Origin of the sequence: Kitasatospora humi (genome assembly GCF_020907985.1) — a bacterium.
In the GTDB taxonomy this organism is placed as follows: Bacteria; Actinomycetota; Actinomycetes; order Streptomycetales; family Streptomycetaceae; genus Kitasatospora; species Kitasatospora humi.
Window position 1 is genome coordinate 1 of sequence record NZ_JAJJPA010000004.1, and the last position, 110382, is coordinate 110382.

110 protein-coding genes, 1 pseudogene and 1 riboswitch (1 of these 112 only partly in view) are annotated in these 110382 nt (G+C 73.1%); of the genes and pseudogenes, 68 read left to right on the forward strand and 43 right to left on the reverse strand.

Annotation, left to right across the window (positions count from 1 at the left end):
• The first annotated feature begins 57 nt into the window (after nucleotides 1–57).
• From mshD to pstB, 8 genes are all read left to right on the forward strand, one after another.
• Nucleotides 58–975 carry a mycothiol synthase gene (mshD, locus tag LN042_RS05640; RefSeq protein WP_230049046.1) on the forward strand — a complete coding sequence of 306 codons (918 nt, stop codon included), beginning with the start codon at nucleotides 58–60 and terminating at the stop codon, nucleotides 973–975.
• 86 nt (nucleotides 976–1061) lie between these two features.
• On the forward strand, nucleotides 1062–3350 hold the full coding sequence (locus LN042_RS05645) for an RNA degradosome polyphosphate kinase (RefSeq protein ID WP_230049048.1): 2289 nt from the start codon (nucleotides 1062–1064) through the stop codon (nucleotides 3348–3350).
• Nucleotides 3351–3409: 59 nt separating this feature from the next.
• Complete coding sequence (locus tag LN042_RS05650) at nucleotides 3410–4513, forward strand: CHAD domain-containing protein (RefSeq protein WP_230049050.1); 1104 nt, start codon at nucleotides 3410–3412, stop codon at nucleotides 4511–4513.
• The gene (locus LN042_RS05655; RefSeq protein ID WP_372495676.1) at nucleotides 4514–5068 is read left to right on the forward strand and encodes an NUDIX hydrolase; all 555 of its coding nucleotides are present in this window, start codon (nucleotides 4514–4516) and stop codon (nucleotides 5066–5068) included.
• A gap of 285 nt (nucleotides 5069–5353) precedes the next feature.
• Nucleotides 5354–6493 carry a phosphate ABC transporter substrate-binding protein PstS gene (gene pstS / locus LN042_RS05660; protein ID WP_230049052.1) on the forward strand — a complete coding sequence of 380 codons (1140 nt, stop codon included), beginning with the start codon at nucleotides 5354–5356 and terminating at the stop codon, nucleotides 6491–6493.
• 148 nt (nucleotides 6494–6641) lie between these two features.
• A complete protein-coding gene (pstC, locus tag LN042_RS05665) occupies nucleotides 6642–7661 on the forward strand; it encodes a phosphate ABC transporter permease subunit PstC (protein WP_230049054.1) in 1020 nt (339 codons plus the stop codon).
• A complete protein-coding gene (gene pstA, locus LN042_RS05670) occupies nucleotides 7658–8737 on the forward strand; it encodes a phosphate ABC transporter permease PstA (RefSeq protein ID WP_230049056.1) in 1080 nt (359 codons plus the stop codon). The genes pstC and pstA overlap by 4 nt, the downstream gene beginning before the upstream one ends.
• A gap of 41 nt (nucleotides 8738–8778) precedes the next feature.
• The gene (gene pstB, locus LN042_RS05675; protein WP_230049057.1) at nucleotides 8779–9555 is read left to right on the forward strand and encodes a phosphate ABC transporter ATP-binding protein PstB; all 777 of its coding nucleotides are present in this window, start codon (nucleotides 8779–8781) and stop codon (nucleotides 9553–9555) included.
• A 139-nt stretch (nucleotides 9556–9694) separates the two neighbouring features.
• On the opposite strand, the gene LN042_RS05680 is transcribed toward pstB, so the two are convergent.
• On the reverse strand, nucleotides 9695–10690 hold the full coding sequence (locus LN042_RS05680) for an inorganic phosphate transporter (protein ID WP_230049059.1): 996 nt from the start codon (nucleotides 10688–10690) through the stop codon (nucleotides 9695–9697).
• A 5-nt stretch (nucleotides 10691–10695) separates the two neighbouring features.
• Complete coding sequence (locus LN042_RS05685) at nucleotides 10696–11316, reverse strand: DUF47 domain-containing protein (protein WP_230049061.1); 621 nt, start codon at nucleotides 11314–11316, stop codon at nucleotides 10696–10698.
• 237 nt (nucleotides 11317–11553) lie between these two features.
• Between LN042_RS05685 and LN042_RS05690 the strand changes: the two genes are divergently transcribed.
• On the forward strand, nucleotides 11554–11868 hold the full coding sequence (locus LN042_RS05690; RefSeq protein ID WP_230049063.1) for a metal-sensitive transcriptional regulator: 315 nt from the start codon (nucleotides 11554–11556) through the stop codon (nucleotides 11866–11868).
• Here LN042_RS05690 and LN042_RS05695 read toward each other — a convergent pair.
• Together LN042_RS05695 and LN042_RS05700 are read right to left on the reverse strand one after the other, a co-directional pair.
• A complete protein-coding gene (locus LN042_RS05695) occupies nucleotides 11846–12079 on the reverse strand; it encodes a hypothetical protein (RefSeq protein WP_230049064.1) in 234 nt (77 codons plus the stop codon). The genes LN042_RS05690 and LN042_RS05695 overlap by 23 nt on opposite strands.
• 316 nt (nucleotides 12080–12395) lie before the next feature.
• Entirely contained in the window at nucleotides 12396–13274 is an 879-nt protein-coding gene (locus LN042_RS05700) for an SCO4651 family lipoprotein (RefSeq protein ID WP_230049066.1), read from the reverse strand.
• A gap of 201 nt (nucleotides 13275–13475) precedes the next feature.
• On the opposite strand from LN042_RS05700, the gene LN042_RS05705 reads away from it, so the two are divergent.
• A complete protein-coding gene (locus LN042_RS05705; RefSeq protein WP_249800742.1) occupies nucleotides 13476–13667 on the forward strand; it encodes a hypothetical protein in 192 nt (63 codons plus the stop codon).
• A 122-nt stretch (nucleotides 13668–13789) separates the two neighbouring features.
• Here LN042_RS05705 and LN042_RS05710 read toward each other — a convergent pair whose 3' ends face one another.
• The gene (locus LN042_RS05710; protein WP_230049068.1) at nucleotides 13790–14503 is read right to left on the reverse strand and encodes a phosphatase PAP2 family protein; all 714 of its coding nucleotides are present in this window, start codon (nucleotides 14501–14503) and stop codon (nucleotides 13790–13792) included.
• Nucleotides 14504–14582: 79 nt separating this feature from the next.
• Nucleotides 14583–15659, reverse strand: coding sequence for an NlpC/P60 family protein (locus LN042_RS05715; protein WP_230049070.1), 1077 nt, complete (start codon nucleotides 15657–15659; stop codon nucleotides 14583–14585).
• A gap of 421 nt (nucleotides 15660–16080) precedes the next feature.
• Between LN042_RS05715 and LN042_RS05720 the strand changes: the two genes are divergently transcribed.
• The 5 genes from LN042_RS05720 (at nucleotide 16081) to LN042_RS05740 (ending at nucleotide 21696) form a co-directional block, all read left to right on the forward strand.
• Nucleotides 16081–16395, forward strand: a complete 315-nt coding sequence (locus LN042_RS05720) for a DUF8827 family protein (protein WP_230049473.1) — start codon at nucleotides 16081–16083, stop codon at nucleotides 16393–16395.
• A 196-nt stretch (nucleotides 16396–16591) separates the two neighbouring features.
• On the forward strand, nucleotides 16592–17413 hold the full coding sequence (locus LN042_RS05725; protein WP_230049071.1) for a hypothetical protein: 822 nt from the start codon (nucleotides 16592–16594) through the stop codon (nucleotides 17411–17413).
• Nucleotides 17403–18716, forward strand: a complete 1314-nt coding sequence (locus tag LN042_RS05730) for a hypothetical protein (protein ID WP_230049073.1) — start codon at nucleotides 17403–17405, stop codon at nucleotides 18714–18716. Before LN042_RS05725 ends, LN042_RS05730 begins: the two co-directional genes overlap by 11 nt.
• A gap of 6 nt (nucleotides 18717–18722) precedes the next feature.
• Nucleotides 18723–20303: an SCO6880 family protein gene (locus LN042_RS05735; RefSeq protein ID WP_230049075.1), complete on the forward strand. Its 1581-nt coding sequence runs from the start codon at nucleotides 18723–18725 to the stop codon at nucleotides 20301–20303.
• 49 nt (nucleotides 20304–20352) lie between these two features.
• Nucleotides 20353–21696 carry an ATP-binding protein gene (locus LN042_RS05740; protein ID WP_230049475.1) on the forward strand — a complete coding sequence of 448 codons (1344 nt, stop codon included), beginning with the start codon at nucleotides 20353–20355 and terminating at the stop codon, nucleotides 21694–21696.
• A 128-nt stretch (nucleotides 21697–21824) separates the two neighbouring features.
• On the opposite strand, the gene LN042_RS05745 is transcribed toward LN042_RS05740, so the two are convergent.
• The 5 genes from LN042_RS05745 to LN042_RS05765 all read right to left on the reverse strand — a co-directional run bounded on the left by LN042_RS05745 (nucleotide 21825) and on the right by LN042_RS05765 (nucleotide 27396).
• Nucleotides 21825–23342, reverse strand: coding sequence for a sensor histidine kinase (locus LN042_RS05745; RefSeq protein ID WP_230049077.1), 1518 nt, complete (start codon nucleotides 23340–23342; stop codon nucleotides 21825–21827).
• A gap of 71 nt (nucleotides 23343–23413) precedes the next feature.
• Nucleotides 23414–24187, reverse strand: a complete 774-nt coding sequence (locus LN042_RS05750; RefSeq protein ID WP_230049079.1) for a response regulator transcription factor — start codon at nucleotides 24185–24187, stop codon at nucleotides 23414–23416.
• A gap of 127 nt (nucleotides 24188–24314) precedes the next feature.
• Nucleotides 24315–25400: a S1C family serine protease gene (locus LN042_RS05755; RefSeq protein WP_283843573.1), complete on the reverse strand. Its 1086-nt coding sequence runs from the start codon at nucleotides 25398–25400 to the stop codon at nucleotides 24315–24317.
• Nucleotides 25401–25489: 89 nt separating this feature from the next.
• Nucleotides 25490–26563: a LacI family DNA-binding transcriptional regulator gene (locus LN042_RS05760; protein ID WP_230049082.1), complete on the reverse strand. Its 1074-nt coding sequence runs from the start codon at nucleotides 26561–26563 to the stop codon at nucleotides 25490–25492.
• 74 nt (nucleotides 26564–26637) lie between these two features.
• Nucleotides 26638–27396, reverse strand: a complete 759-nt coding sequence (locus LN042_RS05765; protein WP_230049083.1) for a response regulator transcription factor — start codon at nucleotides 27394–27396, stop codon at nucleotides 26638–26640.
• Nucleotides 27397–27774: 378 nt separating this feature from the next.
• Here LN042_RS05765 and LN042_RS05770 point away from each other — a divergent pair, with 378 nt between their 5' ends.
• The 6 genes from LN042_RS05770 (at nucleotide 27775) to LN042_RS05790 (ending at nucleotide 30876) form a co-directional block, all read left to right on the forward strand.
• On the forward strand, nucleotides 27775–28071 hold the full coding sequence (locus LN042_RS05770; protein ID WP_230049085.1) for a MoaD/ThiS family protein: 297 nt from the start codon (nucleotides 27775–27777) through the stop codon (nucleotides 28069–28071).
• Nucleotides 28072–28184: 113 nt separating this feature from the next.
• A complete protein-coding gene (locus LN042_RS05775) occupies nucleotides 28185–28880 on the forward strand; it encodes an LmeA family phospholipid-binding protein (RefSeq protein ID WP_230049087.1) in 696 nt (231 codons plus the stop codon).
• Between the two features lie 124 nt (nucleotides 28881–29004).
• Nucleotides 29005–29085 (forward strand): Ms5788A family Cys-rich leader peptide, encoded by an 81-nt coding sequence (locus tag LN042_RS37945; RefSeq protein WP_372495682.1) that lies wholly within the window; start codon nucleotides 29005–29007, stop codon nucleotides 29083–29085.
• Between the two features lie 250 nt (nucleotides 29086–29335).
• Nucleotides 29336–30178 carry a sulfurtransferase gene (locus LN042_RS05780; RefSeq protein ID WP_230049089.1) on the forward strand — a complete coding sequence of 281 codons (843 nt, stop codon included), beginning with the start codon at nucleotides 29336–29338 and terminating at the stop codon, nucleotides 30176–30178.
• A 36-nt stretch (nucleotides 30179–30214) separates the two neighbouring features.
• Complete coding sequence (locus LN042_RS05785; protein WP_101381718.1) at nucleotides 30215–30505, forward strand: DUF1416 domain-containing protein; 291 nt, start codon at nucleotides 30215–30217, stop codon at nucleotides 30503–30505.
• Between the two features lie 71 nt (nucleotides 30506–30576).
• On the forward strand, nucleotides 30577–30876 hold the full coding sequence (locus LN042_RS05790; protein WP_308191769.1) for a DUF3099 domain-containing protein: 300 nt from the start codon (nucleotides 30577–30579) through the stop codon (nucleotides 30874–30876).
• Here the strand turns inward: LN042_RS05790 and LN042_RS05795 are convergent.
• Nucleotides 30870–31232 (reverse strand): DsrE family protein, encoded by a 363-nt coding sequence (locus tag LN042_RS05795; RefSeq protein WP_230049091.1) that lies wholly within the window; start codon nucleotides 31230–31232, stop codon nucleotides 30870–30872. The genes LN042_RS05790 and LN042_RS05795 overlap by 7 nt on opposite strands.
• 270 nt (nucleotides 31233–31502) lie before the next feature.
• Here LN042_RS05795 and LN042_RS05800 point away from each other — a divergent pair, with 270 nt between their 5' ends.
• Genes LN042_RS05800 through ygfZ form a run of 3 tightly spaced genes read left to right on the forward strand, consistent with a single transcriptional unit; the run spans nucleotide 31503 to nucleotide 33599 of the window.
• The gene (locus tag LN042_RS05800) at nucleotides 31503–32105 is read left to right on the forward strand and encodes a heme-binding beta-barrel domain-containing protein (protein WP_230049093.1); all 603 of its coding nucleotides are present in this window, start codon (nucleotides 31503–31505) and stop codon (nucleotides 32103–32105) included.
• A 59-nt stretch (nucleotides 32106–32164) separates the two neighbouring features.
• Nucleotides 32165–32620 (forward strand): Fur family transcriptional regulator, encoded by a 456-nt coding sequence (locus tag LN042_RS05805; protein WP_230049095.1) that lies wholly within the window; start codon nucleotides 32165–32167, stop codon nucleotides 32618–32620.
• Nucleotides 32621–32630: 10 nt separating this feature from the next.
• Nucleotides 32631–33599, forward strand: coding sequence for a CAF17-like 4Fe-4S cluster assembly/insertion protein YgfZ (gene ygfZ, locus LN042_RS05810; RefSeq protein WP_230049097.1), 969 nt, complete (start codon nucleotides 32631–32633; stop codon nucleotides 33597–33599).
• A gap of 15 nt (nucleotides 33600–33614) precedes the next feature.
• Here ygfZ and dtd read toward each other — a convergent pair whose 3' ends face one another.
• Nucleotides 33615–34049 carry a D-aminoacyl-tRNA deacylase gene (dtd, locus tag LN042_RS05815; protein ID WP_230049099.1) on the reverse strand — a complete coding sequence of 145 codons (435 nt, stop codon included), beginning with the start codon at nucleotides 34047–34049 and terminating at the stop codon, nucleotides 33615–33617.
• 312 nt (nucleotides 34050–34361) lie between these two features.
• Here dtd and LN042_RS05820 point away from each other — a divergent pair, with 312 nt between their 5' ends.
• Entirely contained in the window at nucleotides 34362–34865 is a 504-nt protein-coding gene (locus LN042_RS05820) for an RsiG family protein (protein WP_230049100.1), read from the forward strand.
• Nucleotides 34866–35001: 136 nt separating this feature from the next.
• On the opposite strand, the gene LN042_RS05825 is transcribed toward LN042_RS05820, so the two are convergent.
• Nucleotides 35002–35493: an inorganic diphosphatase gene (locus LN042_RS05825; RefSeq protein WP_230049102.1), complete on the reverse strand. Its 492-nt coding sequence runs from the start codon at nucleotides 35491–35493 to the stop codon at nucleotides 35002–35004.
• A gap of 76 nt (nucleotides 35494–35569) precedes the next feature.
• Between LN042_RS05825 and dacB the strand changes: the two genes are divergently transcribed.
• The 6 genes from dacB to folE all read left to right on the forward strand — a co-directional run bounded on the left by dacB (nucleotide 35570) and on the right by folE (nucleotide 43194).
• Nucleotides 35570–36985, forward strand: a complete 1416-nt coding sequence (dacB, locus tag LN042_RS05830; RefSeq protein ID WP_230049104.1) for a D-alanyl-D-alanine carboxypeptidase/D-alanyl-D-alanine endopeptidase — start codon at nucleotides 35570–35572, stop codon at nucleotides 36983–36985.
• A 59-nt stretch (nucleotides 36986–37044) separates the two neighbouring features.
• Nucleotides 37045–38232, forward strand: coding sequence for an Rv3626c family coenzyme F420 biosynthesis-associated protein (locus tag LN042_RS05835; protein WP_230049105.1), 1188 nt, complete (start codon nucleotides 37045–37047; stop codon nucleotides 38230–38232).
• A 156-nt stretch (nucleotides 38233–38388) separates the two neighbouring features.
• Complete coding sequence (tilS, locus tag LN042_RS05840; RefSeq protein ID WP_230049108.1) at nucleotides 38389–39561, forward strand: tRNA lysidine(34) synthetase TilS; 1173 nt, start codon at nucleotides 38389–38391, stop codon at nucleotides 39559–39561.
• Nucleotides 39562–39602: 41 nt separating this feature from the next.
• Nucleotides 39603–40157, forward strand: coding sequence for a hypoxanthine phosphoribosyltransferase (gene hpt / locus LN042_RS05845; protein ID WP_230049110.1), 555 nt, complete (start codon nucleotides 39603–39605; stop codon nucleotides 40155–40157).
• 273 nt (nucleotides 40158–40430) lie between these two features.
• Nucleotides 40431–42461, forward strand: coding sequence for an ATP-dependent zinc metalloprotease FtsH (ftsH, locus tag LN042_RS05850; protein ID WP_230049111.1), 2031 nt, complete (start codon nucleotides 40431–40433; stop codon nucleotides 42459–42461).
• A 127-nt stretch (nucleotides 42462–42588) separates the two neighbouring features.
• Nucleotides 42589–43194 (forward strand): GTP cyclohydrolase I FolE, encoded by a 606-nt coding sequence (gene folE, locus LN042_RS05855; protein WP_230049113.1) that lies wholly within the window; start codon nucleotides 42589–42591, stop codon nucleotides 43192–43194.
• Between the two features lie 128 nt (nucleotides 43195–43322).
• Here the strand turns inward: folE and LN042_RS05860 are convergent, their stop codons facing one another.
• Nucleotides 43323–44501, reverse strand: a complete 1179-nt coding sequence (locus LN042_RS05860; RefSeq protein WP_230049115.1) for an alpha/beta hydrolase — start codon at nucleotides 44499–44501, stop codon at nucleotides 43323–43325.
• A gap of 369 nt (nucleotides 44502–44870) precedes the next feature.
• On the opposite strand from LN042_RS05860, the gene LN042_RS05865 reads away from it, so the two are divergent.
• The 7 genes from LN042_RS05865 (at nucleotide 44871) to LN042_RS05895 (ending at nucleotide 51243) form a co-directional block, all read left to right on the forward strand.
• Complete coding sequence (locus tag LN042_RS05865; protein ID WP_230049117.1) at nucleotides 44871–46718, forward strand: phosphatidylglycerol lysyltransferase domain-containing protein; 1848 nt, start codon at nucleotides 44871–44873, stop codon at nucleotides 46716–46718.
• Between the two features lie 68 nt (nucleotides 46719–46786).
• A complete protein-coding gene (gene folP, locus LN042_RS05870; protein ID WP_230049119.1) occupies nucleotides 46787–47641 on the forward strand; it encodes a dihydropteroate synthase in 855 nt (284 codons plus the stop codon).
• A gap of 45 nt (nucleotides 47642–47686) precedes the next feature.
• A complete protein-coding gene (locus LN042_RS05875) occupies nucleotides 47687–48199 on the forward strand; it encodes a nuclear transport factor 2 family protein (RefSeq protein WP_372495683.1) in 513 nt (170 codons plus the stop codon).
• A 99-nt stretch (nucleotides 48200–48298) separates the two neighbouring features.
• On the forward strand, nucleotides 48299–48661 hold the full coding sequence (gene folB / locus LN042_RS05880) for a dihydroneopterin aldolase (protein WP_101381735.1): 363 nt from the start codon (nucleotides 48299–48301) through the stop codon (nucleotides 48659–48661).
• Nucleotides 48662–48737: 76 nt separating this feature from the next.
• A complete protein-coding gene (gene folK, locus LN042_RS05885) occupies nucleotides 48738–49331 on the forward strand; it encodes a 2-amino-4-hydroxy-6-hydroxymethyldihydropteridine diphosphokinase (protein ID WP_230049121.1) in 594 nt (197 codons plus the stop codon).
• A gap of 77 nt (nucleotides 49332–49408) precedes the next feature.
• Entirely contained in the window at nucleotides 49409–49906 is a 498-nt protein-coding gene (locus LN042_RS05890) for a DUF3180 domain-containing protein (RefSeq protein WP_230049123.1), read from the forward strand.
• 68 nt (nucleotides 49907–49974) lie between these two features.
• Complete coding sequence (locus LN042_RS05895; protein WP_230049125.1) at nucleotides 49975–51243, forward strand: hypothetical protein; 1269 nt, start codon at nucleotides 49975–49977, stop codon at nucleotides 51241–51243.
• 26 nt (nucleotides 51244–51269) lie between these two features.
• Here LN042_RS05895 and LN042_RS05900 read toward each other — a convergent pair whose 3' ends face one another.
• Nucleotides 51270–51755, reverse strand: coding sequence for a hypothetical protein (locus LN042_RS05900; protein WP_230049127.1), 486 nt, complete (start codon nucleotides 51753–51755; stop codon nucleotides 51270–51272).
• A 52-nt stretch (nucleotides 51756–51807) separates the two neighbouring features.
• Here LN042_RS05900 and arfB point away from each other — a divergent pair, with 52 nt between their 5' ends.
• Complete coding sequence (arfB, locus tag LN042_RS05905) at nucleotides 51808–52242, forward strand: alternative ribosome rescue aminoacyl-tRNA hydrolase ArfB (RefSeq protein ID WP_230049128.1); 435 nt, start codon at nucleotides 51808–51810, stop codon at nucleotides 52240–52242.
• 7 nt (nucleotides 52243–52249) lie between these two features.
• On the opposite strand, the gene LN042_RS05910 is transcribed toward arfB, so the two are convergent.
• On the reverse strand, nucleotides 52250–52771 hold the full coding sequence (locus LN042_RS05910; protein ID WP_230049130.1) for a flavin reductase family protein: 522 nt from the start codon (nucleotides 52769–52771) through the stop codon (nucleotides 52250–52252).
• A 340-nt stretch (nucleotides 52772–53111) separates the two neighbouring features.
• Between LN042_RS05910 and LN042_RS05915 the strand changes: the two genes are divergently transcribed.
• Together LN042_RS05915 and LN042_RS05920 are read left to right on the forward strand one after the other, a co-directional pair.
• Nucleotides 53112–55022, forward strand: coding sequence for a GGDEF domain-containing protein (locus LN042_RS05915; RefSeq protein ID WP_230049132.1), 1911 nt, complete (start codon nucleotides 53112–53114; stop codon nucleotides 55020–55022).
• 10 nt (nucleotides 55023–55032) lie between these two features.
• Complete coding sequence (locus LN042_RS05920; protein ID WP_230049134.1) at nucleotides 55033–56112, forward strand: carbohydrate-binding protein; 1080 nt, start codon at nucleotides 55033–55035, stop codon at nucleotides 56110–56112.
• Nucleotides 56113–56119: 7 nt separating this feature from the next.
• Here LN042_RS05920 and LN042_RS05925 read toward each other — a convergent pair whose 3' ends face one another.
• The 4 genes from LN042_RS05925 to LN042_RS05940 all read right to left on the reverse strand — a co-directional run bounded on the left by LN042_RS05925 (nucleotide 56120) and on the right by LN042_RS05940 (nucleotide 60154).
• Nucleotides 56120–56980 carry a class II fructose-bisphosphate aldolase gene (locus LN042_RS05925; protein WP_230049136.1) on the reverse strand — a complete coding sequence of 287 codons (861 nt, stop codon included), beginning with the start codon at nucleotides 56978–56980 and terminating at the stop codon, nucleotides 56120–56122.
• A gap of 65 nt (nucleotides 56981–57045) precedes the next feature.
• Entirely contained in the window at nucleotides 57046–58227 is a 1182-nt protein-coding gene (nagA, locus tag LN042_RS05930; RefSeq protein ID WP_230049138.1) for an N-acetylglucosamine-6-phosphate deacetylase, read from the reverse strand.
• The gene (locus tag LN042_RS05935; protein WP_230049140.1) at nucleotides 58224–59156 is read right to left on the reverse strand and encodes an ROK family protein; all 933 of its coding nucleotides are present in this window, start codon (nucleotides 59154–59156) and stop codon (nucleotides 58224–58226) included. Before LN042_RS05935 ends, nagA begins: the two co-directional genes overlap by 4 nt.
• Before the next feature lie 80 nt (nucleotides 59157–59236).
• Nucleotides 59237–60154, reverse strand: coding sequence for an SIS domain-containing protein (locus LN042_RS05940; protein ID WP_230049142.1), 918 nt, complete (start codon nucleotides 60152–60154; stop codon nucleotides 59237–59239).
• 157 nt (nucleotides 60155–60311) lie between these two features.
• Between LN042_RS05940 and LN042_RS05945 the strand changes: the two genes are divergently transcribed.
• From LN042_RS05945 to otsB, 3 genes are all read left to right on the forward strand, one after another.
• The gene (locus tag LN042_RS05945; protein WP_230049143.1) at nucleotides 60312–61103 is read left to right on the forward strand and encodes a DeoR/GlpR family DNA-binding transcription regulator; all 792 of its coding nucleotides are present in this window, start codon (nucleotides 60312–60314) and stop codon (nucleotides 61101–61103) included.
• A gap of 35 nt (nucleotides 61104–61138) precedes the next feature.
• Complete coding sequence (locus LN042_RS05950; RefSeq protein WP_101381747.1) at nucleotides 61139–61366, forward strand: DUF3263 domain-containing protein; 228 nt, start codon at nucleotides 61139–61141, stop codon at nucleotides 61364–61366.
• A 126-nt stretch (nucleotides 61367–61492) separates the two neighbouring features.
• Nucleotides 61493–62347, forward strand: coding sequence for a trehalose-phosphatase (gene otsB / locus LN042_RS05955; RefSeq protein ID WP_230049144.1), 855 nt, complete (start codon nucleotides 61493–61495; stop codon nucleotides 62345–62347).
• Nucleotides 62348–62367: 20 nt separating this feature from the next.
• On the opposite strand, the gene LN042_RS05960 is transcribed toward otsB, so the two are convergent.
• The gene (locus tag LN042_RS05960; protein ID WP_230049145.1) at nucleotides 62368–63834 is read right to left on the reverse strand and encodes an alpha,alpha-trehalose-phosphate synthase (UDP-forming); all 1467 of its coding nucleotides are present in this window, start codon (nucleotides 63832–63834) and stop codon (nucleotides 62368–62370) included.
• Between the two features lie 46 nt (nucleotides 63835–63880).
• Complete coding sequence (locus LN042_RS05965; protein WP_230049146.1) at nucleotides 63881–64891, reverse strand: glucosyl-3-phosphoglycerate synthase; 1011 nt, start codon at nucleotides 64889–64891, stop codon at nucleotides 63881–63883.
• 172 nt (nucleotides 64892–65063) lie between these two features.
• Nucleotides 65064–65195, forward strand: a riboswitch (SAM riboswitch).
• Between the two features lie 16 nt (nucleotides 65196–65211).
• On the opposite strand from LN042_RS05965, the gene thrC reads away from it, so the two are divergent.
• The 5 genes from thrC (at nucleotide 65212) to LN042_RS05990 (ending at nucleotide 70092) form a co-directional block, all read left to right on the forward strand.
• Nucleotides 65212–66489, forward strand: coding sequence for a threonine synthase (gene thrC / locus LN042_RS05970; protein ID WP_230049147.1), 1278 nt, complete (start codon nucleotides 65212–65214; stop codon nucleotides 66487–66489).
• Nucleotides 66490–66545: 56 nt separating this feature from the next.
• Nucleotides 66546–66824 carry a MoaD/ThiS family protein gene (locus LN042_RS05975; protein ID WP_230049148.1) on the forward strand — a complete coding sequence of 93 codons (279 nt, stop codon included), beginning with the start codon at nucleotides 66546–66548 and terminating at the stop codon, nucleotides 66822–66824.
• Nucleotides 66825–67332: 508 nt separating this feature from the next.
• Nucleotides 67333–67539, forward strand: coding sequence for a cold-shock protein (locus LN042_RS05980; RefSeq protein ID WP_230049149.1), 207 nt, complete (start codon nucleotides 67333–67335; stop codon nucleotides 67537–67539).
• A 334-nt stretch (nucleotides 67540–67873) separates the two neighbouring features.
• Complete coding sequence (gene groL, locus LN042_RS05985; protein WP_141634480.1) at nucleotides 67874–69496, forward strand: chaperonin GroEL; 1623 nt, start codon at nucleotides 67874–67876, stop codon at nucleotides 69494–69496.
• A gap of 239 nt (nucleotides 69497–69735) precedes the next feature.
• The gene (locus tag LN042_RS05990; protein ID WP_230049150.1) at nucleotides 69736–70092 is read left to right on the forward strand and encodes a DUF8819 family protein; all 357 of its coding nucleotides are present in this window, start codon (nucleotides 69736–69738) and stop codon (nucleotides 70090–70092) included.
• On the opposite strand, the gene LN042_RS05995 is transcribed toward LN042_RS05990, so the two are convergent.
• Entirely contained in the window at nucleotides 70089–70748 is a 660-nt protein-coding gene (locus LN042_RS05995) for an HD domain-containing protein (protein ID WP_372495677.1), read from the reverse strand. The genes LN042_RS05990 and LN042_RS05995 overlap by 4 nt on opposite strands.
• Nucleotides 70749–70823: 75 nt before the next feature.
• On the opposite strand from LN042_RS05995, the gene LN042_RS06000 reads away from it, so the two are divergent.
• Nucleotides 70824–71519, forward strand: coding sequence for a copper homeostasis protein CutC (locus LN042_RS06000; protein ID WP_230049152.1), 696 nt, complete (start codon nucleotides 70824–70826; stop codon nucleotides 71517–71519).
• Between the two features lie 85 nt (nucleotides 71520–71604).
• Here LN042_RS06000 and LN042_RS06005 read toward each other — a convergent pair whose 3' ends face one another.
• The gene (locus LN042_RS06005; protein ID WP_230049154.1) at nucleotides 71605–73668 is read right to left on the reverse strand and encodes a HelD family protein; all 2064 of its coding nucleotides are present in this window, start codon (nucleotides 73666–73668) and stop codon (nucleotides 71605–71607) included.
• A 306-nt stretch (nucleotides 73669–73974) separates the two neighbouring features.
• On the opposite strand from LN042_RS06005, the gene LN042_RS06010 reads away from it, so the two are divergent.
• A complete protein-coding gene (locus tag LN042_RS06010; RefSeq protein WP_230049156.1) occupies nucleotides 73975–74196 on the forward strand; it encodes a hypothetical protein in 222 nt (73 codons plus the stop codon).
• Between the two features lie 9 nt (nucleotides 74197–74205).
• On the opposite strand, the gene LN042_RS06015 is transcribed toward LN042_RS06010, so the two are convergent.
• The 5 genes from LN042_RS06015 to LN042_RS06035 form a co-directional block, all read right to left on the reverse strand.
• Nucleotides 74206–75834, reverse strand: a complete 1629-nt coding sequence (locus LN042_RS06015; protein WP_230049157.1) for a DNA repair helicase XPB — start codon at nucleotides 75832–75834, stop codon at nucleotides 74206–74208.
• Between the two features lie 92 nt (nucleotides 75835–75926).
• A complete protein-coding gene (locus LN042_RS06020; RefSeq protein WP_230049160.1) occupies nucleotides 75927–76526 on the reverse strand; it encodes an antibiotic biosynthesis monooxygenase family protein in 600 nt (199 codons plus the stop codon).
• A gap of 166 nt (nucleotides 76527–76692) precedes the next feature.
• Entirely contained in the window at nucleotides 76693–78729 is a 2037-nt protein-coding gene (locus LN042_RS37165; protein WP_283843580.1) for a glycosyl hydrolase, read from the reverse strand.
• 36 nt (nucleotides 78730–78765) lie between these two features.
• Nucleotides 78766–79488 (reverse strand): peptidoglycan editing factor PgeF, encoded by a 723-nt coding sequence (gene pgeF, locus LN042_RS06030; protein WP_230049161.1) that lies wholly within the window; start codon nucleotides 79486–79488, stop codon nucleotides 78766–78768.
• Between the two features lie 10 nt (nucleotides 79489–79498).
• Complete coding sequence (locus LN042_RS06035) at nucleotides 79499–81991, reverse strand: helicase-associated domain-containing protein (RefSeq protein WP_230049163.1); 2493 nt, start codon at nucleotides 81989–81991, stop codon at nucleotides 79499–79501.
• A gap of 171 nt (nucleotides 81992–82162) precedes the next feature.
• Here LN042_RS06035 and LN042_RS06040 point away from each other — a divergent pair, with 171 nt between their 5' ends.
• Nucleotides 82163–83002 carry a hypothetical protein gene (locus tag LN042_RS06040; protein ID WP_230049165.1) on the forward strand — a complete coding sequence of 280 codons (840 nt, stop codon included), beginning with the start codon at nucleotides 82163–82165 and terminating at the stop codon, nucleotides 83000–83002.
• A gap of 6 nt (nucleotides 83003–83008) precedes the next feature.
• Here the strand turns inward: LN042_RS06040 and LN042_RS06045 are convergent, their stop codons facing one another.
• Nucleotides 83009–83893: a methyltransferase domain-containing protein gene (locus LN042_RS06045; protein ID WP_230049167.1), complete on the reverse strand. Its 885-nt coding sequence runs from the start codon at nucleotides 83891–83893 to the stop codon at nucleotides 83009–83011.
• A gap of 307 nt (nucleotides 83894–84200) precedes the next feature.
• Between LN042_RS06045 and LN042_RS06050 the strand changes: the two genes are divergently transcribed.
• Nucleotides 84201–84830 carry an HAD family hydrolase gene (locus tag LN042_RS06050; RefSeq protein WP_230049169.1) on the forward strand — a complete coding sequence of 210 codons (630 nt, stop codon included), beginning with the start codon at nucleotides 84201–84203 and terminating at the stop codon, nucleotides 84828–84830.
• On the opposite strand, the gene LN042_RS06055 is transcribed toward LN042_RS06050, so the two are convergent.
• The gene (locus LN042_RS06055; protein WP_230049171.1) at nucleotides 84797–85066 is read right to left on the reverse strand and encodes a hypothetical protein; all 270 of its coding nucleotides are present in this window, start codon (nucleotides 85064–85066) and stop codon (nucleotides 84797–84799) included. The two genes, LN042_RS06050 and LN042_RS06055, sit on opposite strands and share 34 nt — an antisense overlap.
• Before the next feature lie 481 nt (nucleotides 85067–85547).
• On the opposite strand from LN042_RS06055, the gene LN042_RS37170 reads away from it, so the two are divergent.
• Nucleotides 85548–85931, forward strand: coding sequence for a cold-shock protein (locus tag LN042_RS37170; protein WP_283843581.1), 384 nt, complete (start codon nucleotides 85548–85550; stop codon nucleotides 85929–85931).
• Nucleotides 85932–86075: 144 nt separating this feature from the next.
• Here the strand turns inward: LN042_RS37170 and LN042_RS06065 are convergent, their stop codons facing one another.
• From LN042_RS06065 to LN042_RS06080, 4 genes are read right to left on the reverse strand one after another with little or no spacing between them, the layout of a single operon-like run.
• Nucleotides 86076–86924, reverse strand: coding sequence for a 1,4-dihydroxy-6-naphtoate synthase (locus LN042_RS06065; RefSeq protein ID WP_230049173.1), 849 nt, complete (start codon nucleotides 86922–86924; stop codon nucleotides 86076–86078).
• 27 nt (nucleotides 86925–86951) lie between these two features.
• A complete protein-coding gene (locus LN042_RS06070) occupies nucleotides 86952–87623 on the reverse strand; it encodes a futalosine hydrolase (protein WP_230049175.1) in 672 nt (223 codons plus the stop codon).
• Entirely contained in the window at nucleotides 87620–88201 is a 582-nt protein-coding gene (locus tag LN042_RS06075) for a hypothetical protein (RefSeq protein WP_230049177.1), read from the reverse strand. The genes LN042_RS06070 and LN042_RS06075 overlap by 4 nt, the downstream gene beginning before the upstream one ends.
• Before the next feature lie 26 nt (nucleotides 88202–88227).
• Entirely contained in the window at nucleotides 88228–89643 is a 1416-nt protein-coding gene (locus LN042_RS06080; protein WP_249800710.1) for an MFS transporter, read from the reverse strand.
• A 642-nt stretch (nucleotides 89644–90285) separates the two neighbouring features.
• On the opposite strand from LN042_RS06080, the gene LN042_RS06085 reads away from it, so the two are divergent.
• The 3 genes from LN042_RS06085 to LN042_RS06095 all read left to right on the forward strand — a co-directional run bounded on the left by LN042_RS06085 (nucleotide 90286) and on the right by LN042_RS06095 (nucleotide 95316).
• Nucleotides 90286–91167: a DUF3027 domain-containing protein gene (locus tag LN042_RS06085; protein ID WP_230049179.1), complete on the forward strand. Its 882-nt coding sequence runs from the start codon at nucleotides 90286–90288 to the stop codon at nucleotides 91165–91167.
• A gap of 132 nt (nucleotides 91168–91299) precedes the next feature.
• Nucleotides 91300–94647: a sacsin N-terminal ATP-binding-like domain-containing protein gene (locus tag LN042_RS06090; RefSeq protein WP_230049181.1), complete on the forward strand. Its 3348-nt coding sequence runs from the start codon at nucleotides 91300–91302 to the stop codon at nucleotides 94645–94647.
• A gap of 33 nt (nucleotides 94648–94680) precedes the next feature.
• Complete coding sequence (locus tag LN042_RS06095; protein WP_230049183.1) at nucleotides 94681–95316, forward strand: flavodoxin family protein; 636 nt, start codon at nucleotides 94681–94683, stop codon at nucleotides 95314–95316.
• On the opposite strand, the gene LN042_RS06100 is transcribed toward LN042_RS06095, so the two are convergent.
• A complete protein-coding gene (locus tag LN042_RS06100; protein WP_230049185.1) occupies nucleotides 95252–97705 on the reverse strand; it encodes an HAD-IC family P-type ATPase in 2454 nt (817 codons plus the stop codon). The two genes, LN042_RS06095 and LN042_RS06100, sit on opposite strands and share 65 nt — an antisense overlap.
• A gap of 370 nt (nucleotides 97706–98075) precedes the next feature.
• Complete coding sequence (locus LN042_RS06105) at nucleotides 98076–98333, reverse strand: DUF2530 domain-containing protein (protein WP_230049187.1); 258 nt, start codon at nucleotides 98331–98333, stop codon at nucleotides 98076–98078.
• Between the two features lie 124 nt (nucleotides 98334–98457).
• Here LN042_RS06105 and LN042_RS06110 point away from each other — a divergent pair, with 124 nt between their 5' ends.
• The 7 genes and pseudogenes from LN042_RS06110 (at nucleotide 98458) to LN042_RS06140 (ending at nucleotide 104333) form a co-directional block, all read left to right on the forward strand.
• On the forward strand, nucleotides 98458–99918 hold the full coding sequence (locus LN042_RS06110; RefSeq protein ID WP_230049189.1) for an NCS2 family permease: 1461 nt from the start codon (nucleotides 98458–98460) through the stop codon (nucleotides 99916–99918).
• 162 nt (nucleotides 99919–100080) lie between these two features.
• Nucleotides 100081–100281 carry a type II toxin-antitoxin system VapB family antitoxin gene (locus LN042_RS06115; protein WP_230049191.1) on the forward strand — a complete coding sequence of 67 codons (201 nt, stop codon included), beginning with the start codon at nucleotides 100081–100083 and terminating at the stop codon, nucleotides 100279–100281.
• Nucleotides 100278–100579: pseudogene (locus LN042_RS06120) on the forward strand (PIN domain-containing protein). The gene LN042_RS06115 and the pseudogene LN042_RS06120 overlap by 4 nt, the downstream one beginning before the upstream one ends.
• A gap of 412 nt (nucleotides 100580–100991) precedes the next feature.
• Nucleotides 100992–101225: a hypothetical protein gene (locus LN042_RS06125; RefSeq protein ID WP_230049193.1), complete on the forward strand. Its 234-nt coding sequence runs from the start codon at nucleotides 100992–100994 to the stop codon at nucleotides 101223–101225.
• A 131-nt stretch (nucleotides 101226–101356) separates the two neighbouring features.
• On the forward strand, nucleotides 101357–102268 hold the full coding sequence (locus LN042_RS06130) for a DUF4231 domain-containing protein (protein WP_230049195.1): 912 nt from the start codon (nucleotides 101357–101359) through the stop codon (nucleotides 102266–102268).
• A gap of 151 nt (nucleotides 102269–102419) precedes the next feature.
• Complete coding sequence (locus tag LN042_RS06135; protein WP_101381777.1) at nucleotides 102420–102854, forward strand: MarR family winged helix-turn-helix transcriptional regulator; 435 nt, start codon at nucleotides 102420–102422, stop codon at nucleotides 102852–102854.
• A 69-nt stretch (nucleotides 102855–102923) separates the two neighbouring features.
• On the forward strand, nucleotides 102924–104333 hold the full coding sequence (locus LN042_RS06140; protein WP_230049197.1) for an MFS transporter: 1410 nt from the start codon (nucleotides 102924–102926) through the stop codon (nucleotides 104331–104333).
• Nucleotides 104334–104620: 287 nt separating this feature from the next.
• On the opposite strand, the gene LN042_RS06145 is transcribed toward LN042_RS06140, so the two are convergent.
• The 4 genes from LN042_RS06145 to LN042_RS06160 all read right to left on the reverse strand — a co-directional run bounded on the left by LN042_RS06145 (nucleotide 104621) and on the right by LN042_RS06160 (nucleotide 107194).
• The gene (locus tag LN042_RS06145; protein ID WP_230049198.1) at nucleotides 104621–105361 is read right to left on the reverse strand and encodes a Type 1 glutamine amidotransferase-like domain-containing protein; all 741 of its coding nucleotides are present in this window, start codon (nucleotides 105359–105361) and stop codon (nucleotides 104621–104623) included.
• Nucleotides 105358–105897, reverse strand: a complete 540-nt coding sequence (locus tag LN042_RS06150) for a GNAT family N-acetyltransferase (protein WP_230049200.1) — start codon at nucleotides 105895–105897, stop codon at nucleotides 105358–105360. Before LN042_RS06150 ends, LN042_RS06145 begins: the two co-directional genes overlap by 4 nt.
• 269 nt (nucleotides 105898–106166) lie before the next feature.
• On the reverse strand, nucleotides 106167–106679 hold the full coding sequence (locus LN042_RS06155) for a hypothetical protein (protein ID WP_230049202.1): 513 nt from the start codon (nucleotides 106677–106679) through the stop codon (nucleotides 106167–106169).
• Nucleotides 106679–107194, reverse strand: a complete 516-nt coding sequence (locus LN042_RS06160) for a SigE family RNA polymerase sigma factor (RefSeq protein ID WP_230049204.1) — start codon at nucleotides 107192–107194, stop codon at nucleotides 106679–106681. Before LN042_RS06160 ends, LN042_RS06155 begins: the two co-directional genes overlap by 1 nt.
• A 490-nt stretch (nucleotides 107195–107684) precedes the next feature.
• On the opposite strand from LN042_RS06160, the gene LN042_RS06170 reads away from it, so the two are divergent.
• From LN042_RS06170 to thpR, 3 genes are all read left to right on the forward strand, one after another.
• A complete protein-coding gene (locus LN042_RS06170; protein ID WP_230049206.1) occupies nucleotides 107685–108617 on the forward strand; it encodes an alpha/beta fold hydrolase in 933 nt (310 codons plus the stop codon).
• 52 nt (nucleotides 108618–108669) lie between these two features.
• Nucleotides 108670–109074: a hypothetical protein gene (locus tag LN042_RS06175; protein ID WP_230049208.1), complete on the forward strand. Its 405-nt coding sequence runs from the start codon at nucleotides 108670–108672 to the stop codon at nucleotides 109072–109074.
• 72 nt (nucleotides 109075–109146) lie between these two features.
• Nucleotides 109147–109734 (forward strand): RNA 2',3'-cyclic phosphodiesterase, encoded by a 588-nt coding sequence (gene thpR, locus LN042_RS06180; RefSeq protein ID WP_230049210.1) that lies wholly within the window; start codon nucleotides 109147–109149, stop codon nucleotides 109732–109734.
• A gap of 4 nt (nucleotides 109735–109738) precedes the next feature.
• Here thpR and LN042_RS06185 read toward each other — a convergent pair whose 3' ends face one another.
• Complete coding sequence (locus LN042_RS06185) at nucleotides 109739–110170, reverse strand: tautomerase family protein (RefSeq protein ID WP_230049212.1); 432 nt, start codon at nucleotides 110168–110170, stop codon at nucleotides 109739–109741.
• A gap of 68 nt (nucleotides 110171–110238) precedes the next feature.
• Here LN042_RS06185 and LN042_RS06190 point away from each other — a divergent pair, with 68 nt between their 5' ends.
• Nucleotides 110239–110382, forward strand: the start of a protein-coding gene (locus LN042_RS06190; protein ID WP_308191770.1) for a LysR family transcriptional regulator. Its footprint extends 822 nt past the window's final position; the window shows 144 of its 966 coding nt (coding positions 1–144); the start codon lies at nucleotides 110239–110241; the stop codon falls past the right edge of the window.

A 110382-nucleotide genomic window follows, 5' to 3' on the forward strand; every position in this document is an offset into this window, starting at 1 on the left:
CCGAGGAATCTCCGCTGTGCCAAGTGCCCCGAGCTGACCCGGCGTAAGGTCGCATACATGGCCATCCACACCACCGAAACGCTCACCAGCGAGGACCTCGCGACGATCAGGACCGTGCTGGACGCCGCCGCCCTGACGGACGGGCGCCAGGCCGTCTCCGAAGCGGGCCGGCTCCGACTGCGTGCCGACCAGTCGCGGCCCGGCATCCGGCACCTGGTGCAGACCCACCAGGGCACGCCCGCCGGGTACGCGCAGTTGGAGGAGCCCGCCGAGGAGGACGCCACCGCGACCGTGGAGCTCACCGTGCACCCGGAGCTGCGCGGGCAGGGCCTGGGCCGAGAGCTGGTGGACGCGGTGCTCGCGGCTGCCGGCCAGAGCCGCGGCCTCGACTTCTGGGCGCACGGCGGGCATCCGGCGGCGGCCCGCCTCGCCAAGCGGTACGGCGCCGAGTTGGTCCGCGAGCTGCGGCAGATGCGCCGCACCGGGCCGGCGCCGGAGCAGGCCCCGCTGCCCGAGGGCGTGACCGTCCGGACCTTCCGCCCGGGGCAGGACGACGAGGCCTGGCTGCGACTCAACGCGCTGGCCTTCGCCCACCACCCGGAGCAGGGATCGTGGAGCACCCAGGACCTGGCCGACCGGCTGGCCGAGCCCTGGTTCGACCCGGACGGCTTCTTCCTGGCCTGCCGGGGCGAGCAGGTGGTCGGCTTCCACTGGACCAAGGTCCACCCGGCCTCCGCGACCGATCCCGAGTTGGGCGAGGTCTACGTGGTGGGTGTCGACCCGGGCGAGCAGGGCAACGGCCTCGGCCGGGCGCTGACCACCGTCGGCCTGCGCCACCTGGCGCTGGACCGCGGGCTCGGCACCGTGCTGCTCTACGTGGACGCGGACAACTCGGCCGCGGTGCGGGTATATGAACGAGTGGGCTTCACCGTCCACGAAGTAGACCTGATGTACCGCATCGAGCGCGGCAGCTGAACGCGACCGGGGCCCGACCGCCTCAGCTTTCCTCCTGGCCATGCGGTGTTTACCGTGGATTCAATTGACGCCGCGAAGATCACAGGATGACGTCCGTAGTGTCTCGCTCCCGCAGCTTGGGTCATGCGGCTCGGCTCGGTCGGCTAGCGACCGCGCCGGGCGGCCGGCCCTACCCGTCGGGTCCTTCGGGGGCGGAGCAGAACGGCACCTCGGACATCACGGCCCCGGAGGAGCTGGAACCCATGAGCATCACCAACGCGCTCGGTCGCCCGGTGGACAGCACGACCGACGTCGAGCCCGCCGCTCTGCCGCAGGGCCGGTTCCTGGACCGTGAACGCAGCTGGCTGGCGTTCAACGAGCGGGTGCTGGAACTGGCCGAGGATCCCGAGATCCCCCTGCTGGAGCGGACCAAGTTCCTGGCCATCTTCGCGAGCAACCTCGACGAGTTCTTCATGGTCCGGGTGGCCGGCCTGAAGCGCCGGATCGCCACCGGCGTCGCCCAGCGCAGCGCCTCCGGGCTGCAGCCGCGCGAGGTGCTGGACCAGATCTGGACCAGGTCACGGGAGCTGATGGCCCGCCACGCGGCCACCTTCCAGCACGACGTGCTGCCCGACCTGGTCGCCGAGGGCATCGAGGTGGTGCGTTGGGGCGAGCTCACCGACCATGAGCAGTCCCGGCTGCACACCCTGTTCCGGCAGCAGATCTTCCCGGTGCTGACCCCGCTGGCGGTCGACCCGGCGCACCCGTTCCCGTACATATCGGGGCTGAGCCTCAACCTGGCCGTGGTGGTCCGCAACCCGGTCTCCGGCCACAAGCACTTCGCCCGGGTGAAGGTGCCGCAGTCGCTCTCCCGGTTCCTGGAGGCGTCCGCGCAGCGGTACGTGCCGCTGGAGGACGTGATGGGGGCGCACCTGGAGGAGCTCTTCCCGGGGATGGAGGTGCTGGCCCACCACGCCTTCCGGGTCACTCGCAACGAGGACCTGGAGGTGGAGGAGGACGACGCCGAGAACATCCTCAAGGCGCTGGAGAAGGAGCTGATGCGGCGCCGGTTCGGCCCGCCGGTGCGGCTGGAGGTGGAGGAGTCGATCGACCCCTACATCCTCGACCTGCTGGTGCGCGAGCTGAACATCACCGAGGCGGAGGTGTTCCCGCTGCCCGGCCCGCTGGACCTGACCGGCCTGTTCGGGATAGCCGACCTGGACCGGCCGGAGCTGAGGTACCGCAAGTTCGTGGCCGGAACGGCGCGGGCGCTGGCCGACGTCGAGTCGGCTTCGCAGCCGGACGTCTTCGCCGCCATGCGCGAGCGGGACGTGCTGCTGCACCACCCGTACGACAGCTTCTCGACCTCGGTGCAGGCCTTCCTGGAGCAGGCCGCCTCCGACCCGAACGTGCTGGCGATCAAGCAGACGCTGTACCGCACCTCCGGCGACTCGCCGATCGTGGACGCGCTGATAGACGCCGCCGAGTCGGGCAAGCAGGTGCTGGTGCTGGTCGAGATCAAGGCGCGCTTCGACGAGCAGGCGAACATCAAGTGGGCCCGGAAGTTGGAGGAGGCGGGTTGCCATGTGGTCTACGGGCTGGTGGGGCTCAAGACGCACTGCAAGCTGTCGCTGGTGGTCCGCCAGGAGGGTGAGACGCTGCGCCGCTACGCGCACGTCGGTACCGGGAACTACCACCCGAAGACCGCCCGGCTGTACGAGGACCTGGGGCTGCTGACCAGCGACCCGCAGGTCGGTGCCGACCTCTCGGACCTGTTCAACCGGCTCTCCGGCTACTCGCGGCGGGAGTCGTACCGCCGGCTGCTCACCGCGCCGCGCGGGCTGCGGGACGGGCTGCTCGGCCGGATCCGCAACGAGGTCGCCAACAAGGAGGCGGGCCTGCCGGCGTACGTCAAGATCAAGGTCAACTCGATCGTCGACGAGGCCGTGATCGACGAGCTCTACCGGGCCTCGCAGGCAGGTGTGCCGGTGGACGTCTGGGTGCGCGGGATCTGTGCGCTGCGGCCCGGGGTGGCCGGGCTGAGCGAGAACATCCGGGTCCGCAGTGTGCTCGGGAGGTTCCTGGAGCACTCCCGGATCTTCGTCTTCGGCAACGCCGGCGATCCCGAAGTCTGGTTCGGCAGCGCGGATATGATGCACCGCAACCTTGATCGGCGGATCGAGGCGCTGGTTCGGGTGGCCGATCCGGCGCACCGGGCGGAGCTGTCCGAACTGCTGGACCTCGGCATGGCCGAGGACACCGCGTCCTGGCACCTGGGCCCCGACGGCGCCTGGCTCAGGCGGAGCCATGATGCCGACGGCCACCGGCTCCGCGACATCCAGGAGCTGCTCATCGACTCGCGCCAGCGCCGCCGGAGTGCCGCCGGCGGTCTCTGACCATCCGTCACTGCCCCGGGGGTTCGGCCTGCCCCGGGGGAACGGGGAGTACCCACGACATGACTGACGCGCCCATGACGGCCCCGGCGGCCACCGCGACCGCCGGGGAGGTCATCTCCCGGTATCTCACCGAACAGGCGGGCAACTTCCTGCGCGCGCTGCCGCAGGCGGTGGGCGAGGCGGGCGCCAGACCCGGTGCGCTGCCGTCGCTCAACTCCCCGGCCGGCAGCGGGGGGACGCTCGAACTGCTGCGCGCGGTGCGGCGGATCGGCGGTGCCCTGCACACCTTCGGCGCCGTCTTCGAACCGGGCTGGGCGCACGAGTCGCGAGCCGAACTGCGGTGGCTGCTCAATCTGCTGGCGCAGGAACCGGCCTACCAGCGGCGCTCCGCACGGCTGCTGGCGGCGGTTGACTCGCTGAGCGGGGCCGCGCCGGGCGGTGCGGGCGGTCCCGGCATGTTGGCCGGGCACCAGGGAGCCCCCAAGGCCCGGGCGCTGCTGGACCGCCAGCTGACCCTGGCCCGCACTCGCGCGCACAGCACCGTGCTGCAGGAACTCCGCTCGGCGCGGCTGCACGCCCTGGCGGACCGGATGACGCTGCTGGTCGGCGAGGCGCCGCTGGTGGAGTCCGCCCGGGGGAAGGCCGGCGAGGTGCTGCCGCCGCAGGCGGGGGCGGCGTTCACCGCGCTGGGCGCGGCCGTGCGGGCGCTGCCGCTGCACCGGGCGGCGACCGCCTACCAGGGGGACGCGCTGCACCGGTTGGGCGGTGCGGAGCCGACCGGGCCGGCGCTGGTGCCGGCGCAGGGACGGCCGGCGGACGCGGACAGTGCGCTGGCGGCCGACGACGCGCCCTGGCACCGGGTGCGGATCCTGGTGAAGCGGGCCAGGTACGCGCTGGAGGTGTGCGGTCGGCCGGGGGACCAACTGATGGAGGTGGACCGGGTGCTGGACCGCCACCAGGACGCGGCGGACGCGGCGGTGACGGCGGCGACGGCCGCGCGCACGCCGCGGATCACCCCCGCCACGGCCTATGTGCTCGGGGTGGTGCATGCTGATCAGCGGCTGGAGGTCGAGGCGGCGCGGTTCGCGTTCGGCAGCCGGTGGCCGGAGCTCCCGCTCAGCCCGGACGGCTGGGACGGGCCCCCAGGACAGCGGATGGGATGAATGGGCGAGCAGCGGTCCGAGCAGTTGGCCCGCCGGCAGCTGCGCGAGGCGAGGCGGCCGACGCCGTGGCACGGTGAAGGGCCGCAGGCGGCCCGGCCGGCCGGGGGCATAGGCCCGGGGGGCACGCCGCGGACGATCCTGGCAGCGGGTGCGGTGCTCTGGACACCGGGCGCGGCGCGGGCCGACGGCTCGCTGCGCCGTCCCCGGATCGCGCTGATCCACCGGCCCAAGTACGACGACTGGAGCTTGCCGAAGGGCAAGCTGCACCGCGGTGAGTCGCCCTGGGAGGCGGCGGTCCGCGAGGTGGCGGAGGAGACCGGACTGGTCTGCCGGCTGGTGGCGCCGCTGCCCGCGCAGCACTACCTGGCGAACGGTCGCCCCAAGGAGGTCCGCTACTGGGCGGCCGTGCCGGTCTCCGGGGAGTTCCGGCCGAACCGCGAGGTGGACCGGATGAAGTGGCTGAAGCCGGACAAGGCCCGGGCCAAGCTCACCCACGACCGGGACCGGCTGCTGATCGACGCCCTGCTGGAGCTGCTGGCGCGCCGACCTGACTGAAGGTCGGCGGATCCGTGGTGTTAGCCCATCCGATGGGTGAGCGTCATCTGATGCCGTGTCTTGGTTGAATCCTTGCCGTGATGCAACCGTTACTACTGGACCATGTTTCCTGGCATCCGTTCGAGGTTCACCCTCCATTCACTTACGACCGGCTGATGCGTCACCTGCCCGGCCTAGCTTCGGTCCTACCGGAGGGCCGAAGAGGCCCCGGACCACAGCAAGGTCCGCGCCGGGCGCCCGACCAGGGGTCGGGCCCGCGGACTGTGCCAAAGAAAGGGACACCCTGTGAAGCTCCAGCGGAACGGCCGCACCAAGGCCCTCGCGATCGGTGCCGTGGCGCTCGTCAGCTCGCTGTCGCTCGCGGCCTGCGGCTCGGACAACAACAACTCCACCGGCACCGCCGCCGCCAGCGGTGGCGCCAGCTCCGCGGCCGCGATCGCGTGCGCGAGCAAGCAGGCCAACCTGCTGGCCGCGGGTTCGACCGCCCAGGCCAACGCCATCGACGTGTGGAAGAACGCCTACGGCACCGCCTGCTCCGGCACCACGCTGAACTACAACGGTGTCGGCTCCGGCGCGGGTGTCGCGCAGTTCAACCAGGGCAAGGTCGCCTTCGCAGGCACGGACTTCGCGCTCAAGTCGACCGACATCGACGCCTCCAAGCAGGTCTGCCAGAACGGCGGTCAGGCGATCGACCTGCCGATGGTCGCCGGCCTGGTCTCGATCGTCTACAACGTGGACGGCGTCAGCCACCTCACCCTGGACGGTCCGACCACCGCGAAGATCTTCAACTCGGAGATCACCAAGTGGAACGACCCGGCGATCGCCGCCCTGAACCCGGGCGTCACCCTGCCGGCCACCGACATCACCACGTTCCACCGCTCGGACGACTCCGGCACCACCTTCAACCTGACCTCGTACTTCGCCAAGGCCTCGAACGGCGCCTGGACCGCCCCGGCGAGCAAGACCTGGGCGGGCAAGGGCGGCCAGTCGGCCGCGGGCAGCGCCGGCGTCTCCTCGCAGGTCAAGGCCACCAAGGGTTCGATCGGCTACGTCGAGCTCTCCTACGCCCAGACCAACAGCCTGACCAGCGCCTCGATCAACACCGGTGCCAGCAAGCCGGTCGACCCGACCGCCGCCAACGCCGCCATCACCCTGGGCAACTCCACCGTGGTCGGCACCGGCAACGACCTGGCGCTGCAGCTGGACTACGGCACCAAGGCCGAGAACGCCTACCCGATCGTCCTGGTGACCTACGAGGTCGCCTGCGACAAGGGCAACAAGGCCGACACCCTCGACAGCCTGAAGTCCTTCCTCACCTACGCGGCCAGCGACGCCGGCCAGCAGGCGATCTCCAGCAAGGGCTACGTCCCGATGCCGGCGGCCGTCGGCGCCAAGGTGAAGGCCGCGATCACCAACCTCAGCTGACGGTCCGAGCAGGCGCGGGCGGCTCCCCCTGGGGAGAAGGAGCCGCCCGCGCCGCACGGCCCGTCCACCGCACCACTCGTCCGGGGCACCGCCGCCATGGTGCCGCTCCCCGACCGGAGCAGCGCCGCCAGACCGGAGTAAGAACCTCATGACTTCCGCACCCCCTGATCACCCCGGGGACCGCACCCCAGCGTCCACCACACCACCCGGGCAGCCGTCGACCTCCCTGCGGGGCACCGGCCGCCTGGGCGACGTCCTGTTCCGTCTGGCCTCGTCCGGCTCCGGCGTCCTGCTGCTGGTGATCATGGCCGCCATCGCGGGCTTCCTGCTGTACCGCAGCGGGATGGCGCTCAGCCAGGACAAGACGAACTTCCTCACCACCTTCGAGTGGGACCCGGACAACATCGTCAAGCCCAGCTTCGGCATCGCCGTGCTGGCCTTCGGCACGATCGTCAGCGCGGCGATCGCGATGGCGATCGCGGTTCCGATCGCCATCGGCATCGCGCTGTTCATCTCGCACTACGCGCCGCGCCGGATCGCCCAGCCGTTCGCCTACCTGGTGGACCTGCTGGCCGCCGTGCCCAGCATCGTCTACGGCCTGTGGGGCGCGCTCTACCTGGTGCCGCACATGGCGGGCCTGAACGACTGGCTTGACCACTACCTCGGCTGGACCTACGTCTTCAAGGTCAGCCAGCACGGGGCACCGGCCCGCAACCTGTTCACCGTCGGCATCCTGCTGGCCATCATGGTCCTGCCGATCATCACCGCGGTCAGCCGCGAGGTGTTCCGCCAGGTGCCGCGGATGCACGAGGAGGCGGCGCTGGCGCTCGGTGCCACCCGCTGGGAGATGGTCCGCACCGCCGTGCTGCCGTTCGGCCGCCCGGGCATCATCTCGGCCTCCATGCTGGGCCTGGGCCGCGCGCTCGGCGAGACCATCGCGGTGGCCACCGTGCTCTCCGCCAACAGCAAGCTCTCGCTGCACCTGCTGGACGCGGGCGGCGGCACCTTCGCGCAGAACATCGCGCTGAAGTTCGGTGAGGCCGGCAAGCCCGGCATGAACGCGCTGATGGCCTCCGGCCTGGTGCTGTTCGTGATCACCCTGCTGGTGAACGGCGGGGCCCGGCTGATCATCGCCCGCCGCAAGGAGTACTCGGGGGCCAACGCATGAGCACCACGACCACCGTTTCGGACCGCACTCCGGCCCCGCAGCTCAGCGGTCGGCTCACCGCCGCCAAGCTGCCCCGCTGGGCCCCGGCCGGCGTGGCCGTGCTGTCCATCGCCGTCGGCTGCGTGATCGGTGCCGGCGCCGGCCTGGCCAGCCACATCCAGTGGGGCCTGATCTCCGCGCTGCTCTTCGTGGTGCTGAGCTTCGGCCTCTCGGCCAAGGTCGAGGGCGTCCGGCAGGCCAAGGACCGCCTGGCCACCTCGCTGATCTGGGTCGCCTTCATCCTGGCCGTGGTGCCGCTGGTCTCGCTGGTGGTCTACACCGTGCAGCAGGGCGCCGGCGTGGTGGACGGCAACTTCCTCAACCACTCGATGCGCGGGGTGCTCCAGTCCGGTCCGGGCGGCGGCATCTACCACGCGCTGCTCGGCACCCTGCAGCAGGTCGGCCTCGCCACCGCGATCGCCGCGCCGATCGGTCTGCTCACCGCCGTCTACCTGGTCGAGTACGGCCGTGGCCGACTGGCCAAGACGGTCACCTTCTTCGTCGACGTCATGACGGGCGTGCCGTCGATCGTCGCCGGTCTGTTCGTCCTCTCCGTCTGGATCCTGGGCCTCGGGTTCACCTACTCCGGCTTCGCGGGCAGCCTGGCGCTGGCCATCCTGATGATGCCGGTGGTGGTCCGCTCCACCGAGGAGATGCTGCGGCTCGTGCCCAACGAGCTGCGGGAGGCCTCCTACGCGCTGGGCGTGCCGAAGTGGAAGACCATCCTGCGGGTCGTCATCCCGACCGCGATCGGCGGCATCACCACCGGTGTGATGCTGGCTGTGGCCCGGATCACGGGTGAGACGGCGCCGGTGATGATGCTGGTCTTCGTCTCGGACTCGATCAACCCGGATCCGTTCAACGGCCCGCAGATGAACCTCCCGGTCTACATCTGGCAGCAGTACTCCCAGGTCAACAACAGCTTCGGGTACGCCCGGGCCTGGGGTGCCGCACTGGTCCTGATCGCCTTCGTGATGGCGCTCAACCTGGTCGCCCGCGGCATCGCCCGCTGGCGCTCGCCCAAGGCCGGCAACTGACCGTCCGACTGACGTACGAGAAGACGAGAGAAGAAAGAATCATGGCGAAGCGCATCGACGTCAGCGGACTGTCGGCCTTCTACGGTGGCACCAAGGCCATCGAGGACATCTCGATGACCATCGAGCCCCGCTCGGTGACCGCCTTCATCGGCCCCTCCGGCTGCGGCAAGTCGACCTTCCTGCGGACCCTGAACCGGATGCACGAGGTGATCCCGGGCGCCCGGGTCGAGGGCAAGGTCCTGCTGGACGACGAGAACCTGTACGGCCCGGGGGTCGACCCGGTGGCGGTGCGGCGCACCGTCGGGATGGTCTTCCAGCGGCCGAACCCGTTCCCGACCATGTCGATCTACGACAACGTGGCCGCCGGCCTGAAGCTCGCCGGGGTGAAGAAGAAGTCGGTGCTGGACGGCATCGTGGAGCAGTCGCTGAAGGGCGCCAACCTCTGGAAGGAGGTCCACAACCGGCTGAACAAGCCGGGCGCCGGCCTCTCCGGTGGTCAGCAGCAGCGCCTGTGCATCGCCCGGGCGATCGCGGTGCAGCCCGAGGTGCTGCTGATGGACGAGCCCTGCTCGGCGCTGGACCCGATCTCCACGCTGGCGATCGAGGACCTGATCGGTGAGCTGAAGTCGCGCTTCACCATCGTGATCGTGACCCACAACATGCAGCAGGCGGCCCGGGTCAGCGACCGCACGGCGTTCTTCAACCTGGCCGGGGTCGGCCAGCCGGGCAAGCTGATCGAGTTGGACGACACCCAGCGGATCTTCTCCAACCCGTCCGTGCAGGCGACCGAGGACTACATCTCGGGCCGCTTCGGCTGAGCCGAACCCCAGTACTGCCCCGGGGTGCTGCATGGCGGTGCCGCCGCGGGGCATGGAAGGGCCCGCCCTCGGGACGCGAGGGCGGGCCCTTGTCCGTGCGCGGATGTCCGTGCGCGGATGTCCGTGCGTGCGGCTCCGGCTAACCCACGATCAGGTCGGTCAGCCAGAAGACCCCGGCGGCCACCAGGGCGGAAGCCGGCATGGTGATGAACCAGCCGAGCACGATGTTCTTGGCCACCCCCCAGCGGACCGCGCGGACCCGCTTGGTGGCGCCCACGCCCATGATCGCCGACGTGATCACATGGGTGGTGGAGATCGGCGCCTTGTAGACGTACGACGTGATGTACATGATCGCTGCCGAGGTGGACTCGGCGGCGAAGGCCTGCGGCGGGTCCAGTTCGATGATCTTGCGGCCGAGGGTGCGCATGATCCGCCAGCCGCCCGCGTAGGTGCCCAGCGAGAGCATCGTGGCGCAGGAGATCTTGACCCAGACCGGGATGCCGTTGCCGCTCTGGTGGCCGGAGATGGTCAGCGCCATCACCACCACACCCATGGTCTTCTGGGCGTCCTGCAGGCCGTGGGCCAGCGCCATCGCGGCGGCCGAGGCGGTCTGCGCGACCCGGAAGCTGCGCTTGGCGCGGTGCGGGTTGGTGCGGCGGAACAGCCACAGGATGGCCAGCATGATCAGGTAGCCGGCGATCAGGCCGACGATCGGTGAGACCACCATCGGGATGATGATCTTGTCGATCACGCCGCTCCAGATCACCCCGGTGCCGCCGGCCAGCGCGGCGCCGACCAGGCCGCCGAAGAGCGCGTGCGAGGAGGAGGACGGCAGGCCGAAGTACCAGGTGACCAGGTTCCAGACGATCGCCCCGACCAGGGCGCCGAAGAGGATGGTCATCCCCTCGGCGCCGTGCGGGGTTTCGATCAGGCCCTTGGAGACGGTCTGCGCCACCCCGCTGCCGAGGAAGGCGCCGGCCAGGTTCATCACCGCGGCCATCGCCAGCGCGGCGCGCGGGGTGAGGGCCCGGGTGGAGACCGAGGTGGCGATGGCGTTCGCCGAGTCGTGGAAGCCGTTGGTGTAGGTGAAGAAGAAGGCAACGCCGATGACGACGATGAGTGCTGCCATGTCCACGCTGGTCAGGACTCCTTGACGGCGATGGTCTCCACCGTGTTGGCCACGTGCTCGAACGCGTCCGCGGCCTCCTCAAGGACGTCGACCACCTGCTTGAGCTTGAGCACCTCGATCGCCTCGTACTGGCCGCTGAACAGGTGGGCCAGCAGCTTGCGGTGGATCTGGTCGGCCTGGTTCTCCAGCCGGTTGACCTCGATCCAGTACTCGGTGAGGTTGGACATGCTGCGCAGGTTGGGCATCGCGGCGGCGGTCAGCTCGGCGGCCCGGGCCAGCACCTCGATCTGCTGCTCCACGCCCTTGGGGAGGGTCTGGATGTCGTAGAGCACGACGAGGTCGACGGCCTCCTCCATGAAGTCCATGATGTCGTCCAGCGAGGAGGCCAGGCTGTAGATGTCCTCGCGGTCGAACGGGGTGATGAAGGAGGAGTTCAGCTGGTGGAAGATCGCATGGGTGGTGTCGTCACCCGCGTGTTCGGCGGCGCGCATGCGCTCGACGATCTCCGCACGGGCTGACACGTCCGAGCCCAGCAGTTCCAGCAGGAGCTTCGATCCGACGACCAGGTTCTCCGCGGCGGCGGCGAACATGTCGTAGAAGCTCGTCTCCTTCGGGGTCAGGCTAAAACGCACGGAAATCTCCGATGAGCGGGGGAGGGACTCAACGATGCTAGGTGTTCTGCGCCGGGGATGTGCAAACGGGGTGCGCGGCTGAGAACCGGATCCTCCTCTTCCGAGCGGCCTCGGTCTACGCGCATCAGTCTGGCGGAATCCGGGCCCGATGACTGCCGTCCTGCACCCGCCGATCGCCATCCGACCCCCGGACGGGGGAACAGCGGCCGGGCTGCGCGGGTGCGGGAGACTAGTGCCATGACGACCACCGAGGCCGACGGCGGACACGGCCCCCACGGCTACAGCAAGAACAAGGCGGACCACCTGAAGCGGCTGCGCCGGATCGAGGGCCAGGCCCGGGGACTGCAGCGGATGGTGGAGGAGGACGTCTACTGCATCGACATCCTCACCCAGGTCTCGGCGACCACCAAGGCGCTGCAGTCCTTCGCCCTGGCGCTGCTGGAGGAGCACCTCGCCCACTGCGTCGCGGCGGCCGTCGAGGAGGGCGGCACGGCGGTGAACGACAAGGTCACCGAGGCGATGGCGGCGATCAGCCGGCTGCTGCGGAGCTGATCGGACCCTGGCCGTCCGAAGGCTCGCGGGACTGCGGAGCCTCCGGGGCTCCGTCGGCTGCCGGGCGGCGCAGCAGCACCTCGTCGATCCGGGCAGTGGGCAGCCGCTCGGCGCTGCTGTCGGTGGCCGCGATCATCAGTTCACCGGCCAGCTCGATCTCGTCGAGGGCCGCGCATTCCTGGCCGAACGCTCGATCCGCCGAGGACGACACCCAGCACCACCCCTTCAGCGCCCGCTCACCGGGGCGGCAGCAACCCTCCCCCAGCTCCCCCGGCCTTCGGCCCGGGAGGGGCCCCCTCCCGGGCCGAAGGCCGGGGGCGGCCCCCATCGGCCGGGAGGCGCCCCCAACCAGCCTAGGGAGTGCCCGCCCGCCGCCCCATGGCACGGACGGGCCATCTCTGGCGCGCAACTGGGTGGCCCGCCGGCGGCGGCCCGATGGCGCGTCACTCCGGTCCCCGGTGGTGCGTCAGCTCGGTGCCGCGTCACTCCGGTCCCGGTGGTGCGTCAGCTCGGTGGCCGACCGGGCGTCACTTCGGCGAGGGGGTGCCGCTGTCCTTCAGTTCGACCACGTCGCCGCCGGCCGGCTCGGAGACGGAGACCGCCGTGCCGAAGTCGCTCAGCGAGACCGTGGAGGTGACCTGCACCTGGTCCTTGGGGTCCTTGGAACCGGCCACCCCGGCGAAGGTGAAGTTCTCGATCACCCGGTGCAGCCGGCCCTGCGCGTCCAACCAGGCCTCGAAGGGCACGTCCTTGACGGTGAAGGTGGAGGCCGCCATCCGCAGCCCGAAGCCGGCCTGCCCGCCGGCCGCGTCGGCGGCCTTGGCCAGGTCCAGGGTGCCCTTGTAGTGCTTCAGCGGGATCCCGTCCACGGTCTCGTCGCCGGCCACGGTGGCCTGCTGGGCGCCGCGCAGCGCGGCCGCGGCGGTGGCCGGGTCGGTGGCGCCGTTGCTGATCAGATTGCCGTCGGCGAGCTGCCGCACGTCCAGCTTGACCCACTTGCCGGGGGCCACGCCCTTGGCGCCGCTGTTCTGCAGGAAGACCACGCCCGGCTCGTAGACCTCCACCACCGGGCCGTGGGTGGCCGCGCCGGGCGGCACCTGCACCTCCAGCCGGCCGATCCGCTTGACGTAGTCATAGGGGCCGCCGCCGCTGAACGAGGCCTTCTTGGAGCCCGAGACGGTGGTCAGCTGGGTGGTGGCCTGCGCCGAGCCGGTGTGGCCGGTGATGTCCGGGGCGTTGCGCACCGCGGTCAGCGGGTCGTCGGCGAGCTTGTCGGCCACCGGGCTGCCGGACGCGCCCGCGTCGCTGGAGCCGGCCGAGCCACCGCCGCAGCCGGTGAGCACGGCGGCGAGCAGGGCGGCAGCGGCTGCCGAGCCGATGGCCCGGGTCTGGCGCGACGTCGTCATGGTGAACTCAACCCCCATGGTGAGCGACCCCCTCGGGCCGGAGAAACCGGCGAGCCGCCGCTCCTGGCTGGGCGGGGCCGGTACAGCCGAGAACGAGGCCGGTGCGCCACGGGTTACGCGCCGCCGGGCGCGCGCGGGGCGGTCCGCGCCCCTCCCGCTCGGCGCGGCGGCCGTTGCGGACGGTGCAGTACCGTGGGCGACGTGTCGGCGGCAATTCCCCAAGCGGATCCCCGGGCGCCCGGCGGGCACCTGGCGCAGGTGACCGAGCGCGGCTCCTTCGCCTGCGCGGCGTGCAGCTGCGGATGGTTCGCCCCGGCCCGGCGATCCAGGGACCGGGCCCGGCGGGACGTCGCGGAGCACCTGGAGAGCCTGGAGACTCTGGAGCAGGGCTGACGGCGCCGGCGGCGCCGGGGCGGGGACGGGCAGCGGGGCGGACCCGGGGTCAGGCGGTGGGGATCGAGCGCGTCAGGCGGCGGGGGCGGACCCGGGGTCAGGCGGCGGGGGCGGACCCGGGGTCAGGCGGCGAGGTCGGACTCGGGGGCGGGCGGCCGTTCGGCGGTGGGCGAGCCGCCACCGCGGCGCTGCCGGCCGTCGCCGGTCCCGGCCGGTCGCGCGGTCACCAGGGGCGCGGCCGCGGTCCGGGAGACCGCGTGGCAGAGCGGGACCAGCACCACGTTGGCGAGCGGCGCCAGCAGCAGCACCACGGCGGCGGCCAGCGCGTAGCCGCCCAGCACGTCGGTCGGATAGTGCACGCCCATGTAGACCCGGCAGAAGCCCTGCAGCAGCGCCAGCACCCCGGCGATCGCCCCGAGCCGCCGGTTGACCAGGAACAGCGCCACGGCCACGCCCATCGCCATGGTCGAGTGGTCGCTGACGAAGGAGTGGGTGCCGGCCTTGCCGGCGACCAGCACGTGCAGGTCGGGATGGCTGACGAAGGGTCTGGGCCGGTCCACGATCGCGGAGATCGGCAGGTTGGCCAGCTCGGCCAGCGCCACCGACAGCGGCACCCAGAGCACCCCGGCGACCGCCACCGGTGCGTCGGGGCGGCGGCGCGCGGTCAGCCAGCCGATGGTGACCAGGGCCAGCAGGCCGAGCAGGATGCCGTACTCACCGATCCAGGAGACCAGCGAGTCCAGCCAGTGCGGCGCGCTCTTCGCCAGGTCGTTGACGGTGTAGAGCAGCTCGAGATCGGGGTTGCCGTCGCCCGGGTCGGCCAGCAGCGTGGACACCCCTTACCTCCTGTGCACGGTCGACCGGCGCTGTCGGCTTGCAGCCTACTTGACCTGGCGTGGTCGAACTGGCGTCCCGTCAGGGCGACGGGCTGGCGGAGGCCGAGGCGAGGGAGGAGCCGCCCTTGCCGTCCAGCGCGGAGCCGCCGGTGATGGTGCCGTCCGCGGCCCTGGTGGGCAGCGCGGCGGCGCCGTCCGGGGTGACCCGGGTCGCGCCGATGTAGTCGGAGCGGTCGATCGCGTCGTACCGGATCTCGGCGCCGGTGTGCGGGGCGTCGATCATGTAGCCGCCGCCGACGTAGATGCCGACGTGGTGGATGCTGCGCGGATCGCTCAGGTCGGTGGCGAAGAACACCAGGTCCCCGGGACGGAGTTGGTCGCGGCTGGGGTGCTGGCCCGAGTACCACTGGTCGTTGGCCACCCGGGGCAGCTCGATGCCGACCGAGTGGAAGGCGGCCCAGGTCAGTCCGGAGCAGTCGAACCGGCCGTCCAGTCCCGTGCCACCCCACTCGTACGGGATGCCCAGCTTGGTCTGCGCGAAGTAGATGGCGCCGTTGGCCTGCGGGGAGATCGCGACCGGAGTGGTGACGGCGGTGAAGCTGCGCGCCAGCGAGAGGATCGACTGGACGTAGTTCTGGGTCTCGGAGTAGGGCGGGATGCCGCGGTTGCGGAGCACCGCGTCGGTGCCGGCGTTGTAGGCGGCCAGCATGTTGGCCTGCGGGTCGCCGGGGACGGAGGCGACGTCCCTGGCGTAGGCGCAGTCGATCCGGGCGGCCATCGGGATGGCCTGGCTCGGGTCCCACGGGTTGGTCCAACCCGGGTCCGCGTACTGCTTCCAGGTGTCCGGCATGATCTGACTGATGCCCTGCGCGCCGACGTTGCTGACGGCGGTGGGGTTGAACCCGCTCTCCTGGTAGAGCTGGGCGGCCAGCAGCGGCGGGGTCACCTGCGGGCAAGTACTGCTGCCGGCCTGCTGGATGAGGGACTGGTAGGCGGCCGGGACCGTGCCGGTGGCGAGCGACACGTGGGATCCGCCGCCCGCCGCGCCCTGGGGCAGACCGCTCGCCGCATAGGTGCCGAGGCCGAGCAGGAGCAGGAAGCCGCCGCCAAGAGCTCCCGCTGCGATCGCCGCTCGGCCGCCATTCCGGAGTACCATCAGCACCATCCCGATGCAGTGTCAGAGTGCTTGTGTCCGAGGTGCTGAGCTATTGGTTCGGTCCTGGACAGGAGCCTCCGGCGCGGTACCGGAACGCATATGCCCCCCGCACGCGCCAAGTCGAACGGCCGACACCTCCACCAGTCTGCTGCAATGCGTTGCCCAGCGCAATCATCGGAGATACAAAGAGTGAGCGCTATCCTTCGTCCAGTGGACATCCTGGCAAACGTGTCCCGTGCCCCGCGACCAATCCTCAAGAAGTAGCCAAGTCGACATCAGATCCGGCCAAGAATAGGCCCTGGCCCTTCGCGCGTCGGTGGTCGTGGCCGTTGAATTGCCTGATCGGGCGGTGAGACAGGAAATGCACGTGAGTGACACAGTGAGCAGCGTGGGCAGCACCGTGAATGGATATGCAAGCGGCCTGCTGGCCGCCGACCCTCCCAAGAAGCCCGGCATCGACACCATTATCGGTGGCATCGCCCCTGATTGGGGCCCCTTCGCCACGCTGGGCTCGGAGGCCCGGATCATGGTCGAGGTGGTGATGGCCGTCGCGATCCTGCTCTGCCTGGCGATCGCGGTCTGGGGGGCGGCCAAGCAGCGGATCGGCGCCACCGCGCTGCGCGACACCTTCAGCGCCGAGCAGGGCAAGGGGCTGATCGTCGCCGGCCTGACCGGCGTGTTCATCATTGGATCACTCGGCACCCTGTTCACCATTGTGTACGGCATGGCCATCTGATGAACGTTCATCTGATGAGTGCGGTCTCCTGATGGTCGCGTTCGTCTGATGACCTGACAGCCGACCGGGCCCACCACGGCCGGGTCGCCACACCGCTCCCCCAGCCCTCGGCCGGGGGACCCCCCATGCCTCCGCGCCGCAGGCCGGAAGACCACGACGGAGCCCACCCCCGGCTCCCTGTCCCAGGAGGGCCGCCGTGCCGTTGCCCGACGACCAGCCGCACACCCGTACGCGGCTGCCGGTCGGCGAACAGGCCTCCGGCCAGCCGACAGCGCGTCAGCCCCGGCCGCTGCGCACCCTGCTGACCGTCCTGGTCGTGGTCACCCTGCTCGTGGTGGCCATCGCCATCGCCAACAACGCCCGTTCCGGCGCCCCGACTTCGGGCGGCGCCGGCGCAGCGCACGCCACCGGCGCGGTGCCGCCCGGCGGCGCCGCCACCGCGCCCAGCGGCGAGCAGCCGGTGACCGCGACCAGCAACGGCATCGGCACCGGCTACCCCCACACCGACCAGGGCGCCCAGTCGGCCGCCGCCAACTACGCGGTGGCGCTGGGCGGAGCGGACATGTTCCAGCCCGCCGGGCGGGGGCGGATCCTCGACACCATCGCCGACCCGGCGGCCGCGGGAGCCCTGCGGGGGGTGCTGGACCAGGCGGCCGCGCCGGCGGTGCTGGCCGGCCTGGGCCTGGACGCCCAGGGCAAGGCGCCCGTCGACCTGACCTTCGTGAGCCGCACCACCCCGATCGGCACCAAGACGGACGCCTTCTCGCCGGACAAAGCCAAGGTGGATGTGTGGTGCGCCGGGATGACCGGCATGGCCGGGCAGAACACCACCCGGCCGGTCACCGCCAGCTGGTTCACCTTCACCATCACGCTGCACTGGACCGGTGGGGACTGGAAGGTGAGCGACCTCAGCAGGCAGACCGGCCCGGTCCCGCTGCCGGCCGACCAGCAGGCCTCGACATCCGATCAGATCACCGGCGCGGTCCAGCAGTTCGGAGGCTTCCGCTATGCCCGCTGACGCTCGCGAACGCTCCTTCCCGCGGCGCGCGGGGAGACTGGGAGCGGCATTCGCGGTGGTGCAGCTGACCGCCCTGCTGGCGGCCCAGCGCGCGTTCGCGGCGCCGAGCCCGACTCCGGCGTCCGGCAGCCCCACCCCGTCGGGCAGCCCGTCGCCGAGCTCCAGTGCCTGCAGCGTGCTGCCGCTGCCGGGAAGTGACGTCTACTGCGCGCAGGGCAACGGCTCCGGCACGCTCCCCGGCTCCGGGACCGTCGGCTCCGTGACCGATCCGCTCGGGTCGTTGGCGAAGGCGTGTGCGCAGGCGGCGGCGTGGGTGGTGCGGAACCTGTCGGGGGCGATCGACAGCACGACGCAGGTGGACTTCACCAACACCGACTTCCTGTCGCAGTACGCGGTGGTGTTCGCGGCGTCGACGGTGCTGACGCTGGTGCTCTGGCTGCTGGCGGTGACCAAGCGGGCGGTCCGCGGGGTGCCGCTGACGCAGGCGATCTCGGAGGCCATCGGGTTCCTGTGGCTGACCGTGATCGCCTCGGCGTTCACCCCGCTGATCCTCTACACCCTGGTGGGGGCGACCGACGGGGTGACGGCGGTGATAGCGGCCGGGACGAAGTCCGGCACCGGGGACTACCTCGGCGGGTTCGCCGACACCCTGGAGCACGGGTCGATCGGCGGCGGGCCGCTGATACTGGTGCTGGTCTCGCTGGTGGCGGTGCTGGCCGCGGTGGTGCTCTGGATCGAACTGTGGGTGCGCACCGCGATGCTGTACGTGGGAGCGCTGCTCGGCACCGCCGTGTACGCGGGGCTGGTCGACAAGCAGCTGTGGAAGCACGTGCGCCGCTGGGCGGGACTGATGGCGGCGATCGACCTGGTCAAGCCGGTGATCGTGATCATCCTTGGCCTGGCCGCCGCGGTGGCCGGCAGCGCCGGCGCCTCCGACGACTTCTCCAGGGTGCTCGCCGGCCTGGCGATCCTGTTCCTGTCGGTCTTCGCCAGCAGCGCGATCTACCGCTTCGTGCCCGGCTTCGGCGACGAGATGCTGCACCTGCGGCAGGCCAGGGCGAGCGCGGTCAGCGCCGGCCAGGCGATGATCAACGGGCCGGCCAACCTGGTCAAGCAGGGCATCTCGACGCACGGTTCGCGCGGCGGGGCGGAGACCGCGACCGCCTCGGCCAGCGGCGGCGCGGGCGGCGGTTCGGTCGCCCCCGGCATCGCCGCGCACGCGACCCGGCAGCCCGCCGCCGCGCCGAAGCCACCGGCCCCACCGGCCCAGCCCCCAGCCCAGAACCCAGCGAAGGGAGGGTGACGCACCTTGAGCAGCGAGCCGCTCGGCCAGTACGGGGGGCAGTACGCCCAGCCGTACGTCCACCAGCGCCGCACCTACCTGATCGGCAAGTCGCGACCGAACGCGCCGATCGGGCGGAACCGGGAGTCCGGGGAGATCATCCTGATCATCTTCGGCGCCTTCCTGGGGATGCTCTGGGGTCTGCTGGTGCCGGTCCTGGCGTTGCGGATCGTCGGCCTGGTGGGCTTCCCGCTGCTGGCCATCGCCGCGGTGTACCTGCCCTACCGGCGCCGGACCTTCTACAAGTGGGTGGAGATCAACCGCACCTTCCGGCGCACCGTGCGCAGCGGCCGGGCGGTCTGGCAGTCCACCGCGATGGATGCCGGCACCCGGTTGGACGGCCGGGAGGTCGAGATCGGTCCGCCGCCGGGCGTGGGGCGGCAGCGCTGGCTGACCGCGCCGTTCGGGCCGGACGAGATCGCCGTGCTGATGCACCTGGAGCGGCGCACCGTGACCGCCGCGATCGAGATCGAGGGCCCGGGCGTGGGGCTGCGCGACTCCGAGGACCAGGAGGCGCTGGTCGACCGGTTCGGCACCCTGCTCAAGCACGTCGCCAACGGGGACGGCTTCGTGACCCGGCTGCAGATGCTGGCCCGCACCCTGCCGGCCGACCCGGACGCGCACGCCAAGGACGTCGAGCGGCGCGGCGACCAGGACGCGCCGCGCTGGCTGCGGGACTCCTACGACCAGCTGCAGTCGATGGTGTCCACCTCCTCCGAGCAGCACCGGGCCTACCTGGTGGCCTGCATGCACTACACCCGGGACCTGGCCGCCGAGTCGCACGCGATGGGCCGCAGCGCCTACGACAAGCGCGGCGCGGTTCGCGAGGACGACGGCTTGGCGGCAGTCATGGCGCGTGAACTCACCGACATCTGCGCCCGGTTGGCGGAGGCCGACATCCGGGTGCGGCAGCCGCTGGGCGAGGCCCGGCTGGCCTCGCTGCTGCACTCGATGTACGACCCGGACCACCCGATCGACCACATCCAGGCGATGACCCGGCGCAACGCCTGGCCGGCCGAGCTGGACGCCACCGACCCGCAGTTCCTGCAGGCCAAGACCCGCGAGTCGGCCACCCGGGAGCCCTGGTGCCACGCCACCGCCTGGATCAAGGAGTGGCCGCTCACCCCGGTGGGCGTCAACTTCCTCGCTCCGCTGCTGGTGCACACCCCGGACGTGATCCGCACGGTCGCCGTCACCATGGACCTGGAGCCGACCGACGTCGCGATCGAGCGGATGCTCACCGAGAAGACCAACGACGAGGCGGAGGCCAGCCGCGCGGCCAAGATGAACCGCACGGTGGACCCGCGCGACCTGGCCCACACCGGCCGGGTCGACCAGCGCGGTGACGACCTGGCCTCCGGCGCCGCCGGGGTGAACCTGGTCGGCTACATCACGGTCTCCGCCCGCAGCCCCGAGGCGCTGGCCCGCGACAAGCGGACCATCCGGGCCTCGGCCGGCAAGAGCTACCTCAAGCTGGAGTGGTGCGACCGCGAGCACCACCGGGCGTTCGTCAACACCCTGCCGTTCGCCACCGGCATCCGCCGCTGACCGTCCGCCACCGGCATCCGCCGCCGACCAACTGGAGCCACCCGTGGCCATGGGCAACCTCACCGACGCGTTCACCAGCCTGATGTTCGGCAAGGTGGAGACCACCCGGCTTCCGGTGCGCACCTCCACCGGGCAGGCCCAGGCGGTCTACCTGCCCACCGCCGCACCGGGGTTGGGCGACTCCGGGGTGATCATCGGCCGCGAGGTGTACAGCGGAAAGGGCTACGTCTACGACCCGTTCCAGCTCTACGGTCAGCAGCTGCCGGCCCCGCACTGGCTGGTGCTCGGCGAGTCCGGAAACGGCAAGTCGGCGCTGGAGAAGACCTACGTGCTGCGGCAGTTGAGGTTCCGCGACCGGCAGGTGGTGGTGCTGGACGCGCAGGGCGAGGACGGTGTCGGCGAGTGGAACCTGATCGCCGACGCGCTGGGCATAAAGTCCGTCCGGCTGGACCCGATGGCGGCCCGGGACGGCGGGGTCAAGCTCAACCCGCTGGACCCGGCGATCACCACCACCGGGCAGCTCTCGCTGCTGCGCACCATCATCGAGGTGGCGATGGGCCGGAGCCTGGAGGAGCGGGCCGGCTTCGCGCTGAAGGCGGCGCACGCCCACGTCCGGGCCACCGTGACGGACCGCCAGCCGATCCTCGGCGACATCATCGAGACGCTGCGGCGCCCCGACCTGTCCTCGGTGGAGTCGCTCGGGGTCGACCCGGAGGAGGTGCAGTCCTGGGGCCTGGACGTGGCCCTGGTGCTGGACCGGCTGGTCGACGGTGACCTGCGCGGCATGTTCGACGGGCCGACCAGCTCGGGCATCGACCTGGACGCTCCGCTGATCGTCTTCGACCTGTCGCACATCGACCGCAACTCGATCGCGATGCCGATCCTGATGGCGATCGTCGGCGTCTGGCTGGAGCACACCTGGATCCGCCCCGACCGCAGGAAGCGCATCTTCCTGGTCGAGGAGGCCTGGCACATCATCAACAGCCCGTTCGTCGCCCAACTCTTCCAGCGGCTGCTGAAGTTCGGACGCCGACTCGGTCTGTCGTTCGTCGCCGTGGTGCACCACCTGTCGGACGTGGTGGACGGTGCCGCCGCCAAGGAGGCCTCGGCGATCCTCAAGATGGCCTCCACCCGCACCATCTACATGCAGAAGGCCGACGAGGCCCGGGCCACCGGCCGGGTGCTCGGCCTGCCCAGGTGGGCGGTGGAGATCATCCCCACCCTCTCCCCGGGCATCGCGGTCTGGGACGTCAACGGCAACGTCCAGGTGGTCAAGCACATCATCACCGAGACCGAGCGGCCGCTGGTCTACACCGACCGCGCAATGACCGAGGACGCGGTGGCCGAGCGCATCCGGGCCGAACGTCAGCTCGCGGCGGAGCCGGGAGTCTGACGTCGGGGCCGGTGCGCGAGATGGGGGTCCCCCCGGCCGGAGGCTGGGGGAGCATCCGGGCCGAACGTCAGCTCGCGGCGGAGCCGGGAGTCTGACGTCGGGGCCGGTGCGCGAGGTGGAGAACTCCGTCAGTCGGCGGTCGGACCAGGGGCATGAGGCGGCTGCGGGGGCTGGGGTGGCCGCGGGGGCAGCGGGGGTGTCGCCGGGGGCGGTTCCGGTGCGCCGGGCAGGGTGACCACCGCGAACGCACCCGGGCCGCCGTCCGGTGCCGGGCCGAGCGTGACCCGGCCGCCGCTGTCCTCCACGGTCTGCGCCACGATCGACAGGCCCAGCCCCGAACCCGGCAGCTGCCGGGACGACGGGGAGCGCCAGAACCGGTCGAAGACGTACTGCAGTTCGTCCTCCGGGATGCCCGGTCCGTGGTCGCGGACCGTCAACCGGCCGTGGTGCAGGGTCACTTCGATGGTGCCGGCCGGTGGGCTGTACTTCACCGCGTTGTCGAGCAGGTTCATCACGGCGCGCTCCAGCGCAGCCGCGTCGGCCTGGGCGTACCAGGGCTCCATGGTCACGTCGAAGTTGAGCCCCGGGCCGCGCAGCTTGGCCCGTTCCACGGCGCGTTGGGCGATCTCGTGCACCGCGACCACCGCCACGTTCTGCCCCGGGCGCGGCGAGTCCGGGCGGGACAGCTGCAGCAGGTCACCGATGAGCACGGTGAGTTCCTGCATCTGCGCCTTCATCGAGCCGAGCAGCTTGGTCTTGGTGGCGGGCGGCAGCGGTCGACCGGTCTCGTCGCTGCGGATCATCAGGTCCACGTTGGTGCGCAGCGAGGTGAGCGGCGTGCGCAGCTCATGTCCGGCGTCCGCGATCAGGCGGGTCTGGCGCTCCCGGGAGTTGGCGAGCGCGGTGGACATGGAGTTGAAGGACGAGGAGAGCCGGGCGATCTCGTCTTTGCCGTGCACCGGGATCGTGGTGCCCACCTCCTCGGTGCGGGCGATGTGCTCCACGGCGTCCGTGAGGTCGTCGACCGGGCGCAGGGCGGCCCGGGCGACGATCCGGCCGGTGACCCCGGCGATGCCGATGCCGATGGCGGAGACGACGATGAGGATGAAGCCGAGGTTCTCCAGGGAGCTGTCCACCTTGGCCAGCGAGCTGGCGGTGACCAGGAGCGCCGGCTTCTGCGAGGGGCTCGGGTAGCCGGCGGTCACGCGAACCATGGCCGGTTCGCCGTCGGAGTACCTCCCCACCCGGTAGCTGGACTTGGCGGGCTCACCTGGTACCAGGGAGTGCAGCAGGTCGAAGTCGCTCTTGTAGAGCTCGATCCCGCGCGGTGCGGCGTTGGGCAGTACGCAGATCTGGTCGCTGTCGAAGACCAGCTCCTGGTCCCAGCGGTTCTCGCCGTAGCTCGCTTGCTGGCGCGGTGCGAGCTGGTCGTAGTACTGCTTCGCGACGCCGGCCGCCTCCTGGGGCGTCGTGCTGCAGGGGGCGTCCAACGGGAATCGGGGCTTCGCCGAGACGCTGGCCAGGTTCTCCTGCTGCAGCTGGTAGATCTCCTGCCTGGCGATGAACCAGGCCGCCGTCGAGGCGATCGCGATCGCCACCGCCACCGCCACCGACGCCAGTACCGCCAGCCGGCTGCGCAACGACATGTCGTGGTACCACCGCGACAGCCGCCCGCGCGCCCGCTTCCCCCGTGATCGAACCTGCGTGCTCATCACCCTCAGGCCGTCGCTCCGCTGGGCGCGCGCAGCGCGTAGCCGACACCGCGCACCGTCTGGATGAGCCGGGGCATGCCGCCCTGCTCGGTCTTCCTCCTCAGGTACATCACGTACACGTCGAGCGAATTGGAGGACGGTTCGAAGTCGAAGCCCCAGACCGCCTTGAGGATCTGCTCCCGGGTGAGCACCTGGCGGGGGTGCGCGAGGAACATCTCCAGCAGCATGAACTCGGTGCGGGTCAGCTCGATCGGCTTGCCGGAGCGGGTGACCTCGCGGGTGGCGGTGTTCATCTTCAGGTCGGCGAAGGCGAGCACCTCCGAGTCGTCCTCCACCACGCCGGCCCGCGCGGCGGCCTCGGTGGCCAGCGCGTTGCGGCGCAGCAGGGCGCGGATCCGGGCCAGCAGCTCGTCCAGTTCGAACGGCTTGGCGAGGTAGTCGTCGGCGCCGACGTCCAGGCCGGTGACCCGGTCGCCCACCGCGTCGCGCGCGGTGAGCATCAGGACCGGGGCCGTGTCGCCGCGCGAACGCATCCGGCGGACGGTGGTGAGGCCGTCCATCCGGGGCATCATGATGTCCAGCAGCACCAGGTCCGGCTTGTCGCGTTCGACGGCCTCCAGCGCCTCGTAGCCGTCGGTGGCGGTGCTGACCTCGTAGCCCTCGAAGGCGAGGCTGCTCTCCAACGCGTCGCGCAGCGCGGGCTCGTCGTCGACCACGAGCAGCCGCGCGGGCGGCGCGGAAGGCTCGGCGGGGTTGCGGTCGTCGGCGGGGGGAGTCATCGGCGGGAGTGCCCTCTCTGGATGTGGAAGGGGTGTTGCCATTGTGCGGTGCGGACCACCCGGAACGGGACCACCGGGGACCAGCAGGTTGCACATCAGGGGTTCAGCGGCTCACCGATCAAGCGGCTCACAGGTTCTGGCCGGCCTGCATCTTGGGCAGCACCTGCTTGACGGTGTCGATCGGGATGGCGAAGCCGAGGCCGACGCTGCCGCCCTGGCCGGAGCCGGAGCCGGAGTTGCCGCTGCCGGAGTACATCGCCGAGTTGACGCCGATCACCTGGCCGGCGGCGTTGATCAGCGGGCCGCCGGAGTTGCCGGGGTTGAGTGCGGCGTCGGTCTGCAGCGCCGAGTAGGTGGCGGTGCTGCCGCTGTTGGAGGGGCGGCTGTTGTAGCCGGGCAGGAACGGGAAGCCGAAGCCGCCGTTGCCGCGCGTGGTGGTCTCGTCGACCTGCACGGTGACCGGGCGGTCCTTGGCGCTGATGATGCCGGAGGTGACGGTGCCGGTCAGGCCGTCCGGGTTGCCGATGGCGACCACCTGGTCGCCGACCTGCAGGGCGCCGGAGGAGCCGAGGGTGGCCGGCTTGAGGCCGCTGGCGCCGCCGGCGGTGATCACCGCGAGGTCGCTCGACTTGTCGGTGCCGGTCACCGTGCCGGTCGTCTTGGCGCCGTTGTTGAAGGTCACGGTGATGCTGCCGCCGTCGCTGACGGCGCTGGAAATCACGTGGTAGTTGGTGAGGATCTGGCCGCCGGCGGTGAGGATGATCCCGGTGCCGATGTCGCTGCCGCCGCTGGTCTGCACGGTGATCTGGACGACGCTCGGCGAGACGGCGGAGGAGATCGCGGCCACGTTGGCGGTGCCGCTCTGGTCGGAGACCGGGCTGACCACGGTCGGGGCGGAGGCGCTGGTGGAGGCGGCGGTGTGCCCGCCCTCCACGACGGTGCCGCCGATCACGCCACCGAGCACGGCGGCGACGGCTGCGACGGCGGTGGCGAGGGCGACCCGGCCGCGCTGGTACCTCCCAGCCGCCAGGCCGGGGGCGAAGCCGGTGCGGGCGTGCTTCGCGGGTCCCTCGGGAGCGGGCGCCGGGTCGGCCTCGAAGGCCGGCGGGGGCGCCGGGTGGTCGAAGTAGTCGAAGTGAGCGGTGGGTGCCCCGGCCGGCTTCGGCGGGAACGGGTACCCCGACTCATCTGCGGTGCTGCGGTGCTCGCTCATGCACCACACGGTCCGCCCGGTGGATGAGGGTTCGATGAGAACCGGGTCAGAACGGCCAGAGAAGCCCGTTGGCTTCTCATAAAGGCGCGCTACTCTGCGCCCGCCACGCCGGGGGCCGCGTCGAGCGACGGCTCGCCGGCGCAGCCGCAGGAGCGCCGCACCACCAGCCGGGACGGGAAGCGCCGCACCCGCTCGGTGCCCGAGCCGGGCACCATCAGCGAGTCGTCCAGCACCAGGTCGACTGCGGCCCGGGCCATCGCCTCGCCCTCGCTGGCCACCGTGGTCAGCGGCGGGTCGGCCAGCGCGGCCTCGGGGATGTCGTCGAAGCCGGTCACCGCGAGGTCCTCGGGCACCCGCAGGTTCAGCTCGCGGGCGGCCCGCAGCACGCCGATCGCCTGGTCGTCGGTGGAGCAGAAGATCGCCGGCGGCCGGTCGTCGGAGCCGAGCAGCTTCAGCGCGACCTGGTAGGCGCCGTAGCGGTGGAACGGGGCCTCCACCAGCCGGCCGTCGGTGTCAAGATCGGCCGCGGCCATGGCCCGCTGCCAGCCCGCGATGTGGTCGATGACCGGGTCGCCGGGCACCGGGGTGTCCACCGGGCCGCCGAAGCAGGCCACGTACGGGTGGCCGTGCACCTCCAGCAGGTGCCGGACCACCAGCTCGGCGCCGCCGATGTCGTCGGTGACCACCGAGACGTCGTCGGCGGACTCCGGGCGGCGGTGCAGCAGCACCACCTTGGCGCCCTCCATGGCGGCGAACTCCCTGGCGGCACGCTGCGGCGCGCCCTGGCTGACCAGGATCAGACCGGAGACCCGCATGCCGAGGAAGGCCTGGATGTAGTGCATCTCGCGGTCTTCGACGTAGTCGGAGTTGCCGATCAGCACCAGCTTGTTGCGGTCGGAGGCGGCCCGTTCGACGGCGTGGGCCATCTCGGCGAAGAACGGCTGCCGGGCGTCCGGCACGATCATGCCGATCAGGTTGGTGCGGCGGGAGGCCATCGCCTGGGCGACGCTGTTCGGCCGGTAGCCGAGCTGCTCGATCGCGGCGAGCACCCGCTCCTTGGTGGCGGGTGCCACCGGGCGGGGTCCATCGTTGATCACGTAGCTGACGACCGCGGTCGAGGTCCCAGCCAGTCGGGCTACGTCGTCGCGCGTCACCTTGGCCACGCAGGGAGTCTACGCGTGTATGTCCAGCCCGCCAGTGCCCGGGCCCGGTACGATCCCGGGCCCGGACCGCGGGGTCAGCCCTCGACGGTGCTGGCGACGGGCCGGTCGGCCGCGTCGAGGGCCTCGGTGTCGGAGCCGGAACGGTCGTTCTTGTCGCCCTGGCTGGGCACCACGAAGCGGTAGCCGACGTTGCGCACGGTGCCGATCAGCTGCTCGTGCTCGACGCCGAGCTTGGCCCGCAGCCGCCGGACGTGCACGTCGACGGTCCGGGTGCCGCCGAAGTAGTCGTAGCCCCAGACCTCCTGCAGCAGCTGGGCCCGGGTGAAGACCCGGCCGGGGTGCTGGGCGAGGTACTTCAGCAACTCGAACTCCTTGAACGTGAGGTCGAGCACCCGGCCCTTGAGCCTGGCCGAGTAGGTGGCCTCGTCCACCGAGAGGTCGCCGCTGCGGATCTCCATCGGGCTGTCGTCCACCGTGGCCTGCGCCTTGCGCCCGACTGCCAGCCGCAGCCGGGCCTCCACCTCGGCCGGCCCCGCGGTGTCCAGCAGCACGTCGTCGACGCCCCACTCGGCGGTGACGGCGGCCAGGCCGCCCTCGGTGACCACCAGCAGCAGCGGGGCGCTCACCCCGGTGGAGCGGAGCAGCTGGCAGAGCGAGCGGATCTGCGGGAGGTCGCGGCGGCCGTCGACGAGTATGACGTCGGCGCTCGGCGTGTCGACCAGGGCCGAGCCCTCGGCCGGGGCGACCCGGACCTGGTGCAGCAGCAGCCCGAGGGCCGGCAGGACCTCGGCGGAGGGCTGCAGAGCGTTGGTGAGGAGGAGGAGAGAACTCATACCCGGGGCGTCCCCTTTTCTTCTCCGTGGCCTGCCGGGACTGCGCAGGCTGCTCGTGGTGCGGCTGGTGGGGCGCACATCGTCGTGCGACAGCCGACACGGGTGGGCTACCACTCGCAAGGACGTCCGGATGGGTGTCCTGAAAGCACAAAAGGACCCGAGGGCGACTCTGCCCGGATCCCTTGCGTACCGGAGAGAATAGCCCACCAGGCCCGTTCGCCCTAGGGGGCGGGCAGCGTGACGAAGATCGCGTCGCGCCGCGTGTGACCCCGCGTGACGGCGGTGAGCTGGGGCGTTCCCGCTGCGGGCGGGGCCGGGCCATCATGGAGCACGGCACGCCGGATCCGTATTCGTCCATCTCGCAGAAGGGGCCGCACGATGTCCGCGACCACCGAGTCCTCCCCGCCCGTAGCCGCGGTGACCGGCACCATCCGCTACTGGGCGGCCGCCAAGGCCGAGGCGGGCATCGCCGAGGAGCCCTTCCGGGCGGCCACGCTGGCCGAGGTGCTGGAGCAGGTGCGGCAGCGGCACGCCGAGCGGCCGGGCTTCGTCCGCCTGCTGGACATCTGCTCCTACCTGGTGGACAGCGAGCCGGTGGGCAGCCGGGACCGCGCCGAGGTGCGGCTGACCGAGGGTGGCACCGTGGAGGTGTTGCCGCCGTTCGCCGGCGGGTGACGCCGTCCGGCGGCCCGGCCGACCGGAACCATGGTCACCGGTGGATCGTCGTACCGGCGGTAGACAAGCCGCCGGGGGAACGCCGGTGGCTGCCGACGGGGAGAGGGAAGTCGATGCGGACCTGGATCAAGGTGACCGTCCCGGTCGTGCTGCTCGCCGGCCTGCTGGTGGGCGCGGACCGGGTGGCCGTGACCGTGGCGGAGGACCAGGCGGCCGACAAGCTCGCCGGCCACCAGGGCATCTCGGGGCGCCCTACGGTCTCCATCGACGACGTGCCGTTCCTGACCGACCTGATCGACCAGAAGCTCGGCAAGGTCTCGCTGTCGGCCTCCAGCATGACGCTGAGCGGCACCGGTGGGCAGAGCGTCCAGCTGCACGACTTCCGCGCCGACCTGAGCGGGGTCAAGGTGAACTCCGGCTACACCTCGGCGACCGTGGACTCGGGCAGCGGCCGCGGCCTGGTCGGCTACCAGGAGGTGCACGACCTGATGGGCCTGGACCCGCGGATCTCGCTCGGCTACGGCGGCCCCGGGCTGGTCAAGGTGGGCTACCAGGTGTTCGGGCAGACGATGTCGAGCACGGTGACGCTGAAGAACGACGGCAACACGATCAAGGTCGGCAGCATCGGCAAGCTGCCGTCGGGCCTCGGCGGGCTGCCGGGGGTGGGCGGGCTGATCCAGCAGGACCTCGGCGCCAAGGACTTCACCCTGCAGGGGCTGCCGGTCGGGCTGCACCTGGACACGGTGACCCCGCAGCCCGGCGGCATCGAGCTCTCCTTCGTCGGCAGTGGCGTCACCCTGACCAGCTGAGGCCCCGTGGGGGCCTGCGGCGGTACCGGTGGACCTCAGGGGCAAATCCCAGGATCCGACATATTTCATCTCACTATTCGACATGTTGGTGACAGGGCGGGCTTCGCTCCCTAGCATCGTGCCCATGAAGCGACAGGCGAATCTCACCAAGCGGCGGGCGGTAGACCTCTGCCGCGTGGCTGCCTGCCTGTGTCGAATGCGCTGATCGGCGGCCTGCTCCGGCAGGTTCGACGCTCCCTCGGCCCTCGGTCGGGGCCCATCGCCGCTGTCGCGGCCCGCGTGGGCACGTTCCAAGCCCGCGGCCGCACCTCCCGCGTACTGCCCGACGGCACTTCGTACCCCGCTCGCCGTCCCACCATCCGGACAGAAAATCGGACAGGTGGGCCCACGGGGTGATCCGGCCGCCGTCCGGGCCATCACCTTCCGCCAACCGCCCCCGGATGGAGACAGAACACATGAGCCGCAGTGACGTCCTGGTCGACGCCGACTGGGTCCAGGCCCACCTGGACGACCCGAAGGTCGTCATCGTCGAGGTGGACGAGGACACCGCCGCGTACGACAAGAACCACATCAGGAACGCCGTCCGGATCGACTGGAAGAAGGACCTGCAGGACCCGGTCCGCCGCGACTTCGTCGACCAGGCCGGCTTCGAGGCGCTGCTGAGCGCCAAGGGCATCGCCAACGACGACACCGTGGTGCTCTACGGCGGCAACAACAACTGGTTCGCCTCCTACGCCTTCTGGTACTTCAAGCTCTACGGCCACCAGGACGTGCGCCTGCTCGACGGCGGCCGCAAGAAGTGGGAGCTGGACTCCCGCGACCTGGTCGACGGCGCCGAGGTCCCGAACCGCCCGGCCACCGAGTACCGGGCGCAGGCCCAGAACACCGCCCTGCGCGCCTTCCGCGACGACGTGGTGAACGCCATCGGCGCCAAGAACCTGGTCGACGTGCGCTCGCCCGACGAGTTCTCCGGCCGCCTGCTGGCCCCGGCCCACCTGCCGCAGGAGCAGTCGCAGCGCCCGGGTCACGTGCCGACCGCCCGCAACATCCCGTGGTCGAAGAACGCCAACGACGACGGCACCTTCAAGTCGGACGAGGAGCTGCGCGCGCTCTACGCGGCCGAGGGCGTCGACCTGTCCAAGGAGACCATCGCCTACTGCCGGATCGGCGAGCGCTCCGCGCTCACCTGGTTCGTGCTGCACCAGCTGCTGGGCCAGGAGAACGTCAAGAACTACGACGGCTCCTGGACCGAGTACGGCAGCCTGGTCGGCGTGCCGATCGAGCTCGGCGCCAACTGAGCACCGCGCGCGACTTCACGAGCGAGGAGAAGAGACATGTGTGGTGCGAAGGCCGGCGGGCCCGACCTGGCAGGAGTTGACGTGGCGAACGAGACGATCATCCAGGGTTCGGTGACCCGCGACGGCGAGCCGGTCAACGGCTACGTCCGGTTGCTGGACGCGAGCGGTGAGTTCACCGCCGAGGTGCCGACCTCGGCGACCGGCCAGTTCCGCTTCTTCGCGGCCGAGGGCCAGTGGACGGTGCGGGCGCTGGTGCCCGGCGCGACCGTGGACCGCAAGGTGGTCGCCTCCAAGGGTGCGCTGACCGAGGTCCCGATCGCGGTCTGAGCCGGTGAAGCCGTAGGACCTGCCCGACGAGCCCCTGCCCAGGCGGGGGCTCGTCGTCTTACCGTGGAAGGGTGCAGCAGCGCAGCCGGCACCGGTACTACTTCCTCATGATGGGCGTCTGCCTCGGGCTCTTCGTCCTGGCCTGGGGAGTGGTGCGGTTCTTCTCGGTCGGCGCGGCGATCGGCATGTGCGTGGTGGCCATGCTGATCCCGCCGCTGGCGGCCGTCTTCGCCAACCGGCGCGACCCCGAGGACGACTGGTGGGAGGACCCCCGCTGGGACGACCCGGAGTGGGACAAGCCGGGCCACGACCGCGACCGTCCCGACCGCGAACCGCCCCGGGCCCCCGACCGCGGCGACCGGCGTCAGTAGACCAGCGCCTGCACCCCGTCGCCCATGACCTCGCTGACGAAGACCTGGGCGCCCGCGATCCGGACGCCCGCCACGACGTCGGCCTGCTCGATGCCCCGGCGGACGGCGCACTGGGTGCACAGCGTGACCGTGCCCCCCGCCAGGATGCCCTCCAGCAGGTCCGGCAGCGGTGCGGCATGGGGCAGGCTGAACTCGGCGGCCCGGCCCGGCAGCGCGAACCAGGACGACTCTCCGGTGAGCCAGAGCGAGACCTCGACCCCGCTGGCGACCGCGACGGCCGCGACGGTGAACGCCTGGGAGCAGCGCTCGGGCGCATCGGCTCCGGCGGTGACCTTGATGACCAGCTTCTTCGACACGCGGTCAGCCTAGACCGGTTGTGGTGGCCCTCACCGCGTCACCCCGGTGCCCGCCCGATAGACTCGCGCCGTCACCGTCCGTCCGTAGTTTCGCCGAACCGGGAGCGCCCCATGAGTGGCCTTGAGGTCTTCTTCGATGTTCTGCTGGCCGTCATGTCCATCGTGATCGTCTGGTTCGCCGCGTTCTCGGTGATGAAGCTGTACCAGGGCCAGCGCTGACCCTCCCGTACCGTAGGGGTTGTCCGCCCGTTTCCGACCGCCCTCAGGACCATGATCGAGATTCCCTCTGACCTCCACCCGGACGTCGTTTCGCTGGCCTTCCTCCTCGGCACCTGGGAGGGCGCCGGGGTCCACGCCCCCCTCCCCGGACAGGAGGGCCCGGGCTCGGAGAAGTGCAACTTCGGCCAGGAGATCGTGTTCCGGCACGACGGCCGGCCGTTCCTGGAGTTCCGGTCCCGCACCTGGGTGCTGAACTCCGCGGGCGAGAAGGTCCGTCCGCTGGAGAACGAGCACGGCTTCTGGCGGGTCACCAGCAACCAGCGCGGCACCAGCGGTGAGCGCGAGGTGGAGGTCTCGCTGGTCCGCGACGACGGCACCGTGGAGATCTGGTACGGCAAGCTGGCCGACGGCAAGCCGCAGATCGACCTGGCCACCGACGCCGTGGCCCGGGTCGAGGGCTCGGCCCCGTACACCGGCGGCAAGCGGCTCTACGGCTTCGTCGAGGAGCAGCTGCTCTGGGTCGGCGAGAAGCAGGCGCCCGAGGTGCCGCTGCGTCCGTACATGTCCGCCCAGCTCAAGAAGGTGCTCAACCCGGCCCAGCTGGTCAAGGACGTCAACGACCTGCCGGACGACGGGATCGCCTTCTTCCGCTGAGCGGCCGGGTCCCACCGACGGCCACCGATCCCCACCGAGCGAGGGACGGCATCAACGCAGTGAACGACGGCACGACCGACTGGAAGGCCGATCTGCGCGAGCGCGGCTACCGCCTCACCCCGCAGCGCCAGCTGGTGCTGGAGGCGGTGGACGTGCTCGACCACGCCACCCCGGAGGAGATCCTCGCCCAGGTCCGGCGGACCGCCAGCGGGGTGAACATCTCCACGGTCTACCGCAACCTGGAGCTGCTGGAGGAGCTCGGGCTGGTCTCGCACGCCCACCTGGGCCACGGCGCGCCGACCTACCACCTGGCCGGCCGCCACCACCACCTGCACCTGGTCTGCCGGGACTGCGGCTCGGTCGGCGAGACCGACACCGCGATCGCCACCCCGCTCATCGACGCGCTGCGCGACCAGCACGGCTTCGACACCGACCTCAAGCACTTCGCGATCTTCGGCCGCTGCGCCGACTGCACGGCCAAGGCCCAGCAGGGGCAGTCGCAGGCGCAGTCGTAAGCTGGCGGGCATGAAGAGCCCGCTGCTGTCCCTGCCCGGAGCCGTCCCCGCCGAGGGGCCCGACGAGGGGGTCGCGGCGCACTACGGCGACCTCTTCCGCGAACAGCGCGAACTGGCCGCCGGCCGCGCCTTCACCGACCTGTCGCACCGCGGCGTGATCACCGTGACCGGCCCGGACCGGCTCGGCTGGCTGCACCTGCTGCTGACCCAGCACGTCAGCGCGCTGCCGCCGCAGCAGGCCGTGGAGGCGCTGGTCCTCTCCCCGCACGGGCACGTCGAGCACGCCCTCTACCTGGTCGACGACGGCACCACCACCTGGGCGCACGTCGAGCCCGGCACCCAGGGCGCGCTGCTCGAGTACCTGGAGCGGATGAAGTTCATGTACCGGGTGGAGGTCGCCGACCGGACCGCGCAGTTCGCCGTGGTCCACCTGCCGGCCGGCAATCCGGCCGAGGCCACCGCGGCCGCCGCCGTGCGGGAACTCCCCTGGGGCCGCGACCTGTTCCTGCCGCGCGTCGAACTCGCCACCGCCACCGAGGAGTTCGGTGTCCCGGCAGGCGTCTGGGCGTACGAGGCGCTGCGGATCGAGGCGCACCGCCCGCGGCTCGGCTTCGAAACCGACCACCGCACCATCCCGCACGAGGTGGACTGGCTGCGCACCGCCGTGCACCTCGACAAGGGCTGCTACCGCGGCCAGGAGACCGTGGCCCGGGTGCACAACCTGGGCAGGCCCCCGCGCCGGCTGGTCTTCCTGCACCTGGACGGCACCGAGGAGTCCCTGCCCCCGCACGGCACCGAACTGCGCCCGGCCGGCGACGAGGCCGGGGGAGGCCGCCCGGTGGGCTTCGTGACCTCCTCGGCCCGCCACTACGAGCTGGGCCCGATCGCGCTCGCCCTGGTCAAGCGGAACACCCCGGTGGACGCGGTGCTGCTGGCCGGCACCGTGCCGGGCACCCAGGAGGTGGTGGTGGCGCCCTGACGGGCACCCGCGGGGTCAGACCTCCAGCAGCACGGTGAACGGCCCGTCGTTCACCAGCGAGACCTTCATGTCCGCGCCGAACCGGCCGGTCTCCACCTTGGCGCCGAGGGCGCGCAGCTGCTCGACCACCTCGGCCACCAGCGGCTCGGCGACCGGGCCGGGCGCGGCGGCGTTCCAGGTGGGGCGGCGGCCCTTGCGGGCGTCGCCGTAGAGGGTGAACTGACTGATCACCAGCAGCGGTCCGCCGAAGTCCGAGCAGGACAGTTCGGCCTGGTCGCCCTCGAACAGGCGCAGCGACCAGAGCTTGCGGGCCAGCTGGGCCGCCTTGGCCGGGGTGTCGTCATGGGTGACGCCCACCAGTACGCACAGGCCCGGGCCGCTGATCGCCCCGACCGTCTCCCCGGCCACCGTCACGGCGGCCTCGCTCACCCGCTGCACCACTGCTCGCATGCCGGCCATTGTCCACCAGGCCGGGCCGTCGGCGGCCGTTGTCCGGTCATATCAACGGCATCCGTTCGCCGGGCGGCCGTTCGGGTGCATCCGCGCAGCGCGGCGGGCCGCGGGATGGCACGATCGAGGGGTGGCCGTGCCCCGGGCGGGCCGGACGGCCGTTCGCGCCGTTCGCACGTCCGTGCCGGTGCGGCTAGCCCGCACGGGTGACATCGGCTGATCGGGGAACCCTCGGGAACCGCCGTTCGTGCAACCCGCGGGGCGGACGGCGCAGGGGTGGGACCGAAGGACGCGACGGCAGGTGGTTGCTCGATGGACACGACTCAGCTGGCCGCTCTCGGCCTCGCCGAACTGCGCGTGCTGCGCACCGACGCGCTGGAGCAGGAGGCAGATCTGTCCTACCTGCGGCGGCTGTTGCAGGGCCGGGTGGACATCCTGCGGGCCGAGCTGGACCGCCGCACCCTGGCCCGGCAGCCGGCCCCGTCGGCCGAGACGCTGCTGCACCGGCTGCCGCAGATCCTGGCGGACGCCCCCTCGCACGTGCGCCAGTCGGCACGGCACGTCACCCTGGGCACCCCGCGCGGCGAGCAGTACCAGGAGCAGGCGGACGCCCTGATGGGGGACGTCCGGCTGGCCGACCTGGCGGCGCACGCCTCCGCCGAGCTGCTGGCCGCGCTGGACCGGCTGACCGCCCGGGAGCGGGAGATCTCCGGGCGCCGCTCCGAGCTGCAGCGCACCGCCGACTGGTGCAGCGCCGAGATCACCCGCCGCTACCGGGAGGGCGAGGCCCGCGTCGAGGACCTGCTGGTCGACTGAGGCCGGGCCGGGCAGCACCTACCGGGGAGGCACGGGCAGCACCTGAGGGGACGGCACGGGCAGGTCCGGTCGGAGAACGACGGCGGGGCCGGCCGGGCGCTCCGTCAGCACCCGCCGGCCCCGCCCGCCCAGGCGATCAGTGGCCGCCCTGCTGCTCCAGGCGCTTGATCGACGCGGCGATCTCGGTCTCCGCCTCCAGGCGGCCGACCCACTCGGCGCCCTCGACCGACTTGCCCGGCTCCAGGTCCTTGTAGACCTCGAAGAAGTGCTGGATCTCCAGGCGGTCGAACTCCGAGACGTGGTGGATGTCCCGCAGGTGCTCCCAGCGCGGGTCGGTGGCCGGGACGCAGAGCAGCTTGTCGTCGCCGCCCGCCTCGTCGGTCATCTTGAACATGCCGATGGCGCGGCACTTGATCAGGCAGCCGGGGAAGGTCGGCTCGTCCAGAATGACCAGGGCGTCCAGCGGGTCGCCGTCCTCGCCGAGAGTGCCCTCGACGAAGCCGTAGTCGGCCGGGTAGCGGGTCGAGGTGAAGAGCATCCGGTCCAGGCGGAGGCGACCGGTCTCATGGTCGACCTCGTACTTGTTGCGGGAGCCCTTCGGGATCTCGATGGTGACGTCGAACTCCAACGGTGCCTCCAAGGTAGGGACTGACAGAATCCCAGTGTCTCCTACAGCAGGGGGTGCTGTGGAAAGGGGTTGGGCTGTGGCTGGGACATACCGGGGCAGGACGGCCGCACTGGTCGCGGCGATCACCGGGTTCGCGGTGCTGTCCGGCGGCGGACCGGCGCACCCGGCCGTGCCCGCCGAGCACGGCGGCCCGCCCGCCGCCGCGCCGCCGCCGGCGTCCGCCGCGCCCGCCGTGCTCCAGCCGGCGGTGCAGCAGGGCACGGAGGGCGAGCCGACCACCGCCGGGGTGCAGGCCGCGCTCGGCGGCCTCACCACCGACCGGGCGCTGGCCGCGCTGAGCTTCGCGGTCGTCGACGGCGGCACCGGCAAGCTGCTGCTGGGCGGGAACGAGACCGCGCCGGCCACCCCGGCCTCCACCACCAAGGTGGCCACCTCGGTGGCCGCGCTCGGCCTGCTGCCGCAGACGACCCGGCTGACCACCAAGGTGGTCAGGGGCGCCGCTCCGGACGAGATCGTGCTGGTCGGCGCCGGCGACCCGACGCTCACCGGCCTGAACCAGGACCAGGTCCGGATCGGCGGCTCCCCGGTCGACGCCGACTCGGCCCCCGCCTCGATGCCCGACCTGGCCCGGCAGACCGCCGCCTCGCTCAAGGCGGCCGGCCTGACCACCGTTCACCTCGGTTACGACACCTCGCTCTTCACCGGTTCGCCGTTCCACCCGTTCAACGACGGCACCGACCTCGGCCCGATGTCGGCGCTGATGGTCGACGAGGGCCGGATCACCGCCACCGACGACGTGGACGCCCCGGGGCGGGTGGCGGACCCGACCGCGCAGGCGGTCGCCGAGTTCACCCGGCTGCTCGCCGCCCAGGGCGTCAAGGTGGCCGACCAGCCGAAGGAGGAGCAGGCCCCGGTCGGCGCCGCGGTGCTCGGCCAGGTGCAGTCGCCGACCATCGTCCGGCTGATCGAGCGGGCCCTGACCAACTCCGACAACACGCTGGCCGAGGCGATCGGGCGACAGGTGGCGCTGGCCTCGCACCAGCCCGCCGGCTACGAGGGGGCCGGCGCCGCGACCACGGCCGAGCTGGCCAGGCTGGGCGTGCCGATCCAGGGCGTGCAGCTGTTCGACGGCAGCGGCATGAACCCCGGGAACACCATCCCGGCCGCGGTGCTGGCCGACCTGGTGGCGCTGGCCGCCTCGCCCGACCACCCGCAGCTGCGGCCGGTGCTCACCGGGATGCCGATCGGCGGCTTCACCGGCACCCTGAGGTCGCGCTACACCGCCGCGGAGGGCACCGCCGACGGCGCCGGCATCGTGCGGGCCAAGACCGGCTCGCTCTCCGGCGTGAGCACCCTGGCCGGCACCGTGGTCGACGCGGACGGACGGCTGCTGGCCTTCGCACTGATGTCCAAGGGCTTCGACGACGCGGGCGCCGCCCACGCCGCGATGGACCGGATCGTCGTCAAGCTCGCCGCCTGCGGCTGCCACTGAATCCGTCGGAATGCTTCCCGGCGCTGCCGCCGCGGCGGTGCAGCACGTACGGTGAGGGCATGACGAGCGCGAGCGGCGGTGCGGACATGGTCGACTGGAATCTCGCGGTCGCGACCGCGACCCGGCTGGCCCGCCCCGGCCCGGTGGTCACCCGTGCGGAGGCCGCCGCGGTGGTGGCCGAGCTGCGCGGGCACGCCAGGACTGCCGAGGGCGCGGTGCGCGAGTACACCCGGATGCACCCCGAGCGGCTCGGCAGCCGGGGCGCGGCCCGGGTGCTGGTGGTGGACCGCCCCGGCTGGGTGCGGGCGAACGTGGCCGGCTTCCGGGCCGTGATCGGCCCGCTGACCCGCAAGCTGGCGGCCCGCCGGGCCGAGACGCCGGGCGGCGCGGTGCTCGGCGCGGTCGGCGAGAAGGTCACCGGGGTGGAGGTCGGCGCGGTGCTGGCGCTGCTCTCCGGCAAGGTGCTTGGCCAGTACGAGACCTTCGCCGAGGCGGAGCCGGCGGTGGCCGCCCCGGACAGCCCGGCCGACCTCTTCGACCGGCCCGGGGCCGGCAGCCGGGAGCCGGCCGGCCTGGCGCCCGGCCGGCTGCTGCTGGTGGCGCCGAACATCGTCCAGGTGGAGCGGGAGCTGGACGTCGATCCGCACGACTTCCGGCTCTGGGTCTGCCTGCACGAGGAGACCCACCGCACCCAGTTCAGCGCGGTGCCCTGGCTGCGCGACCACGTGCAGTCCGAGGTGCAGTCCTTCCTGGCCGAGACCGATGTCGAGCCGATGGCGCTGCTGGAGCGGCTGCGCGAGGTGTTGGTCCCGGGGGAGCGGCCGGCCGGTAGGGCCGGCGGCGTGCTGGAGGTCGTGCAGACGCCCCGGCAGCGGGAGATCCTGGCCCGGCTGACCGCGGTGATGTCGCTGCTGGAGGGGCACGCGGACGTGGTGATGGACGGCGTCGGTCCGTCCGTGGTGCCCAGCGTCGGCGAGATCCGGGAGAAGTTCCAGCGCCGCCGGGACCGCGGCGCCGGGCGGCTGGACCTGATGCTGCGCAGGCTGCTCGGCATGGACGCCAAGCTGCGCCAGTACCAGGACGGCGCGGTCTTCGTGCGCGGGGTGCTGGACCGGATCGGGATGGACGGCTTCAACCGGGTCTGGACCTCCCCGAACACGCTGCCGACCAGGGAGGAGATCCAGGATCCGGCGGCCTGGGTGGCCCGAGTCGGACGCCAGTCCCAGCGGAAGCCCCCGGACGAGTGAATCGGCCCACCGCCGATACGTTTCTTCATTCACCCGTCCGTGGGACCGTGGTCGTACCGGTGGCGCGGGGGACTCGGGCGTGCCTTCCGTTCTGCGACGATCTGTGAGCACTCGGTCACCATCAGACCGGTCCCTCCGTCCGAGGAGCTGCTTCCCATGGCCCCACACCCCGCGGTCGCGGCGATACGCCTGGCCGTCCGTCGCGCCCTGGCGGACCTGGCGGCCGAGGCCGTCGAGTCCGGCGCCCCCGCCCCCGTCCCCGTCGTGAGCCGGCAGACCGCCCGGCACCGGCTGCCCGCCTCCGTGCCGCCCGCCGCCCCCACCGCCGGCAGCCCCGCCACCGTGCTGATCGGCAACGCCCGCCGCCACCCCTCCGGGCTGCCCCGCACTCCCGCCGCCCCCGACGCACCGCTGGTGCTGGTGGCGGTCAGCGGCGGCGCCGACTCCATGGCACTCGCCAGCGCCACCGCCTTCGAGGCCCCCAAGCTCGGCCTGCGGGTCGGCGCGGTCACCGTCGACCACGGCCTGCAGGACGGCAGCGCCGACCGGGCCCGGCAGGTCGCCGAGCGGCTGCGCGCCTTCGGCCTCGACCCGGTGGAGGCGGTCACCGTGCAGGTCGGCCGCCACGGCGGGCCGGAGAACGCCGCCCGGGAGGCCAGGTACGCGGCGCTGGACGCCGCCGCCGAGCGCCACCGGGCGCTGGCCGTCTTCCTGGGCCACACCAGGGACGACCAGGCCGAGACCGTGCTGCTGGGCCTGGCCCGCGGCTCCGGTGCCCGCTCGCTGGCCGGCATGCCGGGCCGCAAGGGCCACTACCGCCGCCCGCTGCTGGACGTGGACCGGGCCGCCACCCGGCGGGCCTGCGCGGCCCAGTCCATCCCGGTCTGGGAGGACCCGCACAACCTGGACCCGGCCTACGCCCGCGCCCGGGTGCGCCACGAGGTCCTCCCGGTGCTGGAGAAGCACCTCGGCGCCGGTGTGGTGGAGGCGCTGGCCCGTACCGCCCGGCTGTTCCGGGACGACGCCGACGCGCTGGACCAGTGGGCGGAGCGCGCCGAGCAGGACCTCTACCGCCGTGATCCGCACGACGGCCGCGGCTCGCTCGCCGCCGCCGAGCTGGGACTGCTGCCGGCCGCCGTGCGCCGCCGGGTGCTGCGCCGGGTGGCGCTGCGCACCGGCTCTCCGGCCGGCGACCTGTTCGCCCGCCACCTCGAAACCGTGGACTCGCTGGTCACCGGCTGGCGCGGTCAGGGGCCGTTGCAGCTACCCGGGGGCGTGGAGGTCACCCGACGGTGTGGCAACCTGGTGTTTCGGCGGCGGACCGACTGACCGCCGGCACAGGACCACGAACCCTTGAGGACGTACTCCCGGTGGACGCAAAGGACATGGGCGCCGATCTGGCAAAGGTGCTCATCAGCAAGGACGAGATCGACGCGAAGCTGGCCGAGCTGGCCGAGCGGATCGACCGGGATTACGAGGGGAAGGACCTGCTGATCGTCGGCGTCCTCAAGGGTGCCGTCATGGTGATGGCGGACCTGGCCCGGGCGCTGCACTCCAAGGTCACCATGGACTGGATGGCGGTCTCCTCGTACGGCATGGGCACCAAGTCCTCCGGCGTGGTGCGGATCCTCAAGGACCTGGACACCGACATCGCCGGCCGCGACGTGCTGATCGTCGAGGACATCATCGACTCCGGCCTGACCCTGTCCTGGCTGCTCGGCAACCTGGGCTCGCGCGGGCCGGCCTCGCTGGAGGTCTGCACCCTGCTGCGCAAGCCGGACGCCGCCAAGGTGGAGATCGACGTCAAGTACGTCGGCTTCGACATCCCCAACGAGTTCGTGGTCGGCTACGGGCTGGACTACGCGGAGAAGCTCCGCAACCTCCCGTTCATCGGTACGCTCGCCCCACACGTGTACGGCGGCTGAGCACCGACCGGCCCCGAGGGGAACACCCCGCCGGTTCCGCCCGTTGGAGTCGGCGAACGGACAACTGCATAGGCCGTACCGTCGCGCTCCGCCCGGAGTGGGGGGCGACTGCTGTACGGTCAAATTACCCGCTCTTCGTACCGGGCTGGTTCGGTTGGACCGGATCCGGTGGTGGGCGGGGTGCGTACGCACATAACCGGAAGCGCCGACGGCCGAGAGCCGCCAGGTGCCGTTTGAGTGGCAGGAGGGACGGGGCGGCAACGCCCCGCATGGATGGACGTCAAGCGATACTTCCGCGCGCCGATCGCATGGATCCTCCTGGCAGTCGTCGCCGTCATTGTGCTGATGAACGTCGTTTCGGACTCGAACGGCTACAAGACGGTGGACACCGGCCAGGTGGTCCAGGCGATCAACGCTGGCAACGTCAAGCAGGCGCAGATCACCACCGGTGACTCCCAGACGATCAAGGTCGAGCTGAAGGACGGCGCGGCACTGCCGGCCGGCGGCAACGGCAAGGTCCCGTCGGGCACCAAGTTCCAGGCCTCGTACATCGGCGACCAGGGCAAGGACATCGCCGAGAAGATGTCCAACGACGCCTCGGTGATGCCGCCGCAGGGCTACACGATCAGCCCGGAGAAGCAGTCGACCTTCGTCAGCCTGCTGGTCTCGATGCTGCCCATCGTGGTCATCGTGCTGATCTTCCTGTTCCTGATGAACCAGATGCAGGGTGGCGGCTCCCGGGTCATGCAGTTCGGCAAGTCCAAGGCGAAGCTGCTCACCAAGGACACCCCGAAGACCACCTTCGCCGACGTGGCCGGTGCCGACGAGGCGGTGGAGGAGCTCCAGGAGATCAAGGAGTTCCTGCAGGAGCCGTCGAAGTTCCAGGCGGTCGGCGCCAAGATCCCCAAGGGCGTGCTGCTCTACGGCCCGCCCGGAACCGGCAAGACGCTGCTCGCGCGGGCCGTCGCGGGCGAGGCGGGCGTGCCCTTCTACTCCATCTCCGGCTCGGACTTCGTCGAGATGTTCGTCGGTGTCGGTGCCTCCCGGGTCCGCGACCTGTTCGAGCAGGCCAAGGCGAACGCGCCGGCGATCATCTTCGTCGACGAGATCGACGCGGTCGGCCGGCACCGCGGCGCCGGCCTCGGCGGCGGCCACGACGAGCGGGAGCAGACCCTCAACCAGCTGCTGGTCGAGATGGACGGCTTCGACGTCAAGGGCGGCGTGATCCTGATCGCCGCCACCAACCGCCCGGACATCCTGGACCCGGCGCTGCTGCGCCCGGGCCGCTTCGACCGCCAGGTCGCGGTGGAGCGCCCCGACCTGCAGGGCCGCCTGGACATCCTCAAGGTGCACCAGAAGGGCAAGCCGATCGCGCCGGACGTCGACCTGTCGGCCGTCGCCAAGCGGACCCCCGGCTTCACCGGCGCCGATCTGTCCAACGTGCTGAACGAGGCGGCCCTGCTGACCGCCCGCTCGGACCGCAAGCTGATCGACAACGCCGTGCTGGACGAGGCCATCGACCGCGTGGTGGCCGGTCCGCAGAAGCGCACCCGGATCATGTCGGAGAAGGAGAAGAAGATCACCGCGTACCACGAGGGCGGTCACGCCCTGGTCGCGGCGGCCTCGCCCAACTCCGACCCGGTGCACAAGGTGACCATCCTGTCCCGCGGCCGCGCCCTGGGGTACACCATGGTGCTGCCGGAGGAGGACAAGTACTCGCAGACCCGCAACGAGATGCTCGACCGCCTCGCCTACATGATGGGCGGCCGCGCGGCCGAGGAGCTGGTCTTCCACGACCCGACCACCGGTGCCGCGGACGACATCGAGAAGGCCACCGGCACGGCCCGTGCGATGGTCACCCAGTTCGGCATGACCGAGCGGCTGGGCGCGATCAAGTTCGGCACCGACAACTCCGAGCCGTTCCTCGGCCGTGAGATGGGCCACCAGCGCGACTACTCCGAGGAGGTCGCCGGGCTGGTGGACGAAGAGGTCAAGAAGCTGATCGAGAACGCCCACAACGAGGCCTGGGAGATCCTGGTCGAGAACCGGGACGTGCTCGACAACCTGGTCCTGGAGCTCCTGGAGAAGGAGACCCTGAACAAGGAGCAGCTGGCCGAGATCTTCGCTCCGGTGGTCAAGCGCCCGGCCCGTCCGGCCTGGACCGGTTCGGCCCGCCGCACCCCGTCCACCCGCCCGCCGGTGCAGTCGCCCAAGGAGCTGGCGCTCAGCAACGGTGCGGCCGGTGCGGGTCCGGTGGACATCGTCAAGCTGCCTCCGGTGACCGGCGAGACCACCGAGAACTGAGGCCGCCGGCGCCTTGCGCGCCGCAGTTGAACAGCGGAATGGATGCCGCGTCTGAAGGGTTTGTACCCTTGAGGCGCGGCATCTGCGCTGTTCAGCCCCCATCACCCAGCTAGTTTGCGAGGCTCGCATGATCGATCCGGTGACGCTCGACGGACAGTCCGGCATCGGTACCTTCGACCAGAAGCGGGCCGAGAACGCCGTTCGAGAGCTTCTGATCGCCGTCGGCGAGGACCCGGACCGCGAGGGCCTGCTGGACACGCCCGGCCGGGTCGCGCGCGCCTACAAGGAGATATTCGCCGGCCTGTGGCAGAAGCCGGAGGACGTGCTGACCACCACCTTCGACCTCGGCCACGACGAGATGGTGCTGGTCAAGGACATCGAGGTGTTCTCCACCTGCGAGCACCACCTGGTGCCGTTCCAGGGCGTCGCGCACGTGGGCTACATCCCCGCCACCACCGGCAAGATCACCGGCCTGTCCAAGCTGGCCCGGCTGGTCGACGTCTACGCCCGCCGCCCCCAGGTGCAGGAGCGTCTGACCAGCCAGGTCGCCGACTCGCTGATGCGGATCCTGGAGCCGCGCGGGGCGATCGTGGTGATCGAGTGCGAGCACATGTGCATGTCGATGCGCGGCATCCGCAAGCCCGGCGCCAAGACCATCACCTCGGCCGTCCGCGGCCAGCTGCGCGACGCCGCGACCCGCGCCGAGGCGATGAGCCTCATCATGAGCCGTTGAGCCGTTGAGCCGTTGAGCCGTTGAGCCGTTGAGCCGTTGAGCCGTTGAGCCGTCGAGCCGTCGTGCTCCTCCGGCGCGCCGCTGAGGCTCCCCTGAAGCGCCCCTGACCCCGCCCGGTCCGGGGCGCTTCAGTCCGCCGGCTCCCGGTCCGGTGGGGGCGCCAGCCGGTCGCTCAGCCACTCCAGCGCCGCCGGCAGCTCGCGCCGCCAGGTGTCGAAGCTGTGCCCGCCGTCGGGCAGGAAGAGCGAGTCCACCCGCAGCTCCGGATGGGCCTTGGTCACCGTCGCGGCGGTGGCCAGGAACTGCTGGGTGGCCTGGTAGTCGTCCTCGGTCCTGGTGCTGACGATCAGCAGCGAGGCGGCCGGCACCGGCAGGTGCTGCAGCCGCCAGGCCAGGTCGTAGCCCTGCGCCAGCTGCTGGTTGCCGCCGAAGAGGTCCCCGGTGGACCAGTCGCCGGTCACCTGGTAGTCGGCGTGCAGGGCGGCCGCGCTGCCGTAGGAGCCGGGGTGGCGCAGCGCCAGCCGCAGCGCGCAACTACCGCCGGTGGAGTACCCCAGCACGCCCCAGGACTGCGCCGAACGGCTGACCCGGTAGACGGAGCGCAGCGCGGCCGGCAGGTCCTCGGCGAACCAGGTCTCGGTGGCCGGGCCGCCGGGCACGTCCACGCACTCGGTGTTGCGCGGCGCGGCCACCGTGGGCCGGGCCATCACCACCACCGTGGGCGCCATCCGGCCGGTGCGCTGCAACTGGGAGACGTGCTGCGGGGTGTGCAGCTCGGTCAGCAGGTGGAGCGCACCGCCGGGGTAGCCGGCCAGGGCGAGCAGCACCGGGAAGCGCTGCCGGGAGTACCTGGGATTGAAGTATTCGGGTGGCAGATAGATGAACATCTGGTCGGAGAGCCCGCTGGTCTTCCCGGTCACCCGGATCGAATCCACCCGGCCGACCTGCTCCGGCGGGCCCTGCGGCAGGTCGGTCACCGTACCGAGGCCGCCCTCGTCGGTGGGCCGCACCAGGGTGTCGCCGGACGGCGGCCCCGACCGGCCGCCGCCCGACTGGCCCAGGGCCAGCGGCCTGGTGTCGGACTGCAGCAGGTCGGCCCAAGAGGTGTAGAAGCCGAAGGAATTGTTGAGCGTCAGCCCGGCCAGCGCCAGTACCGCCAGCTGAGTGAACATCAGGGTGCCGATCCGGCCGGCGATGTGCCACGGCCGGCGACCGGCCAGCCGGGGCCAGAGCCACACGGTGCCGGCGGTCGCGAGCACGGCGACGGCCGCGGTGAGGTACACCAGCGCGGTGCTGGTCAGCTGCATCCCAGGCCCCCTGGCGGTCCGTCAGCATGTGGGTGGGCACTGCTGACCATCATCTCCGGGCCGCCCGGGAGCGGGCCACCCGAGCAGCGGCGCCACGGGGGCAACGTGCCCGGCGCCGGTCGCGGCACGGTTGGGCCATCGGTACGCGCCCGGCTTCACCCGCAGGAACCAAAGCTCTAGACTTCGGCGTCGCCACCCGCAGGGGGGCCGGCCGCACTCCGGTAACGGAGCGCATCGGTGCAGGTGGGCCGCCCATTGCTCGCTCTTGACGTTCTCTTGGTCTGGATTGGGAAAAAAGGATGAAGGTCCCTCCCGGCTCACCCCTCGGGGTGATCGGCCACACTCGTGCAGCCTCTACTCTGAACTTCCATGAGTGTTCCCGTGTCCGCTGAGTCGTCCCACGAGCAGCCCCGCCGCCGGGGGCTGCAGACGCTGCGTACCCAAGCTGCCGCGGTTCCACGCGCCTGGCTGCCCGGCGTGGTCGGCTACGCCACCCTGCTGATCGGCCTGGTGGACATCGCCAGCGGGGTCTTCCCGCGGCTGCGCCACACCCGGGTGCACACCTGGGCCGGCGAGTTGCCGGGCACCACCACGACGATCGCCACCGCCGGCACCCTGCTGATCGGCCTGTTGCTGGTGCTGCTGGCGCACGCCCTGCGCCGCCGCAAGCGCCGGGCCTGGCGGATGGTGTGCGCGCTGCTGCCGGCGGGCGCGGCGCTGCACGTGCTGCGCTGGCACCAGATCGGCCCGGCCGTGGTCTCGCTGGTGCTCCTCGCGGTGATGCTGGTGCACCGCCGTGAGTTCTACGCCAAGGCCGACCCGCGCACCCGCTGGCGGGCGCTGCTGAACTTCGTGGTGATGGGCGCGATCAGCCTGGGCCTGGGCTTCCTGATCGTGAACTCGCACTCGTCCCGTGAGATGGGGCACCCGAGCCTGATGGCCCGGGTCCGGGAGACGGTCTGGGGCCTGTTCGGCCTGGACGGCCCGGTCCGCTACCACCCGGACCGGATCGGCGACCTGGTCGGCTACTCGCTGGCCGGGCTCGGCCTGCTGACCGCCTTCTCCACCGCCTACCTGCTGCTGCGCCCGGAGAAGCCGGAGCCGGAGCTCACCGCCGAGGACGAGGCCAAGGTCCGCGCCCTGCTGGACCGGCACGGCAAGCGCGACTCGCTGGGCTACTTCGCGCTGCGCCGGGACAAGAGCGTGCTGTTCTCGCCGACCGGCAAGGCGGCCATCTCCTACCGGGTGGTCTCCGGCGTGATGCTGGCCTCCGGCGACCCGGTGGGTGACGTCGAGGCCTGGCCCGGTGCGATCAAGGCCTTCATGGCGCAGGCCCGGGAGCACGCCTGGGTGCCGGCCGTGATGGGCTGCAGCGAGACCGGCGGCGAGGTGTGGACCCGTGAGGCCCACCTGGACGCGTTGGAGCTGGGCGACGAGGCGATCGTGGACGCGTCCACCTTCTCGCTGGCCGGCCGGGCGATGCGCAACGTCCGCCAGATGGTCAAGCGGATCGAGCGCAACGGCTACTCCTGCCAGGTGCGCCGGGTCGGCGACCTGAGCCTGGAGGAGAAGCTCCGGATCGCCGACGCCGCGGCCCGCTGGCGCGGCACCGACACCGAGCGCGGCTTCTCGATGGCGCTCGGCCGGTTCGGCGACCCCGGCGACGACGCCTGCGTGGTGGTCACCGCGCACAAGGCGCCCGGCGAGGGCGAGGACCCGAACGCGGACGACCTCAAGGCAGTGCTGCACTTCGTCCCCTGGGGCGAGGACGGCATCTCGCTGGAGCTGATGCGCCGCGACCGGGCGGCCGACCCGGGCCTCAACGAGCTGCTGATCGTGGCGGCCCTGGAGGCGGTGCCCGCGATGGGCATCCGCCGGGTCTCGTTGAACTTCGCGATGTTCCGGTCGGCGCTGGCCCGTGGTGAGCGGATCGGGGCCGGCCCGGTGCTGCGGGCCTGGCGCGGGCTGCTGGTCTTCCTCTCCCGCTGGTTCCAGATCGAGTCGCTGTACAAGTTCAACGCCAAGTTCCAGCCGGAGTGGGAGCCGCGGTTCCTGGTCTACCCGAACACCCGGGACCTGCCGCGGATCGGTTTCGCGGCGATGCAGGCGGAGGCGTTCATCACCCTGGGCATGCCGCGGTTCGGCCGCAAGAAGCAGCGCCAGGGGCTGATGCCGGCGCCTGCCGACCAGTCGGGCTCGATCGCCCCGGCTGCCTGAGCCGTACCGGCTGACCGGGACCGCCGCACCGGAGACCGGGTGACGGGTTGCGGGCCGATAATGGGCCCATGAACAACCCGTTGCCCGGTTTGCCGGTTTTTGATCGCTGTGCCGTGATGGGCGTCGTCAATGTGACGCCGGACTCGTTCTCGGACGGTGGCCGCTGGCTGGATCCGCGCAAGGCGGTGGCGCACGGGCTCGACCTGGTGGCCCGTGGCGCCGACCTGGTGGACGTGGGCGGTGAGTCGACCCGGCCGGGCTCCCAGCGGGTCACCGAGGAGGAGGAGCTGCGCCGGGTGATCCCGGTGGTGCGGGAGCTGGCCGCCGCCGGGGTGCTGGTCTCGGTGGACACCATGCGGGCCGCGGTGGCCGAGCAGTCGCTGGCGGCCGGCGCGGTGCTGGTCAACGACGTCTCCGGTGGGCTGGCCGATCCGGCGATGGCCCGGGTGGTGGCCGACAGCGGGGCTCCGTTCGTGGTGATGCACTGGCGCGGCCAGTCCGCCGACATGGAGCAGCGGGCGGTCTACCAGGACGTGGTGGCCGATGTGGTCGCCGAGCTGACCGCCCGGATCGAGGCGCTGCTCTCGGCCGGGGTCAAGGCCGAGCAGCTGGTCCTGGACCCGGGGCTGGGCTTCGCCAAGACCCCCGAGCACAACTGGGCGCTGATGGGAGGTTTGGACGCGCTGACCGCCTTGGGCCGCCCGGTGCTGGTGGCCGCATCCCGCAAGCGGTTCCTGGGTACGCTGCTCGCCGACCCGCAAACCGGCGAGCTGCGGCCACCCCGCCGGCGCGACGACGCGACCGCGGCGATCTCGGTGCTGTCGGCCCGGGCGGGGGCCTGGGCGGTGCGGGTGCACGACGTGGCGGGCACCGCGGACGCCGTCCGGGTGGTCGCCGCCTGGCGCGCCGCGGGGCCGAGCTGAGCGGACGGGCGGACGGAAGCGGACGGAAGGTGGGTGGTGGCCGGCGTGACCGGTGACTCGCTGGGCAATGGCAACAACGGCAAGACGGCGGCCCTGGAGGCCGACCGGGAGGCGGTGCTGGCGGCGAACCAGCGGCTGTACGAGTCGTTGGAGAACAACGACCTGGAGGCGCTGGAGGACGTCTGGCTCTCCGCGGCCGACGCCGACGACAAGGGCGGGGTGGTCTGCGTGCACCCCGGCTGGCCGGTGCTGCGCGGCCGCGCCCAGGTGACCCGCTCCTACCTCCTGATCATGATGAACACGGAGTACATCCAGTTCTTCCTGACCGATGTCGAGGTCGAGGTGCAGGGCGACGCGGCATTGGTCACCTGCACCGAGAACATCCTGTCCGGCGGCGAGGCCGAGGAGGAGGGGGAGCTGGGTCCGCTGGTCGGCGGCAAGGTGGTCGCCACCAACCTGTTCCGCCGCACCCCGGCTGGTTGGCGGCTCTGGTCGCACCATGGCTCACCCGTGCTGACCAGCGGTGATGACGATGACGAGGGCGACGGCCGGGGCTGACGCCGGGCCCTGGGACCGGACCGTCGGCGGCCGAGGGTAGATTCGATGGTCGGTGGGCGACGTGGCCTGCCGGACCCAGATCAGGAGCAGTGATGCCAGGTGCTTGACCGTGTCACCCTGAAGGGCCTGCGCGCCCGCGGCCACCACGGGGTCTTCGAGCGCGAGCGGATCGAGGGCCAGACCTTCGTGGTCGACGTGGTGCTCCACCTCGACACCCGCCCGGCCGCCTCCGGCGACGACCTCACGCGCACGGCCCACTACGGGATCGTCGCCGAGGAGGTCACCGCGATCATCGCCGGTGAGCCGGTCGACCTGATCGAGACGCTGGCCCAGCGGATCGCCGACCAGTGCCTCAAGCACGAGCCGGTCGAGGAGGTGGAGGTCACGGTCCACAAGCCGGACGCCCCGATCACCGTGCCCTTCGACGACGTGACCGTCACCATCCACCGGGGCCGCCCGTGACGGCCTCCCGCGCGACCACCCAGCAGCTTTCCCCAGCCTCCGGCCGGGGCGCCTCCACGCCCAGGAAGGGCCACCGATGAGCACCAGCGACCCGACCGCCACTCCGACCACGTTCAACCTGCAGCACCGGGTGGACAGCGCCGACAGCACGCTGGCCAACCCGCGCACCGCCGTGGTGGCCCTGGGCAGCAACCTGGGCAACCGGCTGGAGACGCTGCAGGGCGCGGTGGACGCACTGGGCGACACCCCCGGCGTGAAGATCACCGCGGTGTCCGGCGTCTTCGAGACCGAGGCCCTGGGCGGCCCCGCCGAGCAGCCCAACTACTACAACGCGGTGGTGCTGCTGCGCACCACGCTGCCGCCGTACTCGCTGCTGGAGCGGGCCAACGCGATCGAGGACGCGTTCGGCCGGGAGCGCACCGTGCGCTGGGGTGCCCGCACCCTGGACGTCGACATCATCAACTTCCAAGGCGTGCTGAGCGAGGACCCGGTGCTGCTGCTGCCGCACCCGCGCGCGCACGAGCGGGCCTTCGTGCTGGCTCCCTGGCTGGACGCCGACCAGGCCGCCGAGCTGCCCGGGCACGGGCCGGTCGCCGAGCTGCTCGCCGCGATCGGGGACAGCCAGGACGTGCGGCGCCGCACCGACATCGAGCTGCGGCTGCCCGAGTAGGGCCGAGATCGGGCCGCGGCCGTCGCAGTAGGGTCGGTGCGACGGCCGACCGTCCGTCAGAAGGGAAAACCCGGATCGTGAAGCCGCTGCGACTGCGTCTCCTGCTCGCCATCTTCGTGGTCGCCACGGCCCTCGCCTGGGCCGGCGCGAAGTTGTGGAACTCGCTGGCCACGCTGCCCGGCACGCCCACCGCGGCACCGGTGGTGCTGGCGGTGGTCGCGGTGATCCTGCTGGCGGTGGCGCTCTCGCTGCGCGCCCGGCTGAAGGCGATCCGGGACCGGGCGCCGGACGCCAAGCGGGTGGACCCGCTGCTGGCCGCCCGGGCCGTGGTGCTCGCGCAGGCCAGCGCGCTGGCCTCCGCGGTGGTCAGTGGGATCTACGCGGGCCTGGGCATCGAGCTGCTCACCCTGCCGGACTTCGACGCCCACCGCGGGCCGGCGATCACCGCCGGGCTGGCGGTGCTGGCGGGCGCCGCCGTGGTCGCCGTGGCCCTGTGGCTGCAGCACATCTGCAAGCTCCCGGAGGACGGCGGCAACCGCGACCGGGGCAAGGGCACGGCCTCCTCGCCGCGCTGACCAGGCATCAACCGCAGGCGCCCACCCCAAGGAAACACTCAGGTTCGGCGCACGCTAGTTTTCTGCCCATGCCTCGCGGACGCCACCGACACTCCTCGCTCCTCAGCCGTGCGATCGGCCCCGCCGCCGCGGCCGTCCTCACGGTGACCGCGCTCGCCGAACTGCTGCTCGACTCGGACCAGATGGTGGCCCGCTCGGTCGGAGTGGCCGCGGTGCTCGCCGTCCTGGGCCTGGCGATGGTGCTGCGGCAGCGGGACCGCGCCGCGCGGGCCGCCGCCGAGGCCGCCGCGGCCCGCCGGATCCGTGACGAGGAGCGGTTCGAGGAACAGCTGGCCGAGGCCGAGTACGCCGCCGAGGTGGCCGAGGAGCGGGCGTCCCGGCTCGGCCGCCGGCTGACCGCGGAGAAGTCCCGGCTGGCCAAGGCGGAGACCGAGATCGCCCGGCTGCTCAAGGAGCGCGCGGTGCTGGCCGCCGAGCAGGCGCTCAGGGAGGCCGAGGCGACCCAGAAGGCGATCGAGGCGGCCCGCCCCAAGCATCCGGTGAGTCCGGTCGCCTACCTGCGCGCGGCGAACGCGCTGCGGGCGATGGCCCGGCGCGCCGAGCTGGCGCAGGCCCAGGCCGAGCACCTGGCGCGCCGGCAGGCCGCCCGGCAGCCCGCCGCACTGCCGGCCGCGCGGTCCGCCCAGGCCCCCGCGCTGCCCGAGGCCCAGGCCCCCGCGCTGCCCGAGGCGCTGTCCCCCGCGCTGCCCGAGGCGCTGCCGGCCGCGCTGCCGGACGCGGCGCCCGCCGCGCTGCCCGAGGTGCGCGCCCAGCACAGGCCCGCCCTGGTCGAGCCGACTGCCCGGCCGGCGGCCGAGCCCGCTGCCGTCGAGTCGGCTGCCGAGGCCGAGCCCGCTGCCGTCGAGCCGGGTACCGAGGCCGGGCCCGCGGCGAAGGCGGCGCCCGGCGAACGTCCCGCGGTGACCGCCTCCCCCGTGCGCCCGATGCTCGCCGCCCCCACCGAGCGGGCCGCCGCGGCCGCCGCCATGGTGCCGGTGGCCCGGCAGCGCCCGCGCCCGTCGGCGCCGGGCAGCCGCCCCGCGCCCTCGTTCAGCTTCTTCGACCGCGGCGCGGCGCCGCGGGTGGCCGCCCCGGCCCCGTCGGTGCGCTCGGTCAGCGAGCTGGCCCAGCAGCGCACCGAGCGGGCGGGCGCCGGAGCCGAGCAGGCCCGCCCGGCGCAGGACGACCTGGCCGACGTGCTGGGCGACGAGGTGGCCGGCACCGAGGTGGTCGACCTCACCCCCGAGGACGAGACCGAGCTGCTGGACGTCGGCGAGCTGCGCGCCAAGCACCGCTGAAGTCCGCCCGAATAGCTGAGAGTTGCTCAGATCCGCGGATAACGACCGGCCAGCACCCAGATGTTCGGGTTGTCGCCCAGCTCCGGGTGCAGGTCGGTCAGGTCGGCCAGCACGTCCTGCAGGAAGTCCCGGGCCTCGCGGCGCAGTTCCTGGTGGCGCACCACCAGCGGCGGTTCGTCCAGCCAGCTGGCGATGATCTCCACGTGCCCGAACCGGCGGGCGAACCTGAGCAGTTCGGTGTTCTGGGTGAAGTCCAGGTCGGCGGTGCGCAGCGCGGCGGCCCGGCTGCCGCGCGGGTCCTCGTCGAGCTGCTCCACGATGTCGCACAGCGCCCAGGCGAAGTCCAGCACCGGCACCCAGCCCCAGGCGGTGGAGAGCTCCAGCTCGTCCTCGGCGATGTACACGTCCCCGCAGAACAGGTCGTGCCGCAGCGCCTGCACGGAGGCGGTGCGGTAGTCGGTCTGCGGTGGGTCGGGGATCCGCAGCGAGAGGGAGTAGCCGAGCTCGATCACCCGCTCATTTAACCGCGTGACGCGGCGCGGTCCGTCCGGGGATGATGGCGGTATGCCCGAGCCAGTGCGCGTTCGGGGCTCGGTGGCGGTGCCGGACGCCGAGCTCGTCTGGCGCTTCTCCCGGTCCAGCGGCCCCGGCGGCCAGCACGTGAACACCTCCGACACCCAGGTCGAGCTGCGCTACGACCTGGCCGCCTCCGCGGCGCTGCCCGAGGTGTGGAAGCAGCGCGCCCTGGAGCGGCTGGCGCACCGGCTGGTGGACGGCCGGGTGCTGGTGGTGCGGGCCAGCGAGCACCGCTCGCAGTGGCGCAACCGCGAGGTGGCGGCGGCCCGCCTGGCCTCGCTGCTCGGCGAGGCGACCGCCCCGCCGCCCAAGGCCCGCCGGGCCACCAAGCCGAGCCGCGGCATGGTCGAGCGGCGGCTGGCGAACAAGAAGCACCGCGCGGAGCTCAAGCGCGGCCGGTCGGCGCCGCGCGCCACCGACTAGCTCCGGTTCAGCCCAGCTGCCGGTAGCCGCCGCGGAAGTAGAGCAGCGGTCGGCCGTCCGGGGCCGGCACCCGGGCGCGCAGCACCCGGCCGAGCACCAGGGTGTGGTCGCCGGCGGCTATCCGCTGCTCGGTGCGGCACTCCACGGTCGCCAGGGCGCCGCTGATCAGCGGCGAGTCGGTCAGTTCGGAGCGCTCGTGCGGGGTGTCCGCGAACAGCAGTCGGTCGCTGAGCCGCCCCTTCATGGCGAACCGGCCGGCCACTGCCTTGTGCTGCTCGCCGAGGAGCGAGACGGCCCACCGGTCGACCCGGGAGAGCAGTTCGTCCATCCGGGAGTCCTCCCGCACCGAGACCAGCACCAGCGGCGGTTCCAGCGAGACCGACAGGAACGACGTGGCGGTCATTCCCGCGTCGTCGCCCGCGTCGGAGGCGGTCACCAGGGCGACGCCGGCGGCCAGCTGGGTGAGCGCGGCGCGGAACTCGTCCGGGGTGGCGTTCGGGACGGTGAGGTGCTGCGGCGAGGTGGACACGTACCGCACGGTAGCCCCAGGGCCGTGTCGATGGCATCCGGCGGTGGTCCTAGGCCGGTCCTAGGCCCTGGGGCGAGCTGTCCGGTTCCGGACGGCCGTGCGGCGGCCGCGCGGGCTCGGACCGGGCACGATCGACCGCGAAGTTGGCCATCGCCGGATCCTGTCCGGGCATGACCGAGATGAACCGGATTTGCCTCTCTATGCGTTCTGTGATTTGAGTCACAAGTAACGACCTATTGCTGACCGAGCGTGCCGATCGCTGTGCTCGCTGTGATTCAGTTCTTCTGGCAATCGGACGATAACCATCAAGACCCACCCGAAGAACCGGGGGAGCCCCCGCATGGAAGCCGAGTCGGAGCCGTACGTCCGCCTCGCGACCCTTCGCACCTTGCACCGGGTCGTGGCGGACCTCAACGCTGCCCGCAGCCTGGCGGGCACCTTGCAGGCCGTGGTCGAGGGCGCGGTGCACGGTCTGGGCTTCGACGCCGCCGCGGTCAGCCTGGTCCGGCCGGACGGCGATCTGGTGGTGGCGGCGGTCTGGGAGTTCGAGGAGCGCGACTACGGCGGCCCCGCGGTGCTGCTCGGCCAGGTGGGCAGCCGGGCCTCCTGGGACCGGCTGCTGGCCGCCGCCGACCACTGGGGCACCCTGCGGTTCCTGCCGTACGACCGCGGCTGGGCGGTCGAGCCGGACATCCCGCACTGGACCGGCGACGGCCCGATGCCGGTCTACGCCAACGACTGGCACCCCGAGGACGGCCTACTGGCCCCGATGTACAGCGCCGGCGGCGACCTGCTCGGGGTGCTCAGCGTGGACCGGCCGCGCAGCGGCAAGCGTCCGGGCGCCTGGACCCGCGAGGCGCTGGAGATGTTCTCGCTGCAGGCCTCGATCGCGATCGGCAACGCCCGGCTGCGGGCCGAGATGCAGCGCGCGCTGGCCCGGATGGAGAAGGACCAGCAGGCGCTGCGGGCCAGTGAGGAGAGCTTCCGCCAGGCCTTCGAGTACGCCCCCAGCGGGATGGCCATCACCGAGCTGCACGGCCCCGGCCGCGGCCGGCTGACCAGGGTCAACGACGCGCTCTGCCGGCTGCTCGGCCGCTCCCGGGCAGGCCTGCGCCAGCACAGCTTCCTCGACCTGGTGCACCCCGACGACCGGAGCCTGCTGGAGCGCACCAGCACCGAGAGCGGCCGGGCCGAGCTGCGGCTGCTCCGGCGGGACGGCAGCTACCAGTGGGTCTGCCTGCGCAACTCGATCGTCGCGGACGCCGCCGAGGGCCCGACCTTCCTGCTCACCCACGTCGAGGACATCGAGGAGCGCAAGCGGCACGAGATCCAGCTGGCCCACCGGGCCAGTCATGACGCCTTGACCGGGCTGCCCAACGGCGCCGAGCTGCGGGCCCGGCTGGCCCGTCGGCTCTGCGCGCTGCCGCAGGGCCCGGCCTCAGCCGCGTCGCACGACGGGGATCCCCCCGGCCGGGGCCCGGGGGAGTCCGGGGGCGGTTCCCCCTGCGTCCTGGGGGCGGTGCCCGCCCAACCCGGCGCCACGGGCTTCCACGGGCCGCACGGGCAGCGTTCGGCCACCCCGGTGCCCGCCGGTGTCTGCGGGCCGCCGGGGCCCGGCCAAGGGGCGCACAGCGACCTCGCGGGTCAGGGCACCGGCGGCTGCGGCACCCTGACCCACGGGTACGCCGGGCGCGGCGCGCCGGACCTGGCCGCGCACGAGGGCTACGACGCCCCGCCGCCGGACCACGTGCACGCCGTGGTGCCCGGCGACCCGGACGCCGCCCCGGAGCCCTGGCACGGTCCGCAGGCCGCCGGCCCGGCCCCGCAGAAGGGGCTCGCGGTGCTCTTCTGCGACCTGGACGGCTTCAAGTCGGTGAACGACCGGTTCGGCCACAACGCGGGCGACGCGGTGCTGGTGGAGGTGGCCCGGCGGCTCCAGCAGGCGGTCCGCGAGGGCGACACGGTGGCCCGGCTGGGCGGCGACGAGTTCGTGGTGCTGGCCGACTCGATCGGCAGCTCGGAGGCCGCCGACCTGGCGCTGCGGCTGCGCGGCGCGGTGCAGCCGCCGATGCGGATAGCCGGGCGGGTGATGCGGGTGGGGGTCAGCCTGGGGATCGGCTGGGCCGGCTGCGGCATGAGCATCGATGAGGTGCTGCACGAGGCCGACAAGCGGATGTACGACGAGAAGCGGGCCCGTGGCGGCCCGCTGCGCGGCTCACGGGGGGAGCGCTCGCACCGGCGCGCGGTGTAGCCCCTGTAGGGTGCCCTGGGTACAGGTGCACCAGCACAGTGACGGGGAGTTGATCAGCGCGATGACGGCCGGCAGCCAGGGGCCCGAGGAGGGCGCGGGCGGCGCCCCGCAGGACGACGACCCGTTCGGTTACCTGTACCGGCCCGCCGGGGGCGCGCCGGGCGCCGAGCAGCCGCCGGCCGCCCCGCGCACCGCCTACCGCCCGATGGAGGTCGGCCGGGCCCAGTACGGCCAGCAGGCCGCCTACGGCCAGCCGCCGCAGTACGGCCAGCAGGCTCCCCGCCCGCCGCAGGGCCCGCCGCCGTCCTACCTGCAGCAGCAGCCGGGCCCCGGCTACGGCGAACCCGCCGCCCAGTTGCCGCACCAGCAGCCCCGGTACGCCGAGCGGTCCCGGCCGCGACCCGGCGAGGACGCCCCGCGCGGGCGCGGCAAGGGCGCGGTGATCGGCGTGGTGGCGGTGATCGCGGCCATCGCGATCGGCGCCGGCATCGCCCTCTCCAGCAACGACGGCACCAAGAAGGACAATGCCGCCCCGGCGCCGGCCACCGGCGCCGGCCACCCGAGCGCCGGCAGCGCGGCTCCGTCGGCCTCGGCCCCGGCCTCGGCCGCGTCGTCGCCCCCGGCCTCGCCGAGCCCCGTCTCGGGCGGCTTCGTGGACGCCTCGAAGGCGCAGCCGGGCGGCGGCGCCACGCTGACCAACGCGGTGAAGGGCGCGGTCTCCGCCGACGGCAGCTACCTGCAGATGCAGCAGGGCTCCACGGCGACGTTCACGGTGACCGTGCCGACCGCGGCCACCCCCGGGAAGATCTGGCTGCACTACGGCAACCTCAGCGGCGGCCCGGTGCACGTCGCGATCAGCGTGAACGGCAAGGACCACGACGGCGGCACCACCTTCAAGAGCTGGAACACCGGGGGTGACCCGACCAAGTCCTGGTCGTACACCTGGGTGAGCCCGGACCTGCCGGCCGGCACCGACACCATCGTGGTGACCACCACCGGCGGCCCGGTGATGCTGGACCAGATCGCGCTGACCGGGACGGACACGGGCAACGACTACCCGAGCCAGGGCCCCGCCTCGCCGACCGGCTGACGGTTCGTCAAGCGGCCGGCCCGGCCACCACCCGGGCCAGTCGGGTGACGGTGTCGGCCATCGCGCTCCGGGCCGGCGACAGCACCTTGCGCGGGTCGACCGCGTCCGGGCGCTCGGCCAGCGCGGTGCGCAGCGCCGGGGTGAAGGCGGTGTTCAGCGCCGTGCCGATGTTGATCTTGACCAGGCCGGCCGCGACCGCCGCCGTCAGCTCCGCGTCGGGCACCCCCGAACTGCCGTGCAGCACCAGCGGAACCGGCACGGCGGCGGCCAGGGCGGCGATCAGCGGGTGGTCCAGGGTGGCGGTGCGGGTGGTCATCGCGTGCGAGCTGCCGACCGCCACGGCCAGCGCGTCCACCCCGGTCCCGGCCACGTAGTCGGCGGCCTCGGCCGGGTCGGTGCGGGCGCCGGGCGCGTGCGCGGGCAGCGGCGGCTCGCCGTCCTTGCCGCCGACCCGGCCGAGCTCGGCCTCCAGGTGCAGGCCGTGCCGGTGGGCGAAGGCGGCGGCCTCGGCGGTGGCCTTGACGTTCTCGGCGTGCGGCAGCGCGGAGGCGTCGAACATCGCGGAGGAGAAGCCGGCCGCGGGCGCGGCCCGGAGCAGCTCCATGTCCTCGACGTGGTCCAGGTGCAGCGCGGCGGGCACCGCGCAGGCGGCGGCCAGTTCGGTGCAGGCGCGGGCCAGCGGCAGCAGCCGCCCGCCGTGGTAGGCGACCGCGTTCTGGCTGATCTGCAGCACCACCGGGGTGCCGGCCGCCTCGGCGCCGGCGCAGATCGCCTCGGCGTGCTCCAGGGTGATCACGTTGAAGGCGGGCAGGCCGCGGCGGTCGGCGGCGGCGCGGGCGAGCAGGTCGGCGGTGCGGGCCAGTGGCATGGGTGTCCCCTCGGGAGGTGTCGGTGGCGGACACCGGGCCCTCCCGGGGAACGACTGAGCAGGGCTCAGCGTCCGTTCGAGAAGCGCTCGGCGCCGGTGATCCATTCGCCGCGGCGGACCACGGCGACCAGGTCGTACGTTTGCGAGTCGAGCACCGCCAGGTCGGCGTTCTTGCCGACGGCCAGCGAGCCGATCGAGTCGGACAGGCCGAGCAGGGCGGCCGGGTTGGTGGAGACGGACTGCACGGTCTGAGTGAGGCTCAGCTTGTTGACGAGGACCGAGCGCTTGAAGGCGACGTCCAGGGTGAGCGTGGAGCCGGCGATCGAGTCGCCCTGCGCCAACCGGGCGACGCCGCCTTCGACCCGGACCTGCAGCGGGCCAAGCGGGTAGAGGCCGTCGCCCATCCCGGCCGCGCCCATCGCGTCGGTGATCAGCGCGACCCGCTCGGCACCGGCCGCGCCGTACGCCAGGTCCAGCACCGAGGGGTGCAGGTGGACGCCGTCGTTGATCAGCTCGACGGTGACCCGCTCGTCCTCCAGCAGGGCGACGACCGGGCCCGGCGCGCGGTGGTTGATGCTCGGCATCGCGTTGAACAGGTGGGTGGCGACGGTGGCTCCGGCCTCCACCGCCTCCAGGGTCCTGGCGTAGTCGCAGTCGGTGTGGCCGACCGCCGCGATCACCCCGAGGTCGGCCAGCAGCCGCACCGATTCCAGGCCGCCGGGCAGCTCCGGGGCCAGCGTGACCATCCTGGCGGTGCCGCGGGCGGCGTCCACCAGCTTGCGGACCAGCGCCGGGTCCGGGTCGCGCAGCAGGTCCGGGCGGTGCGCGCCGCAGCGCCCGGGGGAGATGAACGGGCCCTCGAAGTGCACCCCGGCCAGCACCCCGTCCTCGACCAGCTCGGAGAGCACCGCCGCCTGCCGGCAGACCTCGTCGAGCTCGCCGGTGACGGTGGAGGCGACCGTGGTGGTGGTGCCGTGCTCCAGGTGCGCGCGGGCCGCGACCAGCGCCTCCTCGGCGCTCCCGGAGGCGTAGGAGGCGCCGCCGCCGCCGTGCACGTGGAGGTCGACGAACCCCGGGACCACGGTGAAGCCCGTCAGGTCCAGGGCGGTCGGGTCCGGGGCGCCGGCCGCCCGGGGGCCGCCGATCCCGGTGATGGTGCTGCCCGAGAAGGCCAGCCGGCCGTCCTCGACGACGCCGCTCGGCAGCACCAGCCGGGCACCGGCCAGGACGACTTGGTCCGCGGTCACGCGGTCACCTCCGTCGAGAGCAGGTCCCAGGCGAGCAGTCCCGCGCCCAGGGCGGCGGCGGTGTCCTTGAGCATGGCCGGGACCACCGTCGGGGGCGCCTGGAAGGTCAGCCGCTCGGACACCGCCGCCCGCAGCGGGGTGAAGAGCGTGTCACCGGCCTCGGCCAGCCCGCCGCCGACGATCACCGTCGACGGGTCGAGCAGGCTCTGCGCCAGCACGATGCCGTCGGCGAGGGCCTCCACCGCGCGCTGCCAGACGGCCACCGCGGCCGGGTCGCCGGCGGCGACGGCCAGCGCGCAGCCGGCGGCGTCGGCGTCCGGGTCGCCCGACGCCTCGGCCCAGGCCCGGGAGACCGCGCCGGCCGAGGCCAGTGTCTCCAGGCAGCCGCGGGCGCCGCAGCCGCAAGCCGGGCCGCCGGGCCGGACCACCACGTGCCCGATCTCGCCGCCGTAGCCGTGCGCCCCCGACTCGATCCGGCCGTCGATGCCGATGGCTCCGGCGATGCCGGTGCCCAGCGCGACGAAGAGGAACCGCTCGACGCCGCGTCCGGCCCCGATCCGCCCTTCGGCCAGCCCGCCGGAGCGGACGTCGTGGCCGAGGGCGACCGGCAGGCCGTCGAGCCGCTCGCCGAGCAGCCCCCGCATCGGCAGGTCCCGCCAGCCGAGGTTGGCGGAGAAGACCGCGATCCCGTTCTTCTCGTCGATCGTGCCCGGCACCGCGACGCCGGCCGCGAGCGGGCCCCGGCCGAAACGGCGGCGGCCCTCCTCGGCGAGGTCGGCGGCGAAGTCGAGGATGGCGGCGACCACGGCGTCGGTGCCGCGCTCCCGCCCGGTCGGCCGGCGTGCTTCGAACAGCACGGAGCCGTCCTGGGCGAGCAGCGCGGCCTTCATGCCGGTGCCGCCCACATCGAGTGCGATGACGTGCTTCACGGGGACAGTTTCCCTTGTCCGGGCAGAAGAGGTCTAGTCCAGTGGTCGGATTGGTCCGGCCCGGCCCTGGTGGGCGCCGGTCAGAGCATCACCGACCGGGTCAGTGCCTGCGGGCGGTCCGGGTCCAGGCCCCGGGCCTCGGCCAGGGCGACCGCCAGCCGGTGCACCCGGACCAGGTCGGCCATCGGGTCCATGCCCGGCGCGGCCGAGTCGGTCACCAGCAGGGCGCCGGTCCGGGCGATCTGGGCGTCCAGGCCGTCCGGCAGGCCGCCGAACACCCAGACCGCGCGGCCGGGAGCGGCGATGGCGATCGGGCCGTGCCGGTACTCCATGGCCGGGTAGGACTCGGTCCAGAAGCGGGCCGCCTCGCGCATCTTCAGACCGGCCTCCAGGGCCAGCCCGTTGGTCCAGTCGGTGCCCAGGAAGCTGATCTGTTCGGCCGTCAGCAGGCCCTCGGGCAGCGGCTCGGCGATCGCCCGCTCGGCGTCGTCGGCGGCCCGGGCCACCGGGTGCACGCCGGTCGGAAGCTCGCCGTGCAGCTCCAGGTGGGCCCGCAGCAGGGCCAGCGCGCTGGTGGCGAACCGGGTCTGCACCACCGACTGCTCGTCGGCGAAGTCCAGCACCACCAGCCGGTCGGCGGCCTGCTTGATCGGGGTGGTCGGGTCGGCGGTCAGCGCGCTGGTCGGGATCCGGCCGGACAACCGGTCGAGCAGGGCCAGCACCTCCGTGGTGGTGCCGGACCGGCTGATCGTGAGCACCCGGTCGTACTGCCGGGCATAACGGAACTCGGAGGCCGCGAAGGCGTCGGTCTCGCCCTGGCCGGCGGCCTCGCGCAGCGCGGCATAGGCCTGCGCCATGAACCAGGAGGTGCCGCAGCCGACCACCGCCACCCGCTCGCCGGGCTGCGGCAGCGCGGTGTCGGACGGCTCGGCGAGCGCGGCGGCCCGGCGCCAGACGGCCGGCTGGGTGGCCAGCTCCTGGGCGGTCAGTGAGCTCATGGCGTTCCTTCCCTCTGCGTGAACGTGCTTGTTTTATAGCCGTTTCGATCAGGAATGCGCAATAGGTTCGGCAACTGCGGATCGGCACTGCGGCAGCGAACGGCACTGTGCGACGCTGTCCGGACAGCGGTGGTCGATCGGCTTTGGAAGGCGCGGCGTGTCCCGATACGAGCGATGGAACGGTCTCCTCGAACTCCTCGCCGAGCACGGCAGGTTGGAGGTCGAGGAGGCGGCCACGGCGCTGGGCGTCTCGGCCGCCACCATCCGCCGCGACCTGGACCAGCTGGCCCGCCAGCAGATGGTCACCCGGACCAGGGGCGGCGCGGTGGCCCACAACGTCTCCTACGACCTGCCGCTGCGCTACAAGACCGCCCGGCACGCGGGCGCCAAGCAGCGGATCGGGCAGGCGGTGGCGGCGCTGATCGACCCGGGGGAGGTGGTCGGGCTGAACGGCGGCACCACCACCACCGAGGTGGCCCGGGCCCTCGCCGTCCGCCCGGAGCCGGCCGAACGGCCGGAAACCGGCGGGCAGTCGCTCACCGTGGTGACCAACGCCCTGAACATCGCCAATGAGTTGACGGTCCGCCCGGCCGTGAAGATCGTGGTCACCGGCGGGGTGGCCCGCCCGCAGTCCTACGAGCTGATCGGCCCGCTGGCCGCCAGTGTGCTGGGTGAACTCACCATGGACGTCACGGTGTTGGGCGTGGACGCGCTGGACGTCGAGGCCGGCGCGACCGCGCACCACGAGGGCGAGGCCAGCGTCAACCGGCTGCTCGCCGAGCGGGCGCGCCGGGTGGTGGTCGCCGCCGACTCCTCCAAGCTGGGCCGGCGCGCCTTCGCCCGGATCTGCGGCCTGGAGGCGATCGACACCCTGGTCACCGACACGGCGGCGCCCGAGGCGGTGGTGGTCGGCTTCGCGGAGGCCGGGATCCGGGTGCTCACGGTCTGAGACCCGGGTCCCCGCAGCCCGGGATAATGGGCCGCATGACCGAGCTCACCGACCGCGACCGCGCGGTGCTGGCTCTGGAGGCGCGCCCCTGGCGCACCCAGGGCGCCAAGGAGCAGGCCGTCCGCGAGGAGCTCGGCATCTCCGCCACCCGCTACTACCAGCTGCTCAACGGCCTGCTGGACCGGCCGGAGGCGCTCGCCCACGCCCCGGTGCTGGTCAACCGGCTGCGGCGGATCCGGGAAGCCCGCCGCGCCGAGCGGTGAACGCGCGGCGGTGAACGCGCGGCGGTGAACACGCGGCGGTGAACGCGCGGCGGTGAACGCGGCTCGAATCCCGGGGTGTCGGATGTCGCAGCGTTGAGCAGGCGCCGGCTGGGTAGGTTGGCGGCCATGGGCACCTTGCTGGAACCGACCACCCCCGCCGGCCGCGCGGGCCTGGCCGCGCTGCTGGCCGAGCCCCGGCTAGCGCTGCTCGCCCTCGACTTCGACGGCACCCTCTCCCCGATCGTCGCCGACCCCGAACAGGCCTTCGCGCACCCGGGCGCGGCCGGCGCCCTGGCCCGGCTGTCCGGCCGGGTCGGCACCGTGGCGGTGATCACCGGCCGCCCGGCGCCGGCCGCGGTGCGGCTCGGCGGCTTCGCCGACACCCCGGGGCCGGCCCCGCTGGTGGTGCTCGGCCACTACGGCGCCGAGCGCTGGGACTCCACGACCCGGCAGCTGACCGCACCCGCGATCCACCCCGGGGTGGCCGCCGTCCGGGCCGAACTGCCCGCGCTGCTGGCCGACCTGGGCGCCCCCGAAGGAACGGTGGTGGAGGACAAGGAGCGCTCGCTGGCCGTGCACACCCGGCGCACCGCCGACCCGGACGCCGTGCTGGCCCGGCTGCGCACCCCGCTCGCCGACCTGGCCGCCGCGCACGGGCTGGCGGTGGAGCCGGGCCGGATGGTCATCGAGCTGCGCCCGCCCGGCGTGGACAAGGGCGCCGCGCTCACCGCCCTGGTGCGCGAACGCGGCGCGGGTGCGGTGCTCTACGCCGGCGACGACCTGGGCGACCTGGCCGCCTTCGACGCGGTCGACCGGCTGCGGGCCGACGGGCTGCCCGGACTGCTGGTGGCCAGCGGCCCGGTGACCGGCGAGCCGCCCGTGCGCGAGGTGGCCGACCGGGCCGACCTGGTGGTGCCGGGGCCCGGCGGGGTGGTGGAGCTGCTGGAGCGGCTGGGCGAGGAGCTCGCGCCGCACCGCTGAGCCGCTGCCGGGGGCAGCCTTCAGGCGGCGGTCAGGTCGGCCAGCTGGTCGAGGAACCACTGCTGCGGCGGGAGCGCGGTGGCCGCCGCCGCCAGCCGCTTGGTGCGCTCGGTGCGCTCGGCGGCGGGCATGACCAGCGCCCGGTGCAGCGCGTCGGCGGTGCCCACCACGTCGTAGGGGTTGATCCCGAGCGCGTCCTCGGCCAGCTCGGCCCAGGCGCCCGCCTCCCGGGAGAGCACCAGCGCGCAGCCCTCCTCGGAGACCACCGGCACCTCCTTGGCGACCAGGTTCATGCCGTCCCGGATCGGGTTGACCAGCGCCACGTCGGCCAGCCGGTAGGCGGCCAGCGAGCGGGCGAAGTCGTCCTCGACCTGGAGCACCAGCGGCTGCCAGGCGGCGGTGCCGAACTCGGCGTTGATCTCGTCGCTGACCCGCCGCACGGTCGCGGTGTAGTCGCGGTACTCGGCCAGGTCCTGCCGGGACGGGTAGGCGAAGGCGATGTGCACCACCCTGCCGTGCCACTCGGGGCGGGTGCGCAGCAGGTGCCGGTAGGCCTGCAGGCCGCGCACGATGTTCTTGCTGAGTTCGGTGCGGTCCACCCGGACGATGGTCCGCCGCGGATCCGGCCCGTCGTGGCCGACGGCGGCCCGCAGCGCCGCCAGCCGGTCGTCGACGTCCGCCCGGTGCGCCCGGTCGCGCAGGAACTCCCCGTCGGCGCCCAGGGCGTGCACGCCGAGCCGCGTGGTGCGGCCCTGGAACGTCACGGCCAGCGCCGCCCGGTCCACGGCCGCGCCCAGCACCCGCTCGCAGCAGTCGGCGAACGCCTCGGCCCAGCGCCGGGTGTGGAAGCCGGCCCGGTCCGCGCCCAGCACCCCGGTCAGCACCGCGACGGCCGACTCGTCCGGCAGCAGCCGGAAGTAGTCGGGCGACGCCCAGGGCGTGTGCAGGAAGTAGCCGATCCGCAGGTCGGGGCGGCGTTCCCGGAGCAGCGCCGGCACCAGGGTGAGGTGGTAGTCCTGCACCAGCACCGCCGCGCCCGGGGCGGCCTCGGCGGCCAGCGCCGCGGCGAAGGCCTCGTTGTACGCCCGGAAGCCGGTCCACTGCTCGGCCGCGGTCTGGTCGAAGACCGGGGCGGTAGGGGTGTTGTAGAGCTGGTGGTGCAGGAACCAGAGGGTGGAGTTGGCCACCCCGTTGTACGCCTGGTCGAAGACCACCGGGTCGATGTCCAGCATCCGGACGGCCTGTCGGCCGACGTCGAACCCGGCCAGGTCCAGGCGTCCCCGCGGGGCCTGCCGGGCGGCTGCCCGGTCCGCCTCGCCGAGCGCCGCGCAGACCCAGACCGCGTGCGGGTCGTCGATCGCGGACAGCCCGGACACCAGACCGCCGCCACCGCGGTGGGCCGTCAGGGTGCCGTCCGCGGCGAGGCGGAAGGTGACCGGGCCGCGGTTGGAAGCGACCAGGACGCGTGCGGTCGTTTGCTCGGCCATACCGGCAACCTTGCCGGGGGCGCGGGGTGGCAAACCAGGGCTTTCGTCACATCTGCCGGTCCCGGTACTCCGGCAGCTCGATCACCGGGGGCCGCTCCAGGGCCGTCACCGGGTGGTCGTGCGCGGTGAACTCCCGGCTCACCGGGTCCCGCGAGAACTGGGTGAGGACGGGGCGGGCCAGGTCGTCGGTGGCCTTGAGCCGGTGGGTGCGGTCCAGCCGCTCCAGGGCGGTGCGGTAGATGGTGGCGGCCATCCGGCCCAGTGCTTGGCTGTCCTGGTGGCGGTGGTGGCGCACCCCGACGTCCACCTGGGCCAGCGCGTCCAGCCCGACCAGCTCCAGGGCGTCGACCAGCAGGCCCAGCTCCACCCCGTAGCCGGTCGGGAAGTGCAGCCGCTCCAGCAGCGTGCGGCGGGCCGCGTACTCGCCGCCGAGGGGCTGCACGAAGCCGGCCAACTGCGGCCAGTGCAGGTTGAGCAGGGGTCTGGCGACCAGTTCGGTCACCCGGCCGCCGCCGGCCGGGACCACCGCGCCATCCGCCTCCAGGGGGCGGTCGTACATCGCCTTGACCAGCTGGATCCCGGGATCGGTGAGCAGCGGGCCGACGATCCCGGAGACGAACGCCGGGTCGAACTCGCGCAGGTCGGCGTCGATGAAGCAGACGATCGCCCCGCTGGTCACCAGCAGCGACCGCCACAGCACCTCGCCCTTGCCGGGCACGGCCGGCAGCCGGGGCAGGATCGCGTCCCGGTGCACCACCCGGGCGCCGGCGGCCGCGGCCACCTCGGCGGTGCGGTCCACCGAGCCGGAGTCGACCACCACCAGCTCGTCCACCAGCGGTATCCGTTCCATCAGTTCGCGGCGGACCACCTCGACGATCCCGCCGACCGTGGACTCCTCGTCGAGCGCCGGCAGCACCACGCTGACCGTGCCGGCCGCCCCGGCCGCCTCCTTGGCGGCCAGTAACCGCGGGACCGGCCGGTCGGCCGCGGTCCAGGACCGGCGGCGCAACCAGCTGGCCGCCTCCGGGAGTAGCGCGGGGCTCTGCTCGGCTGGCAAATCTCGCTCCTCTGAAGTGGTCCGAACCGTCTCGCGGTGCGGACGGTCCCTTTCGGCTCTGCTGCCTTCGGATACAGTCTTCGTACTGCGGTCAGACCTTCGCACACCGGGGTGGACCGCCGGGAAACGTCGGCTCCCGCATGCCTTTCGGGTGCCGGTGACAACTTCACAGAGCTCATCCAGAGGGACTGAGGGAACGGCCCGTTGACGTCCCGGCAACCTTCTCGACCGGCCTGTAGCAGGCCCCGGCGGGACAGGTGCCAATTCCGGCCCGGGCGCGACCGCGTCACGGGGAAGATGAGGAGAGAGGCCTCGCCGCCATGGCTACCGCTGCCCCTGCCGCAACGTCCACCGTTGACCTCGGCCCCGCCGCCGCCCTGTCCTGCCGGGAGTGCGGCACCGAGTTCCCGCTCGGTCCCAGCTTCGCCTGTTTGGAGTGTTTCGGCCCGCTGGAGATCGCCTACGACTACAGCGGCTACGACACCGCTGGGCTGCGGGCCCGGATCGAGGCCGGTCCGGCCTCGATCTGGCGCTACGCGCCGCTGCTCCCGGTGCCGGCCGAGGTGGCGAGCCGACCCAACCTCAACCCCGGGTGGACCCCGCTGGTCGCGGCGGACCGGCTCGGCAGGGAGCTCGGGTTCACCGGCCGGCTGCACGTCAAGGACGATTCCGGCAACCCCACCCACTCGTTCAAGGACCGGGTGGTGGCCTGCGCCGTCGAGGCGGCCCGGGCCTTCGACTTCACCACCCTGTCCTGCTCCTCCACCGGCAACCTGGCCGGCGCGGTGGGCGCCGCGGCGGCCCGGGCCGGCCTGCGCTCCTGCGTCTTCATCCCGCACGACCTGGAGCACGCCAAGATCGTCATGGCCGCGGTCTACGGCGGCGACCTGGTCGGCATCGAGGGCAACTACGACGACGTGAACCGGTTCTGCTCCGAACTGATCGGCGATCCGGCCGGCGAGGGCTGGGGCTTCGTCAACGTCAACCTGCGGCCGTACTACGGCGAGGGCTCCAAGACGCTGGCCTTCGAGATCTGCGAGCAGCTCGGCTGGCGGCTGCCGGAGCAGATCGTGGTCCCGATCGCCTCCGGCTCCCAACTCACCAAGATCGACAAGGGGCTGCGGGAGCTGATCCGGCTCGGGCTGGTCGAGGACCGGCCGTACCGGATCTTCGGTGCCCAGGCGACCGGCTGCTCCCCGGTGGCCGAGGCGTTCAAGGCCGGTCGGGACGTGATCCGCCCGGTCAAGCCGGACACCATCGCCAAGTCGCTGGCGATCGGCAACCCGGCGGACGGCCCCTACGTGCTGGACATCGCCCGGCGCACCGGCGGCGCGGTGGAGGACGTCACGGACGCCGAGGTGGTCGAGGCGATCGGCCTGCTGGCCCGCACCGAGGGCATCTTCGCCGAGACCGCCGGCGGCGTGACCATCGGCGTGCTCAAGAAGTTGGTCGAGAGCGGACAGCTGGACCCGAGCAGGGAGACCGTGGCCATCAACACCGGCGACGGCCTCAAGACGCTGGACGCGGCGGCAGGGGCCGGCCTGACCGCGGTGATCCGGCCGAGCCTGGAGTCGTTCCGGGCCGCCGGCCTGGGCTGAGTCCGCCCGGGTCCCCCACCGAGAACCGCCCGAACGCCCGAACGAGGAGTACCCCCATGAGCGCCACCGTCCGCATTCCCACCATCCTGCGCACCTACACCGACGGCCGGTCCGAGGTGACCGCCGAAGGTGCCACCCTGGCCGAGGTGATCGCCGACCTGGACCGCAACCACACCGGCATCGGCGCCCGACTCCTGGACGACACCGGCAAGTTGCGCCGGTTCGTCAACGTCTACGTGAACGACGACGACGTGCGGTTCGCCGACGGCCTGGCGACCGAGATCCCGGGTGGCGCCGGCATCTCGATCATCCCGGCGGTGGCGGGCGGCTGCTGACGGCCCATCAGGGCCCGGCGGGGCGTCGTGCGGTCATGGCGGGCCGCACGGCGCCCCGCGTCCTGCCCGGGGGTGGTCCGCGGCAGGTGATGGCAGGGCATAGGCTGTCCGTGCCGGCGGCGGTCCGGGCGTCTTGGTCGCTGAGACGCAACTGCCGAGGTGCCACTGGAATCGTGCTCGGGACGCGTCAGAATTCTTCGAGCAATTCGTGGTTTAAGTCCGCTATGTCCCATGCGAATTGCGGCCTCTGTCGCATTCCTCCCCAGCTGTCCCTTGGCGCGGCGGTCGAATTGGCGTCCGGTGACCCTGTTGCTCAGGGCACTGCTCCGGATACATTCAGCCGCGGTCGACGCATTTGCCCGCCCAGGTCGCCAACTGGCGCCCTGGCGTGGGTCGCTGCGGCATGCAGGGCCACGCCCCGGGGGGACACCTTCGGCATGGTCCGCCAGACCCGGGTCCGCGACCTGCGGACCCGTGAAGGGCCAGCACAGCACTAGGGGAGTTCGGAATGGCTCAGGGCACCGTCAAGTGGTTCAACGCGGAGAAGGGCTACGGCTTCATCGCGGTCGACGGTGGTGCGGACGTGTTCGTCCACTACAGCGCGATCCAGATGGACGGCTACCGCACCCTCGAGGAGGGCCAGCGGGTCGAGTTCGAGATCTCCCAGGGACAGAAGGGCCCGCAGGCGGACATGGTTCGCGCTGCTCAGGGCTGACCCTTCCGAGCCTCGGAGTCTCGGCTCGCACCGAGCTGGTGGACCGAAGCGGCCGAGCCCGCGTCCGACTTCCCGTACGGGAGCCGGACGCGGGCTCGGCCGCTTGTCGTCGTCGCGCGGTGCGTCCGCCGCGCGCCGTCCACTGCGAAGGAGCTTGCACTCACCACCCCAGAGTGCTAATCATTGGCGTTAGCACTCGCAGCTTGAGAGTGACAAACGGACCGGGTCGGTGAGGCTCGGGGTGCGGCAGGGGACAGGACCCCCGCGCTCCAGGCCGTCCGTCGCGGGCACCTCTGGTCCGAGCAGTCGACCGTGTCCTGGAGGACCACTTCCGATGGCCAAGATCATCGCGTTTGACGAGGAAGCTCGCCGCGGCCTTGAGCGCGGCATGAACCAGCTTGCCGACGCCGTCAAGGTGACGCTGGGCCCCAAGGGCCGCAACGTCGTCCTTGAGAAGAAGTGGGGCGCCCCCACGATCACCAACGACGGTGTCTCCATCGCCAAGGAGATCGAGCTCGAGGACCCCTACGAGAAGATCGGCGCGGAGCTCGTCAAGGAGGTCGCCAAGAAGACCGACGACGTCGCGGGTGACGGCACCACCACCGCCACCGTGCTGGCCCAGGCCCTGGTTCGCGAGGGTCTGCGCAACGTCGCCGCCGGCGCCAACCCGATGGCCCTGAAGCGCGGCATCGAGAAGGCCGTCGCCGCCGTCTCCGACCAGCTGCTGGCCCAGGCCCGCAACGTCGAGACCAAGGAGCAGATCGCCGCGACCGCCTCGATCTCCGCCGCCGACACCCAGATCGGCGAGCTGATCGCCGAGGCCATGGACAAGGTCGGCAAGGAAGGCGTCATCACCGTCGAGGAGAGCAACACCTTCGGCCTGGAGCTCGAGCTCACCGAGGGCATGCGCTTCGACAAGGGCTACATCTCCGCCTACTTCGCCACCGACCTGGAGCGGATGGAGGCGTCGTTCGACGACCCGTACATCCTGATCGCCAACTCCAAGATCGGCTCGGTCAAGGACCTGCTCCCGCTGCTGGAGAAGGTCATGCAGTCCGGCAAGCCGCTGCTGATCATCGCCGAGGACGTCGAGGGCGAGGCCCTGTCGACCCTGGTGGTCAACAAGATCCGCGGCACCTTCAAGTCCGTCGCCGTCAAGGCCCCGGGCTTCGGCGACCGCCGCAAGGCCATGCTGGGCGACATCGCCATCCTCACCGGCGGCACCGTGATCTCCGAGGAGGTCGGCCTCAAGCTGGAGAACGCCGGTCTCGACCTGCTGGGCACCGCCCGCAAGGTGGTCATCACCAAGGACGAGACCACCATCGTCGACGGTGGCGGCGACAGCGACCAGGTCGCCGGCCGCGTGAACCAGATCCGCGCCGAGATCGAGAACAGCGACTCGGACTACGACCGCGAGAAGCTCCAGGAGCGCCTCGCCAAGCTGGCCGGCGGCGTGGCCGTCATCAAGGCCGGCGCGGCCACCGAGGTCGAGCTCAAGGAGCGCAAGCACCGCATCGAGGACGCCGTGCGCAACGCCAAGGCGGCCGTCGAGGAGGGCATCGTCGCCGGTGGTGGCGTGGCCCTGCTGCAGGCCGGTGTCGCGTTCGACAAGCTGGAGCTGGACGGCGACGAGGCCACCGGTGCCAACATCGTGAAGGTCGCGCTGGAGGCCCCGATCAAGCAGATCGCCACCAACGCCGGCCTCGAGGGCGGCGTCGTGGTGGAGAAGGTCCGCAACCTCCCCGCGGGCCACGGCCTGAACGCCGCCACCAACGAGTACGTCGACCTGGTCGCCGAGGGCATCATCGACCCGGCCAAGGTCACCCGCTCGGCGCTGCAGAACGCCGCCTCCATCGCGGCGCTCTTCCTCACCACCGAGGCCGTCATCGCCGACAAGCCGGAGAAGGCCGCCGCGCCGGCCGGCGGCGGCATGCCGGGCGGTGACATGGACTTCTGATCCTCCGTCGAGGATCGGTCGTTCTGATCGCTTCGCGAGGGCGGTCTCCCCGAGAGGGGAGGCCGCCCTCGCGGCGTTCCCGGCAACGCTCACCCGTTCGGGGGAGGCTGGGTGCGTGGACGGTTCCGGTACCTCCGACGGCCAGTACGGACAGCCGGTCCATGTGCCCGAGCCCTTCGGCATCGAGTTGCCGACGGATCGATTCCCGATCGCCAAGTCGGCTGCGCGAAAATGACCGCATGACCACCCCTGATCTCGAAGCCGCCCTGCACGCCGCCCGCGCCGCGATCCTGGCCGACCTCTCCGCCCGGGAGGTGGCGGACGCGGCGGTGGTCTCGATCGTGGAGGACGCGGTCACCCACCGGCGTTGGTGGCTGGAGCAGTGGCCGCAGGGCAGCGAGTTCGTGCTCGGGCTGGTGGCGCAGGACGTCCAGGACGCGCTGCTGGAGCAGTACGGCCGGTGGCCGATCTGCCTGGACTGCCAGGCGGCCGACGGCGATCTGCACGCGCTCGGCGTGGAGCCGGAGTTGGGGCCGGATCCGCACTGGGTGTGCGGCAAGCGGGGTGTGGTGGTGGCCCCGGTGGGGTCGCTCTAGGGCTCCAGGGTGGCGAGCTCGGCCGCCAGGTTGGCGCGGGCCGCCGAGTCGAACCGCTCCCGGGCGGCCGGGGTGCGGTAGAGCGCGGGCAGGGCGAGCAGCTGCCGCAGGATCGCCGCCCGGCCCGCCCGGAACGGCTCCTCGGGCACGAACGCGTATTCGGCGCGGACCGCCGCCGCATAGGCCGCGTAGCGCTCCGGGGTGCCGCCCAGCACCGCCAGGTCGGCGTCGCAGAGCACCTCGCCGTTGCGGTCGCCGGGCTCGGGGTGGTGGGTGACGGTCAGCAGGACGAGCCGGGTCACCTCGGCGACGAGCTCCTCGGGCACGCCGAGCGCGCGCAGCGCCCTTGCGGCGAGGGCGGCGCTGCGCTCCTCGTTCTCGGAGCGGTCCGGGCGGTAGACGGCGTCGTGGAACCAGGCGGCCAGCCGCACTGCGTCCGGGTCGGCGGCGTGGCCGGCGAGGGCGTCCACCTGGTCGAGGACCGCCAGCAGGTGGTCGGTGGTGTGGTAGCGGCGCTGCGGTTCGGCCCAGCAGTCGAGCAGCTTGCGGCCGTGCGGCGCGGGCTCGGCGGTGGCGCCGGCGCGGCTGAGCACGCTGCACCAGCGGGCGAGCAGCGCATCGGCGGCGGGGTGCGGGTCTGTCGGCATGGCGGTCATTCTGGGTGCCGCCGGAGCCGTTGTCACCCGCCGGGGGCTCGCGGGCGGCGCCGGTGGTGTGGCAGGCTGGCCGACATGTCTAGACCAATGCTCGAAGTCATCGCGCTGACCGCGGCAGACGCCCGGGCCGCGCAGTCCGGCGGCGCCGACCGCCTCGAACTGGTCGCCGACATGGCCGCCGACGGACTCAGCCCGGCGGTGGCCGACTTCGCCGCGGTCCGGGCGGCCGTGGACCTCCCGCTGCGGGTGATGCTGCGGATCCGCGACGGCTTCACCCCCGGCGACCTGGACGGGCTGGGCGAGCGGGCCGCCGCGCTGCGGGCCGAGGGCGCCGAGGAGTTCGTGCTCGGCTTCCTGACTCCGGACGGCGCGGTCGACCTGCCCGCCGTCCGAGCCGTCGCCGCGGCCGTGGCCGGCTGCCGCTGGACCTTCCACCGGGCGATCGACCACAGCGCCGACCGGGCCGCCGTACGGGCCGCGGTCGGCGAACTGCCCGGCCTGGACACCTTCCTCACCTCGGGCGCCGCCGCCGGGGTGGACGCCGGCCGCGAGGTGCTCCGCGGCGAGCTGGCCAGGGCGGGGGAGCCCGGCTACCGCCAGCGGATGCTGATCGGCGGCGGCCTGCGCGAGGAGCACCTGCCCGGGCTGCTCGCCGAGGGCTTCGACGCCTTCCACGTCGGCGGGGCGGTGCGCACCGACGGCTGGGCCGGCGGCGTCGAGGCGGCCAAGGTCGCGCGCTGGCGCGGGCTGATCGACCGGACGCGGCCCTGACGGCGAGTGGACCGCACGCGGACCCCTGACGGCGAGCCGACCGGCTCGCCGTCGGGACCTGCCGCTGTCCGGACGCGCTTTCGACTCAGCCCAGTTCGGCCGGGAGCGGCTCGGCGTGCAGCACCGTCAGCCCCGAGACCGCACGGGTCAGCGCCACGTAGAGCCGGCGCAGCCCGGTGCGCCGGTCCGGCTCCCCGGCCACCACCGCGGCCGGCTCGTCCAGCACCACGTAGTCGTACTCCAGACCCTTGGCCAGCGAGGCCGGCACCAGGGTGAGCCGGACCTCGGCGGTGGTCTCGGCGCCCGGGGTGAGGAACGGCATCCCCGCCTCGCGCAGCGCCGCCTCCAGGGCCGGCAGCCGGTCGTCCGCCGCGATCAGGCCGGTGGAGCCCTCCCGGGCCAGCGCCTCCCGGCAGGCCGCCAGCACCGCCTCGGTCAGACCCTCCCCGACCTGGCGGATCGTCAGGGTGTCCTGGCCGGTGCGGATCGAGGTGGCCGGCGCCAGGCCCGGCGCGATCGACGGCAGCAGCCGGGACGCGTAGGAGATCACCTGCTCGGGCACCCGGAAGCCGGTGGTCAGCTCCTCGACATGGGCGCCGTCCTTGCCCAGGTGCCGCAGCGCCTCCGCCCAACTCGCCGTCGCCCACGGGGTGGTGCCCTGCGCCAGGTCGCCGAGCACGGTGGCCGAGCCGGTGGTGCAGCGGCGGCCGACCGCGCGGTACTGCATCGGCGAGAGGTCCTGCGCCTCGTCCAGCACCACGTGGCCGAGCGAGGGGGTGCGCTGCACCAGGTCGGTGGCCTCGTCCACCAGGACCGCGTCGGCGGCCGTCCAGGGCGCGGTCTTCACCGACCGGCCCGGCTTGGGCCACAGGATCGCCGCCTGCTCCTCGGGGTCGAGGATGCCCTCGGCGCAGCGCGCCAGGAACTCCGCGTCGCCCAGCAGCCGCAGCACCAGCTTGGCCGGGTCCACCGCCGGCCAGCAGGCCTTCACCACCGCCTTGACCTCGCGGCAGCGGGCCACCGCGTCCTGCACCCGGTCGTCCGGGGCCTCGCCGCCCTGCTCCATCTTGAGCAGCACGGTGTGCGCGATCCGCTGCGGCAGCGCCGCCATCGCGGCGCCGTAGCGGATCTCCCGGCCGGCCAACTCCTGGATGATCTCGGTCAGTTCGTAGGCCGGAACGCGCCAGCGCCGGGAGCCGCGGACCACCACGCAGGGCTCGGTGGGCAGCGTGATGCCGTCCCGCACGGCGCGGCGCAGCACCTCGGCCATCCGTGCGTCGCCCTTGATCACGGCGGCCTCGGGGGTGTCCTGGGCCCGCACCTCGACGTGTGCCACCAGCTGCTGCACGGTGGCCTGCGCCACGTCCAACTCGCCCAGCGCGGGCAGCACCTGCTCGATGTAGGAGAGGAACGAGCTGTTCGGCCCGATCACCAGGGTGCCGGCCTTGGCCAGCCGCTCCCGGTGCGCGTAGAGCAGGTACGCCACGCGGTGCAGGCCGACGGCGGTCTTCCCGGTGCCCGGGGCGCCCTGCACGCAGACCGTGCCGCTCACGTCGGCGCGGACGATCTCGTCCTGCTCGGGCTGGATGGTGGCCACGATGTCGCGCATCGGGCCGACGCGGGGCTTCTCGATCTCGGCCGCGAGCAGCGCCGAGGCCTGCTCGATCTCGGCCGGGTCGCTCAGGTTCTCGTCCTCGTAGGCCGTCAGTTCGCCGCCGGTGTAGCCGAACCGCCGCCGCTTGGCGATGTCCATCGGGTCCTTGCGGCTGGCCTGGTAGAAGGTCTGGGAGACCGGTGCCCGCCAGTCGATCACCATCGGGTCGCCCTCGGCATCGTGCACGTGCCGGCGGCCGATGTAGAACTGGGCGCCTCCCGCCCCTTCGGACTCGTCCTCGCCGATGGCGTGCAGGAAGTCCAGGCGGCCGAAGAACAGCGGGGTGTCCGCCAGGTCGGCCAGGGCGGCGATCCGGCGCTGGATCTGGTCGCGCAGCACCTGCTGGGTGACCCAGGTGCCGGCCACGTCCGAGATGTCCAGCTGCTCGGCGTCCTCGCGCATCGCGCGCAGGGCGGCCCTGGACGACGCCAGGTGGTCCCGCTCCCGCTGCAACGGGTCGGCGGATTCGGTGGTGGTGGGGGCGGCGGAATGCACAGCGAACCTTCCCGGCCGCGCCGATCGGGCACGGCGGTCTCGTCGTAGCTCACGGTGAGCCTGGCCGGTTGCCGAGCGGCCAGGGCCTCCCCAGGGCAGCCGGGCACGGCGCCGCTGATCGGGAGGGGGCAGACCGGACAGCTTAGACCCGCGGCGGCACCACGGGCCACCCGATTTGCGCGCCGCCCCTCGGGGTCGCCGTACGCCCGCCGTAGGGGAGCCGTACGCCTGGCGGACGACGCCGGTCCCCCGGTTGCGGCCTTTCGGCTGATGTGCCCGCGGAGCCGGAAAACTACCGTGGAAGACATGAGCACCGTTCACTTGACGGCGCACCCGGCAGTGGCCGGCACCCCCCGGGCGCGCACCAGTACCGAGTCCCTGCTCGCCTCCGAGCGACCAGCCGGCGCCACCCAGCTGGGCCGGCCGCACCACCACCGACCGCTGCGCAGCGCCGTGCGTGCCGTCGGAATCCTGCTGGACACCGCCGCGCGCGTGGTCTTCCTCGGGCCCGACGGCGTCAACGTCTAGCCGTTCGGGTCACACGTCGTCGGCGTCGATGATGCGGTACGCGTACCCCTGCTCGGCCAGGAACCGCTGCCGGTGCGCGGCGAAGTCCTGGTCCACGGTGTCCCGGGCCACCACCGAGTAGAAGTGCGCGGCATGGCCGTCCGCCTTGGGGCGCAGCACCCGGCCGAGCCGCTGGGCCTCCTCCTGGCGCGATCCGAAGGTGCCGGAGACCTGGATCGCCACCGTCGCCTCCGGCAGGTCGATCGAGAAGTTCGCCACCTTGGAGACCACCAGCACGTTGATCTCCTTGCTGCGGAAGGCGTCGAACAGCTTCTCCCGCTGGAGGTTGCTGGTCTCGCCCTTGATCACCGGCGCCCCGAGCACCTCGCCCAGCTCGTCCAGCTGGTCGATGTACTGGCCGATGATCAGCGTCTGATCGCCCTGGTGCTTCTTGACCAGCGCCTCCACCACCCGCCGCTTGGTCACGGTGGTCGAGCAGAACCGGTAGCGCTCCTCCGGCTCGGCGGTGGCATAGGCCAGCCGCTCGGAGTCGCTCAGGGTGACCCGGACCTCGCAGCAGTCGGCCGGCGCGATGTAGCCCTGCGCCTCGATCTCCTTCCACGGAGCGTCGAACCGCTTGGGGCCGATGAGGCTGAACACGTCGCCCTCCCGGCCGTCCTCGCGGACCAGCGTCGCGGTCAGGCCGAGCCGGCGGCGGGCCTGGAGGTCGGCGGTGAACTTGAAGACCGGCGCGGGCAGCAGGTGCACCTCGTCGTAGACCACCAGGCCCCAGTTCCGGGCGTCGAACAGCTCCAGGTGCGAGTAGACGCCCTTCCGCTTGGTGGTCATCACCTGGTAGGTGGCGATGGTGACCGGGCGGATCTCCTTCCGGGTGCCGCTGTACTCGCCGATCTCGTCCTCGGTCAGCGAGGTGCGCTTCACCAGCTCGTGCTTCCACTGCCGGGCCGAGACCGTGTTGGTCACCAGGATCAGCGTGGTCGACTTGGCCTCGGCCATCGCGGCGGCACCGACCAGCGTCTTCCCGGCTCCGCAGGGCAGCACCACGACGCCGCTGCCGCCGTGCCAGAAGCCCTCCACGGCATGCTTCTGGTACGGCCGCAGCTGCCAGCCGTCCTCCTCCAGGTGGATCGGGTGCGCCTCGCCGTCCACGTAGCCCGCGTGGTCCTCGGCCGGCCAGCCCAGCTTGAGCAGCACCTGCTTGATCTGCCCGCGCTCCGAGGGGTGCACCACCACGGTGTCCGGCTCCACCCGGGCCCCGACCAGCGGCGCGATCTTCTTGGACTTCAGCACCTCTTCGAGGACCGGCCGGTCGGTGGTGGTCAGCACCAGCCCGTGGGTGGGGTGCTTGAGCAACTGCAGCCGCCCGTACCGCGCCATGGTGTCGGCCACGTCCACCAGCAGCGCGTGCGGCACCGGGTAGCGCGAGTACGTCACCAGGGCGTCCACCACCTGCTCCGCGTCGTGCCCGGCGGCCCTGGCGTTCCACAGGCCCAGCGGCGTGACCCGGTACGTGTGCACGTGCTCGGGCGCCCGCTCCAACTCCGCGAACGGCGCGATCGCCCGCCGGCAGTCGGCGGCCATGGGGTGGTCGATCTCGAGGAGCAGGGTCTTGTCGCTCTGGACGATCAGGCAGGACACACATACCTCCGTGCGCGGGACGGCGTGGGGACGCCGGGCATCCCTCCAGTGTCCCCCATCGCCGAACCGCGCCGGAGTGGGTCCGCGGAACGCTACCGGTAGTCGGCGAGCACCAGCTCGAACTCCTCCAGGCTCAGCAGCCGGAACCCGCCGGCCCGGACGCCCTCGGAGCGAGCGGCCGCCTGCGGCCCGCGGGAGGCGGCCAGCGCCGCGCGGTCCGCCCAGAGCGTGCCCACCACGGCCCGGCCGCGGGCGCGGTCGAGGAGCATGGCCGCACCGGCGTTCCCCGGGATCGCCTGGAACTTCGGCAGCACCTGCTGGAAGGCCCGGACCGCCTGGTCGACCTTGGCCGGATCGAACTCCAGCCGGCCGAGCCGGAGTCCACCGCCGGCCTGCGCCCGCGCCGGCGCGTACGCCGCCACTTCCCAGACCTCGGTGACGGCGCTGGCCGCGAACGGCGCCAGCAGCTGCCCGCGGCGCTCCGCCAGCTGCTCGTCACTGCTCCGCTCGGCCTCCTCGGTCTCCCACCAGCTGGCCGTGGCCAGTTTGCCGAGCTCCCGGTCGGCGAACAGCCTGAAGCCGCGGTAGCCGGGCTGGTCCGCCAGCAGCTTGGGGGCCTCGGCGACCAGCCCGTCGATGGCTTCGTCGATCTTCGCGGGATCACCTGTCGCATAGGTCATGCGTACGTACATGGCACTTCCCCGTCGTCGCGTGTGGGTGTTCCTGATTACGACGCTCCTCCGGGGCCGGCCGGGGCACAAGGGCTACCGGACCGTAGGGGGCCGGGTTCCGCGCCCCGGCCGGTCGGACGCGGGCCACCCGGCGGGGGAACCGTCCGGCCGGGTGGCGATCGGCCGGTCAGCGGACGGTGACGTCGTCCACGTAGACGGAGGACTGGCCGGTGGCGCCGGGGGCGGGGACGAAGTCGACGCCCAGTTCGCACACCTGGTCGAGGTCGGGGACTCCGGCGAGGTTGAGGAAGAGCCGGGTGCCGTTGGAGTCCACGAACTGGCCGCGGTCGTCGTACCAGGCGCAGTTCGGGCCGGTGCGGATGTAGAGCTTGGCGAGGGTGCCGCCGGCCTGGTTGCCCCAGGGGGCGGTGCGGGCGTCCGCGGCGAGGGTGAGGCGGCCGCTCAGATCGGTGCGGGCGCCGCCGTAGTTCCGGTTCAGGACGGCCTCCTTCTGCTGGTCCAGCATCACGTCCGCCTTGAGCGAGTAACTGCCGTGCGAGGCCCATTCCTTGACTTGCCAGGGGCCGTTCAGCTGCTGGTAGGCGGTCCAGCCGTCGGTGCCGGTCTCGAAGTCCTCCAGCAGGGCGGTGGGACGGGCCGCGGTGACGTCGTCCACGTAGACCGAGGACTGGCCGGTGGCGCCGGGGGCGGGCGTGAAGTCGACCCCGATCTCGGTGACGTCGGAGAGGTCGGGGATGCCGGCCAGCGGCAGGGTGAGCATCGCGCCGTTGGAGCCGACCGCGGTGGCGCCGCTGTCGTACCAGGCGCCGGTGGGCCCGGTGCGGACGTAGAGCTTGGCGGTGGTGCCGCCGGCCTGGTTGCCCCAGGGGGCGGTGCGGGCGGCCGCCGAGATGGAGGCGTAGGCGCTGAGGTCGGTCTTGGCGGTGCGGTTCAGGAACACTTGCCGCTGGGCGGAGAGGTTGACGTCCGCCTTGAGTGAGTGGGTGCCCTGCGAGGCCCACTCGTTGACCTGCCAGGGGCCGTTCAGCTGCTGGTAGGCGGTCCAGCCCTCGGTGCCGGTCTCGAAGCCGCTGAGCAGGTCGACCGGGTCGGCGGGGGCGGGCGGTCCGGCGGCGGCGGTGGGGGTGGCGGCGAGGTCGACGTTGCCCAGGTTGACCGTCCACGGGTCGTTCATCAGGGCCGTGGCACCGGCGGGAGTCTGGTCGGCGAGGCCCCAGCTGTCGTTCCACGAGAGGAAGTAGGTGGTGGCCGGGTAGCGGTGGTGGATCGCGGTCGCCCACTGGCCGAAGTCGAAGGTGTTCTTGTCGGCGGCCGGCGGGTTGAGGTTGTTGTCGGTCGGCGCGCCGATCTCGGCGAAGGCGAACGGCTTGCCGAGGGCGGTCAGCGCGTCATAGCCCTGGGCGGCGGCCGGGTCGGACGCGTAGCAGTCCAGGCCGACGACGTCGGCGTAGGCGGCGCCCGGGTAGTAGCCGGCCGGGTCGGGGGTGTCGCAGAGCGCGGAGTAGACCCAGATCAGGTTGTGCAGGCCCTTGGACTGGGTCAGGTAGGTGTACATGTTCCGCCACACCGCGACGAAGTCGGCGTGCTGCTGACCGCTCCACCAGAAGGCCTGCTGGTAGGTGGAGTTCATCTCGTGCAGCGGTCGGAACAGCACCGGGACGTTCTGCGCGGCCAGCTGCTGCAGCCCGGCGGCCACCTGGTCCAGGGTGGCCCGCCACTGCTTGCCGACGGCCGTGGTCGGGTCGGTGAGCTGCGAGAAGTCGTTCAGGTGGACGTAGAGCCCGCCGACCGGCCGGGCGGGGTTGGGCGCGTGGAAGCTGACCGAGACCAGGCCGCCCTGCCGGGCCCAGTCGATCAGGCCGGCGTTGCAGGAGGTGTCGATGGTGGAGCCGGCGCCGTAGTCGCAGGCGACCAGGCCGGGGGTCTGGCCGGTGGTGCTGCGCACCGTGCTCAGCTGGGAGGCGACCTTCTCGTCGGCGGAGAAGGTCGAGCCGCTGTAGCCGCCGAAGAAGCCGGACAGCACCCGGTGGTCGGCCCGGTTCGGAAGTTGCGCCAGCCAGTTCAGCTCCTGCGAGGCGGCCGGGGTCGCCTGCGGGTCGGCCGGGGTGGCGGCGGTCGCCGCGGCCGCGGGGGCGGCGACGCCGGCCGGCAGCGGGAGCACGAGCGCCGCCGATATCAAGGCGGTACGGAGTCTGCGAAGCATGCTCCATTCCTAACAGGCAGTCAGGAACGGTCGTCGTCAGGCCAGCCAGACGTACGCGGCGAACCGGCCGGTGGGGTTGGCGCGGCGGTGCGAGAAGAGGTCGGGGTCCTCGATGGTGCAGCGGGGGTCGCGGCGGATGTCGGTGAGGCCGGCGCGGGTGAGTTGGGCGGCGATGCCGGCGGGCAGGTCCAGGGCGGGGGTGCCCTGGCGGGTGGTGGCGAAGGTCTCGGGGAGGACGGCGGCGGCCTCCTCGCGCATCGCGGCCGGGACCTCGTAGCAGCGGCCGCAGGCGGCGGGGCCGATCAGGGCGGTCATCCGGGCCGGCTCGGCGCCCGCCCCGGCCATCGCGGTGAGCAGGTTGACGGCGACGCCGGTCAGGGTGCCGGCCCGACCGGAGTGGGCGGCGCCGACCACCCGGGCGACGGGGTCGGCGAGCAGCACGGCCGCGCAGTCGGCGCCCAGCGAGGCCAGGGCGAGGCCGGGCTCGGTGGTCCAGACTCCGTCCAGCGGCGGGGTGTCGCCGTGCCACGGGCGCTCCACCCGCTGCACGTCGGGGCTGTGCACCTGGCGCATCCAGACCACCCGCTCCGGAGCCAATCCGAGCTGTCGGGCGGTCAGTCGGCGGTTCTCCAGGACGTTCGGGTAGTCGTCGGCGGTGGCGCCGCCGAGGTTGCGGCTGCCGAACGGCTGCGGGCTGACCCCGCCGTGCCGGTCGGTGACGGCGTAGCGGATGCCGGGGGCGAGCTCGTGGGACTCCATGGCAGGCACCCTAGTCGCCGGCCAGTTCGGCGACACCGGTGATCCGGTGCAGCGCGAAGGTGGTGACCTTCTCGGCGTGGTGGTCGAAGGCCGTGACGAAGCCGCCCTCCACCTTGACCGGGTCGATCACCCGCTGGGTGGCCAGCCCCTCGGCGTTGACGTAGCCGATCCACATCCGCTCGCCGAGCAGCACCGCCGTCTGCAGCGCCGCCAGGGTGTCGGCGGCCGCGGTGCGCGGGAGTTGGCGCGCCGCGGCGGGGCCGGGCACGGCCTGGCGGCGCTGGGCGGTGGCCGCGTGGTCGCCGGCCCGGATCGCCTTGACGGCGGCGCCGAGCAGCACCTCGTCCGGGGCGGCCGGGCCGTCGGCGACCGGCACCGGCGGGGTGCGCGGCGGGGTGCGGTGGGCGTCCGGGCGGGTGATCAGCAGGTCGCCCTCGGCGGATTCGGCGGCCGGCGCGTAGCCCATCGCGCGCAGCACCGAGAGCACGGTGTCGGGCAGCGCCTGGGCGGCCAGCACGGTCGGGGCGAGCAGCCGCAGCCGCAGCTCGGCGGCCCGGCGGTCGGCCAGCACCTCGCTCAGCAACGCCGGGTCGTCGCAGCGCAGGTAGGCCGAGGCGGCGCCGACCCGGAGCACGCCGTGCCGCCGGGCCACGTCGTCGATCAGGTAGGCGAGCGGCTGCGGGACGGCGGTGCGGGAGTGCTGCGCCAGGAAGCCGTGCAGCTCGGCGGCGGTGCGGCCGGCGTCCAGCGCGCGGCGCACCGAGTCGGGGCTGAACCGGTAGACGGTGGCGCCGCCCTTGGACTCGACGTCGGCGCACAGCGCCAGCGCGTGGGCCAGCGGGGTGAGCAGCGGCCCGGGGGCGATCGCGGTCAGGTCGGGCTGCAGGATCACCTGGTCCAGCGGTTCGGGCAGCAGCGGGGTGAGCACCGGCACCGGATCCCGGCCGGCCAGCAGGGCTCGCCCGGCGGAGCCGAGCGCGCCGCGGCCGGTGACGCCGAGCAGTTCGGCCTCGGTCAGCGTGAACCCGGTGAGGCGGGTGCGCAGGTCGCGCCCGTCCGGGCCGGTGGCGCCGCCGCGCAGCGGGCGGTGCCAGCGCAGCACGGGGAGCAGCGCGTCGGCGTCCGCCGTGCCGCCCGGGGGCAGGGTGGCGAGCAGGCTGAGCACGGCGCGGCGGGTGGTGGGGGCGAGCACCCGGTCCAGGTCGGGGCCGAGTGCCGGGCGGGCCTTGCCCTTGCCGTCCACGCTGCCGACCAGCCCGGCCACCCGGGTGGCGGCCAGCCAGCTGCCGACCAGCGCGGTCCAGCGCTCGGCGGTCGGCTGCTGCAGCCACTGGTCGTAGGCGGGCGTGGGGGCCCACACCTCGCCGGCCTCGCCGTCGGGGGCCAGCAGCCCGGCGCCGTAGGCGATTTCCAGCCAGAAGGCGGTCTCCGGCTCGGTGCGGTCGAGGGCGGTGGCGGTGCGCTTGAGGTCGCGCACGCCCAGGCCGCCGGCCCGCAGCACCGGCGGCGGCTGCAGGCCCCACAGCTCCAGCAGCTCTTCGACGGTCTGCACGGCGGTGTGGGCCTGCCCGGCCGCCGCGTTGTCCACAGCCTGTGGATCGCGCTCGGCGCCCGGCACCAGCGGTGGCGGCCCCGGCTCGACCAGCCGGTGGCTCCGCCCGCCGCGCAGGTGCAGGGCCAGCTCCCGGGGCAGCACCACGGTGCCGGGGCCGGAGGGCAGCAGCAGGCCCCGGGCCAGCAGCCACTCGATCGGACTGCGCGCCTGCTCGGCGGTGACCGGTCGGGTCGCGTCCGGCACGGTGCCGGTGGGCGGGCCCCAGACCAGCTTCTCCAGCACCCCGAGCGCGGCCGGCGGGGCCCCGGCGAGCAGCGCGGCGCACCGCTCGCGGTCGGTGAGCAGCTCGGTGAGCGCGGCGACGGCGGTCACCGGGTCCGGGGTCCCGGGCAGCCCGGCGCCGTGCACCAGCTCCTGCAGGCGGGCCGGCGACATGCCCAGGGTGGCTTCGGACAGGGTGGGGCCGAGCCCGGTGCCGTCGGGGGCGGTGGCGGTCGGCGCGAGCGCCTCGCGCACCGCGATCACCAGGCGCAGGGCGCTGTCCGGACCCCAGACCAGGGCCCGCTCGCGCAGGGCGGCCAGCGCGCCGGGCAGCGCGGCGAGCACCGCCGAGCGGTCCACCGGCTCGGCGCCCGGGTGCGGTTTGACGCCGCGCGCCGGACCGGCCAGCAGATCGCGCAGCACCGTGCTCGGGGTGCCGTCGGGGGCGGCGGCCAGCGCCTCGGCGACCTGCAGGGTGAAGGCGTCCAGGCGCTCCAGCGCGCGCAGCGCGGAGGCCCGGCTGGAGAGCCGGGCGACCAACTGGGTCAGGTCGCCGGGCACCGGGTTGAGCAGATCGGGGCGCAGCCGCAGCAGGGTGGCGAGCTCCTGGTCGGTGCCGGCGCGCAGCTCGTCGGCGAGGGTGCGGGCACGGGACCGGCCCGGTCGTCCGTTCGGCTCGGTGGTCATCCGATCCAGGGTAGTCGCCGCCGGGGTGCGGCGGGGCGGGAGCACGAACCCGGGCCGGATCGACCCACCGCCGGTCCGGGAGGAGGACGCATGGCGGGCTCGCAACGGCGGCGGTCAGTCGGTAGCGTCAGCGGACGGCGGGGCCTGGAGCACGGAACAGGGTGGCGGGCGATGGCGGGTGACCAGACGGGCCAGGGGCCCGTTGACGAGCCCTCGGGCGCGGGGGCGCCGGGGCTGACCGGGGGGCTCTCCGGCGGCGAGTGGTGGCAGGCGGGCGGGCCGGGGCGGTCGCTCGACGGCGGCGCCGGGGAGCCGGCCGACGACGGCGTCTACCTCGCCGGGCCCGCAGGGCCGGTGCGGCAGCGCGGGTCGGGGCCGGCGGTCCCGGAGCGGCCGGGCACCCCGCCGTCCGTGCCGGTGCCGTCCGTCCCGGTGCCGCCCGGTGCGGGTCGGGCGTTCACGGCGGCGGACTTCCCCGGGTGGGACGCCGTCACCATCGACTTCCCCTTCGAGGACGATCCCGAGGACGCCGACGGCCCCGGGGCGGGCACCAAGAAGCTGATCCCCAGCCAGCGCACCGGCGCGGCCGCCGAGGAGGCGGCGGCCGGGGACGGCTCGGACGCCCAGGAGCCCGCCGCCGCGCGGCAGCGCTCCTTCCTCGCCGGCCGCCGCCCCTCGCCGTTGCTGCTGCTGGCCGCCCTGGTGCTGGTCGGCGGGGCGGTGACCGGGCTGTTCCTGGTGCTGCTGATCGGCTGGGGCCTGGTCTACCTCTCCAAGGCGCTGGGCGACCTGACCAAGAAGTTCGCGGTCTTCGGCATCCCGCTGGTCACCATGAGCACCTCGACGCTCTGGTACTGGGGCCGCGCCCAGGGGAACTGGGGCGCACCGCTGGCCTCGGGCTCGCCGATGACGCACGCGGCGATGATGGCGGCCCCCGCGGTGCTGCGGATCGCGGCGGTGGGCACCGCGCTGTTCGTCACGGCGATCGCCATGCGGCGCCGCAGGGCGTAGCGGGCGTCAGCCCCGCAGCGCGGTGGTGTAGCGGATCGCCGTCCGCCGCCGCAGGCTGCCGTCGGGCGCGGCCAGCCGCGCCAGCTCGGCCAGCACCGCCCGCCGGGCCTCGTCCAGCCGCGCGGCCGGGATCGCCTCCAGCGCCGCCCGCCAGCCCCCGGCCCGCTGGGCCTGCCACCAGGCGTCGGCGCTCGGGTAGTGGGTGACCGCCGGGTGCTCGTGGCTGCGGACGTCGGTGAAGCCGGCCCGGTGCAGCAGGTCGGCGGCCTCCTCGGGGCTGCGGCCCAGCGCGTTGTAGCGGGCGGCCCTGCTCTGCCGCAGCCGGGCGAGTTGCGGCGGCAGGAACGCGTTGAGCGCCGCGCCGGGGCGCTCCCACCCCGGGGCGTCCGCACCGAACGCGGTGAAGCCGAACCGCCCGCCCGGCACCAGCACCCGGTGCAGCGAGTCCAGGGCCGCCACCGGGTCCGGCGTGAAGATCACCGCGAACGAGGAGAGCGCCGCCTCGAAGGAGCGGTCCGGGAAGCCCAGCGCCTCCGCGTCGTCCACCCGGACCCGGACGTTGCGCAGCCCCCGCCCGGCGGCCTGCGCGGCGGTCGCCCGGACCATGCCGTCGGCCAGGTCGACGCCGACCACGTAGCCGTCCGGCCCGACCTCGGCGAGCGCGGCGAACAGCACCGCGCCCCGCCCGCAGCCCACGTCCAGCACCCGGTCGCCGGGGCGCAGCCCGGCCAGTCGCGCCAGCCGGGCGCCGATCGGGTTGAAGAATCCGCCGTTGGCCGCGTCGTACTCCTCGGCGGCGAGCGAGAAGCCGTGGGCCAGGGCCTGCTTGCGGCGGTGCGCCGCGACCGCCGGATCGGCGGATGGCCCACCTCGGAACTGAGTGTCCGTCATGTCGCCCATGGTGATCCTGCTGTGGCGTTCGTCACAAGGGTCGGGTACCAGGCGCCCGGCATCATCGGCAGCTGACCGAGCACCGGTCCGCGCCGGTGCGGCCGATCCCCTCGAACCCGAGCCGCTGGTCCACCCGGCACATCCGGCCCGCCCGATGCGCCCGGCGCACCCGGCAAACCGCTACGCCTGGCAGGCCCGGAACACCCGGCCCGCCCGGCGCGCCCGGCCCGCCCGGTGCGGCCGGCAGGCGGAGTGCGTCCGGTCGGATCGCCGGAATCCGGTGGTGGGCCCGCATAGGGTGGAGGGCATGTCTGCGTTCACCGTCGGTTTCGACCTCGACATGACCCTGCTGGACACCAGGCCCGGGATCGCGTCGACCCACCGGGCGCTGTCGGCCGAGACCGGCGTCTTCATCGACGCCGACCTGGTGGTGACCCGGCTGGGTCCGCCGCTCACCGTGGAGCTGGCCAACTGGTTCCCGGCCGAGCGCGTCGAGGCGGCGGCCGACCGCTACCGCGAGCTGTACCGGGAGCACGCCTTCGCGCCCACCGTGCCGCTGCCCGGCGCGCTGGCGGCGGTCGAGGCGGTCCACCGGGCGGGCGGCCGGGTCGCGGTGATCACCGGCAAGTACGAGCCCAACGCCAGGCTGCACCTGGAGCACGCCGGCATCGACTACGACGCGCTGGTCGGCGACCTGTGGGCGGAGACCAAGGGTGCGGCGCTGCGCGAGCTGGGCGCGCAGGTCTACGTCGGCGACCACCTGGGCGACATCGTCGGCGCCCGCTCCGGCGGTGCGCTCGCGGTCGGGGTGGCCACCGGCCCGTACGACGCCGAGCAGTTGGCCGCGGCCGGCGCCGACGTGGTGCTGGCCGACCTGACCGGGTTCCCCGCCTGGCTGGCCGGCTACCGCGCCGCCGAGCCCGCGCCGGTGGACTGACCGGCGGCGGCCGGCTCGGCGGCATCGGCCCGGCGCCGCTGCGCCCGGGCCGAACCGAACAGGCCGACCAGCGCCAGCAGGAAGCCCAGCGGCATCAGCATGCTCGCGAAATAGGCCGGGGTGGGCAGCGGGGTGAGGTGGAAGAACAGCGGGATGAAGGTCACCACCGTGGCCAGCGCCCCGACGATGAAGACCACCGCTCCCGCCTTGACCAGGCGCTCGCCGGATTCCCGCACCGCTGACTCCTTCTCGGCCGATCTGCGCACGACGCCCCCAGTCTCCCACGCGCTCCCGGAATATCCCTGCCGGCGGGTTTACGAACGACTAAACTGACCGCCCGTCACCTGCGCGGATGTCGACGCCGTCACTGGCTGCGGTTCGCCGGGGACAGGGAGTTTCGAACTCCCTGTGACGGGGGTATGCAGGTGTCGCACGGGGTCAACCCGATCCCGCATTCCAGTCAGGGGGTGTGCCATGACGACCGCCGAACGGCCGTCGCCCGGCCGTGCCGTGCCCTGGCCGGCCCGCCACGGCAGACTCCAGCGGAAACCCTGGGTCGTGTGCGAGTGAAACCCCCGACTGCCCGTCCGCCCCAGCGCTGACGGCTTGCCGCGCACCGGCCCCGCCGCCCACGCGGCCGACCCGGTCCGCCCCCACTTTCCCCCAAGGCCCTGACGACGACGCCAAGGTGCCTTCACACACACGAGGACATTCGAGATGCCCACCGGCCAGGTCAAATGGTTCAACGAGACGAAGGGTTTCGGCTTCCTGTCGCGGGACGACGGTGAGGACGTCTTCGTCCACAGCAAGGCGCTGCCCGCCGGAGTCAGCAGCCTCAAGCCGGGGCAGCGGGTGGAGTTCGGTGTGGTCGCGGGGCACCGCGGCGAGCAGGCGATGGGGGTCACCTTGCTCGACGCACTGCCTTCGGTGGCCGCGGCCCAGCGCCGCAGCGCCGACGACATGGCACCGATCGTGCAGGACCTGATCACCATGCTGGACGCCGTCCTGCCGGGCCTGCAGCACGGCCGCTACCCGGCCAAGGCGACCGGCCAGAAGCTGGCCCAGGCCCTGCGTGCGGTCGCCGACCAGTTCGACGTCTGAGACGCCGGGGACGTCTGACGTTCCCCACGTCTGAGGCGTCTCCCCGCGTCTGAGGCGTGTCCTCACGTCTGACGGCGTTTGAGGAACACACGGCGTCCGAGGACGTGCAACGACGTCCGAGGCGCCGGGCGCGCCGGCCCAGTCCTACGGGAAGGCCAGCGCGTCCGGCGCCACCGGCGGCACCAGCCCCTGTGCCGCCGCCCGGTCGAGCAGTCCGCGCACCGCCGCGTAGCCGTCCTCGCCCAGCTCGGCGGTGAACTCGTTCACGTAGAGCGCGATGTGCTGGTCCGCCACCGCCGGGTCCATCTCCTGCGCGTGCGCCAGCACGTACTCCCGGGAGGCCGCCGGGTCGTCCCACGCGGCCCGCACCGAGGCGGAGACCGCGGCGGCCAGCTCGCGCAGCCGCGGCGCGCCCAGCGAGCGCTTGGCGATGATCGCGCCCAGCGGGATCGGCAGCCCGGTGGCCGCCTCCCAGGCCTCGCCCATGTCGGCGAGCTTGACCAGCCCGTAGTTCTGGTAGGTGAACCGCGCCTCGTGGATCACCAGCCCGGCGTCCACCTTGCCGTCCCGCACCGCCGGCATGATCTCGTGGAACGGCAGCACCACGATCTCGCCCAGCCCGCCCGGCACCGCCCCGGCCGCCCAGAGCCGGAACAGCAGGTAGGCGGTGGACCGCTCGCTGGGCACCGCCACGGTCCTGCCGGTCAGGTCCCCGGCGGTCTCCGGCCGGGTGAGCACCAACGGCCCGCAGCCGCGCCCCAGTGCTCCGCCGCAGGGCAGCAGCGCGTACTCGTCCAGCAGCCAGGGCAGCGCCGCGTAGCTCACCTTGAGCAGGTCGAGCTCGCCGCGCTCGGCCAGGCCGTTGGTCACGTCGATGTCGGCGAACAGCACCTCGGGCACCTCGGCACCGGGGAGCAGGCCGTGCGTCCAGGCGTGGAAGACGAAGGTGTCGTTGGGGCAGGGCGAGTACGCGATCCGCAGCGGCTCAGCCACGTCGGGCCTCCTCGAACGTCAGGTGCGTCAGGTGAGCAGGGAGTCGTACGGCAGGCGCGCGAAGGCCCGTTCCAGGGCGCCCAGTGCCTCGCCGATCCGCCAGGTGGCCCGGTCCCGGGGGCCGACGGGGTTGGAGACGGTGCGCAGTTCCAGCACCGGCACGCCGCGCCGGGCGGCGGCCTCGGCCACCCCGAAGCCCTCCATCGCCTCGGCCACCGCGCCCGGGTGGCGACGGCTCAGCTCCGCGGCCCGTTCGGCGCTGCCGGTGACGGTGGAGACGGTGAGCACCGGCCCGACGGCGGCGCCGAGGGCCTCGGCCACCCGGGCGACGGCGGTCGGCGGCGGGGTGTGCGCGACGCTGCCGAACCCCAGCTCGGCCACGTCCTGGAAGCCGTCCGGGGTACGCACGCCCAGGTCGGCGGCGACGATTCGGTCCGCGACCACGGTGGCGCCGATCGGCGCGGCGGGTGCGAAGCCGCCGGCGATGCCGGCCGAGACCACCAGCGGATGGGCCTCGGCGGCCAGTGCGAAGGCGGTGGCCGCGGCGGCGGCGGCCGGGCCGACCCCGGCGGTCACCACCAGCACCCGGCCGGGCGGCGCGCCGCGCAGCACCGCCTCCGCCTCGGCGCCCACCGCGACGACCACGAGCAGCCGACCGGCGTGGGTCGGCTGCTCGGCGGCGCGGTGCGGCGGGGTCACTGGCCCTGGGTCTGGCCCTGGGGGGTGTCCTGCGACTGGGTGCCGACCGGCGCCGCGTTGTTCCGCAGGTTGACGAACCAGACGGCGAGGACGCCCGGCTTGGCCGTGTTGGCGGTGTTCGGGTCGAACTCGACCACGGTCAGGGTGGTGTCCCGCTCCTGGGTCAGCACGTCGACCGCCGGGACCAGCCCGGAGAAGGTGTTGTCCTTCTGGTACGCCGCGATCGAGGCGCTGCCCTGGCCGCCGCCGCCGTTGGTGTAGGCCCGCCAGCCGTTCTTGGCGGTGTTGAGGTCCACCCCGACGCCGATCCGGTCGACGCTGCTGATGTCGACCGACTTGAACTTGGACGGGTCGTTGAGGAGGTTCTGGCACGCCTGGTTGGCGGCGTCGTCCAGCGGCTTCCCGCCGTTGTAGCAGGACGGCTCGAAGCGCTGGGAATCGCGGCCGACGGTGACGGTCGCCTGGGTGGACAGCGGCTCGGTCTGGCTGGAGGCGTACGCGATGGACCCGCCGAGCGTGCCGGCGCCGATCACGACCACGGCGCCGAGGGCGGCGATGACACGGTTGTCGAGACTCATGGACGAAGGCTATCCAACTCCGCCGCTCACGCGACGCGGGGGTGCGGTGCGCCACGGCGAGCACCGAGCCGCTTCAGGCTCACCAGCGTCCACACCATGGCCACGGCGAGCACCCCGGTGGCCACCGCGAGCCCCAGCGTGCCGTCCAGCGGCAGCAGGATGCCGACCGTGCCGCCGATCACCCAGCACAGCTGCATCAGGGTCTCCGAACGGGCGAAGGTCGAGGTGCGGACCGTCTCCGGCACGTCGCGCTGGATCAGCGCGTCCAGTGCCAGCTTGGCCAGCGAGGCGGCGATGCCCGCCACCGCGGCCACCAGCATCACGGTGCCCAGGCCGTACCAGACCGTGCTGGCCACCGCGGCGGCGGTGGCCGGCACCAGCATCGTGGTGATGATCGTCTCCGAGCCCCGGGCACGCAGCCAGGAGCCGAACACCGAGCCGAGCGCGTTGCCGCCGCCGGCCGCCACCGCCAGCAGGGCCAGCGACTGCGTCGGGGAGAGCCCGCCGACCGGGGCGACCCGCAGCAGGAAGGCGAGGAAGAGGGTGAGGAAGCCGGTCAGCCAGCGCAGCGAGGCCACCGCGCGCAGCCCGAGCACCACGGCGGGGCCGACCGTGCGCAGCTTGCCGGTGGCCCGGCCGGCCGCCGGCTGCCGCCCGGTGGCCGGCCACCGCTCGTCGGTGGCCGCCGGGTCGGGCTCGGCGCGCGACACGGCGCGCTGCTCGTCGGTGGCCGCCGGGTCGGGCTCGGCGTGCAGCACCGCGCGCTGCTCGCCCTTGGCCGAGTCCACCTGGTGCGGCAGGTGGAACGCCATCAGGGCGCCGATCAGGAAGACCACGAAGGCGCCGCGCAGCGGCCAGCCCGGGCCGAGCAGGTGCAGCAGCCCGCCCACCCCGGCGGCCAGCCCGGTGGCCAGCAGCCCGGCCAGGGTCACCCGGGAGTTGGCCTTGACCAGCGTCACCCGGGCCGGCTTGAGCCGCGGCACCACCACGCTGCGCACCACGCCGTACGCCTTGGAGCAGACCAGGCAGCCCAGCGCCGCCGGATAGAGCGCCAGGCTGCCGCTCACCACCGCGCCGGCCATGGACCAGGCCAGCACCGCCCGGACCAGCATCGACGTGGCCATCGCGGCCCGCCGGCCGTGCGGCAGCCGGTCGAGCAGCGGGCCGATCACCGGGGCCAGCACCGCGAACGGCGCCATGGTGACCAGCAGGTAGAGCGCCACCCGGCCGCGCGCCTCGTCGGTGGGCACCGAGAAGAAGATGGTGGAGGCCAGCGCGATGGTGATCAGCATGTCGCCGAAGGAGTTCAGCGCGTGCAGCTCGATCAGGCTCGCCAGCCCGGACTCCCCGGCGCCCTGGGCCGAGGTGGCCTTGCGGATCCGGCGACCGGTGGACCGCACCGCCTTGCCGGTGCCGCTCCCGGCGGCCGAGGCGCCGCGCAGCAGCAGGTTGCGCCGCGGGCGGGTGTCCACGGGAGCCGTCTCGGGCGCCCTGGGCCGCCAGGGCGGCGCGGGCTCCGGCGGCGCCGGAAGGTCTTCGCGCAGCGCCGCATCGGCCGCCGGCCGCGGACCGTCCTCCGCGGCGGGGACCGCCGACTGCTGTCCCGGCACACCGCCCGCCTGCGCCGCCGTCCGGTCGGCCGGTGGCGGGTCCTTCGGGTCCGCACCGCTCGACCCGGCGGTGGACCGGGCGTGCTGCGACGGGTTGTCGTCCGTCACACCGCCATCCTGCCCGACGAACCGGACAGCTGCGGGGCATTGGCCCCGCGCGGCGCGGCCGGGTCGGCGCGGTGGCCGCCGGTCCGGTTCGCCGGGCTGTCGCCGAGCCCTTCTTGACGGGTAGCCTGCTGTCCGCGTGCCGCTGCGCCGGACCGCGCGCGTCTGCCTCGGCCGGAGCCGGCGGCGGCGCGGCCGGTCCCCGCAGGGCTCCGGGTCACGCAGAATAGGGCGGTGAGCCGGTTCTGACCGGCCGATGACCGCGACCGGCCCGGCGGCCCCGGACGGTTCAGAACGGCCCGGGCGAGCGACCGGGCGACTAGGCTGCAGGTAAGAAGACTGGAGAGAACCGACGCCGTGAGTGCTGCGATGCGAAGCCGTACCCCAGACCGGCTCTGTGCCGAGGCCGTCGAACTCGCCAGGCAGGCAGCGGTCGAGTCGGTCGGCGCCGAGGTCGTCGGCGAGCACCTGGCGGCGCGCGCCGAGGCCGAGCGGGTGGTCACCCACACCTTCGAATGCCTGGACCCGGCCTACCGCGGCTGGCACTGGGCGGTGACCGTGGCCCGCGCGCCGCGCGCCAAGGTGGTCACCCTCGACGAGGTCGTGCTGCTGCCCGGCCCGGACGCGGTGCTGGCCCCGGAGTGGGTGCCGTGGAGCGAGCGGCTGCGCCCGGGCGACCTGGGCCCCGGCGACCTGCTCCCGACCGACGCGGACGACCTGCGCCTGGAGCCGGGCTGGACCGGCGACGACGAGCCGGCCGCCCCCAGCGCCGCCCTCTTCGACCGCGAGGACGACCTCGTGGTGAGCGACCCGCACGTGCAGCCGGCGCCGGCCCGCGCGCAGATCGGCGCGGTCGCCGACGAGCTCGGCATGAACCGCCCCCGGGTGCTCTCCCGGCTCGGCCTGCACCTGGCCGCGGACCGCTGGGAGAAGACCCACGGCCCGCAGACCCCGATGGCCCAGTCGGCGCCCGCCACCTGCACCAGCTGCGGCTTCCTGATCCCGATCGGCGGCTCGCTGGGCCAGGCGTTCGGCGTCTGCGGCAACGAGTTCGGCCCGGCCGACGGCCAGATCGTCTCGCTCGCCTACGGCTGCGGCGGGCACTCCGAGGCCGCGGTGCTGCCGGCCCCGCCGGTGCCGGCCGAGCTGATCCTGGACGAGACCGTCGTCGAGCCGCTGCACCTGCACCCCGACCGGGCCGGCGGCTCGGTCGAGCCCGACGCCCCGGCCGAGGAGCTGGGCCACTCCTGACCAGCGCCTGAGCCGCCCGGGTCCACGTCCGCTGGGCCCGGGTGGGGCACCGGCGCGGTCTGTCGGCGAAACGCGAGAGAATGCCCCCCGTAGCAGTGTCCGGTGTGACAGACGGGGAAGGCGGCGGGTCCAGTGGAGCCTCGCATCATCGGTGGCGGCAGTGATGAGCAGATCGGCGACCCGTTCGGCACGGCCGAGCTGCGGAACCGGGTGTTGGACGCCTGGACGGCCTCCCCGGCCCGGTTCCGGGAGGACGCCAACGCCGAGGAGGAGCTGGCCCTCGGCGGCTACCGGGACCGCCTGATCATCGAGTTGGCGCAGAACGCCGCCGACGCCGCCGCGCGGGCCGGCCGCGGTCCGGGCCGGTTGCGGCTGGCGCTGCGCGACGGCGTGCTGGCCGCCGCCAACACCGGTGCCCCGCTGGACGCCGCCGCCGTCGAGTCGCTGGCCACCCTGCGGGCCTCCTCCAAGCGCTCCGACGTCACCATGACGGTGGGTCGGTTCGGCGTCGGCTTCGCCGCCGTGCTCGCCGTCAGCGACGAGCCGGCCATCGTCGGCCACGCCGGCGGGGTGCGCTGGTCGCTCGCCGAGGCCCGTGAGCTCATCGACCAGCAGGCTGCCCAACAGCCCGAACTGGCCGAGGAGTTGCGTCGCCGTGGCGGCCATCTCCCGTTGCTGCGGCTGCCGTTCGCGGCCGCCGGCGAACCGCCGGTCGGCTACGACACCGTGGTGCTGCTGCCGCTGCGCGACGGCGCGGCCGAGGACCTCACCCGCAGCCTGCTGGACGGCGTCGACGACGCCCTGCTGCTCACCCTGCCGGGCCTCGGCGAGCTGGTGGTGGAGACCCCGGACGGCACCGTGCGCACCCTCACCCGGGCCGCCGCCGAGCGCACCGAGGCCGGGCTGGCCGAGGTCGTCATCACCGACCGGACCGGCGAGGCCGGCCGGAACGGGGAGGGGGGCGAGCAGTCCCGCTGGCAGACCGTCACCGCCACCGGCGCGCTCGACCCGGAGCTGCTGGCGGACCGTCCGGTGGAGGAGCGCTCCCGCCCGTACTGGACCGTCACCTGGGCCGTCCCGGTCACCGCCGACGGCGCCCCCGCGCCGCTCCCGGTGGCGCCGGTGGTGCACGCGCCCACCCCGAGCGAGGAGCCGCTGGGCATCCCCGCGCTGCTGATCGCCTCCTACCCGCTGGACTCCACCCGCCGGCACGTGGCCCCCGGCCCGCTCACCGACTTCCTCACCGAGCGGGCCGCCGACGCCTACGCCCAGCTGCTCCGGGCCCGCGGCGCCGACCTCGGCTCGCTCTCCCTGGTGCCGGGCCCGCTCGGCCAGGGCGCGCTGGACAACGCGCTGCGCACCGGCGTGCTGGCCCGGCTGCCGCAGACCCCGTTCCTGCCGCACCCGGCCGCCGTCGACCCGTCCGCCGTCGACGAGGCCAGGCCGGCGCTGCGCCCGGTCGACGCCACCCTGCTGGAGGGCGCCGACCGCTCGGTGGTCGAGGCGCTGGCACCGATCTTCCCGGGCCTGCTGCCGGCCGGCCTGGAGCGCCGCCCGGAGCTGCGCGCCCTCCAGGTGCGCCGGCTGCCGCTGGCCGAGGTGGTCGACCAACTCGGCGGCCTGGAGCGGGATCCGGCCTGGTGGCGCAGCCTCTACGGGGCGCTGGCCGGTGCCGATCCGGAGGCGCTGGGCGCGCTGCCGGTGCCGCTGGCGACGGGGCGGATGCTGACCGGCCCGCGCCGGGTGCTGCTGCCCTCGGACGACGCCGACTGGGCGGGCTTCCCCGACTACCCGCAGTCGCTGGCCGAGGCGTTGGAGCTGTTCGACCTGCGGCTGGCTCACCCGGAGGCGGCGCACCCGCTGCTGGCCAAGCTGGGCGCCACCACCGCCACCCCCACCGGGATCCTGGCCACCCCCGAGGTGCGGGCCGCCGTGGCGCGCTCGCTGGACGTCGGCGAGGAGGACTTCGACGCCGCCGTGGACCTGGCGGACGCCGTGCTCGGCCTGGTCAAGGCGGCCGGCGCCCAGCCCGGGGACCACCCCTGGCTGGCCCGGCTGGCGCTGCCGGACGACGAGGGCGAGCTGGCCCGGGCCGGTGAACTCCTGCTGCCGGACAGCCGGTTCGCCCAGCTGGCCCGGCCCGATGACGCCCCGTTCGTGGACGAGGACCTGCTGGACCGCTGGGGCCCCGAGGTGCTGGCCGCCGTCGGAGTGCTCGCCGACTTCGTGCTGGTCCGCGCCGAGGACGCGGTGCTCGACCCGGACGACCTGGAGCGGCTGGACCCGACCGCGCCCGCCGACCGCGCGGTCGGCGGGCATCCGACCGGGCTGCTGGACGAGGCGCCGGACGGGCTCGCCGACTGGTGCGAGGAGGTCGTCGAGGGGCTCCACGCGGACCAGGCCGAGCTGGGGGTGCCGCCGGTGGCCGGCGAGCTGCTGGTGGTGCGGGACTTGGACCTGGTGGACGACCAGGCCTGGCCCGAGGCACTGGCCGTGCTGGCCCGGCCGCCCTACCGGGACGCGGTGGTGGCGCCGGTGCGGGCGCTGCTGCCGGACGGGCGGTACGCCGACCTGCCGCCGTACACCGCGTGGTGGCTGCGCGACCACCCGGTGCTGGACGGGCGGGAGCCCGCCGGGCTGCGCGCCGCCGGGGCCGACTGGCTGCTGCGCGGCCTCTACGACGAGGCCCGCACCACGCTGGACGCGGAGTTCCTGCACGCCCTCGGGGTGCGCACCACGCTGGCCGCGCTGCTCGCCGAGCCGCACGGCCCGGAGGAGCTGCTCGACCGGCTCACCGACCCCGCCAGCGAGGTGTCGCACCGCCAACTCCACGGCATCCACTCCTCGTTGGCCCGGGTCGAGGTGTTCGACGCGGAGCCGCTGGAGGTGGTGCGGGCGCTGCCGCCACTGGATCCGGAGACCGGGCGCCGTCCGGCGCACACCGTGGTGGTGGACGCCACCGAGGCGGTGGTGGCCGACGCGCCCGACCTGGTGGCGCTGCTCCACCCGTACCCGCTGGTGCCGGTGGCGCCCGCGCTGGCGCCGGTGCTGGCCGAGCGGCTGCACGTCTCGCTGGCCAGCGAGATCGCCGGCGGCCGGGTGCTCTCGGAGGGCACCCTGCACCGGGTGTCCCCGTTCGTCCGGGAACTGCTGCCCGGCTGCCCGGTGGCCTACGAGGAGCACGAGGAACTGCTGGTGGTCGGCCCGGACGGTTCGGAGGCGGCCGTCGACTGGCGCTGGGACGCGGCGGCGCCCAGCCCGGAGCTGCCGTACGACCCGGAGGACCCGGAGGCCGAAACCGACGCCGAGTTCGAGGTGCCGCCGGTGCCGGGCCTGCTGCACGCCGCCACCCCCGAGGGCCTGGCGGCCGGGCTGGCCTGGTCGGTGGGGCAGTGGCACCGCCGCTTCGAGGTGCTGGCCGCGCTCACCGAGCCGGACCGCGCCTACGAGCTCTCGGCGGCCCGCGACTTCGAGGGGTGACAGCCCGTCGGGGGCGTGCCTAGGGTGTCGTTCATGATCGACGACGCGCCCGTGAACGACACCGCTCAGCGCAGTTTCCTCTTCCTGCTGGCGAGCAGCCGGCGGGACGGCAACACCGAACTGCTCGCCCGGCGGGCGGCCGAACAGCTGCCCGCCGGCACCGAGCAGCGCTGGCTGCGGCTGAGCGAGCTGCCGCTGGCGCCGTTCGTCGACCGGCGGCACGACGGCGAGGGGACCTACCCGCAGCCCGAGGGCCACGAGCGGACCCTGCTGGAGGCCACCCTGGCCGCCACCGACCTGGTGATCGCCTCCCCGCTCTACTGGTACTCCGTCTCCGCCGACGCCAAGCTCTACCTGGACTACTGGGCCGGCTGGATGCGGGTGCCGGGCTACGACTTCCGGGCCCGGATGGCCGGCAAGGGGCTCTGGGCGGTCAGTGCCGGCTCCACCGAGGACCCGGCCGCCTCGGACGCGCTGGTGACCACCCTGCGGCTGAGCGGCGAGTACCTGGAGATGCGCTGGGGCGGCGCCCTGCTCGGCTACGCCAACCAGCCGGGCCGGGTGGTCGAGGACGAGGGCGCGATGGCGCGGGCGGAGGGCTTCTTCAGCGCGGTAGCGGGGGGTGCTCGGCCGACTGCTGCCGCGCCTTCAGGCGCGACCCGCGCCTGACGAACCGCCAGGCCACCTCCAGCAGCACTCCGGCGGTCAGCGCTACCGCGACCCCCGCCCAGGGGTCGCGGTAGCCGACCAGCTGGAGCTCGAAGAAGTGCGACAGCCAGGGGATCAGCAGCACCAGGGCGAAGGCCCCGGCCATCGCGCCGATCAGCAGCAGCCGCCACCAGGTGTACGGCCTGGCCACGATCGCCAGCACCCAGAGGGCGACCAGGAAGAGCGTCAGGGTGGCCACGCTGGTGTCGGCCTTGAGGTCGGTGGCATGGTCGGCCCGGGCCAGGGCGTAGGCGCTGAAGGTGGCCGTCCCGGCGATCAGACCGCCGGGCACCGCGATCCGCAGCACCCGGCGGACGAACCCAGGCCGGGCCCGCTCCTGGTTGGGCTCCAGGGCCAGGAAGAACGCCGGGATGCCGATGGTCAGGCTGCTCAGCAGGGTGGAGTGCCGGGGCAGGAACGGGTACGGGAGCTGGGTGAAGACCACCAGCAGCGCCAGCAGCACCGCGTACACCGTCTTCACCAGGAACAGCCCGGCCACCCGTTCGATGTTGCCGATCACCCGGCGCCCCTCGGCCACCACCATCGGCAGCGTGGCGAACCGGTCGTCGAGCAGCACGATCTGCGCCACCGCCCGGGTGGCGTCGCTGCCGGAGCCCATCGCCACGCCGATGTCCGCGTCCTTGAGCGCCAGCACGTCGTTGACGCCGTCACCGGTCATCGCCACGGTGCGGCCGCGTGACTGCAGGGCGCCGACCAGCCGGCGCTTCTGCTGCGGGGTCACCCGGCCGAAGACACTGGTGCGCTCCGCGGTGTCGGCGAACGCGGCCGGTTCGGCGGGCAGCGTGCGGGCGTCCACCGGCTGATCGGCCCTGGGCAGGGCCAGGCTCGCGGCCACCGCGCCGACCGAGACGGCGCTGTCCCCGGAGATCACCTTGGCCTCGACCCGCTGCTGCTCGAAGTACCGCAGGGTGTCGGCCGCGTCCGCCCGCACCCGCTGCTTGAGCACCACCAGGGCCAGCGGCCGCAGCTCCTTCGCCGGGTCGGGGGCGTCCAGCGGCACGGGGGAGCGGCCCAGCAGCAGCACCCGCAGGCCCTGCGCACCCAGTTCGTCCACCTGCCCCAGCGCCGGATCGCCCGCCGGCAGCAGCACGTCCGGTGCGCCGAGCAGCCAGCTGCCCTCGCCGCCGCCCGGCTCCAGCAGCCGCGCCCCGCTCCACTTGCGCGCCGAGGAGAACGGCACCGCCTCCAGCAGCCGCCAGCGCTCCCGTTCGGGCCCGGCCTCGCCGAAGGCGTCGATCACCGCCTGCATGCTGGCGTTGGGCCGGGTGTCCGCGCTCGCCAGAACACCCAGCGCCTGCCGCAGCACCGCCCCGTCGGCCGCTTCGGGCGCCAGCGGGCGCAGCTCCAGCACGTCCATCCCGCCCTCGGTGAGGGTGCCGGTCTTGTCCAGGCAGACCGTGTCCACCCGGGCCAGGCCCTCGATCGCGGGCAGCTCCTGCACCAGGCACTGCTTGCGGCCCAGCCGGACCACGCCGATCGCGAAGGCCACCGAGGTGAGCAGCACCAGACCCTCCGGCACCATCGGCACGATGCCGGCCACCGTGCGCCGCACCGCCTCCCGCCAGTCGTTGCCCCGCACCGCCCACTGGCTGATCACCAGGCCGATCGCGGTGGGGACCAGCAGATAGGTGACGTACCGCAGGATGGTGTCGATGCCGCTGCGCAGCTCGGACGTGACCAGGGTGAACCGGCTGGCCTGCTCGGCCAGTTGGGCGGCGTAGGCCTCGCGGCCGACCTTGGTGGCGGTGAAGGCGCCGGCGCCGGCCACCACGAAGCTGCCGGACATCACCTGGTCGCCCGGCTGCTTGAGCACCGGATCGGGCTCGCCGGTGAGCAGCGACTCGTCGATCTCCAGACCGTCCGCCTCGACGACCTCGCCGTCCACCACCACCTTGTCGCCGATGCCGAGCAGCACGGTGTCGTCCAACACGATCCCGGCGACCGGGAGCTGCCCGGCCCGCCCGTCCCGACGCACCGACGGGCGGGCCTCGCCGACCAGCGCCAGGCTGTCCAGGGTGCGCTTGGCGCGGATCTCCTGGACGATCCCGATCGCCGTGTTGGCCACGATCACCAGACCGAACAGCCCGTCCTGGATCGGCCCGACCACCAGGATGATCGCGAACAGCACGCCGATGATCGCGTTGAACCGGGTGAGGACGTTGGCCCGGACGATCTCCCGGACGGACCGGCTGGACCGGACCGGCACGTCGTTGACCTGGCCGCGGGCCACCCGCTCGGCGACCTCGGCGGCGCTCAGCCCGCAGTGCCGGGCGGCGGCCGGGCCGGCGGCGGGGGTGCGGGCGGCGCGCTGCTCCGAGGGGTGGGTCATGGCACCGACTCTACGTGCGGCAAATGTCCGGTGCGTCCTCCTATGGGGTGGTGTCGAGCGGCCGGAAGGAGGGGGCGGGTCAGCCGGGCGGAGGAGCCGGATCGCCCGCCTGGCGGAGCCGGGGGCGTGGCTCTTCGGGGCGGGGCGTGGCGGGGCGTGGCGGGGCGTGGCGGGGCGTGGCTCGCCCTGGCGGGGCGTGGCTCCCCGAGGCAGGGCGTTGCTCGCCGAGGCGGGGCGTGGCTCTCCGAGGCGGGTCGCCACACGGAGTTACGGAGTTGGGGTGCTGTCCGGCGCGGAGCCGGGCTGCGCGGGGCAGGCGGTCGCTCGGCGCGCAGTTGGCAGCCGGTGGCCGTCCGGGCGCGCCGGGTCGTCAGTCGGAGTCGGTGGCTGCCCCGGCGCGTCGGATCGCATCCCGCCGGGCCCGGCAGTACCAGAGCCCTATCAGGCCGAGCAGCCCGCCGGACAGGCAGATCCACGGCCAGTTGCCGTGGTGGTGGCGGCTCAGCGTGTCCTGGAACGGCACCAGCACCAGGAAGCCCAGGAACCAGAGCGCCGTGCCACCGCCGACGATCGCGACGTCATTGGCTTCCAAGGGCGGCGGCGCGGGATGGATCGGGCTCTTCGGCATGGGACGTAGCGTACGTGCCCGCGGACGCCGCCATGAAGGAGCGCTCATCTACGCGCGAAGATGGCGCGTTCACGACCGGTCGACCCATACTGAGACTTCCTCCACCCCCATCTGAGGACGACGCATGCCTTCCGTGGCCCAGCCGACCCTGGAGTCGCCCGAGCCTCCGGCGCCCAACGCTCCCGGTGGCGTCATCGACCGCTACTTCAAGATCTCCGCGCGGGGTTCCAGCCTGCCCCGCGAGATCCGCGGTGGCGTCGCGACCTTCTTCACCATGGCCTACATCCTGGTGCTGAACCCGATCATCCTGTCCAACGCCGTGGACATCGACAAGCATGCGCTGAGCTTCCCGCAGCTGGTCACCGCGACGGCGCTGACCGCCGGGCTGACCACGCTGCTGATGGGCGTGATCGGCAACGTGCCGATCGGACTGGCCGCCGGCCTGGGCATCAACACCATCGTGGCGCTCCAGCTGGCCCCGAAGATGACCTGGCCCGACGCCATGGGCATGGTGATGCTGGCCGGCTTCTGCATCATGCTGCTGGTCGCCACCGGCCTGCGGGAGCGGGTGATGAACGCCGTGCCGCTCGGCCTGCGCAAGGCCATCGCGATCGGCATCGGCCTGTTCATCGCGCTGGTCGGCTGCGTCGACTCCGGCTTCGTCACCCGCGTCCCGGACGCGGCCCACACCACCGTTCCGCTGGGGCTGGGCATCGGCGGCCACCTGCACGGCTGGCCGGTGCTGGTCTTCGTGCTGGGCCTGCTGCTGACCATGGTGCTGGTGGTCCGCAAGGTCCCCGGGGCGATCCTGATCTCCATCGCGGCCATGACCGTGGTCGCCGTGGTGATCCAGAAGCTGGCCGGCCTGCCCGCCGACGCCTGGGGCCTGACCGTGCCCAAGTGGCCCGGCAACCCGGTCGCCAAGCCGGACTTCGGCCTGATCGGGCACGTCAGCCTGTTCGGCGGCTTCCACCAGGTCGGCGCGCTCACCGGGATCCTCTTCGTCTTCACTCTGGTGATGAGCGCCTTCTTCGACGCGATGGGCACCATCCTGGGCGTCGCCGACGAGGCGCACCTGCTCGACAAGAACGGCGACCTGCCCGGCATCAACCGGGTGCTGATGGTGGACGGCATCGCCACCGCGGCGGGCGGCGCCACCTCCTCGTCCGCCAACACCTGCTTCGTGGAGTCCACCGCGGGCGTCGGCGAGGGGGCGCGAACCGGCTTCGCCAGCCTGGTGACCGGCGCGCTCTTCCTGGTCGCGCTCCTCCTCACCCCGCTGGCCACCATGGTCCCGGCCCAGGCCGCCACCCCGGCCCTGGTCACCGTCGGCTTCCTGATCCTGGCCAACTCGATCCGCGACATCGACTGGGCCGACTACACGATCGCCATCCCGGCCTTCCTGACCATGGTGCTGATGCCGTTCACCTACAGCATCACCAACGGCATCGGCATGGGCTTCATCACCTTCTGCGTGCTGCGGCTGGCCGTCGGGCGCGGCCGCAGCGTGCCGGTGGCGCTGTACGTGGTGGCGGCGGTGTTCGCCTTCTACTACCTGATGCCGGCGCTGGGGCTGGCCAAGTAGCACCCGCACCCGCACCACCTGAGCGCCGCCACGGAGACCGCCTCCGAGGCGGCGTTCGGCGTTGCGGTCCATCGGATGACCGACCCTCGTGCGGGTTGTTCGACATCTCTTCCAGGGGCTCGGCGATATCATTAGTCGGGGCCCAATCATCACGGAGTGATCATGACGCGCACCGTTGTCGACCTTGACGATGACCTCCTCGAGGAGGCGCAGCGCCTCTTCGGTACGACCACCAAGGTCGCGACGGTCAACGCCGCCCTGCTGGAGGCCGTCAAGCTGGCCCGCCGGATAGAGCTGGCGGACGCGATTGCCAGTGGCGAGTTCGACCTCCTCGGCGAATCCGACGGCAAGGCCGTTGCGTGAGCCGAGAGCGCTTCCTGATCGACAAGTCGGCTCTCGCGCGGTGGGGCAAGCCCTCCGTGCGGCCGGTTCTCGACGACCTTTCACAGCGGATGAGGTTTGGGACCGTGCCAAGTTCATCCAGCATCAGGCTCTGTTCCGGGGCAACCACCGTGCTTTGTCGATGGCCGACATGCTCATCGCGGCCACGGCGGACCGGCATTCGGTCACTGTGCTGCACTACGACGGCGACTACGACATGATCGCGGCGATCACCGGCCAGCCCGTGCGCTGGGTCGTCCCGGCGGGGACGGCCGACTGAGGTCGCCGCGCAGGCCGTGCCTATGGTCGGGCGCGGCCGCAGCGTGCCGGTGGCGCTGTACGTGGTGGCGGCGGTGTTCGCCTTCTACTACCTGATGCCGGCGCTGGGGCTGGCCAAGTAGCGCCCCGCCCGCACCACCTGAGCGCCGCCACGGAGACCGCCTGCATTTCGGCCGTGAGGATCGGATGAGCCGATCGGCCGGGTCGCCTCGGGTCGAAGGCCGGAGGCCGGTGGCTGGTGGCCGGTGGCCGGCGGCTGGTGACGGCGAGTCGGCCTCTCGGCCCGGCTGCTGTTCATCCTGGGGGCTGCCGAGTGCCACCCCGGGTCGTCCCGTGGGGGTAGGAGGGATTCAGGGGCAATTCGGGGTCGCTCCCGGGTACCGCGCGGCCGCCTGGTCCGGGAGGCTGGACCCATGGCGATGGTGAGACAGCAAGCTCGACCGATGGCCCGGGAGCGGGGGCGCGGGGGCGCCGTGCTGGCGGCCCTGGTGGTGCTGGCCGTCCTCGGCGGACTGCTGGGGCTCGCGGCGGCTCCGGTGGGGCCGGCCGCCGCGGTGCCGGTGCGCTGGCTGCTGCTGGGTGAGCTCGGGGTGCTGGGTGCGGTGATGGCGCTGGTGGCGGCGGTGGTGCCGACCCGCGGCCGCTGACGGACCGTCGAAGCGGCGGCGGCGGCCGCCCGCACGGGCGGACGCTCTGCGCCAGGTGGCCGGAAAGCGCACTGTGTAGCCGTGTTGGCGGTGGGCATACTGCCTCCTGAGTCGTGAGGGGGCACTCTCTGATGGTGCGATGGGACCCGTCCGGGATCGACGAGGCCGACTTCCTGCCGGAGCCGTTCCAGACGGCCGACCAGGCCTCGATCGCCGCACAGCGCCAGACCCTGCGCTGGTACCGCGGGATGATCGTGATGCTGGTGGTCGCGGCGGCGGTCGGTGCGGCGACGGGCGGCGACTCGGGCATCGCGCCGCTGATATCCGTGGCCGCCTTCGTGGTGGCCGGCTGGTTCTGGTCCCGGCTGCGGACGGTCAACCCGCAGCCCCGCTGGTTCGAGGCCCGCGCGGCGGCCGAGTCGGTCAAGTCGCTGGCCTGGAAGTACACGGTGCGGGCCCGGCCGTTCGGCGGCCCGGCCGACTCCCCCGAGGCGGACGAGGAGTACCGCGCCCAAGTGGCCGACGTGCTGCGCACCTTCGAGGACTCCGGAGCGCTGCCGGCCGGCGCGGCGCCGGAGATCACCGACGGCATGCGGGAGTTGCGGGCCGCAGGGCTGGTCGACCGGCGCACCGGGTACCTGCGGGCCCGGGTGGAGGGGCAGCGCACCTGGTACCTGGCGAAGGCGAGCGCCTACGAGTCGCAGGCGGTCTCCTGGGGGCTCGGCACCGTGGCGCTGATGATCCTCGGCGGCGCGGCGGCGGTGGCCCAGGCGGCCGGGGTGATCTCGGTCAGCCTGTTCGGCGTCTGCGCGGCGGCAGCCGCCGCGATCATCGCCTGGAACCAGTTGAAGCAACTGCGCCCGCTGGTCTCCACCTACCGGCTGGCGGCCAAGGAACTCGACGTGGTCTGGGGCAAGCTGACCGTGCTCGACCTCAACGACCCGGAGGCGGAGGCCCAGTGGGCCCGCCTGGCCGGTGACGTGGAGGACGCGGTGTCCCGCGAGCACACCAGCTGGCGCAGCCACCGGGCCTTCCCGCACTGATCCCCTTCTTCTCTGTGGTCCCGGCGTCTTCTCTCCCGTCCCGGCGTCTTCTCCCCCAGCCCGGCTTCTTCTCTGTGGCCCCGGGTGCTCGGACGGTCGGCCTGCGTAGCCGATTTTTAATTAGCGAGAGTAATGACGTAAGCTAAGGATCATGTCCGAGATGTCCGAGGAGGACCTCGTCGCTGTCAATCAGCTGCGGTCCTCCGTGATGCGTCTGTCCCGTCGCCTGAAGCACCAGCACGTCGAGCAGTCGCTCAGCCCGACCGAGATGAGCGTGCTGGGCACGTTGGCGCGGTGCGGCAGTGCCACGCCGGGGGAGTTGGCGCGGCGCGAGCACGTACAGCCGCCGTCGATGACGCGCATCATCGCGATGCTGGAGGAGAAGGGCCTGGTGCGGCGCGAGTCGCACCCGCAGGACCGGCGCCAGGTGGTGGTCAGCATGACCGAGCAGGCGGCCGAGATCCTCGACGAGTCCCGGCGGCGGCGCAATGCCTGGCTGGCCGAACTCGCCTCCCAGCTGACCGACGAGGAGTGGGCGGCGGTGCGGGAGGCGGCTCCCGCACTGTACCGGCTGGCGCATCTGTAGCTCTCGGACTGGGTTGGCACGGCCGGGCGGCGGTAGCCCGGCGAACCGCGAACGAGAGGAACCGACCATATGAGCAAGGGAAGCCATACCAACGACCCCGACGAACGCACCGCGGCGGTTGACCCCGCCGCCTCCGGCCCCACCGGGGCCCGCTTCACCCGCCCCGGGGGGATGTTCTCCTCGCTGAGGGTGCGCAACTACCGGTACTTCTTCGCCGGTCAGATCATCAGCAACACCGGCAGCTGGATGCAGCGGATCGCCCAGGACTGGCTGGTGCTGAGCCTGACCGGCAGCCCGCTCGCGGTGGGCGTCACCACCGCCATGCAGTTCCTCCCCACCCTGCTGCTGGGCCTGTTCGGCGGGGTGCTGGCCGACCGGATGCCCAAGCGGCGACTGCTGATCGTCACCCAGGGTGCGATGGGCGCACTGGCGGCGGGACTCGCCGCGCTGACCATCTCCGGCGCCGTGACCGAATACCACGTCTACGCCTTCGCACTGCTGCTCGGCCTGGTCACCGTGGTCGACACCCCGACCCGGCAGGCCTTCGTCTCCGAGATGGTCGGCCCCAAGGACCTGGCCAACGCAGTCAGCCTGAACGCGGCCAACTTCCAGACCGCGCGCCTGGTCGGCCCGGCGGTGGCCGGCCTGCTGATCGCCGCGGTCGGCAGCGGCTGGGCGTTCGCGCTCAACGCGCTCTCGTTCGCCGCGGTGATCGCCGGCCTGCTGGCGATGCGCAGCGGCGAGCTGCGCCCGGTGGAGCGGATCCCGCGCGAGAAGGGCCAACTGCGCGAGGGGCTGCGGTACGTGAAGGAGCGTCCGGATCTGATGTGGCCGCTGGTGCTGGCCGGCTTCATCGGTACCTTCGGCTTCAACTTCCCGACCCTGCTCTCCGGTTTCGCCTACCGCAGCTTCCACGTCGGCCCCGGCCTCTACGGCCTGCTCAACACCGCGATGGCACTCGGCTCGCTGACCGGCGCCCTGATCGCCGCGCGCCGGGGCAACCCCCGGCTGCGCCGGCTGACCGGTGCGGCCGTGGCCTTCGGCCTGCTGGAGGTGGTCGCGGCGATGGCGCCCGGCTACTGGAGCTTCGCGGCGCTGCTCACCCTGATCGGCGTCTTCGGGCTGACCTTCAACACCACGGTCAACTCCTACGTCCAGTTGGCCACCGACCCGGAGATGCGCGGCCGGGTGATGGGGCTGCTGGTGCTGGTCTTCACCGGCGGTACGCCCGTCGGCGCGCCGCTGGTCGGCTGGGTCACCTCCAGTTACGGCCCGCGCCTTGGCCTGCTCACCTGCGGCGCGGTCTCGCTGCTCGCCGCCCTGGCCGTCGGCCTGGTGCTGGCCCGCTGCGCCGACCTGCGCCTGCGCGTCGACCTGCACCGCGGCAGCGGCAGCCGGGTGGTGGCGTTCGTGCCGCGTCAGCGTCAGCGTGAGCCGCAGCCGGCGGGCGATCGCCGGGAGTTGGCGGCGGCCTGCTGAACTCCCTTGGGGGCGGGCGGCGTTGCCCGCCCCCAGGGCCTCGTGACGCGGTGCGTTGTCCTGCGGCGGCTCGGTGACGCGGTGCGTTGTGCTGCGGCGGCTCGGTGGCGTGGTGCGTTGTGCTGCGGCGGCTCGGTGACGTGGTGCGTTGTGCTGCGGCGGCTCGGTGACGTGGTGCGTTGTCCTGCGGCGGCTCGGTGACGTGGTGCGTTGTCCTGCGGCGGCTCGGTGACGTGGTGCGTTGTCCTGCGGCGGCTCAGTGGCGTGGTGCGTTGTCCTGCGGCGGCTCAGTGGCGTGGTGCGGGGAGCGGGCGGGGTTCCAGGCGCTCCTCGATCGCCGCGGTGCCGTCGCGGGTGACCAAGTAGGCGCCCTTGCCCGGGGTTTCGGTGACGGCCTCGACCAGCTTGGTGCCGCGGTAGACCAGGCCCACGCCGTCGTCGGTGCAGTGGGCCTCCGGCAGGGTGCCGTCCGCGACGAGCCGGTGGATCAGCGGGCGGCGCCCGGGATCGACGTCGTAGTGGACGCCGTTGCCGTAGGGCAGGAAGCCGAGCGCGTTGGTGAGCGGGCGCAGTTCGGGGCCGAAGGAGTCGGTGGCGCCGCCCCGGAACCAGCAGATCGACCCGGCGCTGACCCCGCTGAGCACCACACCGGCCTCCCAGGCACGCCGGAGGATCGTGTCGAGCCCGTGGACCCGCCACACGGCCAGCAGGTTCGCCACCGATCCGCCCATGACCCAGACGACGTCCTGGGCGAGGACGGCGCTCTCGACGTCCTCGATGTTGGGCATCGGGAAGAGGTGCAGCGGCGTCAGGTCGAACCCGGCGATCCGACCCGCCTCCAGCATCCGCAGGGTGAAGTACTCGGCGTCGCCGATCGCCGTGCCGATGTACATCACCCGGGGGCGGCGACCGTGCGCACCGGACAGCTCGACCGCGTGGTGCACCAGGGAGTTGAACGCCACCATGGTGCGCCCGCCCGGGCGGTGACCGCCGGAGGTGGCCAGGATGGTCGGCTCGGACGCGGTCATGACGTCCGCCCGGCGGCGTCCAACCGGATCTCCAGGAGCTGGCCCGGCCACGGCGGGCCGTCCGGCCGCTCGACCACGAAGGGTTCGGCCTCGGTGAAGCCGAGGGCGCGGTAGGCGGCGACCAGGCGGCGGTCGTCGCCCCCGTAGCAGTCGACCCGCAGCAGGGGGAGGCCGCGGCGGGCGGTCTCGGCGCGGGCGTCGGCGATCAGGGCGGCGCCGATGCCGGTGTTCTTGCGGGTCCGGTCGGTGGCGAGGAAGCGGATGTACAGCTCGGGGACGTCGGCGGGCGGGATGTACTGCGCCAGCTCCTCGGCGAGCACGCAGACGCCCACCAGCTGCCCGCCGTCGTCCTCCGCGATCCGCATCAGGTAGTCGGTGGCGAACTTGGTCATTTGGGCCACCCGGGCCTCGTTGCCGGACCACGGTTGGTCGCCCCACTGCCCGGTGCGCCCCTGGGCGACCAGCCATTCCATGGTGGCGTCGAGCATGGCGAGAATGGCTGGGACGTCGTCGGGGCCCCCGGTTCGAATCTTCATGCGATCTTGTCTACACCGGGCGGCGGTGGTGCGTCACGGGGTTGGCGCGGCCGCGAACGGCCCGACGGGAGTGCACGTGGCGATGGTCGCGCCGGCCGCGGGCTGCGTGGGTACCACCTGCCCGGCTGCCGCGTGCCGTCCGTGAAGTCGTGCACTGGTGCCCGGTTGCAGCCCGCCGGCGGTCAACGGCTGCCGAGTCGTGGCCTCGGACTGACCGCCCGCGGACGGCACCAAGCCTTGCCGTACACCCTCGAGGGCGGCCCGGTTGACTACCCCTCGGTCACCGCCGGGGCCGGGTTCGTCCAGGGCGAGCGGGTGCCGGAGGAGGCGGGGGGCGCGGTTGGTGAGGCGGTTCGGGTGGGCGCGCCGTTGGTCGGCAGGGCGGTGGGCGTGGGCGTGCCGTTGGGCGGTGTGGGGCTGGGGGTGGGCGTGCCGTTGGGCTGCGTGGGGCTGGGGGTGGGTGTGCCGTTGGGCTGAGTGGGGAGCGGGGTGGGGGCGAAGCAGTTGGTCGGCGAGGCGACCGGGCCGGCTGCCGCCGGGTTCACCCGTCCCGTCCCCGGCCGTGCCGCCTGCGCCCCGAAGGCCACCCCGGCCCCCAGCACCACCACTGCGGCCGCCGCGCCGCTCACCAGCAGCCGGCGCCGCCGCCGGGCGCGGCCGACCATCGCGGGTGCGTCGAAGACCGGCGGTTGCGGGTCGTTCGCGTAGTTCTCCATAGCCTGGACCAGTGCCTTTCCGAACTCGGGATCGTGGGTGTCGGAACCGTGCCGGGGGATCGTCATCACGCACCTTCGAACTGCGGGAGATTGGTCGAGGAAGCCCGGAGCTTGGCCATCCCCCGGGCCAGTTGGGAGCGCACCGAGCTGGGCGAGATGCCCAGCGTCCCGGCGATCTCCTCGGGCCCCTGGTCGTGCAGGTAGTGCAGCACCACCACGGTGCGCATGCCGATCGGCAGCCCGTGCAGTGCCCGGACCAGCCCGTCGCGCAGCTCCACCTGCCGGTACGAGTCGTGCGGGTCGGCCCGCTCGGGCACCTCGAACCGCTCGCCGGCCCGTTTGGCGCGCCGCCAGCGGTCGTTGGCCAGGTTGACGAGGATCCGCCGGACGTACGCCTCGGGTGAGTCCGCCGCCGCGATCCGCCGCCAGCGTCGGCACGCCTTCTCCAGCGCCTCCTGCACCAAGTCCTCGGCAACCTGCTGATGTCCGGTCAGCACGTAGGCGGTTCGGAAGAGCGCCGCGGAGCGCTGCTCGACGAACTCGACGAAGTCGAGCCGCTCAGCCCGCTGCCAGCTGCCCACAGGTCCTCCTCGCTACGGTTCCTGCCCCCATGACGGCGACCGGGCGGGGATTGCTGCACGGCGGTCGGCGTGACCTGCGTCACGCGGGCGGGCAGGCCAGGTGGTCGCCGAGTGCCCTGCAAGCTGGGCGGCCGCGGGCACGGCGCCTGCCGTCCGGGGCGGGCGCGGGTGGCCAGGCCCGTGGCGTGCAGGACGCATAGCTGCTGGGAGACCGCATTCGGGATGACCCGGAGGCGGTGGGCCGGCTCCCCCGTGGCGTGCGGCTCCTCCAGGAGGGCGAGCAGGCGGGCGCGCGGTGGTGCGCCGATCAGGACCGCGAAGTCGGACGGGTCGACTTCCGGTGGCGGTGGTGCCGGGTTCGTCTCCGCACAGGTGGTCCACGTCGCGGGCGGGCCGGTCGACTGACGGGCGAACCGGGTAGGACACCGTGTCAGTGGCCGTGTCAGGGCGGCGACAGGGGGGTGTCAGGCTAGCTGCCGATAGTTGACGCATGACTTCGAACAACACCGCCTCAAACAGCGCCACTTCGACTCGGCCCACTCCTCCGCTCGGGGGGTTCCAGGAGGTCGACGGCCGCCGGATCTTCGTGCACCGCGCGGGCAGCGGCGACGGACCGGCCGTCGTCTTCCTGCCCGGCGCCAGTGCGGTCGGCCTGGACTACTTCGGCATCCAGCAGCAGGTCGCGCAGTTCGCCACCGCCGTGGTCTACGACCGCGCCGGCACCGGCTACAGCGACGAGGCCCCGCTGCCGCGCACCGGCGCCGCGGTCGCCACTGAACTGCACGAGCTGCTGCACGCCCAGGGCATCGCCGGCCCGTACGTCCTGGTGGCGCACTCCCTCGGCGGTGCCTACGCGCACCGGTTCGCGCAGCTCTACCAGCAGGAGGTGGCCGGGCTGGTCTGGCTGGACGCCTTCCACCGCGACTGGGACGACTTCCTGCCCGCCGAGGCGAGCCTGGCGGCGGGCGAGGAGATCGCGCCCACGGAGGAGCAACTGCGGCAGGCGCTGCCGTTCATGCGCGGCTTCGTCGCCGAGATGCTGGCCGACTACCCGGAGCACGTGCGGGAGTCGCTGGTCGAGTACCACGTGAGTGACCGCTGGATCCACGCCGGCATCGCCGAGCGCGCCTCGATGACCGCCCTCGCCGGCGAACTGCGGACCGGGCCGGGCATCCCCGACGTCCCGCTGATCGCGCTCACCCCGCTGGCCGTCGACCCCGCCCAGCAGGCGCTGATGTCGGAGGAGACGCTGCGCCAGGTGCACGAGGGCAAGACCCGGCTGTACGAGGCCCTGGCGAACGGGGTCTCGCACGGTGAGCACCGCATCCTCTCCGACACCAACCACAGCCAGCTGTGCTTCGAGCGTGCCGATGCCGTGGTCCAGGCGATCCACGACGTCGTCGACTGGGCGACCCGTTCCTGACCAACCCCTTCCATCCCGTTCGACCCACTGATCCAGAAGGAGCACACCCCTCATGACCGTCACCCTCACCGACCAGGACAAGACCACCCTGCGGATCGCCGCGTACGGCGCCGTAGCGCTGCTGACGGCCGCCGGTGCCGCCGGCGGCAAGCCGCACCGGATCGCAACCGACGGATCCATCGCCCTGGCCTCCGCGACCGGCGCGGTCGGACACGTGCTCGGCGAGAACCCGGGGGCGGTGAAGCTGAACGGCAAGACCGTGGCCGAGATCGCCGACCAGGTGCTGCCTGCGCTGACGGGGGCCATGACCCTGCTCAAGCGGCAGGATGCGGCCGAGGCCGAGAACTTCCGCGGCATCGTCACCGTCGCCATCGAAGCGGCCACCCACCGTAGCGAGCCCAGCCCCACGCTGGCGGCGATGGCCCGCAAGATCACTGAAGCCCTCGATGCCGCCTGACGGGCCGCGGATCCGGGGCCGGGGAGCCGCAGCGAAGACGTGGAAGAGGCGGGACGGGCGGAGAATGGGGTCATGAGGCTCTTCGTCGCGGTGCTGCCCCCGTCCGAGGTACTCGCCGAGCTGGACGCCGCCGTGGCGCCGCTGCGTGAGCTGCCGGGCGCGGAGCGGCTGCGTTGGACGGCAGCCCAGGGGCGGCACCTGACGCTGGCCTTCCTCGGCGCGGTGGACGAGGAGCAGCTGCCGGCGCTGGAGGACGGGCTGGCGCAGGCGGTACTGGGACACCCGGTGCACCGGCTGCGGCTCGCCGGCGGCGGGCGCTTCGGCGACCGGGTGCTCTGGGTGGGGCTGGCGGGCGAGACCTGGGCGCTGCGCGGGCTGGCGCGCTCGGTGGCCACGGTGACGGGTGAGGTGCTGGAGCAGGAGGCACCCGAGCTCGGTGAGGCGCTCGAGTACCACCCCCACCTCACCCTGGCCCGCACCGGCCGCAGCGGCCACCACGGCGCAGCGGAACGAAAGGCACTGCGGGCGGCGGCCGAGCGGCTGGAGACGTTCCAGGGGGCGGAGTTCACGGTGGCGTCGGTGCACCTGATGCGCAGTGAGTTCCATGGCGGACCTGCGCAGTACACCCGGGTGCGCAGTTGGGCGCTGCACGAGGCCTGATGACTCAGCCCACTCGGCCGGCCCGCACCGCCTCCGGGCTCATCCGGGTGTCGAACCCGGTCTCGGGGTCGATGGTCCGGCCCAGCGCCCACCAGTTCTCCGCAGCGGTTTCCAGAACGGTCATCAGAACGTCCTCGCGGCGCATCCCCGTGGTGGCCGCGAGGCGGTCGGCGACGGCTTCGAACAGTGCCGACTTCTGGGCCGGGGGCCGGCGGTTGAAGGTCATGCGGATGATCACGGAGTCGGCGCTGCGCTCGACTCCGAAGAACGTCGGTGCGTGCAGGATGCCACCGGGCTCCATGTCGTGCACGACATGGAAGCGGTCGTCCTCCGGGATCTGGAGCACCTCCCGCATCGACTCGTGGACCGCGGCGGAGACGGCCTCGCGGAACTCCGGGGACTTGCCCTTGCGCAGGTAGATCTCAACGAAAGGCATGGCGGCTCCTTGGCACAAGTCGGGTGCGGGTCCGCGCAGTTCGGCGCGGCTGACACGGGCAACGCTAGGTGGCGCTCCGCCATGCGGCCAGCGAAACTCTGGCATGGTGGGTATGCATGAACGTCATGGAACCCTCGCTGACCGGCTTGCGGGTCCTGCGCGAGATCGCCGAGCGCGGCAGTTTCAGCGCCGCCGCCGCAGAGCTCGGCTAC

Bases quoted from the DNA above. Each gene is read 5' to 3' on its own strand.
- mshD (WP_230049046.1), top strand. From the start codon at position 58: ATGGCCATCCACACCACCGAAACGCTCACCAGCGAGGACCTCGCGACG.
- LN042_RS05645 (WP_230049048.1), top strand. From the start codon at position 1,062: ATGACGTCCGTAGTGTCTCGCTCCCGCAGCTTGGGTCATGCGGCTCGG.
- LN042_RS05650 (WP_230049050.1), top strand. From the start codon at position 3,410: ATGACTGACGCGCCCATGACGGCCCCGGCGGCCACCGCGACCGCCGGG.
- LN042_RS05655 (WP_372495676.1), top strand. From the start codon at position 4,514: ATGGGCGAGCAGCGGTCCGAGCAGTTGGCCCGCCGGCAGCTGCGCGAG.
- pstC (WP_230049054.1), top strand. From the start codon at position 6,642: ATGACTTCCGCACCCCCTGATCACCCCGGGGACCGCACCCCAGCGTCC.
- pstA (WP_230049056.1), top strand. From the start codon at position 7,658: ATGAGCACCACGACCACCGTTTCGGACCGCACTCCGGCCCCGCAGCTC.
- pstB (WP_230049057.1), top strand. From the start codon at position 8,779: ATGGCGAAGCGCATCGACGTCAGCGGACTGTCGGCCTTCTACGGTGGC.
- LN042_RS05690 (WP_230049063.1), top strand. From the start codon at position 11,554: ATGACGACCACCGAGGCCGACGGCGGACACGGCCCCCACGGCTACAGC.
- LN042_RS05700 (WP_230049066.1), bottom strand. From the start codon at position 13,274: ATGACGACGTCGCGCCAGACCCGGGCCATCGGCTCGGCAGCCGCTGCC.
- LN042_RS05715 (WP_230049070.1), bottom strand. From the start codon at position 15,659: ATGGTACTCCGGAATGGCGGCCGAGCGGCGATCGCAGCGGGAGCTCTT.
- LN042_RS05730 (WP_230049073.1), top strand. From the start codon at position 17,403: ATGCCCGCTGACGCTCGCGAACGCTCCTTCCCGCGGCGCGCGGGGAGA.
- LN042_RS05740 (WP_230049475.1), top strand. From the start codon at position 20,353: ATGGGCAACCTCACCGACGCGTTCACCAGCCTGATGTTCGGCAAGGTG.
- LN042_RS05745 (WP_230049077.1), bottom strand. From the start codon at position 23,342: ATGTCGTTGCGCAGCCGGCTGGCGGTACTGGCGTCGGTGGCGGTGGCG.
- LN042_RS05750 (WP_230049079.1), bottom strand. From the start codon at position 24,187: ATGACTCCCCCCGCCGACGACCGCAACCCCGCCGAGCCTTCCGCGCCG.
- LN042_RS05755 (WP_283843573.1), bottom strand. From the start codon at position 25,400: ATGAGCGAGCACCGCAGCACCGCAGATGAGTCGGGGTACCCGTTCCCG.
- LN042_RS05765 (WP_230049083.1), bottom strand. From the start codon at position 27,396: ATGAGTTCTCTCCTCCTCCTCACCAACGCTCTGCAGCCCTCCGCCGAG.
- LN042_RS05770 (WP_230049085.1), top strand. From the start codon at position 27,775: ATGTCCGCGACCACCGAGTCCTCCCCGCCCGTAGCCGCGGTGACCGGC.
- LN042_RS05775 (WP_230049087.1), top strand. From the start codon at position 28,185: ATGCGGACCTGGATCAAGGTGACCGTCCCGGTCGTGCTGCTCGCCGGC.
- LN042_RS37945 (WP_372495682.1), top strand. From the start codon at position 29,005: ATGAAGCGACAGGCGAATCTCACCAAGCGGCGGGCGGTAGACCTCTGC.
- LN042_RS05780 (WP_230049089.1), top strand. From the start codon at position 29,336: ATGAGCCGCAGTGACGTCCTGGTCGACGCCGACTGGGTCCAGGCCCAC.
- LN042_RS05785 (WP_101381718.1), top strand. From the start codon at position 30,215: ATGTGTGGTGCGAAGGCCGGCGGGCCCGACCTGGCAGGAGTTGACGTG.
- LN042_RS05800 (WP_230049093.1), top strand. From the start codon at position 31,503: ATGATCGAGATTCCCTCTGACCTCCACCCGGACGTCGTTTCGCTGGCC.
- ygfZ (WP_230049097.1), top strand. From the start codon at position 32,631: ATGAAGAGCCCGCTGCTGTCCCTGCCCGGAGCCGTCCCCGCCGAGGGG.
- dtd (WP_230049099.1), bottom strand. From the start codon at position 34,049: ATGCGAGCAGTGGTGCAGCGGGTGAGCGAGGCCGCCGTGACGGTGGCC.
- LN042_RS05820 (WP_230049100.1), top strand. From the start codon at position 34,362: ATGGACACGACTCAGCTGGCCGCTCTCGGCCTCGCCGAACTGCGCGTG.
- LN042_RS05835 (WP_230049105.1), top strand. From the start codon at position 37,045: ATGACGAGCGCGAGCGGCGGTGCGGACATGGTCGACTGGAATCTCGCG.
- tilS (WP_230049108.1), top strand. From the start codon at position 38,389: ATGGCCCCACACCCCGCGGTCGCGGCGATACGCCTGGCCGTCCGTCGC.
- ftsH (WP_230049111.1), top strand. From the start codon at position 40,431: ATGGACGTCAAGCGATACTTCCGCGCGCCGATCGCATGGATCCTCCTG.
- folE (WP_230049113.1), top strand. From the start codon at position 42,589: ATGATCGATCCGGTGACGCTCGACGGACAGTCCGGCATCGGTACCTTC.
- LN042_RS05860 (WP_230049115.1), bottom strand. From the start codon at position 44,501: ATGCAGCTGACCAGCACCGCGCTGGTGTACCTCACCGCGGCCGTCGCC.
- LN042_RS05865 (WP_230049117.1), top strand. From the start codon at position 44,871: ATGAGTGTTCCCGTGTCCGCTGAGTCGTCCCACGAGCAGCCCCGCCGC.
- folP (WP_230049119.1), top strand. From the start codon at position 46,787: ATGAACAACCCGTTGCCCGGTTTGCCGGTTTTTGATCGCTGTGCCGTG.
- folK (WP_230049121.1), top strand. From the start codon at position 48,738: ATGAGCACCAGCGACCCGACCGCCACTCCGACCACGTTCAACCTGCAG.
- LN042_RS05895 (WP_230049125.1), top strand. From the start codon at position 49,975: ATGCCTCGCGGACGCCACCGACACTCCTCGCTCCTCAGCCGTGCGATC.
- arfB (WP_230049128.1), top strand. From the start codon at position 51,808: ATGCCCGAGCCAGTGCGCGTTCGGGGCTCGGTGGCGGTGCCGGACGCC.
- LN042_RS05915 (WP_230049132.1), top strand. From the start codon at position 53,112: ATGGAAGCCGAGTCGGAGCCGTACGTCCGCCTCGCGACCCTTCGCACC.
- LN042_RS05925 (WP_230049136.1), bottom strand. From the start codon at position 56,980: ATGCCACTGGCCCGCACCGCCGACCTGCTCGCCCGCGCCGCCGCCGAC.
- LN042_RS05940 (WP_230049142.1), bottom strand. From the start codon at position 60,154: ATGAGCTCACTGACCGCCCAGGAGCTGGCCACCCAGCCGGCCGTCTGG.
- LN042_RS05950 (WP_101381747.1), top strand. From the start codon at position 61,139: ATGACCGAGCTCACCGACCGCGACCGCGCGGTGCTGGCTCTGGAGGCG.
- otsB (WP_230049144.1), top strand. From the start codon at position 61,493: ATGGGCACCTTGCTGGAACCGACCACCCCCGCCGGCCGCGCGGGCCTG.
- LN042_RS05960 (WP_230049145.1), bottom strand. From the start codon at position 63,834: ATGGCCGAGCAAACGACCGCACGCGTCCTGGTCGCTTCCAACCGCGGC.
- thrC (WP_230049147.1), top strand. From the start codon at position 65,212: ATGGCTACCGCTGCCCCTGCCGCAACGTCCACCGTTGACCTCGGCCCC.
- LN042_RS05975 (WP_230049148.1), top strand. From the start codon at position 66,546: ATGAGCGCCACCGTCCGCATTCCCACCATCCTGCGCACCTACACCGAC.
- LN042_RS05980 (WP_230049149.1), top strand. From the start codon at position 67,333: ATGGCTCAGGGCACCGTCAAGTGGTTCAACGCGGAGAAGGGCTACGGC.
- groL (WP_141634480.1), top strand. From the start codon at position 67,874: ATGGCCAAGATCATCGCGTTTGACGAGGAAGCTCGCCGCGGCCTTGAG.
- LN042_RS05990 (WP_230049150.1), top strand. From the start codon at position 69,736: ATGACCACCCCTGATCTCGAAGCCGCCCTGCACGCCGCCCGCGCCGCG.
- LN042_RS05995 (WP_372495677.1), bottom strand. From the start codon at position 70,748: ATGACCGCCATGCCGACAGACCCGCACCCCGCCGCCGATGCGCTGCTC.
- LN042_RS06000 (WP_230049152.1), top strand. From the start codon at position 70,824: ATGTCTAGACCAATGCTCGAAGTCATCGCGCTGACCGCGGCAGACGCC.
- LN042_RS06010 (WP_230049156.1), top strand. From the start codon at position 73,975: ATGAGCACCGTTCACTTGACGGCGCACCCGGCAGTGGCCGGCACCCCC.
- LN042_RS06020 (WP_230049160.1), bottom strand. From the start codon at position 76,526: ATGTACGTACGCATGACCTATGCGACAGGTGATCCCGCGAAGATCGAC.
- LN042_RS37165 (WP_283843580.1), bottom strand. From the start codon at position 78,729: ATGCTTCGCAGACTCCGTACCGCCTTGATATCGGCGGCGCTCGTGCTC.
- pgeF (WP_230049161.1), bottom strand. From the start codon at position 79,488: ATGGAGTCCCACGAGCTCGCCCCCGGCATCCGCTACGCCGTCACCGAC.
- LN042_RS06035 (WP_230049163.1), bottom strand. From the start codon at position 81,991: ATGACCACCGAGCCGAACGGACGACCGGGCCGGTCCCGTGCCCGCACC.
- LN042_RS06040 (WP_230049165.1), top strand. From the start codon at position 82,163: ATGGCGGGTGACCAGACGGGCCAGGGGCCCGTTGACGAGCCCTCGGGC.
- LN042_RS06045 (WP_230049167.1), bottom strand. From the start codon at position 83,893: ATGACGGACACTCAGTTCCGAGGTGGGCCATCCGCCGATCCGGCGGTC.
- LN042_RS06050 (WP_230049169.1), top strand. From the start codon at position 84,201: ATGTCTGCGTTCACCGTCGGTTTCGACCTCGACATGACCCTGCTGGAC.
- LN042_RS37170 (WP_283843581.1), top strand. From the start codon at position 85,548: ATGCCCACCGGCCAGGTCAAATGGTTCAACGAGACGAAGGGTTTCGGC.
- LN042_RS06075 (WP_230049177.1), bottom strand. From the start codon at position 88,201: ATGAGTCTCGACAACCGTGTCATCGCCGCCCTCGGCGCCGTGGTCGTG.
- LN042_RS06085 (WP_230049179.1), top strand. From the start codon at position 90,286: ATGCGAAGCCGTACCCCAGACCGGCTCTGTGCCGAGGCCGTCGAACTC.
- LN042_RS06095 (WP_230049183.1), top strand. From the start codon at position 94,681: ATGATCGACGACGCGCCCGTGAACGACACCGCTCAGCGCAGTTTCCTC.
- LN042_RS06100 (WP_230049185.1), bottom strand. From the start codon at position 97,705: ATGACCCACCCCTCGGAGCAGCGCGCCGCCCGCACCCCCGCCGCCGGC.
- LN042_RS06105 (WP_230049187.1), bottom strand. From the start codon at position 98,333: ATGCCGAAGAGCCCGATCCATCCCGCGCCGCCGCCCTTGGAAGCCAAT.
- LN042_RS06110 (WP_230049189.1), top strand. From the start codon at position 98,458: ATGCCTTCCGTGGCCCAGCCGACCCTGGAGTCGCCCGAGCCTCCGGCG.
- LN042_RS06115 (WP_230049191.1), top strand. From the start codon at position 100,081: ATGACGCGCACCGTTGTCGACCTTGACGATGACCTCCTCGAGGAGGCG.
- LN042_RS06125 (WP_230049193.1), top strand. From the start codon at position 100,992: ATGGCGATGGTGAGACAGCAAGCTCGACCGATGGCCCGGGAGCGGGGG.
- LN042_RS06130 (WP_230049195.1), top strand. From the start codon at position 101,357: ATGGTGCGATGGGACCCGTCCGGGATCGACGAGGCCGACTTCCTGCCG.
- LN042_RS06135 (WP_101381777.1), top strand. From the start codon at position 102,420: ATGTCCGAGATGTCCGAGGAGGACCTCGTCGCTGTCAATCAGCTGCGG.
- LN042_RS06140 (WP_230049197.1), top strand. From the start codon at position 102,924: ATGAGCAAGGGAAGCCATACCAACGACCCCGACGAACGCACCGCGGCG.
- LN042_RS06145 (WP_230049198.1), bottom strand. From the start codon at position 105,361: ATGACCGCGTCCGAGCCGACCATCCTGGCCACCTCCGGCGGTCACCGC.
- LN042_RS06150 (WP_230049200.1), bottom strand. From the start codon at position 105,897: ATGAAGATTCGAACCGGGGGCCCCGACGACGTCCCAGCCATTCTCGCC.
- LN042_RS06155 (WP_230049202.1), bottom strand. From the start codon at position 106,679: ATGACGATCCCCCGGCACGGTTCCGACACCCACGATCCCGAGTTCGGA.
- LN042_RS06170 (WP_230049206.1), top strand. From the start codon at position 107,685: ATGACTTCGAACAACACCGCCTCAAACAGCGCCACTTCGACTCGGCCC.
- LN042_RS06175 (WP_230049208.1), top strand. From the start codon at position 108,670: ATGACCGTCACCCTCACCGACCAGGACAAGACCACCCTGCGGATCGCC.
- thpR (WP_230049210.1), top strand. From the start codon at position 109,147: ATGAGGCTCTTCGTCGCGGTGCTGCCCCCGTCCGAGGTACTCGCCGAG.
- LN042_RS06185 (WP_230049212.1), bottom strand. From the start codon at position 110,170: ATGCCTTTCGTTGAGATCTACCTGCGCAAGGGCAAGTCCCCGGAGTTC.